Genomic DNA, 115,343 nt, shown 5'->3' with positions numbered 1-115,343 from the left:
ATTGGAGAAGGAGCCGCTTTTACAGGAATGATGCGTCAATTGGGAGGCTCATTTGGTATTGCCATCATCACCACATTTATCACCCGCTGGAGTCAGGAACACCGAGTAAATTTACTTACGCATTTGGACCCCGCTAACTATCAGGTGCAGCAGCGTATCCTTGGTTTACAAAGAAATTTTATGTCCAAAGGATTTTCCAGCAACGAAGCCTTGGACAAAGCCTATAAAGTGCTAGAATTTTCAGTAATGAAACAAAGCACTGTTTTATCATACATGGATATTTTCCTTTATCTGGGAATCATGTTTTTATTCTGTATCCCAATTATCCTTTTGGTCAAAAAAGGAAAAAATAAAATAGATCCTTCAGAGGCAATGCATTAATTCTAGATTTCAGATTTAAAAAAACTCCGAATCTCACTGATTAATTTAGTGAAATTCGGAGTTTTCTTTTTTTTAGGAGCAGAACAACTGGTGTTTTATCAACATTGTTCCCGCTGTCCGTTGCAATCTTGTATGCCAAACCCCGGCACACAAGGATTTTCACTGCTATAGGGGTTAGAGAAAAACATTTTTGCTTTTTTACAATTATCCCAACCATTGCACTCCCTTTATTCCTAAAAGATTAAATATTTCTGCAACAAATATCTGTAAAGTTTGTCATTGACAAACTACGCATAATTTTCTTTGAACTCCTATTTCTTAAAAAAATAAAACTTATCACAACAAACAAATTCTTCCTTGTAAGTTTACTGCTATTATTTCTTTATATTTGAAAATAGTAATTAAAACCATTTAACTGATCAAGCTAACCTAATTTGGGTGGATTGATTTAATTTTATCAGATATATAAACAAATTACACCAGCAAACAATTGACAACTAACAACATAACGAAGAAACCTATAATTATTTTTACAGCTTTTTTATCATTTACAAGTATCTGTTTCGGACAGACTTTGGTCTCAAATAGAGAGCAAATTGAAAAAACTAAAAACGATTTTCATGATGAAATATCAAAATTCAGTACTTGTATAGTAGAAAATGATCTCAATGTCTGCACTGAAAATTTGATTAAAAGCGCAGACAATGAGTATAAAAAATATTTAACTGGAGGAATACTTTATCAAATTGACCCAGACAAATCTCTTTTACTTCATGAACAGGTCTATTTAAAAAATCCGCTTGATCAAAATTTCATTCTTGAATACGCCATTGAACTTCATAGAAGCGGAAAATATTTGGAGGCGTCAAAACTTTACGAAACTTATTCCTTAAAAGAACCTAAAGACATAAGAATTTTTGTCTGGTTAGCAGATTGTTATTTAAACATTGACAAAATAGAACTATCAATTACAAATTGGCAAAAAGCAAATCATCCTCAAAACCATACTGCAATTGACAAAGCTATTTATACCATTTATGGTAAAACAAACCAAGTTAAAACAAGAAATGACTTAAAAACGGAAATTGAAAAAGGCAAATTTTCAAGTTTTTATCCATTGCTGTTTTTAGACAAAAATTGGGAATTTGATTGGTGGAACAAAGGTTCACAGGAATACTTTCTAAACGAAGACACAAAATTAGCCGAAACAAAATTAGATAAAGAAAATAACGAACTTAAAATTATAAAAGCCTATTTACAAATAAAAAAACTTGAGGAAAGCGGGAAAAGTGAAGATATTAAGAAACTGCTTACCGACAGCAATATAATACTTAACAATAAACCACTTCCCGAGTTTGGAGAACTCACCTCTGACCTTTTAAGAATTTGTTTTGTAAACGGTCTATTATCAGAAAATGAATTTTATTCAAAAAGAGGTAATGAGTTACTTGATTTAGCCAAAAAGACAAAAGATAAAGATATTTTAAACATTTATGCATATTTACAAGCGACTGCTGAAGGGCAAGTAAAGCCTGAAATTGACAAATTAGGGTGGACTGAATTTGATGATGAAAGATTTGCTGTAAGCTATTTTACCATTAGGACTGACATAATAAAATCAGATGATACAGAGCTGAATGAGGCTTTAAAAAAGTATCCTAGTTCACCCTATCTTTGGTGGGTAAAAGCAAAGTGTACAAAAATGGAGGGCAAACCAGTTAGGGAACTATTAATTGAACTCATTAAGCGAGAATTTAAAACACTTGGAACAGACCCAAGTAAATATAGTTACAGACTAAAATCATACATGAACACATTGGAGACAGAAAAATAATGTACCTCACTACGGAGAGTTTCTTAAGAGAAATCATTCTTAATAGATGAAAACGCTTTTCGAAGTCGAGAGATTTAGCAAAGCAAGAATTAAGAGCCTGTTTAAATTTTATTTAATAATAATTTTATAGTTGCAATTTTGACCATATTCTCGGATGTTTCAAAAAGTAGTTCATAATTTCTACATAATCTTCGGTCGTTGTCAAACCAAGAGAATGTTCTCTCTACAATCCATCTTTTATGTATAGGTTTAAACCCCATTTTTCTATCATCTGAACGCATTACCACTTGAATAATATAGCCAAATTTATTTTTTATGTTTTCAATCACTTCGCCTCTGTAACCACCATCGGCAAGGATTACTTTTATAGGACATAAAAAATAGTGAAGCGTCCTCATTAGTAAATCTGCCGCTTTACTATCATGGACATTGGCAACTGTTACCATTATTGCCAAAAGAAACCCATTTTTATCAACCACAATATGCCGTTTAATTCCTTTTACTTTTTTATTGCCATCAAAACTATTTAAGGAACGATTATTTCCCCATCGTACACTTTGACTATCCATTATTCCTAGACTTGGCATTGTATTTTGACCTCTATTAAACCTGACTTTTTCTCGCAATTTTGACAGTAATAAATCAAAACATTCCAAATTTGACCATTTCCAATAGTAATAATACACTAATTGCCATTTTGGAAAATCTTTAGGTAACATTCGCCACTGACAACCTGTTTTTACGAGATAATTAATCGCATTCCAAATGATTTTCAAATTATATTTCCGCTTTCTATCATCGAATTCTAAAGTCTTTTTTATAAATTGCCACTGGGTTTCTGTCAAATCGGTTGGATACATCTTTTTATGGTTTGGTCACTACAAAAAGACAAATTTCAATCGGTTTCTTTAACCCATAACAATTATTTATTTTAAATTTTTAAACAGGCTCTAACATAATACTTCAACAGAAAGACAAGAAACGAATGAAAGCACCAATCTTAGAAGAAAATAAATGTTCTATTCTTATTGCTGAATATGCTACAGGCCACGTTTTTAAAACAGACTTAACAATATTCTCAAAAGGTCAGAACGACAAAGAAGTTTATCAACTATTTGACAATTTTTACGATGCTGAAAGTTTTATCTTTAACTTAATAAAAAGTAAACCAGAATTTGAATGTTCTATCTATAATCATAAAGGAGAACATTTGAAAACTTACGATATCACAGGAGAACGAAAATTTACTAAAAACGATTAAAAACAATGTAGAATTAGCAGATAATATGAAGTTCTTTTCTAAATTTTGCCTTCTGAAATCTATAATCTACCTCGTAAAAACCAAATTATTCTCTTTGGATAAATTAGCGTCAAACTGGTAGCCTTCGTAATTGAATCCTTTTAAATCGTCAATAGTTTCGGCATTGGTATCCAAAATATAACGAACCATCAATCCCCTCGCCTTCTTAGCAAAAAAACTGATTATTTTCAGTTTTCCGTCTTTGTAATCCTTGAATTCGGGAGTGATAACGGGCACTTTCAATGCTTTCACATCAACAGCTGAGAAATATTCATTACTCGCCAAATTGATAAACAACTCCCCTTTTTTAAGTTCTTTGTTCAGGGAATCGGTAATGGTCTTTTTCCAAAACTCGTATAAATTTTTGCTTTCGCCAATAGGTAATTTTGTTCCCATCTCCAATCGGTAAGGCTGAATCAAATCCAAAGGTTTTAAATACCCATACAAACCCGATAATATTCGCAATCGGTCTTGAAGCAAATCCAGTTTTTCGGAGGGAATTGTGTAAGCATCCAATCCTGTATACACATCGCCGTCAAAGGCATAAACTGCCGGGCGTGCATTCTCAGGTGTAAAAGGAGTTTTCCAGTCCTGATTGCGTTTCCAGTTCAAATCAGCCAATTTATCCGAAATCGACATCAATTCCGATAAATTTTTCGGGGATTGCTGTTTCAAAACTTTATGAACCTGTCTGGATTCTTTTAGAAAAGATGATGATGTATGCAGCGTAGTTGGTAATTCCTGTTCGAAGTTTAGCGATTTGGCTGGGGAAAGTACGATTTTCATTTTTTATGTGTTCTTTTAAAACGATTCCAAAAATACAAATTGAAATTTAGATTTCGGAAACTATGAATTGAATTGTTTAATATTGTCATAGATTTTTAAAATGAAATAGAAAAAAAAAACACGAATTTCACGAATTAGCACGAATTAATTTGTAAAATTCGTGTAATTTGTAACAGATTTTTAGCTTAAAACAAAAAGCAAAATACCGGCTTTTAGCCCCGATTGCAGTGAAAATCCTTGTGAACTGGGGTTCAGTTCACAAGATTGCAGCGAAAAGCGGGAGGATATTTACTGAAGAAGCCCCATGTTTCTGCTCCAAAAAATTATAATAAAACCAATTAAAATGATTGAAATTAAAAAAGCCGGCATAGAAGACCTTAGCACGATACAGAATATAAGTATTGAATCTTTTACCGAAACATTTTCGGACATAAACACTCCCGAAAATATGGAGAAATACCTAAAGGATAATTTCAACACGGCTCAATTGACTTTAGAAATAAACAATCCCAATTCGCCATTTTACATTGCTTATTGGGACAATGAACCTGTTGGATATCTTAAATTAAATTCAGGAAATGCACAAACTGAAACGGTTGAAGACGAGACAATCGAAATTCAGCGCATTTATGTTTTGAAAGCTTTTCACGGAAAAAAAATAGGACAGCTGTTACTCGACAAAGCTATAAAAGTGGCGCAGGAATCTAATGTTGATTATGCTTGGCTTGGCGTTTGGGAAGAAAACCACAGAGCGTTACAGTTTTATACCAAAAATGGTTTTGTCACTTTCGACAAACATATTTTTACATTGGGTAATGACCAGCAAACCGATTTATTAATGAAACTGCCAATAAAGACCAACTCCTAATGACCAACTCTACCTCATCTATTACTAAAAATTCGAAATCCATACTTAACGCCGCGGTGATTGTAGCTGCGCTTGGCTATTTTGTTGACATCTATGATTTATTACTCTTTGGAATTGTGCGTACCGACAGTCTGAAAGATCTTGGTATAACAGGAGATGCAGTCCGTGATCAGGGAGAATACCTCATCAGCATGCAGATGTTTGGGATGCTTTTCGGCGGGATTTTGTGGGGAATTTTAGGAGACAAAAAGGGGCGGATATCTGTTTTGTTTGGTTCTATATTACTGTATTCGGCGGCAAATATTGCCAATGGACTGGTGACAACAGTTGATGGCTATGCTTTTTGGCGGCTGATTGCTGGTATTGGACTTGCAGGAGAACTGGGTCCCGGAATTACTCTGGTGGCCGAATCCCTGCCTAAAGAAAAACGCGGTTACGGAACCATGATTGTGGCTTCGGTAGGTGTTTCGGGAGCTGTTGCAGCTTATTTGGTTTACCAGTTTTTTCAGGATTGGAGGCTGTGCTATTATGCCGGAGGAGGCCTTGGCATCCTGCTGTTGTTTTTAAGAATCAGCATTACCGAGTCGGGAATGTTCAAACAGGTACAGCAAAGTGATGAAAAGAAAGGAGATTTCTTGTCTTTGTTTACCAATACAAAAAGATTTTCAAAATACCTGCAATGCATACTTATTGGTGTACCGCTTTGGTTTTTGGTAGGTGTTTTGATTACTTTTTCACCCGAATTTGCTAAAGCTCTCGGAGTACAGCAGGCCGAAACCATAGCCGCAGGAAAAGCCATTGCTTTCTGCTATGCCGGATTGGTTTTTGGTGACATTGCCAGCGGTTTGTTCAGCCAATGGTTCAAAAGCCGAAAAAAAATTATGTTCCTATTTCTGATTTCCAATCTAATAATGGTTTTTGTTTATTTGAACGCTTACGGAATTTCTCCTTCTGCCTTTTATCTTCTTTGCTTTGTCATGGGAATTTCTGTCGGATATTGGGTTTTGTTTGTAACCATCGCTGCAGAACAATTTGGAACAAATATTCGAGCAACAGTGACAACTACTGTTCCCAATTTTGTTCGAGGCTCTCTTCCGCTGATTATTTTAATCTATAGTTTTTTCAGAGACCGTATTTTTGAAGGTGATATTCTCAAAGCAGGAATGATTGTTGGCTTCTTATTATCAATCGCTTCATTGCTGGCATTATGGAAATTAAAGGAAACTTTCCATGTTGACTTGGACTATATCGAGAACAATAACGAAACTTTTATTTGAACCAATTTAATTTAAACTAAAACAAATTCCTGAATATTTGTTATATTTGAATGAAATTTAGAAAATGAAATTATTTTATCCTTTCTTTTTTTCGATGATATGCCAACTGGGTTTTTCGCAATCGGCAGAAACTTATTTTGAAAAAATCAGAAACAACGAAGCCGAACTCACGGCTTTTTTTGCACAAATGCCTAAAGGAGGCGACTTACACCATCATTATTCCGGTTCCATTTACGCAGAGCCATTGTTGGCTCATGCTATAGCAAAAGATTTCTATCTCAACACGCAGACTATGACTGTGAGTCAGGAAAAGCAATCCGGAGCTGACTGGGTGCTATTCTCTATGCTTCAAAAGAACGGAGAACTGGATGCCTACAAACAAAAAGTAATGCACAAGTGGTCTGCCAAAGATTACAATAATGTTGACTATCCTTCGGATAAATTATTTTTTGAATCTTTCATGAAATTTGAACCTGCCACACAGGGTAATTTTGAAGCCGGTCTGCTGGAACTGAAAAATAGGGCAATCAAAGAAAATGTCAGCTATATCGAAACTCAATTATCAACCATTCCTTGTGATATACAAACAGCTGATTTATCCAAATCCAACAGTTATTTGAGAAAATTGTCGGCAGATAAAAATGAAAAAGCTGTAATGCAGTCTTTGGATTCGCTGTATACCATTTTCATTAAAAAAGATGCCAAAAAATATGCAGCCGATTTTAATGAAAACTTTGTTGGAAAAATGCACGCAGCACTCAAAATCGATGATAGTCAATTTACGATGCGCTACCAAAATTTTGTCTTACGCTTTATGGAACCTGTGGATTTATTCAAAAACTTAATCGTTGCTTTTATTTCGGCCGACAGCAGTCCGCTGATGGCGGGAGTTAATATCGTCTCCCCAGAAGACGGCGAAACTTCGATGAAAGATTATTGGTTACATATGGTTATGTTCAAATATTGCCACAGCCGTTTTCCGAAAGTAAAATACGCTATGCACGCCGGCGAACTTACCTTGGGACTTGTCCGCCCTGAGGAATTAAGCTGGCATATCAATGCAGCAGTTTATATTGCGGGAGCCAATAGAATCGGTCATGGAGTAGACATGGCCTACGAAGATAAAAGTTATGATTTGATGCGTTATATGGCAAAGAATAACATCCCTGTTGAAATCAATCTTGCGAGCAATGAGTTTATTTTAAAAGTAAAAGAAAACCGCCACCCTATTTTATTGTACAAAGAATTTGGTGTGCCGATTGTCATCAGCACGGACGATGCCGGAATACTGCGTACTAATATGACAGAGCAGTATGTTTTACTTGCCAAAAGGTACAAAACCATTACTTATAGCGATATTAAACAATTTGTCTACAACAGCATCAGCTATAGTTTTATACAAGATCCTGCGGTAAAAAAACAATTGACACTTGACTTGGATAATCGTTTTAAAACTTTTGAAGCTAATTTTTCCCTGAAATAAATTAAAAAATCGCTTATCCATTAAGTTTTAGACTTCTTTACTAAGCTTTTTTTAAATAACTCTCGCAAAGTCGCTAAGACGCAAAGAAACATGTCTTTAGTTTTGCGTCTTAGCGACTTTGCGAGAAATAAAAGCCTAACTACACATAACCTTCGATTTAAAACCCTTTAATACTCATTATCAACACATTACGCCTCATTGTTATTAAAACACATTTTTGTTGATTTTTTTCAAACTAAACAAAAAATATAACAATTAATTAAAAAAAATAGTTATATTTGAGAATAAATAGTCTATTACCTACTTTTAATTGACCCCAACCTTTTAACCAAATGATGAAAACTACTTTAACTTTTATTGCCTGCCTATTTACTTTTTGTATGTATTCACAGGATGAAAACCTAGCAAAGAAAATAGATTCTATCGAAAAAACTTTTAAATACCAGCACGGATCCATTGATTTAAAAAACGGAATCGGAAAAATAAATGTCCCGAAAGGTTTCAAATATCTTGAGCCTGTACAAGCTGAGAGAGTATTAGTTGATATCTGGGGAAATCCGAAAGGCGAGAATTTAACCCTGGGTTTGTTATTACCCGAAAACCAAGGAGTAATGAACGAGAACGGTTATGTTTTCAACATTCAGTATGACGAAATTGGACATGTTGAGGACGATGATGCTGATGATGTTAACTATGATGATCTGCTTGCCGAAATGAAAAAAGAAACAGTCGAGGAAAATAAAGAACGACAAAAAGCAGGATACGAACCAATAACAATTGTAGGCTGGGCTGCAAAACCATTTTACGACCAAGACAGGAAAATACTGCATTGGGCAAAAGAAATAAAATTTGGTACAAATACCGTTAATACCTTAAACTATAATGTTAGAATCCTTGGCCGAAAAGGGGTCTTGGTACTGAATGCAATTGCGACTGAGAATGAACTGCCATTGGTACAAAAAGACATTAATAAAGTTCTTGACATCGTTCAATTTAATGATGGCTACAAGTATGAAGACTTTGATTCCAATGTAGATGAAGTTGCTGCCTGGACAATTGGCGGTCTTGTTGCCGGAAAAGTTTTAGCCAAAGTTGGTTTCTTGGCTATACTGGCAAAATTTGGAAAACTAATTGTGTTAGGTCTTTTAGGTTTCTTTAGTGCTTTCAAAAATAAAATAAGAGGATGGTTTTCTAAAAACAAGGGCACCGAAAATGAAGAAGAACCAAAACAGCTTGAAGAACCATTAGCCCAAATAGAAGAAACAGAAAAAGAAGAAGAAGCAGAAACTGCAGACAGAGAACTCTAAAATACTTTTCTTAAAACAATACAAAGCCTCATTTTTGAGGCTTTTTTTATTGAATAATCTTCTTCAAAATTTAAATTATATGGCTAATTTTGCCAAATTTGATTTTTTACTTCAATACACATAAAATGAAACATTGGGACATCCTTTTAACCAATCAGGTTGACAAAAAAAGCTTTATAGACACTTTATTATCAAGCAGAATAGAAGGGAAATTATCGGTTTTTAACAACCAGAAAGGAATTCTATTTTCTGATATTGCAATTCAGAAATTAATTGAGGAAGAATACATACACGATTCCATTGAAGCCACAGCCGACGCACACCGAAACCTGCGCACATTTTCATCAGGTGAACGAAAAAAAGAATTTATAAAATACTGCCTCAGACAAAACCCAGATTATATTATTCTAGATAATCCTATGGATCATTTAGATATTGCTTCGCGAATCGAATTATCAGCTGAGATTGAATCCATCTCACATTCGGTTGGTATCATTCAGTTAGTGAACAGAACTATTGATCTGCTTCCTTTTATTGTCAATAAAGCGCAGATAAATGACAATTCATTTGAACTGAAAGACATCAATACAATTGAAGATCATTACCTTGAAAATAATGAATATAAAATACCTATTCACAAAGAGATTTTTAAGGATGGTATTCTAATAAAAATGAATTCCGTTTCTGTTTCCTATGACGAAAGACCTATTATCGATTCGCTGTCGTGGACTATTAAACAAGGGGAATTCTGGCAGTTAATTGGTCCGAACGGTTCTGGAAAAAGCACTCTCCTATCGCTCATCACAGGGGAAAACACCAAAGGCTACGGTCAGGACATAGAACTTTTTGGAAGAAAAAAAGGAAGCGGTGAAAGCATTTGGGAAATCAAAAAGAAAATCGGGTCTTTCTCAACATCGATGACCGATTTATTTAACAGAAATACAACTTTGGAAGAAATGATTCTTTCCGGTTTTTTTGATTCTATCGGATTGTACAGACAGCCGACAACCTTACAGCGAAAAATTGTTGCTCAATGGCTTGATGTAATCGAAATGACGCCACTGAAAAAGAAAATCTTCAACAGGCTTTCCATTGGCCAGCAAAGGCTGGCGCTGATTACCCGAGCAGTTCTCAAACATCCGCCGTTATTAATTCTAGACGAACCGCTGGAAGGATTGGACGACCATAATGTGGCATTAGTAATTCAGCTTATCAATACGATTAAAAAAGAAACGAATATAACGATTCTGTTTGTTTCGCATAGAATGGAGCCTAATCTTGCACCTAATTCAGTTTTGGAACTGCAGACAGGTTTAACAGGATCTAAAGGAATTATAAAAGCTTTTGCTTCTTAAATGACATAATGTAAAGAAATAAACACGAATTACACGAATTTACACAAATTCGTTTGTGAAATAATTACACAAACTCTGACCGTTTAAATTTGTGAAAATTAGTGTAATTCGTGTTGATTAAAAAAACGTCATTGGTAGGAACGAGGAATCTCCGCAAATAATTCTGCAATCAAAACCCAATCTTTGTGGAGCTTTTAACGGAGATTCCTCTTCCGTCGGAATTGTAAAAGTTAGTTAATTCGGCAACAAAATAGAAAAATACTACTCCATGAAGTAAGAATGATTTTATAAAGTTTGTAACTTTTATACTGCCATCACGTATAATAATTTTAACTTTAAATCTAAAAAACTCATGGGTCCATTTATGATTGCCATTTTAGTCTTCGGGCTGATTATTCTTTTTTCTTCCTTTTTTACAGTTAAACAGCAGACTGCGGTTGTTGTAGAACGTTTTGGTAAGTTCTTGAGTATCCGCAACTCAGGTTTACAGCTTAAAGTGCCGATTATTGACAGAATTGCTGGGCGTGTAAACTTTAGAATCCAGCAGCTGGATGTAATTATTGAAACACAGACTAAAGACAATGTGTTTGTGAAAATGAAAATTTCGGTACAGTTTAAAGTCATTCCGGAACACGCTTATGAAGCATTCTACAAGTTGGAATATCCGCATGACCAGATTACGGCTTACGTTTTTGACGTAGTGCGTGCCGAGGTTCCGAAACTTATTCTGGATGATGTTTTTGCAAGAAAAGATGATATTGCAATTGCTGTAAAAAGAGAATTAAATGAAGCGATGATGGCTTATGGGTATGATATCATCAATACTTTGGTTACCGATATTGATCCGGATATTCAGGTAAAAAATGCGATGAACCGAATTAATGCTGCCGAAAGAGAAAAAACAGCTGCTATGTTCGAATCGGAAGCTCAGAGAATCAGAATTGTTGCAAAAGCAAAAGCCGAAGCCGAAAGTAAAAAACTGCAGGGTCAGGGTATTGCCGATCAAAGAAGAGAAATTGCACGCGGTCTGGTAGAAAGTGTTGAAGTATTGAACGAAGTTGGAATTAATTCGCAGGAAGCATCAGCTCTAATCGTGATTACACAGCATTATGACACACTGCAGGCGATTGGTGCTGATACGAATTCTAATTTAATTCTGCTTCCAAATTCACCGCAGGCAGCAAGTGATATGCTGAATAGCATGGTAACAAGTTTTACAGCCTCAAACTTGATTGGAGAAGAAATGAAAAAACAGCCAAAACGCGTAAAAAAAATTGATCATACGTCAACTGATTTTAATCCTTCAGATACTTCAAATCCAGCGGGAGAATAACTGTTAGAGATTAGTCCTTGTCCTTAGTAATTAGGACAGGGGCATAAAAAAAGAGAAACTTTGAGTTTATAAATTCAAGCTTCTCTTTTTATTTTTTCTATTTGCTTAGTAATTCTAAAGAATACTTTCCTCTAAGGACTAGGGACTCATAACTAAGTACTAAATAACAAAGAAATTACTCCTCGTCATCCACATGATGTGACTTAGAATATCCTCTCCATTTCTCAATACAATCCTGAAAATCCTGAGGCAATTCGGTATCAAAACGCATCATTTCACCTGTGTTTGGATGAACAAAACCAAGTGTTTTTGCATGCAGTGCCTGACGCGGCAAAGCTTTGAAACAATTCTCGATAAACTGTTTGTATTTTGTAAATGTAGTTCCTTTTAAAATCAAATGACCACCATAACGCTCATCATTAAAAAGCGGATGCCCGATATGTTTCATGTGCGCACGGATTTGGTGCGTTCTTCCTGTTTCTAATTTACAGGAAATTAAGGTTACATACCCAAAACGTTCCAAAACTTTATAATGTGTAATGGCCGGTTTACCAATTTCGGGATCAGCAAAAACTGCCATCTGCATACGATCCTTTAAATGACGTGCTAAGTTTCCTTCGATAGTTCCAGCTTCTTGAGCAACATTTCCCCAAACAAGCGCAATATACTCTCTTTCGGATGTTTTAGCTTCAAATTGTTTAGCAAGATGCGTCATTGCTGCTTCGGTTTTGGCAACAACCAATAATCCCGAAGTATCCTTGTCAATTCGATGAACCAATCCCGGACGCTCACTGCTGTTCATTGGCAGATTCTCAAAATGAAACGCCAATGCATTTACCAGAGTTCCGGTATAATTCCCATGACCAGGATGAACCACCAATCCCGGCGGTTTATTGATTAACAAAAGTGCATCATCCTCATAAACGATATCCAGTGGAATATCCTCTGGATCCACCCTGTTTTCAAACGGCGGGTGCGAAAGCATTATCTGAATCACATCAAAAGGTTTCACTTTGTAATTCGACTTTACAGTCAGATCATTTACAAAAATATTTCCGTCAGTAGCCGCGTTCTGAATTTTATTTCTAGTGGCATTCGGAATCAGACTCATCAGGTATTTGTCAATTCGCAGAATGGCCTGCCCTTTCGGCACCTCAAACCTGTAATGCTCAAATAATTCTTCGTCTAAATCCTCTATTGGTTCATTATTATTGTTCATTCGCTGGTGTTGCTGTATCTGTTGCGGGAACAGCTGTGCTGTCCACTGGTTCTTCTTCCTGATAACTTTCTTTTCCGTCTCCCAAAACCAAATCAATTTTAGAGGCTTTCAATACTCTGTCCCCTACTTTCAGGTTTCTGCCTTTATAACGCATTTCAAGAACCATGTCTTTTCCAAGGTTAGGAACATACGTAATTGTTCCTGCTTCCAGTCCAAGAGCTTTTAATGTAGGTACCGCTTCACGATATGTCTTCTCTATTAAATCCGGGATTCTCACAGATGAAAACCCAGAAGAATTAATTTTAATATATACTTTTCTGCCTACTTTTACTTTTGTACCAGGCATTGGATCCTGCTCTACAACACTATATTTTGGATAATCGCCTCTAAAATCAACACTATCCAGCAGCTCGTAATCCAAATCCAGTTCGTCCAGTTTCTCTTCCACTTGTTCCTCTGTTAATTTTCTCAAATCAGGAACAGCAATTTCATGCCCGTGATCTGTTGTAAAAGTCAGCCAATGCATAAATAAATAGGCTAAAACTGCAATAATCGCAAATGCAATTGCCACTTGTCCAAAAAAAACGCGGCTCGTAAGATATTTTTTTAAGCTCATAAATATTTTTGTTTCCCGCAAAGATAAAGCTATTTCGTTTCAAAAAAAATGATAATTTTGTTTAATAGTCTTGGTCTTCCAATCATCATTTTTTGGAGGAGCTATTTCCCGCTATCCGTTGCAATCTTGCGAGCCGAACCCCGGCTCACAAGGATTTCCACTACTATCGGGGCTAGGGATTTGTTTCCAAAACAGCATTATAATTTAAAAATCAAAATCACAGCATTACATTTACACTTTCAATAAAACTGTTGTAATTCGTATAATCTGCAGTAAAAAACAATTAAACATGAAAAACATTGCCATCATCATGGGCGGCTATTCAAGCGAATACAAGATCTCACTCATTAGCGGAAACGTAGTTTACCAATTCTTAGACAAAACAAAATATAACGGATTCAGAATCCACATTTTCAAAAAAAAATGGGTATATGTTGATGACAAAGACAATGAATTTCCAATAGACAAAAACGATTTTTCAACTACTGTAAACGGAACCAAAATTACTTTCGACTGTGTTTTTAATGCCATTCACGGCACACCAGGCGAAGACGGACTGATGCAGGCTTATTTCGAATTAATAGATCTTCCTCAATCATCTTGTGACTACTATCAAGCGGCATTAACGTTCAATAAACGAGACATGCTTTCTGTTTTGAAACCGTACGGAATCAAAACTGCCACTTCCTACTATTTAAACAAAGGCGACAGCATCAATACTGCCGAAATTGTAAAAACAGTTGGTCTGCCATGTTTTGTAAAACCAAATAAATCGGGTTCAAGTTTCGGGATTTCCAAAGTAAAAACCGAAGCCGAACTGCCAATCGCAATCGAAGTTGCGTATAAAGAAGATAACGAAATCATCATCGAAAGTTTCCTTGACGGAACCGAAGTTTCTGTCGGAGTTATCAACTATCAGGGAGAAATAATTGTTCTGCCGATTACCGAGATTGTTTCAGAAAATGATTTCTTCGATTACGAAGCCAAATACCAAGGGAAATCTCAGGAAATAACTCCTGCCAGAATCTCCGATGAAATGACTCAAAAAGTTAGCGAAGCAGCAAAACGCGCCTACGAAGTATTAAAAATGAAAGGTTTCTCCAGAAGCGAATTTATCTTTGTAGACGGCGAACCACACATGCTGGAAATGAATACAATTCCAGGTCTTACAACCGAAAGCTTAATTCCGCAACAAGCCAAAGCTGCCGGAATTTCATTAACAGATTTGTTTACCAACGCTATTGAGCTAGCACTTAATTAAATACTGAGTTTATGAGATGCTAGTTTCTAAGCAATCAATATAACTTAGAAACGTAGCGTCTTTTAAAAAAACCTTAGTATCTTAGTAACTTAGAAACTAAAAAATGGTTGATTACAAACAACATATAACAATAAATTCTGAAGTCCGTTTTGGAAAACCTACAATAATAGGAACCCGAATAACGGTATTTGATGTTTTAAACTGGCTGGCAAATGGTATGACAATAAACGAAATTATTGAAGATTACCCTGAACTTAAAGCTGAACAAATTAAAGCTTGTCTTGCTTATGCTGCAGATAGAGAACATAAAATTCAAATCGCATCGTGAATTTATTATTTGACCAAAATATTTCTTTCAGGATTGTCTCCAAAATAGCTTCAAATTTTCCAACAGCTAAACAGGTTAGACAACTAGGAATTGAAAATTTTTCAGATCTTGAAATTTGGCAGTATGCAAAACAAAATAATTTTAATATAGTCACATTTGATGCCGATTTTTTTGATATTTCAAATTTAAAAGGGCACCCTCCAAAAATAATTTGGCTCCGCTTTGGCAATACAAAAACAGATTTTCTGGCAGATATAATAAATTCTAAAAACTCAATCATAAAAGATTTTATTAATTCATCTGAATATTCTGAAGTGTCATGTTTAGAAATTAAATAATCATTCGAAAAATCTTAGAATCTTAATAGCTTAAAGTATAACAATCTCCAAATAAAAAAATGAACAAAAACAGAATCGAAGCCTTTAGCGATGGCGTTTTAGCCATAATTATAACGATTATGGTATTAGAAATCAGAGCTCCGGAACATTCTACCTTTGAGAGTCTGCTTCCCTTGATTCCTGTTTGTCTGAGTTATGTATTGAGTTTTATTTATGTTGGAATTTATTGGAATAACCACCATCACATGTTTCAGGTTGTCAAAAAAATAGATGGTTCGGTGCTATGGTACAATACTATGTTGTTGTTTTGGCTGTCTTTGATTCCTTTTGCGACAAGCTGGATGGGAGGACAATCATTTGCAACAATTCCTGTTGCCTGCTATGGTTTCATATTATTGATGTGCGCTATTTCATATATTACACTTCAAAACAAAATTATAAAACTCGAAGGAAAAGAATCTGTTTTACACCATGCTGTAAATAAAGACAATAAAGGAAAACTATCTATGGCCTGTTATATTTCAGCAATTCCTTTAGCTTTTGTATCTCCTCTTATTTCAGGAATCCTTTATATTTTTGTGGCATTAATATGGATTATTCCAGACAAAAGAATTGAAAATCAAATCAACAAAATCTAAAATGAAATCGCTGGCTTTCTAAATCATAAATAGAAATTAGAGCGTGGCGATACCATATTCCGATAAAAAAATATAAACTGAAATGAAAAAAGCCATATTCCCAGGATCATTTGATCCAATTACCTTAGGACACGAAGATATCATCAACAGAGGGATTTCATTATTTGATGAAATCGTTATTGCCATTGGTGTCAATGCCGAAAAAAAATACATGTTCTCACTCGAGGAAAGAAAACGTTTCATCGAAGAAACATTCAAAAACGAGCCTAAAGTCAAGGTTATCACTTATGAAGGACTGACCATCGATTTATGCCAAAAAATTAAAGCCGATTTTATACTGCGAGGACTCCGCAATCCCGCCGATTTCGAATTTGAAAAAGCCATCGCTCACACGAACAGACGATTGTCCAAAATAGAAACTGTCTTTTTATTAACCGCAGCCCGAACTTCTTATATCAGTTCCAGTATCGTGAGAGACGTTATCCGAAATCACGGTGAATATGAAATGCTGGTTCCGGAAGCGGTGAGGGTGAAATTACATAAGTAACAAAAGAATCTAGAGATTTTTTTTAGACCTAACAGCTTTTAAAACCTGTTAGATCTTCATAAACTTGCAAAACCTTTCAATTAACTGTATTTTTGCAGTCTAAAAAACACACACTTTATAATGAGCTTCGAAAGAGAATTAAATAAACGCAGCGGTTCACAATGTGAATTATGCGCTGCCACCGAAAACCTAAAAGAATACCAAGTATTACCAACTCAAAAAGGAGGTTTAGACGAAAGCATTTATGCCTGCTCTACTTGTATTGATCAAATAGAGAATCCTGGTCATGAAGATTTAAACCATTGGAGATGTTTAAATGACAGTATGTGGAATGAACATATTCCAGTGCAAGTGGTTGCCTGGAGAATGTTAAGCCGTTTGCGTAATCAAGATTTACTGGAACAAATGTATCTGGATGAAGATACACTGGCATGGGCACAAGCCACAGGAGAAGGCGAAGATGACGAAAATAAAATAATTCACCGCGATGTGAACGGTGTAGTTTTAGCCCACGGAGATTCGGTAGTATTAATTAAAGACTTAAAAGTAAAAGGATCTAGCATGGTGGCCAAACAAGGAACTTCGGTACGAAACATTCGCCTGGACCACGAAAATGCAGAATACATTGAAGGAAAAGTAGATGGACAGCAGATTGTGATTATCACACAGTATGTTAAGAAAATATAGATTGCAGATTGCAGATTGCAGATTGCAGATTGCAGATTGCAGATTGCAGATTGCATAAAAAAAGTCCTCGAAAAATCGAGGACTTTTTTGTAATTTATTGTCTGTAATCTTAAATCTTATAACTGCAGACTTAAAACTTTCTACTAGCTTTTTTGAAATAATTTTTCAACCTGCTCTTTTGATAATGGCTCAGAAATATGAGTAGAACCAGCTTCCTTACTAGAAACCATAAATTGTACGGTAGTTTTGTCAGAGCTTGCAATGTAATGAAGCCAAACGAAATTATTAGGTAATTCTAATTTTACATCATTCAAAGGGCTTGCAGTAAATCCTTTTGATATGATTCCGTAAAAACTTTGGTATGCATTATCAACATTTTTGAATGTAAAAGCCTTTAAAGACGACTCAGCATCCTCTGATTGAACTGTTGTATAGTAAAATGTAAACTCATCTCCTATTTTTTGCACATAAAAACTATTATTTACTCTGCCTAATTTCTCAACAGGAACAGTTTCAAGAACTTTAATTTGACTAAAACCAACAGTACTAATAAATAAAACAGCAATCGCAATAACTTTTTTCATAATTTATTTGGGGTTTAATGATATACTCTATCCAATAAGTATTTATCCGCAAACATAATAATAAAAAAAATTAACTCCTTTATCAATCCTATTTTTTATTAACATAAAAATCAATTATTTTGTTTGTAATTTCACTTGTCGTGATAAACAGCAATAAAAAAATCGTTCCAAAAACAGTTTTGAACTATTTTTACAAAAAACTACAGTGCCTAATCTACATTAACTACCATGTAATTAGGATCCTCTATAATATTTATATCAATAATTGTTTCCGCATTTTTTAATAACCTGATGCAGTCTGGACTTAAATGCCGTAAATGCACTTTTTTTCCAATCTTAGAATATCGCAGTGTGACAGTATTCAAAGCTTCAATAGCCGACATATCTGCAATACGGCTTTCTTTGAAATCAATAACTACTTCATCTGGATCATTCAGCACATCAAATTTCTCTGCAAATACAGCTGTTGATGCAAAAAAGAGAGGTCCGTAAATTTCATAATGCTTCACTCCTTTTTCATCAACATACTTTTTGGCACGTATTCTTTTTGCGCTTTCCCAAGCGAAAACCAAAGCCGAAACAACAACTCCAATCAAAACTGCCAAAGCCAGATTATGCAGTAAAACTGTAATCAAGGCAACTATTACAACAACGAAAACATCGTGATTTGGCATTTTATTGACAATCCTTAAACTAGCCCATTCAAATGTACCAATAGCAACCATAATCATTACTCCTGTCAAAGCAGCCATTGGCAATTTTTCGATAACAGGGGCGCCAAATAAAATAATCAGAAGAATAGTCAATGAAGCCACAACTCCGGACAAACGCGCTCTAGAACCTGCAGAAAGATTTACTAAAGTCTGCGCAATCATTGGACAGCCTCCCATCCCAAAGAAAAAACCATTCAATATATTAGAACTTCCCTGTGCAATACACTCGCGGTTGCCGTTCCCTTTAGTTCCGGTAATTTCATCAACTAAATTCAAAGTCAGTAAGCCTTCTGTCAGTCCAACAGCTCCCATAATCAAGGCATATGGAAAAATTATCTGCAGTGTTCCCAAGTTAAATGGTATATTCGGAATATGAAATGGAGGAAAACCACCGCTTATTGATGCAATATCTTTCACCGTTTTAGTTTCAATTCCAAAGAAAAAAACCATTGCAAAGACCGTCATAATAGCTATCAATGAAGCAGGAACTGCTTTTGTCAATTTGGGCACCAGCATTACAATCGCAATAGTCAAAGCCGTTAAACCAGCCATAATATACATTGGATCTCCAGAAATCCAGACAGTTTCGTGATTAACAACTGTTTTAAACTGCTCCAGCTGTGACATAAATATCACGATTGCTAAACCATTTACAAACCCAAACATGACAGGATGAGGGACCAATCTAATGAACTTGCCTAATTTAAAAAGACCTACTAAAATCTGCAGTACACCTGCTAAAGCTACAGCAGCAAAAACATATTCCAGACCATTAGATTTCATCAAAGCAATTAGCACAATCACCGTTGCACCAGCTCCGCCTGAAATCAACCCTGGCCTTCCTCCAAAAATTGCCGTAACAAAACCAGCTATAAAAGCCGCATACAAACCAGTCAAAGGAGGAAAACCAGCCAATATCGCAAAAGACAGCGATTCTGGAATCATCGTCATCGCTACAGTAAACCCCGCTAAAATTTCTGTTTTATAATTCACTTTCTGTGAGAAGTCGAATAAATTAAGTAGTTTTTTCATGTAACAATTTTAGAATCAAACTGAGTACTGATTATTCTTCTTCTTTTTTAATTACTTTTCTGGCAACTTCAATTTTAAACTTCTTCCCTTTCATTTTTTCGTCCTTAACATTATAAAGCAGCTCTTTTACTTTATTATATTTTACAGCTGCAAACGAAATAAAATCCTTTACTTCAATTAATCCTAAATCGCCTTTCTCGAGTCTTCCTTTTTGAGAAAAGAAACCAACGATATCAATTTTATTTAACTTATTTTTCTTTCCGCCGCTAATGTAAATAGTTTGAAACTCGGGCGGTTTTGGCAGATTTGTACTGTTTTCTACATTTAAAACTTCCATGCCATAATCAACATAATCCAGTTTTTTTTCACTTTCATTTACAATAAGATAAGCAGTACCAGAGGCCTGCATACGGGCAGTTCTACCGTTTCTATGTGTAAATTCATCTTCTTTTAATGGTAAATGATAATGAATTACATGTTTCATTTCAGGAATATCCAATCCGCGCGCAGCTAAATCAGTAGTGATTAAATAACTCATACTCCCATTTCGGAATTGAATCAAGGCTCTTTCACGTTCCTCCTGATCCATACCGCCATGATAATAGGTTGAAAAAATTCCTTTTTCATTCAAAGTGTCACTAATACGTTCTGCTGCATCGCGGTGATTACAAAAAATAATCGCCGATTGTGATTTTAAGGAACAGATCAAATTGAATAGACTTCCCAATTTGTCTTTTTCTTTCGAGATTACCATTTTGGTAACCAAATTACTTTCCTGCTCTTCTTCCGTTGGTATAAAATCTAAAACCGTAGGATTTACCACTCGGGTGTATTTTGGAATTTCAATATCTGATGTAGCCGAAACTAAAATACGTTTATTTAGTTTACTTAATTTCCCAATGATAAACGACATCTGCTCATGAAAACCTAACTGCAGCGATTTATCAAACTCGTCTAAGATTAATGTCTGTATTTTATCCAATCGAAAAGTGCCTCTGTCGATATGATCTGCAATCCGGCCAGGAGTCCCTATCAAAACTGCAGGCGGATTACTAAGATTTTTGATTTCAGTATCAATAGAATGCCCGCCATAGCAGACATTTACTTTGTAATCGGTTCCCATTTTTTTCCAAACCTGTTCAATCTGAAGTCCAAGTTCACGAGAAGGAACTAAAATAAGGCATTGAACCGATAAAATTTCTGGCTGCAGCATTTCGAAAACCGGCAGTAAAAATGCCAGTGTTTTTCCCGAACCTGTTGGAGAAAGCAGTAAAACATTATTATCGTTCAGGATAACATCTTGTGCAGTTTCCTGCATTTCGTTCAGGCTTTCGATGCCTAAATTCAGTAATATATTGTTGGAATGGTGTTTCTTATTCATTTTGCAAAGGTAAAGCCAATTATGAATTAATAATTATGAATTACAAAAAAAGCACTAATTCTCACTATTTAATTTGTGAAAATTGTGCAATTCGTACTAACTATTTTGCTTTGAAATCTTTTTTATTTCAAAGATAGTTATTAAATAATATCGTCTTCAAATAGTAATTTTATATTTTCGTAGGAATTCTGCAAAGCCTCTTGTATTTGTTCTGGATTCAGCCAGGCAACTTTTTCAATTCCTTCTTCTAACTGGCCTTTTGGAGTACCTTCAAATGCAGTGTGCATTTCAAACCAATGGGTTATTTTTAATTTGTATTTACCGTTTCGTTTAAATATATGATAAGTTTTCTGCAGCTTTTTTACAACTTTCAATTCGTTCACGCCTGTTTCTTCTTCAACTTCGCGCATTGCCGTTTCTTCAATCAGTTCGCCTTTGTCAGTCCCTCCTTTTGGCAGATCCCACTTTCCATTTCTGAAAATAAATAAAACCTCCCCTTTTTTATTATAAACCAAACCTCCCCCAGCTTTATTTACAGAAATTTTGGCTTTCAGAGTTTTCATAATCACACTTTCGTCAGGGTGATACAGATATGCTTTCTTAATTTTATTCTGAAACATTTTTACAATAACTTGCTTAACATCAATACTATCAAGCAGGAAAAGCTGAAAATCAGTTTCTTTAGAAATTTGATTTGTCAAAAAAAGTGGTTTGTCGTTAACAAAAACTTTATACATTTGTATTATGATTTTTAATAAAGATACAGCCGAAAAAACAGCCGAATTGCTTTTGCAAATAAATGCAATTAAATTGAATCCAGGAAATCCTTTTACATGGGCTTCTGGATGGAAATCGCCTATATATTGCGATAATCGTTTAATCCTCTCGTTTCCAGCCATAAGAAATTATGTAAGAGACGAATTTTCTAAAAACATCGAAAAGCAGTTTGGTAAACCTGATGTAATTGCTGGTGTAGCCACTGGAGCAATAGGCATAGGAATGCTGGTTGCCGAGAGCATGGGACTTCCTTTTGTGTATGTTCGTCCAGAACCAAAAAAACATGGACGACAAAACCAAGTAGAAGGTTTTCTGCAAAAAGGACAAAGCGTAGTAATCATAGAAGATTTAATAAGCACTGGAAACAGCAGCCTGCTTGCCGTTGAAGGCTTACGCGAGGCAGGAGCAGTTATAAAAGGAATGGCAGCCATATTCACTTATGGATTTGATGTTGCAGACCAAAACTTTAAAAATGCTAAAATCGATTTATATACACTGAGCAATTATCAAAATTTACTGAATCTGGCAGTTGCAAAGAGCTATATAACCGAAAAAGAAGAGCAGACACTGAGAGAATGGAATGTCAGCCCATCCACTTGGAATGTATAATTTTATACTGCACAATCAGAATACAAACAAAATACTACTATGAATTTAGAAAGCCCAAGGGTTACCGTTGAAAAATCTGCCCAAGAATTATTCGATTTATTGAGCGATGTAAAAAACTTCGAAAAATTAATGCCGGATAATATTGCAAAATTTGAAATCACTGGCGAAGATGCTTTTATTTTTGGATTAAAGGGAATGCCTGAAATCAAATTAAAAATGAAAGATAAAACAGCTCCAAACAAAATAGTTTTGGGTGCAGCAAGCGATAAACTTCCATTTTCCTTAGTAGCTAATATTGACTCTGTCTCCGAAAATTCCAGTGCTGTAAAACTGGATTTTGAAGGCGAATTCAACGCAATGATGGCTATGATGGTAAAAGGACCAATTTCAAAATTTATTGAGACCTTGGCAACCAATATGATAAAACTGTAAAACCATTTATAAACAAAAAAATACACAGAAGCCTTTTAGTTTTTAGCTAAAAGGCTTTTTTTAGTATAACATCTGTACTTCTTTAAGACTGTATTCGCAGACAGTATCGTCTTCTAACAGAATCTGAAGTTTCCCTATAGCCGAAACCCCTTTTATAATACCCATAAAATTGATTTGATCTGCATCGGCAAAAGCCGCAGGCATTTCAATTTTAAATAATTCATTAGTATACTCCTGCCATAAATCCTGTGCTTTTACTTCATAACCTGCTATCATTTTTTCCATTTTTGATACTATTGAAAAAAGGATTTCTTCTTTATCAAATGCAGTATTACAAACCAAAGCCATAGAAGAAGCTCTGGGCAGATCTTGAAATTCCACCTGATTAACATTCAGCCCCAGACCAACAATAGACGTGATTGATCCATCGCCTTTAATACTATTCTCTATCAGTATGCCACCAATCTTCTTATTAGCTGACATAATGTCGTTTGGCCATTTAATACTCAATTCTGGAATATTATATTTTTTTAAAGCCCTGATTACCGAAAGTGAAACCACTACATTTAGATTAAAAACAGCTTCATAATCAAATAAAAAATCCTTAACCAAAACACTCATAATAAGATTCTTACCCGGTTCAGAATTCCATTTTGCCCCCATCTGCCCCTTCCCTTTCGACTGGGTTTCAGCAGTAATAACTGTAAAGTTTTGAACCTCCTGTCTATTCGACAGCCCTTTTAGAAACTCATTTGTAGAATCTATGGCATCGAGTTTGATTAACTTCATTTGGATTTATTTTGAAAAACATAATTTAATATTATGTTAAGGTTCAAAATTAATCACAAAAAATGGTAACTTTACAAATTCATATAAAAAAATACATGACGAAAAAGATTATAAACAATGATGCTCTATTGGCAAACATCATAAAAGGAATAGAAGAAGTAAAAGGAAGTGATATCGATATTTTAGATTTAAGAGAAATAGACACTGCAGTTTGTGACTATTTTGTAATATGCAATGGTAATTCAAATACACAAGTAAATGCTATTGTTAATTCAATTCAAAAAACAGTTTCTAAAGATTTAAAAGACAAACCTTGGCATGTTGAAGGTTCTGATGTAGCCGAATGGGTATTAATGGATTATGTTCACATCGTAGTACATGTATTTCAAAAACACATTCGTGAATATTATAACATTGAAAGTCTTTGGGGTGATGCCAAAATCACTAAAATCGAAAACAAATATTAAAGAAACAATCTTCTAATGGCTAAAGAAAATAATCCAAATTCAAATAAATTTAAGGTAAGTCCTTGGTTAGTATACACTGCAATAATATTGATTTTTTTAGCAATAAGCTTTGCAACCGGCGGATCAAACTTTCAAGAACCAGGTCAGCTAAAATCGTCTGAGATTGATAACATGCTGGCTAAAGGACAAATTAAAAATGTTGTCATTTTCAACAATAAAGATGCAGAAATTTATCTTTCGGATGCTGCATTAAAAGACCCTGCTAATAAAAAAGTTGCAAAAAATGTTTTAGATCAGCCTAATAAAGGTCCTCATTACACAACAAAATTTGGAGACCTTAAATCATTTCAAGAAAAACTTGACAAGGCCAAGATTGAAAAGAAATTAGTCGATTACGATTTTAAAGATTCCAGCAATTGGACAGATATCTTAATAAGCCTGCTGCCAATAATAATCATTATAGGTGTGTGGATTTTTATCATGAGAAAAATGTCTGGCGGACCAGGCGGCGGAGGCGGACAGATTTTCAATATTGGAAAATCAAAAGCAAAACTCTTTGACGAAAAAACAGATATCAAAACCACTTTTAAAGACGTAGCTGGATTAGAAGGTGCCAAAGAAGAAATACAGGAAATTGTAGAATTTCTTAAAAACCCTGAAAAATACACTAATCTGGGAGGTAAAATCCCTAAAGGAGCATTATTAGTAGGACCTCCAGGAACAGGTAAAACTTTATTAGCCAAAGCTGTTGCCGGCGAAGCTCAAGTGCCGTTTTTCTCTCTTTCTGGTTCTGATTTTGTGGAAATGTTCGTAGGAGTTGGTGCTTCTCGTGTACGTGATCTTTTCAAACAAGCCAAAGAAAAATCTCCAGCAATTATTTTTATCGACGAAATTGATGCGGTAGGACGTGCAAGAGGGAAAAGCAATATGTCCGGCGGAAATGATGAAAGAGAAAATACTCTGAATCAATTACTGACTGAGATGGACGGTTTCGGAACTAATTCAAATGTAATTGTTCTTGCAGCGACAAACAGAGCCGATGTTTTAGACAAAGCCCTGATGCGTGCCGGACGTTTTGACAGACAGATTTTTGTGGACTTACCAGACATTCGTGAAAGAGCTGAAATTTTCCAAGTTCACTTAGGACCTATCAAAAAAGTAGAAGGACTTGATCTCGATTTCCTTGCCAAACAGACTCCAGGTTTCTCTGGTGCCGATATTGCTAATGTTTGTAACGAAGCCGCTTTGATTGCTGCCCGTAACAACAAAACTGCAGTTGACAAACAGGATTTTCTTGATGCCGTAGACAGAATTATCGGCGGTCTTGAAAAGAAAAACAAAATTATTACTCCTGAAGAAAAAAGAGCAATCGCCATTCACGAAGCTGGTCACGCAACTGTAAGCTGGATGCTTGAGCATGCTGCACCGCTTATTAAAGTGACTATTGTACCCCGCGGACAAAGTCTGGGAGCAGCATGGTACCTTCCTGAAGAAAGACAAATCGTCAGAACAGATCAAATGTTAGACGAAATGTGCGCAACTATGGGAGGAAGAGCAGCGGAGAAAGTAACTTTTGACAGAATTTCGACTGGAGCACTTAGTGACTTAGAAAAAGTAACACGCCAAGCCCGCGCAATGGTAACGATTTATGGTTTGAATGACAAAATAGGAAATGTTACTTATTACGATTCATCAGGGCAAAGCGAATACAGTTTTTCTAAACCTTATTCTGATGATACTGCCAAAATAATTGATGCTGAAATTTCAGAATTAATCGAAGGACAATACGTTAGGGCCATTCAGATTTTAGAAGAAAACAAAGATAAATTAAATCAGCTTGCTGATATTTTAATTGAAAAAGAAGTAATCTTCAAAGATGATTTAGAAGCTATATTTGGTCAGAGAACATTCGACAAAAATTTAGGCGAAGTAGTTTCGTAATTTAAAAATTAACAAATATTTAAAATCTTAATTCAAAACCTCGTTTTGAATTAAGATTTTTTTATCTTTGAACGTTTTCAAGTAACACAAAACGATTAGTAACAAATATGAATCTTTTTAAAAAATTATTTGGTTCTAATGATCCTTCATCTGATGAAGGCATGAACGATAATTCAAATAAACCAAATCCAGATATTAACTCCCCTTTGGATGAACAGTTCATCTATAATTTTAAAAAAAACGGCGGGAAATTTTTATACTGCGAAAATTTAGATGAAGTAAAAGAGCAATTTGAAAATATACTTGAAGAAAATGACTGGTTTGAAACTGAAGCTTTATGTTACGAACCAAAATTGTTTTTTTTATTAGATGAAAACAAACTTACATACGGTCAAAATATAAACCCTAAATTTTTATTATCCGGCTGCGAAAATCTAATAACTGAAGAAGGATCAATTTTATTTTCCTCCAATCAGATTAAGCAGAAAAAACCAAATGATTTACCTGCCAATATCATAATTTTGGCAAAAACAAGCCAGATTGTTGAAGGTAAAAGTGAAGGACTTAGTGCTATCAGAAAAAAATATTTAACAGAATACCCTACCAATATCACAACTATCAAATATTTCGAAAAAGCCAAAGAGGAAGATTTCACTCAGTATGGAAGTTCCGCAAAAAATTTATACCTATTGCTCTTAGAAGATCTTTAAAATGAATGAAACACTAAAAAGATCAATATCGGGGGCTGTTTATATTTTATTACTAATAGCTTCAATACAATACTCTATAGATACTTTTTTTGTTCTATTTGGAGTTTTTTTATTAATAGCAGTATTCGAATTTTGCAATCTCGTACACTTAAACAAGATTGCACCAATTATAACAGCCTGTTTATTCTATTCCTTTTTTTATAAAATTGCTATAGCCGAAAAAGATGATGGAGTTTTATACGTACTTCGGTATAACAGAAATTTTGATTTAGCCGTATTATTTTCATCCCTTATCGTCTCATTAAAATGCATTGTCTTTTTATTTGACAACAAAAATTTAAAAGTAGATTCCTTTTCAAAATTTGCTTATCTGATTGGATATATAATTCTGCCATTTGTTATTATCACAAAAATACCTTTTGGAATTAAGGGGTACAACCCAAACATCCTGATTAGTATTTTTATTTTAATATGGACCAATGATACATTTGCTTACTTGGTTGGAAAATCAATTGGTAGACACAAATTATTTGAAAGGATTTCTCCTAAAAAAACCATTGAAGGATTTCTGGGTGGTATAGGATTTGCAGTACTTGCAAGTTATTTTATTTCAAAATATTTTTTAATGCTTCCAGAAAAAAACACATACATCTGGCTTATAATTGCAGCAATTGTTGGTGTTTTCGGAACTATTGGAGATTTAGTTGAGTCCAAATTCAAGCGGATTTCAGAAAAAAAAGACAGCGGCAACATCATGCCCGGCCATGGAGGCATCCTAGATCGATTAGATAGTGTTATCTTTGTAGCACCAATTATATTTTTATTTTATCAAATTTTAAATTATGTTTCATAAAGAAGGAACTCAAAGTATTTTATTAGGCACTATTGTTACTGCTGTTGTTTTTTTAGCATCAGACTATTTTATCCAGACAGAATGGATTAAAATGGCTATTGAAATTGTAACTTTGTTATTATTGATTATCATCCTGCAATTTTTTAGAAACCCTAAAAGAACTGTAGAAATAAACGAAAATCATATTATTGCTCCTGTAGACGGAAAGGTAGTTGTGATAGAAGAAGTGTTTGAAAGCGAATATTTTAAAGACAAGAGGCTTCAGGTTTCAATTTTTATGTCTCCTATAAATGTTCACGTTACTCGTTACGCAATAAGCGGATTAGTAAAATTCAGCAAATACCATCCCGGTAAATTTCTTGTAGCCTGGCATCCAAAAGCCAGTGAAGAAAATGAAAGAACAACCATTGTTGTTGAAAATAAAACTTTCGGAGCTATTTTGTACCGTCAGATTGCAGGTGCATTAGCAAAGCGTATTGTAAATTATGCACAGGAAGGCATGCAGGTTGTACAAGGCACCGATGCTGGTTTTATTAAATTTGGTTCAAGAGTAGATATTTTTCTGCCTCTAGGCACTCCGATTAATGTAGAATTAAATCAAAAAGCAATTGGAGGAAAGACTATAATTGCAATTAAGGCTTAATGATTGAAAAAGATTTAGACAAACAATTTCAAGAAGCAGTTGAAATTGCTTCTTCTATGACTCAAGCATCTTTACCGCAGGATGTGCAGCTGCGTCTTTATGCTTTTTACAAACAGGCAACATTTGACAAAAGTAACTTTAAAGTCACAGACAATTCTGACTTAAGAAATGCTTTTAAAACTAATGCCTGGATTCAGATCAGTCATCTTACACAAAATGAAGCCAAGAAAAAATATATTAAATTAATTCATTCCCTAATAAAGTAATCGTATTATTTTTTATGAAAAAAAACACTTTTATATTAGCAAGCCTGCTCTTTATTTTGGTCTTAGTTTCTTGTAATGAAAAAAAAATGACTGAAGTTGTAGAAGTACCATTACCTGCAGTACAAGAAAAAATAAAAATAGGCAATCCAAATGATTTAAAAGCAAATGAAGGCTCTTTTCAATTGGAAAAACTATCGTTTGGCTATGATGCACTCGCACCGGATTTATCGGCTTTGACATTAGAATCTCATTATAAAAATTATTTATATTACACCAACAGCCTAAACAAAACAGTTCTGGGAACAGATAAAGAGAATCTTACCATTGAAGATATATTAAAAAAATTAGATATTAATGATACTGAACTCCGAAATAATGCCGGAGGATATTACAACCACACTTTATATTTCAATTCGATAGGTCCAAAAGCCGGAGGAGAACCAATAGATACTTTAGCTTCAAAAATCACCACCGATTTTGGCTCATTTTCAAATTTTAAAACAGTTTTTAAAGACGCTGCAAATAAACAGTTTGGATCTGGATGGGTTTGGCTTGTAGTTGACAAAACTGGAGTTCTTCAATTATCAACAACACAAGATCAAGACAATCCATTAATGACCTATGCACCGGTTACTGGATTTCACGGAACACCAATTTTAGGAATAGATCTTTGGGAACATGCCTATTTTATGGATTACCAATACAAAAAGAAAAAATATATCGATGATTTTTTCAGCATAATAAACTGGGAAAAAGTCAACGAAAACTACAAGGCTACTTTCAAAAAGTAAGAAACAAAAAAAGCTGATATCCTAAAAATTATCAGCTTTTTTTATACTCCTTTAATCAGCTTAATCCAATTGATAAATAAATGATTCCAACGGATGAATTGTAATTGAAGCTTTTCCTTCTCCATTGGCAACCAATAATTGAACAGTACTTTTTCCATACAATTGATCATTTAGAGCATAGGTTCCATCTTTCAAATTCCATTTACTGATAATATCTGCTGAAATTTTTAATTCAAAACTATTTACAGCTTCAGAAGAGAAATTAGTAATAACTATTAATTTTTGGGTATCAGACCAGCGGACAAATGAATAAACATGATTTGGGTCATATCCAAGGCCTGCATGACGGTTTACTTCCTGAAGATCTTGAAACTGCCCCATTACTGCAGAACTTTTGGCAGAGAAATTTAATAATTTTTTATAAAAATCACGCAGATCTTTTTCACTTTGCGATAATTTTCCGCCGTCAAAAGCACCGTCATTCATCCATCGCTGATGATTTGGCACACCTACATAATCAAAAATGGATGTTCTGGAATGAGATCCAAAACCACCGTTTTCATTTCCTGCCTCTCCTACTTCCTGTCCAAAATAAATCATAATTGGTGCCGAAGTTATCATCGCAGAAACTACCATCATTGGTTTTCCTTTTTCAGGAGAACCTGCGAATTCTGGACTTGCTAATCGCTGTTCATCATGATTGTCCAAAAACTTCAGCATATGAACATCAATATCAGCCAGACCGCTTTGAATATAGGATAATCCATCAGGAGGTGTTTTTCCCTGAATAATATCTTTCAGTTTATCATAAGTCTCTACTTTATCATACAAATAATCCATTTTACCCAAATGAATATAATTGCGATACTCTCTCGGATTATAAACCTCCGCCATTAGAAAAGCGTCCGGATTTACATTTTTTATCGCTGAATTCATATAACTCCAAAATTCATAAGGAACCATTTCGGCCATATCATATCTAAAACCATCCACACCTTTAGCAGTCCAATACAACGCAATATCCCTGAACTTAATCCAGGAACTAGGCACGCTTTTATCTTTCCAAAAATCAAAATGTTCTTTAGAAGACAGTTTATCATAACCAGCTGGTAATTCAGGAAAATCTTTTGAACCATCTGGGCGTATGCCGTAATTTACTTTGACGGTTTCATACCAGTCATTTTTATCGGGTTTTGCCATTCTGGAACCGTTGCCAGTCCATTTAGCAGGATTTTCTTCAAACTTACCATCAATTAACGGATTACTTTCACCGTTCAGAGGTCTGTCTCCATCAGGTAACTGAAATGGGGTATTCGGAATGTAATAAAAATTATTATCTCTTTTGTATTCCACGGTAACATCATCATCGGCACCAAAATCCCTCACTCCTTTTGGATTGTTTTTCCCTTCATATTTACGGGCAATGTGATTGGGAACAATATCAATAATAACTTTAAGACCTGTTTTGTGGGTTCTTTTTATCAATGCCTCAAATTCTTCTAAACGTTTTGCAGGATCAACTGCTAAATCAGGATTCACATTATAATAATCTTTTACAGCATAGGGCGAACCTGCCCTTCCTTTGACCACTTCCGGATCATCGTTTGAAATTCCTATTGCAGTATAATCCCTAATCACAGCATGATGCGGAACACCCGTGTACCAAATATGGGTAACACCTAAATCTTTTATCTCATGAAGCGCTTTGTCTGTAAAATCATTAAATTTTCCAACGCCATTTTCTTCAATTGTTCCCCACGGTTTATTGGCTGTGTTTTTGTTACCGAACAAACGGGTAAATACTTGGTAAACTACTGCTTTATTTTCAGAAACGATTTCTTTCTTTTGTCCACTCATTTTTACATCTTTAGTTTTACATGCTACAGCGATAAGCAAAATACTTATTCCTGTGATTACTTTTTTTGTAGTGCTCATCTATTTAAATCATAAAAAATTAAAAATACCCAATTGTTACATTTTAACACCTGTATCAATCTATAAATTTAATCTTTTTTCAAAATAAAGCAATGAGCAAAGTCTCCAAATCCAGTCTGTTTCACACTCAAAAAACCACTACAACGTAATAGCCAAACCCTTTGTTTATAACTATTTTATTTTCTAAAAAGCCTCTTCCTGATTACAGCAGTAAACTATTATAAATAAATCCTAATATCTATAGGGTTTGTTTCAATTTTCATAAATTTACAAAAAAAATCAGACCATTGAAGAAATCTTTATATTTCATTATCTATTGCTTAATATTACTTGGTGCAAATCATATTTTGGCACAGGCTCCTAAAAAAATTCATGTTGAACAATCTGACTTTGCCGATATGGATAAAGACAAATATCCAGGTGCTCTATTGCTAACCGGAAATGTAAAAGTAAGCCATGACGGCGTGGTTCTCACCTGTAATAAAGCTTACTTTTTCCAAAAAGAAAATTATTTAAAAGCTTTTGGAAATGTACAATTGGTACAGGGAGACACTTTATATTTAAATAGTAATTATGCTGAATACAGCGGCGAATTAAAAAAGGCTTTTGCAACTGGTAATGCTGTCATGAGCTCTCCAGACGCCACATTGGCAACAGATACGATCAATTTTGACAGAAATATTCAGGAAGTATTTTACAACACAAAAGGAACCATAATTAACAAAGACAATACTTTAAAAAGCAAATCTGGAAGATATTATGTGACCCAGAAAAAATTTCAATTCTTAACAGAGGTAACACTTACCAATAAATCATACGAAATTAAATCCAACCACTTGGATTATTACAGTAATTCCGGGCACTCTTATCTTTTTGGTCCATCAACAATTACCAGTAAAACCAATTATATTTATACAGAGAAAGGGTTTTATGATACCAAAAAAAATCTGGCACATTTCTTAGATAAATCTTATATAAAATATGATGACCGAATCATAAAGGGAGATAGTCTGTATTATGACCGAAATAAAGAATTTGCATCGGCAACACGAAATGTAAAAATAACCGATTCGGTCAATCGAGGAGTAATTCGGGGACATTATGCTGAATTATTCAAGAAAAAAGATTCTATGTTTGTTACCAAAAGAGCTTTGGCTGTCAATTTTGTTGACAATGATTCCGTATATATTCATGGGAAAAAACTTATGGTAACCGGTAAAGAAGGCGACAGAATCATTCGAGCTTTTAACAATGTACGTTTTTACAAAACCGACATGAGCGGTAAATGCGATTCTATTCATTCCAGTTCTAAAATTTCTTTGACAAAATTGATAGGAAATCCAATACTCTGGAATGGAGAAAGCCAAATTACTGGTGATGTTATGCATCTCATTGGAGATAATAAGACTCAAAAACTAGACTCGCTCAAAGTACTCAACAACACCTTTCTGGTCTCGAAAGACACCCTTGGAACCGGATATAATCAGGTAAAAGGACAAAACTTATTTGGTAAATTTCTAGACGGAAAAATTCATGATGTTGATATTATAAAAAATGCTGAAATGATTTACTACATGCGGAACAATGCCAATGAACTAATTGGTATAGATAAAAAAGTATGCAGTAAAATCAATATCATCTTTGACAAAAATGACATAGACGAAACCACCTTTTTTAAGCAGGTAGACGGTATTGTTTATCCAGAAACTGAATTTCCCGAAAATGCCAGAGCCCTTCGCGGACTCAAATGGCGGGGCGATGAAAAGATTAAATCCAAAGATGATGTTTTTAGCAAAGAAGAAAATGCTGAAGAACTAAAAATCATTGAAGAAACACAAAAAGACAAAGCAAAAAAAGCTACACCGATGAAAGTTCGAAAAGAAACTTTGAATTATGATAAGAAGAACTCCAAAAGTAATCAGTAAGCAGTTTTTAGATGGCAGATTATAACTTCAACGATAAACCTTTAAACACATAAACTTTCCAAAAAGTGAATCCGGATTTTATAAAATACCAAGCACAAACTTCGCCATATCCATTGGGTATGGAAGTATCACATGCCATTGGTTCCTATATTTATGACACTAGTAACAAAAAATATTTAGATTTTGTAGCAGGAGTTTCGGCCTGTACGCTTGGCCATCAGAACAAAAGAGTAAATGACGCTATAAAAGACCAGTTGGATAAATATTCGCATGTTATGGTTTATGGCGAATATTCACAAAGTCCCGCAGTAGAATACTGCAAATTGATGGCCTCTCTCCTCCCTGCTCCTTTAGACAAAACTTATCTGGTCAACTCAGGAACCGAAGCAATAGAAGGCGCATTAAAACTTGCAAAAAGAGTAACAGGAAGAAGCCAGCTCATTTCATGTCATAATGCCTATCATGGCAACACCATGGGATCAATGAGTGTAATGGGCTTTGAAGAACGCAAGCAGGCTTTTCGCCCACTGCTTCCCGACATCGATTTTATAACATTCAATAATGAAGCCGATTTACAGAAAATCACCAACAAAACAGCGGGAATCTTACTCGAAACAATCCAGGGAGGAGCTGGTTTTATTGAACCTTATAATAATTTTTTAAAGAAAGTAAAAGCGCGATGCGAAGAAGTAGGGGCTTTAATGATATTAGACGAAATCCAGCCGGGATTTGGCAGAACAGGTGCTCTTTTTGGATTTCAAAACTATGATGTCGTTCCAGATATTCTGGTAATGGGAAAAGGAATGGGTGGCGGCATGCCAGTTGGTGCTTTTACCGCTTCATCGGCAATGATGGATTTATTGACTGAAAACCCGAAATTGGGTCACATTACAACCTTTGGAGGTCATCCTGTCATTGCGTCAGCATGTCTGGCTACTTTGAAAGAATTAACTGAAACCTCAATCATTACAGATACTTTAGAGAAAGAAAATCTCTTCAGAAAGCTTTTGGTACATCCTTTGATTAAAGAAATAAGAGGAAGAGGATTAATGCTTGCAGCCATGACGGAGAGTGCAGACATCACAAATGAAGTGATATTAAAATGTCAGGACAGAGGTTTGATTCTATTTTGGCTTCTTTTTGAAGGATGCGCAATTCGAATAACACCGCCACTGACCATTTCCGAAGAAGAAATTCGAGAAGGCTGTGCAATAATTCTTGAAGTGATGAATGAAATGATGATTTAAGAATTTAGATTTAAAAAATAAATATTTAAGGTTTGACATTGACTTTTGACATTGACTTTTGATATTGCCATTGGAAAACCTGTTAATTAAATTGTTCACAACAAATAGAATTCTTCCTCTTTTCAACAATACGTTTCCTTAATTTTAATTTAGGATAATTTAAAAACACACAGTATGCAATTAAGCAACGAAGAAGAAGATTATAACTTATCCCTATCCAAATTTGAGTCTATGTTGAAAACCAACAAAGTGCTCTTTTTTGACTCCGAAGAATTTGAAGAAATCATTCTTCATTATCTCGATATGGGCAAGTCTGCATTGGCCAAAAAAGCTTTAAAATTAGCACTGGAACAGCACCCAAGATCCAGCGGCCTTAAATTAGTCCAGGTAGAAATGCTGATTTATGATGATAAACTCGAAATGGCCGAAAAGCTATTGAATGAGCTGTATGCTATCGAACCAACAAACGAAGAAATTTATATTCAGAAAGCCAATATCTGTTCCAAAAGAGATCAGCATGAAAAAGCCGTAGAAATGCTCAAAATAGCATTGAAATATACAGATGACTATGCCGATGTGTACAACTTAATGGGAATGGAATATCTTTTTATGGATAATCTTGAACTTGCCAAAGACAGCTTCATTAAATGTCTCGAAGAAGATTTTGAAGATCAATCGGCATTATATAATGTGGTATATTGTTTTGAATTTTTAGATCAAAATCAGGAAGCAATTGCCTATCTGAATAAATACATCAACAAAAATCCTTACAGCGAGATTGCCTGGCATCAATTAGGCCGCTTGTTTTATGGCGTGAAGGAATATGAAAGTGCTATTCATGCATTTGAATATGCAACTCTTATTGATGAAGAATTTCTAGGTGCTTTTATGGAAAAAGCAAAAGCGCTGGAACGTCTAAAGAAATATGAAGAAGCCATTGAAAGCTACAACAGAACATTGGAACTGGACGATGCCACTTCATACGCATTACTCCGAATAGGAAAATGTTATGAAAAATTAGGCAATAAAGTTCTAGCCTTGAAATATTATAACAAAACTGTACATGAAGATCCTCTTTTAGACAAAGGCTGGATTGCCATTACTGATTTTTATGTACGCCAGAAAAACTTCCAAAAAGCATTATTTTTTGTCAATAAAGCATTAGCAATTGATAATCAGAACAAATTATACTGGAAACGTTTTGCTGCTATCAACAAGCAGATGAACTTTTTTGAAGAAGCTGAATTTGGTTATCGAAAAGCAGTAGAATTTGGAGATTATCAGCTCGACACTTGGCTGTTTTGGGTTGACATTTTACAGTTTTTAGGAGAATTTGAAAGTGCAATACAAACATTACTGCAGGCTTCAGAATATTTTCCTGAAGAAAACGAAGTCGAATACCGTTTGGCTGGATTGTATTTTATGCTTTCAGACAATATCAAAGCTAAATTTCATTTAAGTAATGCTTTGCGTCTGAATTATGACAATTACATCCTGTTAGAAGATTTATTCCCTGTGGTTTGGGAGAAAAAAATGGTACGAAATTATATTGACAAACATAAAAAACAATAATGACTGAAGTTTTAAGGAGACGATTTGGTTTATTAGGCCGCAATATCAGCTATTCCTTTTCAAAAGGATATTTTACAGAAAAATTCAGCAAGGAACATTTTGAAGGCTGTACCTATGAAAATTTTGACATACAGGAAATCAATGAGTTTACCGAATTAATAAAAAACAACAATAACCTTAACGGATTGAATGTCACTATTCCTTATAAAGAATCCGTGATTCCTTTTTTAGACAAATTATCTAAAAACGCAGTCGAAATTGGGGCTGTAAACACCATAAAATTTACCAAAAAAGGAAAATTAAAAGGCTACAACACCGATTATTACGGTTTCCAAAAATCTCTTGAACCATTATTACAGCCACATCACAAAAAAGCATTGATTCTGGGAACCGGCGGCGCTTCAAAAGGAGTTGCCTTTGCTTTAGACCAATTGGATATCACTTATACATTTGTTTCCCGCGGGGACAAAGAAAACTGTATCGATTACAGCCTTATCAATGCTACTACGTTTGATAACTACCAGATTATCATCAACTGTACTCCAGTAGGAACAAGTCCAAATGTGGATTTATTTCCGCTTATTCCCTACGAATACTTCACAGAGAAACATATTGCCTACGATTTGATTTACAATCCTGCTGAAACACAATTTCTAAGTAAAGCAAAAGCTCAGGGCGCACAGATTAAAAATGGTTTGGACATGCTTATTTTTCAAGCAGAAAAAGCCTGGAAGATATGGAATAAATAGAAAAATACTTTTTAAACACAATACCTCAAAGCCCTCAGAAGGATTTTCCTTTTGAGGGCTTTGTGCGTAAAAACATTACCTCTGAATCTCTTCATTTACGGTTTACCGTAATACAGTCATTTAAAAACTCCGTTAATTTATGTGAATATTTTAGGTATTTAATTTAAAAAATTAAAATCATGCTAAAAAGAACTATTCTTGTCGAAAACAAATCTTCAATCAGCACCAAAAATCTGCAGCTGATTATTAAATCTGAAGTAAGAGAAAGTTCAGTTCCAATAGAAGATATAGGGTTTCTTGTTCTTGACAATCCTGAAATTTATTTGAGTATTCCAGCTATGAACCTGATGATTGAAAACAATACAGCCGTCATTATCTGTTCCAATAATCACTTGCCCAATGGCATGTTCCTGAACCTCAACAGCCATCATATACAGCAGGAAATATTCAAAAATCAAATCGAAGCTACTGTTCCTCTAAAAAAACAATTGTGGCAGCAGACCATAATCGAAAAAATAAAAAATCAAGGAGAATTACTGGAAAGATTAACCAAAAATAAAAATCAATTTGATTATCTGGCCACCAAAGTTTTGAGTGGTGACACCAGTAATATGGAAGGAGTTGCTGCTCAGCATTATTGGAAATATTTTCCATTTCCAAATCAGGAAAAAGAAAGCATCAAAAGAGAACGCTTTGGAGATTACCCTAACAATTTTCTAAATTATGGTTACGCCATATTGAGAGCGGCCACTGCAAGAGCGGTTTCAGGAAGCGGCCTGCTCAACACGCTCGGCATTCACCATAAAAGCAAATACAATGCCTTTGCTCTGGCAGATGATATTATGGAGCCCTTTAGGCCAATAGTAGACGAAAAAGTGTTCCAAATCATGCAGTGCTATGATGAACAGGAATTAAACACTTTACTTAAATCCGAACTATTGCAGATTCTTACACGGACAGTTTATTTCAAAGAAGAGAAAAGCCCTTTAATGGTTGGATTGCAAAAAACAGCCAGTTCCTTACAGCAATGTTTTACGGGCAACAGAAAAAAAATAAAATATCCTAAATTATGGAACTCAACGGATACCGAATAATGTGGCTGTTCGTATTTTTTGATTTACCTACGGAAACCAAAAAAGACCGTAGGAATGCTTCTGGATTTAGGAATAATCTTTTAAAAGATGGATTCTCCATGATGCAATATTCTGTGTATGTCCGTCATTGTGCCAGCAGTGAAAGTGCCGATGTACATGAAAAACGCATTCACAAACTTTTACCTCCTTTAGGAAAAGTGAGTGTTTTACGAATTACCGATAAGCAATTTGGCAATATCCAGAATTTTTGGGGCAAAGCCGAAATTCCCAAAGAACCTCAGCCCACACAATTGGAATTGTTTTAATGCTTCTCAAAAAAAGTATCTGCCATCCATTTTTCAGGATTCAAATCAATGTAATTACTTATATTTTGATAAGATCTCTCATTTCGAATAATGTGATCATGAAAAGATCTTTGCCAGGCAAAATCTGCAAAACCAGCATGATGCATCATTTTTGACGATGTTGTTTTAAAGGCACCAATCAAACTTGACAATGATTTTATTTTTATTTCATTATCCTGTACGGACAGCTTGCGAGCTGTCCCTTCCTTTATTTTATCGCGACCTGTCCCTACCGTCAATTTCTTTTTATCAATTTCAATAACCATATGAACATGATTGGGCATTATCACAAAATTATGGACATCAACATATTTATATTGCTCGGCCAGCCATTCTATCTGATTCTTTACAATTTTCCCGAATTCATTTAATTCCATCTTTTTTATAAATTCATCCGAATTCATTATAATATTCAATTCATCGATATCCCGTACGGACAGGTCGCGACCTGTCCCTACATCAACCACCACCCCCAAACAACAGACCCTATCCTTAACACAAATCGTAACGAAATATAAATTATCAGTGGAATAATCAAATCCTTGCATTCTATTTCTTTTTCTATTTTTCATAAACAATCTATTTATACATTACAACAATCTTCATGCCACCACAAATACGGACAGGCCACTCTTACGGGCAGGTCGCGACCTGTCCCTTCACCGAATCCAACTATAATTCTCATTATAAAAATATTGAAATCCAAATTATTACAAATAAAAAAATGCTTCAATCCTGGGTTATCAATCCAAAAAAGAAGCATTTTATTATACGATATTTCAATTTAATCACATGATTATCAAAAGGAAACAAACCAACTAATATCGTGTTTTCTAATCTTTAATCAAACCACAACGATTGATTCTTCATATAAGTTGGTTTGTGAATATCGTGTTTTCTAATCTTTAATCAAACCACAACAGTTTATGACTCACGAATTTTTATAATGCAAATATCGTGTTTTCTAATCTTTAATCAAACCACAACTGGTGCAATAGCATGAGCCGCTTTGGTATAAATATCGTGTTTTCTAATCTTTAATCAAACCACAACGCTCAGGACGAACGCGTGAGAGCTTCACATAATATCGTGTTTTCTAATCTTTAATCAAACCACAACATTTCCTGCTCGCTCTAAAGCAATCAATTCAATATCGTGTTTTCTAATCTTTAATCAAACCACAACACTAACAGAGGCATTTGTTCGCAAAGTGTTAATATCGTGTTTTCTAATCTTTAATCAAACCACAACATTCCAGGGCGAAACTTATTCATGTCCGAAAATATCGTGTTTTCTAATCTTTAATCAAACCACAACAGATTTAGGTCAATCTACTTTTCAAAAATTAATATCGTGTTTTCTAATCTTTAATCAAACCACAACAGACAGAACCATTGCACAAATAGCTTGGGAAATATCGTGTTTTCTAATCTTTAATCAAACCACAACCAAACCATTTGTACCACCGGCAACAGAATTAATATCGTGTTTTCTAATCTTTAATCAAACCACAACGGGCAGAATATCTGAACTTTTAACAGAAAGAATATCGTGTTTTCTAATCTTTAATCAAACCACAACTATCATACAGCCAAAGACTATAGGAGCAAAAATATCGTGTTTTCTAATCTTTAATCAAACCACAACTGACACAAAATTATTTTCGGTTAAGTCTAAATATCGTGTTTTCTAATCTTTAATCAAACCACAACAAGAAGATTGAACAGGGATTGCGCTTCCAAATATCGTGTTTTCTAATCTTTAATCAAACCACAACAAATTTTCTGTCTATAATTTCTTTTGAATAAATATCGTGTTTTCTAATCTTTAATCAAACCACAACAGAGTTTAGTGAGTTTTACAGTCGATTTAAATATCGTGTTTTCTAATCTTTAATCAAACCACAACAATATATCCTAAACTTCAATTCCTATTTAGAATATCGTGTTTTCTAATCTTTAATCAAACCACAACATTATTCGGCAAATAGTATTTATTCAACAAATATCGTGTTTTCTAATCTTTAATCAAACCACAACTATGTCGGCGCACAAATGAAGTATGATATTAATATCGTGTTTTCTAATCTTTAATCAAACCACAACGGAGATTTTGTTCAATGTGATTATGTTCACAATATCGTGTTTTCTAATCTTTAATCAAACCACAACATTAACATCTTGAAAATCCAACCACATTGAATATCGTGTTTTCTAATCTTTAATCAAACCACAACGACAATAAAAGGCTGGAACAATACGGAAAAAATATCGTGTTTTCTAATCTTTAATCAAACCACAACACAAATAGCAGAATATCAAACTAAATCAGGAATATCGTGTTTTCTAATCTTTAATCAAACCACAACAGCCTTGGGCTACTAGCGTTTTATTATAAAAATATCGTGTTTTCTAATCTTTAATCAAACCACAACTAATGAACTTGAAAGATTTTATCAAGAACAAATATCGTGTTTTCTAATCTTTAATCAAACCACAACATAAGGCATTATCTTATAAAGTATCTTATAATATCGTGTTTTCTAATCTTTAATCAAACCACAACATTAATACAGTTAATTAATAATACAGGATTAATATCGTGTTTTCTAATCTTTAATCAAACCACAACTAAATCGTAGTGTCACCACTAACGAATTAAATATCGTGTTTTCTAATCTTTAATCAAACCACAACAAGTAAATCTGATATGTATGATGTATTAAAATATCGTGTTTTCTAATCTTTAATCAAACCACAACAAGCAAATCAGATATGTATGATGTGTTAAGAATATCGTGTTTTCTAATCTTTAATCAAACCACAACTTCCACTTTAATATCATCAACTAATAATTAATATCGTGTTTTCTAATCTTTAATCAAACCACAACAAAACGATTGATTGACAAAACATTTGATACAATATCGTGTTTTCTAATCTTTAATCAAACCACAACTGAAAGTTCTCGCGTCCCTGCTTGGCAGACGCCATAACTTTCAGTTGTGGTTTGAGATGTTTAAGACCTTGAAAAACTTATGTCAAAGAACTTCTTAAAAATTTTGCCTGCCAATGATTGCCATTATTTCTACTTCATTACCGTTGATTTTATAAAAAATGGTATCCACACCACAAACACAATATCTGTAACCTTCTCGGTAACGAATTGCATTTGGAAACAAAAACGGATTTGAAGCGATTTTATCAAAACAGTCTTGCATCATATCAAAATACTTATCTGCCTGATTTAAACCAAATTTTGCTATTCCATATTCGTATATTCTTAATAAATCTTCTTTGGCTAATTCATTTAAATGATAGCTATACATTTAATTTCTTTTTGAATTCTGCCAACATTTCTTCTCTTGTTTGCTTTTTAGCAAATCCACTTTTCTCAGCTTTATCTAACTTCATTCGAACAAATTCTACATATTCATCACGTTCTCGTGCTTGCTTAATTAAATAATTAACCGCTTCACTTTTACTGGTAAATTCCTCTTTAGCCACTTGCTCTTTTAACCACTCATCATTTTGATTGGCTAATGTGATACTTTGTCTTGACATAATCAAACTATTTAGTGGTGTAAATTTACACCAAACTTTCGAAATAAAATTATATTTTTGAAATTTTCCCTAAAACTGAAACCTTTACTTTTATTGGATTCATTTCTTGATACTTTTTCATACTTGCTATTCTAATACCTTCATTTTTATTAGTTACCGATGATGCAAAATGGTGTCTAAAAGTATAATCACCATCTGAAATATTCTGAACTCGATACAAATAATTACTTAAAAAAGCATTACTTTCTTTATTATCATTATACTCATCATTAGAAAGACCCAACAAAAACATATCATTTTCCTGAAAAGTTAATACCAGTTCTTTGGGGGCTGGTTTCCCAATTTCTAAATGAGGTAGTTTATAGATTTCATCTTTTTGTTTTACTCTTTCTACAACATTCCAAAAATTAGTAATGTCATTTTTTAACTCATCATTTTCATCTTTATAGATTACAATATGATGATTGTTTTGTGGATCAACAAATTGTTTAATTTTTGCGTTTACACTTTCTGCATTTCCTAAAACGCTTTTTACTCTAACTTTTTTAATAGGGACAGGAGTTCTAATAAAATCATCCTTTTCAATCTTATTTAATCGTTTGTATCTATTTCCTATGTTTGGCATAAAAAAAGAAGTGTTTTTTAAAATTTTATCAACTTTATCCTTAACCTGTTTTTGTTTAGTTTTATTAAGGTTTTTCTCTTTTGAAATCATTTTGTTAAAAAATTGAGTTTCTTCATCACTCATTTTTTTTACTATTTCTTCAATTATTACCTTTCTCAAATTATTATCTAAAACATTAGTAAGCTGAGAAAAACTTAAACTATTAATATCTACCCTACGGACAAATTCATCCTTATTACAATTTTTATTTTTGCCATAAATAGATTTAAAATGCAACTGCCCTCTAACAGCCATTCCCTCACTTTTAAAAGTCTGTCCGTTTTTGGTAATCTTCTTGGTTATTTTTGTAAGGATGTTTTTGTTTTGTTTATGCGAAATGAGAATACTATTGATAACATTTTTAGCATCGGAATGAAAACCATTCCAAGGTTCTGGAAAATCTAAATGTTCTTTTTCGTGTTCATTCCCTCTTTTCTTGTTTTCAGTTGAAGCATTTTGTTTGCTTAACCGCTGAAAAAAGGATTCTTTCGTTAAGGCAATAACTAAAGCATCAATGGCGTGATGGCGGTGGTCTTCTCGGTTTTTGATAGGATCAAATTTTATTTCACCTGTATATTTATCAACCCAAGTTGTTCCTTCAACTAATGTTTGACCTTCCTCAAGGACTGGCAAAGCGGTTTTAACAGGTGAAAATTCCGTTACTTCAGAAACAATATCAAATAATACATAATATTTCCCTTTGCCTTCCTCCATTTCAAAATGATGCTGATTGTCCATATCCGAAACAAATATATTTTCATCATTTGTAGTACCTTGAATCAAAATTTGATTTTCTCTTACCTGCGGTTTTTCGTTTAAAGCTTTTTCAAAAGTAACCTTTTCAAAATCTACATCTATAATGAGCCAATATTTCCCGTCTTCAATTTCTGCTTCACAGTCATAAATGTACGAGGAAAAAAGACCGTCTTTTACTTCCCCAAAAAGTAAAATTTGTTTTCCGTTTTTCTTGGGTTGGTCTTCTTTAGTAGGTTTTATAAAATCTTTTTTAACAATAGAAAAAGTAGTCCAATAAGTTCCGTTTTCTTTAATATTTACATTTATAGCATTCAATCCATCATTCTTGAATTTTTCCTTTTCAATCTTACCTCTTAAAACTATTTCATTTTCTAAAGTGTTTGGTTTATCCTTAAATACTTGAACAATGTTTTTTGGATTGGACAAAACTAATTTTGCCCAATAATCGCCATTTGCTAAATCTGGCACATCTACTTGAAATTTGACATACTGCTCTTTAGATTTGAAAACTCCTTTTTCAATACTTCCAGACAAAAGTGTTTCATTTTCTTTTGTGGTTGGTTTATCAAAATAAATTCGTTGTGACAAAATAGGTTTTTTATCATTGTCTAAAACAACATAATGAGGTATGTGCTTGTTTTCTTCAATGTGTAAATTTGGAATATCCACCGTCATAATGGGTTGCAAAATATTATTCAAGCCCCAAAGTCGTCTCAATTCCGCAGTTAAACTTCCTGGCATCACGCGAACATCTGAACACACTTGCGAAAGAATTTCACTTGTTTTCTTGCTTATATAACGAGTGTCGTTTAATTGACGTTGTATAAAATCATTGGTTTCAAATTTTGTTTTCGATACAAATCGTTTTGCTTTTGGATAGGGTAAAACTTTAAAAGCACGTCGCTCGATTTCTTCCCACGATTTAGCACCTCCCCAAAGATTTGGATCTTTATTGATTTCATAAAAATCGTGAGGCGTTCTATTTCCTTTTAAACCATTAAATTTTGAATCACACAATGTTTTATTTGCAAAACTATCGTCCAAAGAAATTGATTTTGGAATGATATGCTCGATTTGAAATTTATTTCCCTTACCTAACACATCTGAAATATTTATCGTCTTATTGGTATAAGGGCAAACAGAAATTGGCATTTCTTGATACAACAATACTTTTTGGATGTTTTCTCTACTTTGTCGTAAACCAAATTCAATCAATAATTCTTTTGCTTTTTCATTTTTCTTATCGTTTTCTCTTATTTTGTATCCTAATTCTTCACGTTTGGTTTTACTATTTTTTAAATCTCGACCGAGTTCAACTCTAATTTGATCAAACTTTCCTTGTTGAGCAATCAATTCATTGACTAGTCGTCTTGTTTCATTAACTCCTTGTTGAACAATTGGATTTCTCAAATTTTGGACAGTATCTATTTTATCTTTTTCTTCTACTTTAAGGACCTCTTGACTATGATGATACATTTTTTTAAATCGAATATCATTCGCAACAAATCCATATTTATTTTCGATTAAATAGACTTTAATTTTTTCAATAGCTTCCCCTTCTTTATTGGACTTTTCGTGATTTATTTTCAACAAATCTTTTTCTAATTCGATATGGTCATTTTTATATAGCTCCCATTTTTTGCCAAAAGCATTTCTAACACCACCCAAAATAACAGCATCACTTAAATGCAATCCTTTTTTGAGATAAGGCAAAATGTTTTTTATAGCTTTAAGGGAAACATTGGAATAATCTTCTTTTAAATTTATTTTAGAAACCTTTTCTTTTTCAGCTTCAGACAATCCATAACTATCCTGAAGTTTATCAAGCAACAAATCATTATCATCACAATAATGAAGCAAATGCCAAATACGCTCATAACCATATTCTATTGTCTCTTGCTCATTAACCGTTATTATATATTCTTTGTCAAGTATTGCTTTTGGAAATAATGAATTTAGATGTTTTGTTGTATAATTCCCTACAACTGGAAAATCGTCTGCATAATTAAATGTTTCATACTCTAATTTCAATTTCTTTTTTATTTCGATAAAATCAAATTTCTTGTCTTTAGAGTTGATTAATTCTAACACTTGCAAACGCTGTGATTCTTCCAATCGTTGCTTTTTACCATATTCAATATTATTGATGTATTGCAAAGCTCGATACTCTTCATACAAAGGATGTGATAAATGGCAAGGTGTTTTACCCTTTTGTATGAATTTACCATTTTCGTCTTTCAAATCGGGTTCAAACCTGCATTTAGCTAGAAGTCCTTTTTGAGAACGCAAGGGTCTTTGCCAAAACAAAACACTTTCATTACTTTTAAATTTCAAATCTCCCTCCTCATTTTTTTCAATTTTCCCTGCCAAAAATTCTTTTAAAGGAAGTTTAGCTTTAATTTTTAACAAATACTTTTGCTTATCATTAGTCGATAATTCATCAATCAATTCGATAACTTCTACATTTTCTGCTCCTTTAATCTTTTTTAAATGCCCAATCTTACTGTTGTTTCTTTTATTTTTTAGACCTCCCTTCAACAATATCTTTTTCTCATTAGTATATTCAATAGTATCAAGCCCCAAATTAATAGCTTGTCTATTCCATATTGCTTCAAATTCGGCTACATACATATCTCTCAAAGTATATCTTGAACGAACCCGCAATTCATTTCCATTTTCATCTTGAATTACTTTAAAAGGTTCTCCATCTTTTGGCAAAATATCGAACAAATATTTTCCCAACGTTGAATTTTGTAATTCTTTTTGAGTGTCCTCAATACCTTTTACACCATCTTTTCCCTTATAAATTTTTCCATCATCTTTTCCTTTACGGTTGCTCAAAAAACCTCTTCTTTGAATTAAATGATACAACACTCTGCCAAATTCCTGAAGAGTTAAATCCTCATTTAGAGCTTTATCCCTTAACAAATATGGGTTTTGTTTCAACCATAGACAATAAGGATGATTTTCTGGTAAATAGATTTCAGGAGCCATTCTCCCTTCTTTCTTTTTTTGTTTATCCCATTTACTCCAAACATCAAGTTCTGAATGCGATAAAGGACACATCTCTAAATTAATAAGCGTTCTTAATAATTTAATTTTACGTAATCTTTTTCGATAAAAACCACGTCTCTGTTGTCTGCTATTTCTTCTACTTGCATTTTTACTTTCTTCTTTTTCTCCCTGTCCAATTGTTTTTGCAACAACTCCTTCAGGAAAAATTCTTACTCCAGAATCAATTATTTTATTATTAATATCATCCACAATCGCCCACCCAATCGAATTCGTCCCTAAATCTAATCCTAAAATCTTTGCCATATTTCTTAAATTTAATCTGCACGGAATTTACTATAAAAAAATTTAATCTATTTACGGTTTTCCTCATTGCCTTATAATTCTTTTTTACATACATTTACAACAGATTAAAACAATTCTAATCTTTAATCTTATCACAATAAGGCTATATGCCGTAGATTCGTCTTTAGTCCTGCTTCGGTGGGACTTTTTTTTCGAAACAATTCAAATACTTACACATTCCTTACTTTCTTCAAAAATTCAAAAAAACACCTCAGCAAAACTATAAAGCATTCTACCCTCAAATAAATTGAGCTATTTTTCCTAGCAAAAAAGCTATAAACCGAAGTTTTATTTTGTATTGTGGCGCACCTTTAGTATCTTTCGCATTCAAAAAATAAAAACCTTAAACATTCACAAAAATGTTAGAAGAAAAGAACGATAACCTGTCAATTCAAGAAAATGAGACAGACGGAAAAACAGCTAATGAATTGCAGGAAGCAGTTCTATCAGAAGTTTCTGTGGATGCAGAAAATGAAATCAATGATGCTGTGGCAGAGGAAAATACTGTAAAACCAGTTTCTGAGCCAGTAACATCAAGTGAAAGTACAGCTGATGAAAAACAAAACGTACTTGACGCTATTGCCGAGACCAATGCTGAAGAAAGCGAAGATGAAACGTTAAAAGAACGCCATGACATACCAATGCTGGATTATGAAGCATTGCCAATGGACAAACTTGTAGACGAATTGAAAAATTTAGTTACAAATGAAAAAGTAATGTCTATTAAAGAACATGTTGAGGAAATCCGTAAAGCATTTTTGGCCAAATACAACCATCTAATCGAAGAAAAAAGAGAAGAATTCAATCAGGAAAATCAAGACCCTAATGAAGAATTTCAATATCATTTTCCACTAAAATCAAAATTTGATCAATATTACACGATTTACAAAGACAATAAAAATACTCATTTCAAGAGCTTACAATCCAATTTAAAATCCAACTTGGAAGTCCGACTGGCTATTGTAGAGGAATTAAAAGAATTAATCAATCCGCAGGCCAACATCAAAGACACTTTAAATCATTTTAATGAGTTAAGAGACCGCTGGAAAAATGCAGGATCTATCCCAAAAGACAAATACAACCACGTTTGGAATAATTATCATTTTCATGTTGAGAATTTTTATGACTATCTGCACTTAGACAGAGAAGCAAGAGATATTGATTTCAAATACAATTTGGAACAAAAACAAAAAATTGTTGCCCGTGTTGAAGAACTGCTTAAAGAAGCAGATATCAATAAAGCTTTTAGAGAATTACAGGATTTACACCGGATCTGGAAAGAAGATATTGGTCCTGTTTCTAGAGAACACCGTGATGAAATCTGGAACCAATTCAGTGAACTCACAAAAAAAATGCACGACAAACGTGAAATTTTGTTTGAAAACTTAAGAGGAACTGAGCTTGAAAACTTAGAAAAGAAAAAAGAAATCATTGCCAAAATTGAAGTTTTAGCTACCGAAAAAGTGAATGCCCATTCACAATGGCTGGCACAGATTGAAAAAGTAGAAGCATTGCGTTCTGAGTTTTTCTCAGCCGGAAAAGTTCCATCTGATGTAAATGAAGCCACTTGGGCTGCTTTTAAAACTGCAGTTAGAAATTTCAACAGTTTCAAAAATTCTTTCTACAAAGACATCAAAAAAGACCAAAACGACAATCTGAATAAAAAAATAGCTTTGGTTAAAAAAGCCAAAGAATTGCAGGAAAGTGTTGATTTTGCAAGCACAACTCCTATCATGAAGCAGATTCAGGAAGACTGGAAAAAAATCGGTCATGTTCCTAGAAAATATTCAGATAAAATCTGGAATGAATTCAGAGAAGCATGTAACCATTATTTCGACAAGCTAAAAGAACATAAAAACGTTGAAAACGCTGACGAAGTTGAAGCTTTTGACAAAAAGAAAGCCTATTTGGAAACACTGAGAGAATTCCAATTGACCGGTGATCACAAAACCGATCTGGACGCTATCAAACTGCATATCGAAACTTGGAAAAACTTTGGTAAAGTTCCTTTCCCAAGAAGACATATCGAAGGAAAATTCAACAAAATCCTTGACGCTTTATTCGAAAAATTAAGCTTAAGCAAAAAAGATACTGAAATCATGCGTTTCTCCAACAGAATGGAGAATCTTTCTGAAAGCAACGACACCAGAAAACTCGATAATGAGAAAATTTTCCTAATGCGTAAAATCGAGGAAGTACAAAATGAAATTTTCCAATTAGAAAATAACATTCAGTTTTTTGCAAATACAAAAAATTCAAAAAAAGAAAATTCAATAGTATTAGAGGTTCGAAAAAACATAGCTATTCACAAAGAAAGCCTTGATGTCTGGAAAGAAAAACTAAAACAATTGAGAAATTTGAATCAGGAATAAAATTCAAAAATAACAATACTTTACTAAGCCTCAAACCTATAATTTTGAGGCTTTTTTAATAAAAACATGCAATTTTAACTTTCATTTACCACAATACACTCCGCTGATCAAAAGCCAATTATCTATTTTTGCAGTATGAAGATTTTTTGGAAATTTATCGTATTTATTGGGCTCTTACTCCAGTTCGCATTTGCACACAGCGCAAATCACGATACTATAATTTCTTTTCAAAAGGAAAGCAGTACTGACATTAACAAAGAAAGTTTAAGTGTTTCTCATTTCGTTCAGCCAAGTATAGAAAGAGGAACTCCTGAGCTAAAATCTAACAGCCGTATTCCTGTTGACATAAACGACAGCAATACTTTACTCCCATTATTTTCTAATCTCAAAGAAAATAACCTCAAAATAATTCTATCAAATCAAGACATCGACAGATGCTCAAAAGTCTCGATTTTACTTTTTCCCTTCCATTATTTTTGGTGATTAAATCTCATAATTGCGGTTTATAAAAGCCAATAACGGCTTTTTGTTTTTTCCTGATTCTTTCCGAATCAAGGAAATAAATCATTATATCTAATCACAAAAAAATTAAAAAATGGACACATCAGTAACCATAATAGGCCTTATAATTACAATTTTAATAGGCATCCCGATAACATTAGTCTTCCGTTCCAATATAACGAACAGAGCCAAAATTAAAGAGATAAAGAAACAATACAGCCAAAACAATCATTACGACTTTGAATTATCCGAAACACAGAACAAAAAAATCCTGTCGTTAGATAAAAAGAACAAAGGTTTCCTTTTCATTGATTTCAGTTATAAAAAAGAAACTGCATATTTCGTTAACTTAAAAGATATTATACTCTGTAACCTAATTGAAACTACCCGAAGCAAATTAGGCACCATCGAAAAAGTTGAAATAGAACTCGTTCATAAAAACACTATGAAAAAAGAAATGATTCCAATTTATAATATCGAGAATCATTATCTTGATTTTAATTGTCTGTTTGAAGACCACAAACTGGCAAAAAAATGGGTTGGTTTAATCAATGATACACTATAAAAAACAGTAAAGAGGCTCACACGAGCCTCTTTGTCAATAAATAACTACAAACAAAATATGACAATTATCATTTTAATCATTAAAAAGTCAGCCTAATTTTGTCATTTACATTAAATGCGAAATTATGAAAACCTCACTAATTCAAAAATACAATGTACCTGGGCCTCGTTACACAAGCTATCCTACGGTTCCTTATTGGGATGAGTCAGGATTTACAAAAGAAATTTGGCTTCAGACCCTAAAAAAATCTTTTCTGGAAAGCAACAGTACAGAGGGTATCAGTTTATATATTCACCTTCCTTTCTGCGAAAGTCTATGCACATTTTGCGGCTGTAATAAACGTATCACCAAAAATCACAATGTCGAAAACCCATATATTGAAGCAGTTTTAAAAGAATGGACACTTTACTGTGAAATTTTAGATAAAAAACCAAAAATTAAAGAAATTCATTTAGGCGGGGGAACACCTACATTTTTCTCAATAGAAAGCCTTGAAAACCTAATAAACGGGATATTTTCACAAGCCGAAAAAGCCGAAGGATATGAATTTAGTTTTGAGGGACATCCAAATAACACGACTCTTGCCCATCTGCAGAAATTATATGATTTAGGTTTTAGAAGAGTGAGTTTTGGCGTTCAGGATTATTCCGAAAAAATACAAAAAGCGATCCACCGAATTCAGCCTTTCCATAATGTGGCCAAAGTTACTTTTTGGGCAAAAAAAATAGGATATACTTCCATCGGTCATGATATAATCTTTGGCCTGCCATTTCAGGAAATTACAAACATAGTGGATACAATCGAAAAAACCAATTCACTACAGCCTGATCGATTAGCATTCTATAGTTATGCCCATGTACCGTGGATAAAAGGAAACGGACAGCGCGGATTTCATGACGAAGACATTCCAAAAGACGATGCCAAAAGAAAACTATACGAAGTTGGAAAAGAACTGCTCTTTGAAAATGAATATTATGAGATTGGAATGGATCATTTTGCATTAAAATCTGACAGTCTGTATAAATCATTTGATACTAAAAAACTGCACCGAAACTTTATGGGTTACAGCTCTTCAAAAACCCAGCTGATGATTGGACTGGGCGTTTCATCCATAAGCGACAGCTGGTACAGTTTTGCGCAAAACGTCAAAACTATAGAAGAATATTACAAAATATTGGAATCAGACGAATTACCTGTTTACAGAGGACATCTATTATCTGCTGAAGATTTAATCGTCAGAAAACACATTCTGAATCTGATGTGCCAATTTGAAACCAGCTGGGAGGATGCAGCAAATTATGTTCCTGAAATCCCCGAGATTATAATGCAGCTGAAAGAAATGGAAATTGACGGTCTGCTGGTTATAGAAAAAAATAAAATCATTGTGACCGAAGAAGGAAAACCATATGTACGCAACATCTGTATGGCATTTGATTTAAGATTAAAAAGAAAAGCACCAGAAACAGCATTGTTTTCAATGACAATTTAAAAAAAGACATAAGGATAAATTAATCCTCTAAAGTACCATCTTAATTATTAAATTCATCTTTTTTTAAAGCTCTTTGGGCGTGTCCTTCCGTCTCGTCCGAAAAAAGACGAGACTGCAGGCCGGGCTGTACGTTCCCGCTTTTTTTAGAGAGGCCGAAAAAAGCCTCTCTAAAAAAGAGCTCCACTGCCATCCCTCACGCAAAATAAGGAATCTCCGCAGACAGTTTTTATATATTTGCTCTTATATGAATCTATATGGCTGTGGAATTGAATTCAGTGAAAGCATCCGTTTTCATAATGTCAATTTTGAAATCGCTATTTTCATCTTTCGTAATAATAACACTGTCAAAACCTAATTTATCAAATTTTTCAATTGTCGCCAATTCTCCTTCCTTAAGCTGCAAAACTCTTCGGAGAAGCCAGTCAGACAAAGCTTTATTCGGATTTGTCATTAAGGCTTTTGAATTTTCCTGACAGACTTTTGCAGTAAAAATTTCACCTGTAGGAATCTGCAAATTAAAATCCTGATCCCGTTTAGGAAAGAAATCTGGATATTTTTTATTTAATTCAGCAGGAATCGGAATGTAAATTTCTCCAAAATCTCTTTTTCTTCCATTCGCATTCCATTGATTTAAACCGCTTCTTTCAAAAATGAATTTTTCCCCTTTGAAAATGCCATAAAGAGGTAGAATTACATAATTTTCGCCTTTTACAAGTTTGTCTGAAGCTGTTTTTAAATTCTTATTTTCTTCAAATAATTCAAGCAGTAAAGAATAAGGATCTTCGATTATATCAATTGGCAGATGAAAGGCATTTGGCGAAATAATAAATTTTCTAAAAAGCGTACTTTTTGAATAATTGAAAGTATACAGATTATGTCCGTCTTCAAACTGCAGACTCGTTTTAGTATCCTTTACTGAATGAATATTGGCAGTATCAATACTATTATAATCGGTTTCAAAAAGCAATAATTCTTTTTCTCTGCGGGCAACAATATGATATAGGGAATTCTCAATATTATAAACACGATTTGCCAAATTTATTCTGTCATTTCTGAACTCACCAAGCTTTAAAGCAAGTTCTTTTCCTTTAAAATCTTTTAAAGTTCTTGATAAAGAATTGAATTCTGCCACTTTTTCGGTACTGGAATTGCTGTTACAGACAAAAGTTTTGAGACCGACACCAAGTGAATTATAATTAGCATCAAAAGCAGTATCAGACCGGGAAAGATTTCCTGCATTAAAACTTCTGCAAAAAATATTCTCCGCAACCCGATAATTAATGAAAGGAACAGCACTTTCGCTGAAAAGATCCGAAAGTTTTGAAACTGCTGAAAGTAATTTTAGATAATTCCCGTTATTTTCAATATCAATTTCTGCAAAAGACTTCATAAGATGCTCAAATTTGGTTGCTAATTCACTCAATTATATTTAGTCAACTCAATTTTCAGCCTGAATATAAAGTTTACTATTCGTCAAATTTAACAAAATGTAATTTTCTAAATCCCTTTAAAATAGAAAACGTTTTTTGCAAAACCAATTAATGGCAATTGGCTCTTTCCTTTACAAACAAACTCATATTCGAAGGAGAAACATAAGGAATTCCAAGTCCAAGTCCTCTCAAAATAAATAATATGCCAATTGCTACTCCCACATACGGAATCACTTTTTGAATCCTATTACGAATAGAAACAGTGAGAAACGAATTGATATAAACCACTAAACTCATCAATGGCACTGTTCCTAATCCAAAAAGCAGCATATACAAAACTCCAAAACCGGCACTCTGCATGGCTATTGCTCCAAACAAAGCTACATAAACCATTCCACACGGCAGAAAACCATTCAGCAGCCCGATGATAAAAAGAGATTTGAAGCTTTTATTTTTGAAATGACTGCCCAGATTTTGCTTGATTTTTGAAATCCAGCCGTACACGGGTTTCGAAAAATTATATTTAGAAAAAATCTTTTCGGGAGTTAAAATCACCAAAATCATTACAACACCAATAAAAATAGATAACTGCTGCTGTATTCCAGCCAAAAACAAACCTCTTCCCAACAGCCCAAAAAGTAAACCAATACTTCCGTAAGCTGTAAGCCTTCCAAAGTGATATGTGATAATCTGAATTACTTTTTTGGCAGGATTATTTCGCTCCACAGGCAGCATCATAGCGATAGGCCCGCACATTCCTACGCAGTGAAAACTACTGATTAAACCAAATAAAAAAGCGGTGTAAAGCATTGTGATTTGAGATTGCAGATTTTAGACTTTAGATTGCAGATTTGGGAAGAAGAATTTAAAAACTAAATCTGGTTCTCCTCAATTTCTTCATTCTATCCTCTTTTATCTATTTTCTTAATTCTATTTAATATAAATTTTTTCCTTGGTCAGATAGGACTTTCCTTGATATTTCCATTCCATATTAATGTACCATTCGCCGCCAACAAACTTATCTTTAGGTATAAACAGCGAAGCCGAATCTGTAAACGAAAGGGGTGTCTGAAAATCAAATTTCTTGTTGGAAGCTCTATATAAAGCAACTGTTCCTTTGATATCCTTTGGCGAAAAAACTGCCGGAAAAGAAACCGTTACACCTTTTGTATCTAAAGTAATTACAGGTTTTTCTTTTAAATCATGAGCATTTTGAATACGTGCCATTTCGTCCTGAAAATGAACATCATGCTTGTAATATTCTTCCACAACCAGGTCATTATCATACTTGCTGTCGGACTGAACTTTTAAAACAAAATACATAATAAAACTGATAAACAATGCAAATGCAATTACAATATAAGTTCCCCAATTAATTTTCATTATTACTATTTTTAATATTATTTCAATAACTATTTTTAAAATAAGCCAAACCTAGTCAAAACTCCTCGGACTTAAAAAATTAGTATAAGTTGTTTCTATTTTTTTATCTCCTTCATAAAGATCGATCTCTAATTTGGTTCTGTCACTTTCCAGCAAAAATCGGTTAATCTCAATAAACATGGTTCCGCTAGACATTCCGTGCTTAGGAACTTTTAACTCCTGAACTCCAACTACTTTCAACGTTCCCTTAATTCCAACCAATCTAAAATTCATGTCTTGGATATCATGATTGGTTTTATTGATAATTTTAAAAGTATATATGTTACTAATATTATCTCCTTTATGCTGATATAATTGTCCCGGCAGTCTCAAAACAGTAGCTTCTACTTCGGTTCTTAAAAATAGTAACCCAGTAAGCACACCAACCAATATCACCAAAATTGCCGTGTAACCTTTCATTCTGGCAGTAAATTTGAACTTAGCTTTGGTTTCTATTTCATCTTCCGAAGCATAACGGATAAGTCCTTTCGGCAATCCTACCCCCTCCATTATAGTATCGCATTCATCAATACAGGCCGTGCAGTTTATACATTCCAGCTGCACTCCATTACGGATATCAATTCCTGTCGGGCAAACATGCACACATTGTTTACAATCGATACAATCGCCTTTTCCCGAAGCAGCCCGGTCTTCTTGTTTATTAAATTTGGCTCTGCCAGCTTCTTTTTCTCCGCGAACAAAATCATAAGCCACGTTTATTGATTTTTTATCCAATAAAACACCCTGAAGCCTTCCGTAAGGACAGGCAATAATACAGACTTGTTCTCTAAACCAGGCAAAAACAAAATAAAAAACTCCTGTAAAAATCAATAGCGAAATAAAACTGCTCGAATGTGCCAAAGGTCCATCTTCAATCAAACGAAATAATTCGTCACTTCCGATAAGATATGCCAAAAACACATTGGCAATTAGAAATGAAATCAAAAGAAAAACAGACCATTTTAAAGCTTTCTTTCTTATTTTTTCAGCATTCCATTCCTGCTTTTCTAATCGAATCTGTGCTCCTCTATCTCCTTCTATCCAATATTCGACCCGGCGAAAAACCATTTCCATAAAAATAGTCTGCGGACAAATCCATCCGCAAAAAATCCGACCAAAAATAACCGTGAATAAAATAACAAATACAACACCAATTACCATAAACAGAACAAAAATATAAAAGTCCTGCGGCCAGAAAGGAAAGCTGAAAATATTAAAACGGCGTTCCAAAACATTGAACATCATGAACTGGTTTCCGTTAATTTTTATAAACGGATTCACAATAAGAACAATCAATAAAAAATAACTGACCCATTTTCTGTAATCGTAAAACTTACCAGATGGTTTTTTGGGATAAATGTATTTTCTATGGCCTTCCTTATCGACAGTCCCGATGGTATCTCTGAAAGATTCGTCCAGTTTACTTGACATTTTTTTGTTTTTAAATACTAAAAAAGAGCTTTCTCAAAGTAATGAATTTTGACAAAGCTCTTTTTTTTTATAAATTATTATTATTTTACTTGAGTACTGTCTGCTGCAGGTGCTGCAGAAGCAGCTGCCGGTGCTCCGTCTTCTACCCATATATCACCGTCTGGTGCTTTTGGATCTTTCGGATTACTTCCTCTTAAAGAAATTACATAACTGGCAACCGCCTGAATTTCTTTTGGTTTCAAAGTACCTTTCCAGGCAATCATCCCTTTACCGTCTCGGCCTCCATTAGTTATAGTGTGAAATAAATTCTTGATGCCGCCACCCAAAATCCAATGATCATCGGTTAAATTTGGTCCAATCTGCCCTCCTGCATCAGCTCGGTGGCAAGCCACACAATTAGTCTGAAAAATTGCTTTTCCTTTATCCAAATCGGCAGGATCAGTTAGTAAAGTTACTGTTTTTTCATCCATTAAATCAGGTGCCGTTTTCATATATTCGGCTACTTCAATTTTGGCCTGATCTACTTCAGCTTTCAATTCGGCTTCCTGATCTGGAGCTCCCATAATCTCATAACGAACCAAATATACTGCAGCAAAAACAATACAAGCGTAGAATAAATATACCCACCATGGCGGTAAATTGTTATCCAGCTCCTTGATTCCGTCATAATCATGGTCCATCAATAATTGTTTTTCATCTTCAACAGAAGAAGATTTAGTAAAACTGTTTACTATTTTTTTATACCAATTATCTTCTTGTGTCCCCAAAGCTTCCTGCTGCGCAATCTTTTCTTTCTCTTCGGCCGACAGCAGCAGATAACTAATTTTATCAACTGCTGATAATGTTATTTCGATTGCAATCAAAAGGAAAAGCAGCACAAACAAAAAGACAGCAACCATAGGATATTTTATAAATGCTGGCCTATTTCCGGAATCAATTAGATATTCCAGCAGCCCAAAAGCAGCAAAAAATATAAAAAGGACTCTTAGATAAGATGGAATTAATTTTTTCATCATTTATTATTTTGAAATTGTACAATTAGTCTTCTAGCGGGATTTGGCTTATTTCGTCTATAGTTTCTTTTTTATAGGAGTAAACCCAAAGTCCTAAACCAATAAAAAAGAAAAAGAAAATCAGCAACGATAGTATAGGAAATATGGCAACACCTGCAATGGTTTCCATATTGTGTTTTATTTGCTCAAACATAACGTTTACTTTTAATTATTCTTTCACTTTAATATCAGTTCCCAGTCTTTGAATGTAAGCAATCAAGGCCACAATTTCTCTTTCGTTCATTGGAACAAATTTTTCACCTTTTGCCAGAGCTTTTTTCTTGCTGTCCTCATAACTTTTTACAAAATCAGGATCATTTTTTAGACTTTCTTCAATGGCAATTGCCTGTGCTCTTAAATCTTTCAATCCATTTGAAACTTGAGCTTCGGTATAAGGAACTCCAAGGGTAACCATAGCTTTCATTTTCTTTTCGGTCATTGAAATGTCCATTGCTTTATTATCAAACAGCCATTTATAGCTAGGCATAATAGAACCAGCTGAAATACTCTGCGGACTCCAAAAGTGATTGAAATGCCAGTTGTCATTATATTTTCCTCCAACTCTTAACAAATCGGGACCAGTACGTTTTGATCCCCATAAAAATGGATGATCATACACAAATTCTCCCGCTTTGGACTGCGGTCCATAACGCTCTACTTCACTTCTAAACGGACGAACCGATTGTGAGTGACAGCCCACACAGCCTTCACGAATGTATAAATCACGCCCTTCCAGTTCCAAAGGTGTATAAGGCTTAACACTTGTAATTGTCGGTATATTAGACTTCACCATAATCGTTGGCACAATCTGTATAATTCCTCCAATTAATATTGCGATTGTCGCGAACACTGCCATTTTGATTGGTTTTCTTTCCAGCCAGGAATGGTATTTTTCTCCTCTAAGTCTTCCTGAACTAATAGATTGTAAAGCTGGAGCTTCTGCTAATTCATCCTCAACTTCTTCACCAGCTCTAACTGTTTGGATAATATTATAAACTAATGTAAGCATTCCTAATAAATAAAGAGATCCGCCTATAGCTCTCATCCAATACATTGGCATAATCTGAGTAACTGTTTCAAGGAAGTTACCATAAGTTAAGGTTCCGTCAGGATTAAACTGCTTCCACATTGAAGCCTGAAGGAAACCTGCTAGATATAATGGCAATGCGTATAAAATAATCCCCAGTGTTCCAGCCCAGAAATGGAAATTAGCCAGTTTAGTAGAATATAAAGTAGTTTTTGTCATCCTTGGAATCAGCCAATAAATGATACCGAAAGCCATAAAACCATTCCAAGCCAATGCTCCAACGTGAACGTGAGCAATAATCCAATCGGTATAATGCGCTATTGCATTTACATTTTTAAGAGAAAGCATTGGTCCTTCAAAAGTTGCCATCCCGTAACCTGTCATTGCAACAACAAAAAACTTCAAAACCGGCTCTTCACGTACTCTGTCCCAAACTCCTCTCAGAGTAAGAAGTCCGTTAATCATACCTCCCCAAGATGGAGCTATCAGCATTACTGAGAATACAACTCCTAAGTTCTGAGCCCAAGTTGGCAAAGCTGAGTATAATAAATGGTGAGGTCCAGCCCAGATATATAAAAATATTAACGACCAAAAATGGATAATAGACAATCTATAAGAATAAACAGGACGATTAGCAACCTTTGGCACAAAATAATACATCAGTCCCAAAAATGGTGTTGTCAGGAAGAAAGCAACTGCATTATGACCATACCACCACTGCACCAAAGCATCCTGCACTCCTGCATAAACAGAATAACTTTTCATAGCAGAAATCGGTAACTCCAAACTATTAAAAATATGAAGTACGGCAACTGTAATAAATGTAGCTAAGTAAAACCAAATGGCAACATATAAATGACGCTCTCTTCTTTTGAGCATTGTACCAATCATGTTAATCCCAAAAGCTACCCAGATTAAAGCAATCGCAATGTCAATAGGCCATTCCAATTCGGCATATTCTTTTGAGGAAGTGTATCCCAACGGAAGTGAAATAGCAGCGGCGACAATTATTAACTGCCATCCCCAAAAATTCAGGTTGCTCAAGAAATCACTGTACATTCTGGCTTTTAACAGCCTTTGCAGCGAATAATAAACACCCGCAAACATCGCATTACCAACAAAGGCAAAAATTACGGCATTGGTATGTAAAGGTCTCAATCTTCCAAAACTTAACCATGAAATACCATCGGTCATATTTGGAAAAAGGAACATCGTAGCCAATATAAGACCTACTAACATTCCCACTACTCCAAAAAGTATGGTCGCATAAATGAACTTCTTTACAATTTTGTTGTCATAATAAAATTGTTCCATTTCCATATTTGTAATTGTTTTTAAGGTTGTAAAAAATAGCCTTTAACCATTAAAGATTAAAGAGGAGTTTAGCTTTTAATTTTAGATTTATTTTGGGAAGATTTTATTAATTCATCGTCAAAAAGCATTCTGACAGACGGAGTATAATCATCATCGTACTGACCTGATTTTACTGCAAAAACAAAAGCAATGAAAAATCCAATAGCGACAAAAATACTAATGGCAATTAATAAATAGATAACGCTCATAAACTTAAATATTAAGTTGACAAAATTATATTTATCCGTTTTTATAAAAAATGACAATTATCATATTTAATCTAATATGTTAAAATTATGAAAAAAATTCACATAAATACGTAATTGTTTTATTTTATTTTTCGCGAATAGTAATTACTCATTACAGTAACAAAGCTCACTATAGTAATGGTACTCAGCGGCATAATGATTGCTGCAACTAACGGCAAGAGGTTACCTGTGATAGCAAACGAAAGTCCAACGACATTGTACAAAAGAGACAGTGTAAAACTCATTTTTATCGTCGAAATGGATTTTTGGGACAATTTTAAAAAATAATGCAGTTTTTTAAATTCCTTCGCATCCAATATAGCGTCGCAGGCTGGAGAGAAAACATTCACATTTTCGGATATGGAAATACCAACGTTACTTTGTGCCAAAGCTCCGGCATCATTCAGCCCATCGCCAACCATCATGACATTTTTACCCTGATCCTGCAAAGCTTTTATAAACTCAAGTTTCTGCTCTGGTTTTTGATTAAAAATCATTTCGGTGCCTTTTGGCAGAATTGTTTCCAACAGACTGCGCTCTCCTTCATTATCCCCTGACAAAACTTTCAGCTGGTACTGCGAACTTAATTTTTCAAAAAGATCGGACAATCCTTCCCTGTATTGATTATTAAAAACATATTTCCCAAAATACTCTTCTCCTATTTTTACATGAACAGAGGTTTGCTGCACTTCGCTTTGTCCTTTTTCACCGATAAAATTAGCTGATCCCATTTGTATAGAAACGCCTCCAGCCACAGCCTGAATTCCTTTTCCTGTTATTTCTTCGAAGGCATCTAATTGGAGTCTTTTTATTTCAGGGAGAAAATCATACAGCATTCGGCTCAATGGATGATTAGAGGCACGAAGAACACTTTTTAATATTGATAAATTGGTCTCATCAAGTATTTTGCCTTCATAGGAAATATTCGATTTTGAATTTGTAGTTATTGTTCCCGTTTTATCAAAAACAATGGTATCAATTTTCGCCAGCTGTTCAATCACTAAAGCATTTTTGAGATAAAAATATTTATTTCCAAAAATCCGCAACATATTCCCCATTGTGAAAGGAACTGTCAATGCCAATGCGCAAGGACACGCCACGATCAGTACCGCCGTGAAAACATTAAAAGCTGTATTAGCATCAAAAAATATCCAATATCCAAATCCTGCGAAGGCTATCAGCAGAAGAATAGGCGTAAAATAACGGCTGATACTATCTGTAATTGTTTTGTGTTGCTGCTCAACTTTTTTCTGAAAAACATCATTGCTCCACAACTGCGTCAGATAACTTTGGGAAACTGAATGCAGTACTTCCATTTCAATAACTTTCCCAATCTGTTTTCCGCCGGCAAAAACTTTATCTCCCGATTTCTTAGTTATCGGAACTGCTTCGCCGGTAACAAAACTATAATCGATTTCGGCTTTATCGGATATCAAAATTCCGTCCACAGGAATTAATTCTTGGTTGCGGATTAATAATCTGTTCCCTTTTTCAATTTCATAAACAGGAATGCTTTCTTCGCTGGCATCTCGGTTTATTTTGGTAATGGCAATTGGGAAATACGATTTGAAATCTCTTTCGAAGCTAAGAAAACTATAAGTCTTGATTTGGAACATTTTCCCTAACAGCATAAAAAAAATCAAACCGGTTAAACTATCAAAGAAACCCGAACCATAATCCATTACAATATCAAAGGTACTGCGTACAAACATCACGACAATTCCCAGAGCAATAGGAATGTCAATATTCAGCATTTTAGATTTAATGCTTTTAACAGCCGAAACATAATACCCGCTTGCCGAATATAAAAAGGATGGCAAAGACAGCGCAAAAATTAACCATCTGAAGAAAGGCCGGTAATTATCCAGCCAATACTCCTTTACCTCAAAATATTCTGGAAAAGAAAGCAGCATAATATTACCAAAGCAAAAGAAAGCAACACCCAGCTTATAGGTGAGGCTCCTATCGATACTGCTTTTTCCTGTTTCATAATTTTCCAGACTAATGTATGGTTCATAACCTATTGAACACAACAGATGAACAATGCTTTTTAGAGAAACATCAGATGAATTATAATTGATTCGGACTTTCTTTTCTGGAAAATTTACCTGCGAAGTGTTTATTCCTTTTTGAAGTTTCTGTAAATTTTCTAAAATCCAAATACAGGAACTGCAATGGATATGTGGAATGCTAAGCGAAACAATAGCTGCTGGCTCTTCCTGAAACTCTAATAACTTAGCAACAATACTTTCATTATCTAAAAAATCATATTTACCATTAATATCCTGCGGAGTGGCACCTGGTGACTTCTCAAAATCATAGTAACAAGTCAAATCATTCAGACTGAAAATTTCATAAACTGTTTTACATCCGCTGCAGCAAAATTCTTTTTCATCAAAGACAATTTTCTCCTCTATTGCGATACTTAAACCACAATGAAAGCAATTTTTATTCTCCATAAATTAAGGGGGTAATTTAAACAAACAAAATTCAAAAATTGATTGTATCCCAACAATGATATTTATCATATAAATGTATAACTTTGTAATCGAAAATACAATTTCGTTATGAGTAAATGTGAACAATGTATCGTAAGAGAATTTAGCTCTTTAAAGGCACTAAATAAAGACGAGCTTATAAGAATTTCAGAATGTAAAACTTCTAGAACAATCAAAAAAGGAGAAAACATTTTTGAAGAAGGAGAAAATGTGAATGGTATTTTCTGCATCAAAGATGGTATCTGTAAATTAACAAAATTGAGTCCAAACGGAAAAGATCATATTGTTAAATTGGTTACCAAAGGAGAATTACTAGGTCAGCGTTCTATGATAAGTGATGAACCCGCAAACTTAAGTGCCGTTGCGCTGGAAGACATGCAGGTCTGCTTTATACCAAAAGCTGAAATATTAGGTTTCTTCGATAAAAACAATCAGTTTTCGATGAATGTTATGAAAACGATTTGCGGTGATTTGAGATTAGCAGATGATCACATGGTCAATATGGCTCAGAAATCGGTAAAAGAACGTTTGGCAGAAACCTTGATTTATTTACATGAAACTTTCGGCACCAATGCAGACAAAACCTTAAAAATTCAGCTTTCCAGAGATGAATTGGCCAGTATGATCGGTACTGCAACCGAAAGCTGTATCCGTTTATTATCTGATTTTAATAAACTTGGATTGATTGAATTGGTTGGTAAAAAAATTGTTTTAAAAGACATTCAGAAGCTGAAAAAAATTGCGGAATAATTGATGATAAATGGTTAATTCTTGCTTGAATCAACAATTAACCATTTATCATTAACAATTAAAGCTTTTTCGCTTCGTTCCAGAAAACATCCATTTCGGCGAGAGTCATATCCATTAAAGGTTTTCCTAATTCTTCGGCTTTGCTTTCCAGATATTGAAAGCGTTTGATAAATTTTTTATTGGTTCGTTCCAATGCATCTTCAGGATTGATATTCAAAAAACGGGCGTAATTAATCATTGAGAATAAGACATCCCCAAATTCGAATTCCATTTTATCCTGATCGCCTGATGCCACTTCAGCCTGCAGTTCCTGTAATTCCTCCTGAACTTTATCCCAAACCTGATGCGGCTCTTCCCAATCAAATCCCACTCCTTTTACTTTATCCTGAATTCGGCTTGCTTTTACAAGCGCTGGCAGACTTCTTGGAACACCTTCCAGAACCGATTTCTTGCCTTCTTTCAGCTTTAATTTTTCCCAATTCTGTTTTACTTCTTCCTCATCTTTAACCACAACATCGCTGTAAATATGAGGATGACGATGAATAAGCTTTTCGCAAATATCATTACAGACATCAGACATATCAAAATCATTCGTTTCACTGCCTATTTTGGCATAAAAAACAATATGCAGTAATAAATCACCAAGTTCTTTTTTTACTTCATTTAAATCATTATCCAAGATCGCATCGCCCAATTCATAAGTTTCTTCTATCGTAAGATGACGAAGAGTCTGCATGGTCTGTTTTTTGTCCCAAGGGCATTTTTCACGCAAATCATCCATTATGTCTAATAATCGTTCAAAGGCCTGGAGCTGATTTTTTCTTGTATTCATCGGGTTATGGTTTTGTGTAAAAATAACAAATCCTGTCAGGAAAACATCTTGACAGGATTAAAATATATTCTGAATAACTTTTAAAATTACTCTTTTTTAGCTGCTGCTTTCTTTGCAGGTGCTTTTTTAGCTGGCGCTTTTACTTTTTCAGCCGCTGCTTCTTCAGCCGCTGGAGCAGTTTCTTCGGCCGCAACAGGAGCTTCTTCAGCAAGCAATCCTTTTGCCTGAAGCGTATTGTACCAGCTTACAATCTTTTTAACATCTGAAGCATATACTCTTTCTTCATCATATTCCGGCAATACTTCTCTAAAGTAAGTCAGCAAAGCTGTGTTATCTTCTTTATGAGAAATCGTTTGTCCATTGTTTTCTTTTTTAGCAATGTTTTGGATAATTTCAGCCAAAGGTTTTTCACCTTCGTAAGTATAAATAGAAATTTCAGACAACAGACTTACATTACTTTTCAAACTTACTGTTACTTTTTTTCCATCCAATAATGATTCTGCAACAAAACCTGTACGTGTCTGTACTTTTAAAACATATAAACCTGGTTTCCCTGAAATCGATAATATCTTCTCTAAACTCATTTTTTATTTTATTTATTTTTTTAACTGAACACTAAAAACTGAACACTGCTAACTTATAATTATCTTCCTTTTTTTGCAAAAAATTTCATTCGGTAATCCTGAAATGTTTTTCCTTCGGTAATGTTTTTTAATTTACCTTGAATCAGGCGTTTTTTCAAAGATGAAATTTTATCTGTAAATAAAATTCCTTCGATATGATCGTACTCATGCTGAATAACTCTTGCTATCAAACCATCAAAAACTTCAGTTTTCATAACAAAATCTTCCTCACAATACTCAATAGTAACGGTTGGTTTTCTGTATACATCTTCTCGCACATCCGGAATACTCAGACAGCCTTCATTAAAAGCCCATTCATCACCTTCTTCTTTTATTATTTTGGCATTGATAAAAGTCTTTTTGAAACCTTTCAGTTTTTTTTGTTCTCTGTCTTCTAAGTCATCATCTTCACCAAATGGAGTTGTATCAATAATAAACAAACGTATCGGCAGTCCCACCTGCTCTGCAGCTAAACCTACACCGCTGGCCATGTACATGGTTTCATACATGTTATCAATAATTTCTTTTAGATTTGGATAATCTGGAGTCAGTTCCTCTCCTACTTTTCTCAAAACAGGGTCACCGTATCCTATAATTGGTAATATCATTTGATTATTTTTTTATTAATATCCAGTATAAACACTGGAAAAATCCATATAATTTAGGTTCACAAAAATAGTAAAAAAAACAGATAACAATTTATCCCGCTATAATAATTAGCATATTTTTGTAAAATCAGACTAGCATAAATCAAATAAAACCGTACAAAGACGTTTATAACTTACCATTGTATTAAATAAATTTACATGATTTCCAAAATAGAAAAATTTACAGACAGCACCTATTTTACTAATGCATTAAAAGCAACAATATCTGCTGTTATTCCTGTATTAGTCTGTACTTATTTTGGTCATTTTGAAATAGGTTTTACTCTTGCTCTCGGAACTTTCCTTACTTATCCCTGCGATATTCCAAGCAGTTTAAAACACAAAATAAACGGAATCATTGTCACTGCTTTTTTGGTTGCCGGAGTCAATTTATTGATTAATCTCACCTATCCCTTCCCGTTTATTTTTTATCCGCTTTTTCCTCTATTGATATTCATTCTGGCAATGCTGTCTGTGTATGGACAAAGAGCCACATTTACATCCTTTTCGGCATTATTATCGGCATCGCTGTCATTTGCACACATGCATACAGGACTGGAAATGATTCAGTATTCAGGTTTGATACTTACGGGAGGACTTTTTTATTTACTGATTTCATTATTATTCCATTATATAAAACCATATCGCTATGCTGAATTACAGATTGCCGAATGTATTAAGCTAACAGCAAAATACCTGAAGCTGAGAGGGGATTTATGGAATAGCAATACCGACAGAAAAGCAATATTAGAAAAACAGCTTCATCTGCAGGTTGAACTCAACGATATACATCATAATATCCGAAGAGTTCTCATTGGGAAACAGATGAATGCTGTTTCTTCAAACCAGAATCGAAAAATGCTTATAGTCTTTGTTTCATTATTAGAAATATTAGAACTGGCTTTATCAACCTCTTTTGATCATAACAGACTTCATCAAAAATTTGATAAACACCCCAAAACTCTGGCAACTTATCAAAGTCTGGCTTATAACCTGGCTTCAACGTTAAAACAATTATCAAAAAACATTGTAAAAAAAACCACTTATATCCCTGAACACACATTACGAGAACACCTTTCTGCCCTAGCAAATGCTATCAGCGAATATGAAAATGAATTAGGAAAGACCCAAGCTTCGGAAGGAGTTTTGATGCTGAAAACCATGCTTGAATATGCCGAAAATCAAATCGATAAAATCAAAATTATTGAACGTGCTTTTACATCGGTAGCCAACAATTATGATTTTAAAGGAAAAGATAAAGATTTAGAGAAGTTTTTGACTCCTCAATATTATCCAATAAGTACATTCATTGAAAATATCAGTTTTTCTTCAACAATATTCAGACATTCTTTACGATTGACCGTTGCTATCATTTTAGGAGGATTAGCTGGCAAGTTTCTTCCTTTCCAAAATGTATACTGGATTCTGATGACGATCATTATTATCATGAGACCGGGCTACGGACTGACAAAACAGCGATCGATACAGCGTGCCATCGGAACTATTATTGGAGGCGTAATTGCGTTCAGTATTTTAGCATTAATGCCAAATCATTTAATATTAAGCATTTTAGCAATTCTCTGTATGCTGCTTGGTTTCTCGTTTGCGCAGATCAATTATACGGTAAGCGCAACTTTTGTAACCATGTACATTGTATTCATTTATGGAATATTAACTACTGATTATCTGGATGTTATTCAGTACAGAATAGTTGATACACTGACTGGAGCACTGATAGCCTACTTCGCTAATCATTTTTTATGGCCGTCATGGGAATATATCAAAGCACCGGAATACTTAGAAAAATCAATTATTGCTAATAGAGATTATCTAAAAGAGATTTTTATTTATTACACTCAAAAAGGCGAAGTTACCACCTCCTACCGTCTGGCCAGAAAAAATGCTTTTATCGAAATTGGCAATCTGATGGCTTCGTTCCAAAGAATGTCGCAGGAACCGAAATCAAAACAAAAGAATATTTTATTACTGTATAAATTGACAGAGCTCAATCATTCTCTGCTTTCATCTACAGCTTCATTAGGAACTTATACTCAATCGCACAGAACTACGCCTTCGTCAAGAGCTTTTACAATTGTGGTCGAAAAAGTTCTTAAAAACCTAGAACAGGCTATTGCTCTGCTGGAAAAAGAAATCATTGTTGATTCTAACGAAATTACCAATGAAGAAGTAGCCAATCGTTTTACCGAATTGAAAAATATCCGCCAGAACGAATTAAAAGAAGGAAATAAAATTGAAGAAGAAGCTTTTTCCTTAAAAATGCAGGAAGCTCAATTAGTCATAGAACAATTAATCTGGCTGATCAACTTATCCGAAGGAATTCAAAAAAACACCAAAAAATTAATGGAGGATCTATAAAAAAATGACAGCTTTTCGATTTCATTTGAATCCAAAAGCTGTCATTGATTTGTTGTATCCTAACGTATTAAAAAAACGTATAGACTTTTAATTTAATTTTAAAACTTCGGCAGTTTTGTTTCTAAGGCTTGCCAATAACTCTGGGTTTTCATTTAATGCCAAACCAAAAGAAGGAATCATTGCTTTCACTTTTTCCTGCCATTCTGGAGAATTAAACTGTTCTGGGAAACATTTGCTTACCAGTTCAACCATAATAGAAACTGCTGTTGAGGCTCCAGGAGAAGCTCCCAATAACACCGCTAAAGTTCCGTCATTTGTATTGATAATTTCAGTACCAAACTCTAATTTCCCTATTAACTCCTCGTCTCTTTTGATAACCTGTACACGCTGTCCGGCTCTTTCCAGTTTCCAGTCTTTGGTTCTGGCGCCAGGAACATATTCACGTAATGCATTAATTCGGTCTTTTGGAGACTGGCGCACCTGCTCAATTAAATATTTAGTAAGCGGAATATTTTTATATCCAGCAACAATCATCGGGATTACATTATCTGGTTTTATTGACAAAGGCAGATCAGAGTATGATCCATTTTTTAAAAATCGAGTAGAAAAACCTGCAAACGGACCAAAAAGCAACGCTTTTTCACCATCAATCATTCTCGTATCTACGTGCGGAACAGACATTGGCGGTGCACCAACACTCGCTTTTCCATATACTTTGGCTTGGTGTTTTGCTATTACTTCTGGATTAGTACATTTTAACCATTGTCCGCTGACTGGGAAACCTCCGTATCCTTTTCCTTCAGGAACATTTGCTTTTTCTAATAAAGGTAATGAACCGCCGCCGGCACCTATAAAAACAAACTTGGTATATACTTTTTTCTTTTGATCAGATTCCAGATCGGTGATTTTTATCCTCCATGATTTGTCTTCACGCTGTTTTAATTTTTTAACTTCGTGACTGTAATGTATCGTAACGTTATCCAATTTTGTTAAATAGGCTAACATATTTCTAGTCAATGTTCCAAAATTTACATCTGTTCCTATTTTCATTGAAGTCGCTGCCACTTTTTCTTCAGGATTTCTGCCCTCCATTACTAAAGGCATCCATTTTTGCAGTTCAGAAGTATCAGTACTGAAAATCATATCAGCAAAAAGAGGATTTGACTGTAAAACTTCAAATCTGTTTTTTAGAAAAGCAACATTAGCATCACCCCAAACAAAACTGATATGAGGAACACTTTTTATAAAATCTTCTGGAGACTGAACTTTTCCTTCTTGAACTAAATAAGACCAAAATTGTCTTGACACTTCATATTGTTCAGCAATACTGATTGCTTTATTTGGATTTATTTTTCCGTCAGGACCTTCCGGAGTATAATTAAGTTCACAAAAAGCAGAATGTCCCGTACCCGCATTATTCCAAGCATCGGAACTTTCAGCTGCAGCAATATCTAATCTTTCGTAAATATCAATCTTTAAATCAGGCTGTAATTCTTTTAAAATCACACCTAGAGTAGCACTCATAATTCCTGCTCCAATTAAAACTACATCTGAATTGGATCGTATTGTTGTATCGGACATTTTTGTATTTTTTTAGAAGTTGCAAAAATAGTTCTAAAAATCACAAAAAAAAATTATTTTTCAGTTACAAACACTCAAATAAAACAGCTGTTTGTTAAATTAATCGCATTATTTTCGGTTTAAATAATCCTGAAGCATAATAGTTGCAGAAATCTCATCTATAAGCGCTTTATTTTGACGCTGTTTTTTATTCAGTCCGCTGTCAATCATCGTTTGAAAAGCCATTTTGGAAGTAAAACGCTCATCTACACGAATGACTTTCATCTCTGGAAAATGATTGGTGAAATGAGTTACAAATCCTTTAATTATAGAAGCGCTTTGCGAAGGATCGCCATTCATCTGCTTGGGTTCGCCAATAAGGACTGCCTCAACCTTTTCTTTGGCAAAATAATCTTTTAGAAAAGCAATTGCAGTTTCAGAAGGAATCGTTGTAAGCCCAGACGCAATAATCTGTAATTCATCGGTAACAGCGATTCCTGTTCGTTTTTGTCCGTAATCTATGGAGAGTATTCTTGGCATTTTATAAAGAGTCTTTATATTTTATGAAACCGAAGACAGAAACAAAACCTGCTTCTGTATCTATGAAATAAACAATTGTATAACCTTTAAAAACATAATCTCTTATATTTTCATTTTCAAAATAAATTGACTTTTTATAATAGAAAGGGTACTGTAAGTCTTTTGTCAAGTTGAAAAGTAAATCATTTTTAAACTTTTTAGCTGCAACTGGTTTATCTCTTGAAATATATCTTAGTTGTTTCTCTAATAAAAATTTAAATTTAGTAGTAAACTTAATTTTCATATTCAGATATTACTTGATCCAAATAACTATCCAACTCTTCTAAAGAGCAATATTGAGCTGTCCCATTCTTAATTTTTTCAAACTCCTCTTCAAGAGTAGCCTTGTTCTTTGCAAAAAATTCATCTTCCTGAACTATTTTTAATTCATCTGATGAAAACGAACTCAATAATTCCAAAATTTTGGCTTTTATTTTTGGCTGAAATTCTAATCGAATCGTTTCCATAATACTATTATTTTGAACTACAAATATATAACATTTTCAACTGATTTCTCTTTTTTGCTTTTGGTTAAAAATGGTATATTTGCGAAAAATTTATCAAAAATGAACGAATTACAATCAATTATAGAGCAAGCTTGGGATAACAGAGCTTTACTGCAGGAAACAAAAACTACTGATGCTATCAGAGAAGTTATCGAATTATTAGACTCAGGAAAATTACGTGTTGCCGAACCAAAAGGTGATGGATGGCAGGTAAACGAATGGGTAAAGAAAGCCGTTGTAATGTATTTCCCAATTCAGAAAATGGAAACATTAGAAGCTGGAATTTTTGAATATAACGACAAAATGTTATTAAAAAGAGACTATGCCGAAAAAGGTGTTCGTGTAGTTCCTGGAGCTTCTGCCCGATATGGTGCATATATTTCTAGTGGTGTAATTATGATGCCTAGTTATGTAAACATCGGTGCTTACGTTGACGCCGGAACAATGGTAGATACTTGGGCAACTGTTGGAAGCTGTGCTCAAATTGGTAAAGACGTACACTTAAGCGGTGGTGTTGGAATTGGAGGTGTTCTTGAACCATTACAGGCCGCGCCAGTTATCATCGAAGACGGTGTTTTCGTTGGATCAAGATGTATCGTTGTAGAAGGAGTTCATGTAGGTAAAGAAGCTGTTCTTGGTGCTAACGTTTGTTTGACTGCTTCAACTAAAATCATTGATGTAACTGGCGAAACTCCTGTTGAAATGAAAGGTTTTGTTCCTGCCCGTTCGGTAGTTATTCCAGGAAGTTATACTAAAAAATTCGCTGCTGGTGAATTTCAGGTTCCTTGTGCTTTAATCATTGGTACACGTAAACCTTCAACTGATTTAAAAACATCATTGAATAATGCTCTGCGCGAATATGATGTAGCTGTTTAAAAAAGATCAGTTTATACATAAAAAAAGGTCCTAATTTTAAAAAAATTAAGACCTTTTTTTATTTCTTCATTGTTAAAAAAAATACTACTTTAGTCGCTATTTTAAAAAAAACATATGAAAACACTGTCGGTTATCATTCTAACTTATAACGAAGAAGATTATATTGAAGATGCCGTAAAATCAGTTGCATTTGCTAACGAAATTATAGTTATAGACTCCGAAAGTACAGATAGAACTGTAGACCTTGTTTCAAAAATGGATTGTAAATTTGCTTCAAGAAAGTTTGACAATTACTGCAATCAAAGAAATTTTGCACTAACCTTAACTACAAGCGATTGGATCTTATTTTTGGATGCAGACGAAAGAGTGACTCCAAAATTAGAAAAAGAAATTTTAGAAGCCATTTCAAAAGAAGAATATCTAGCTTATAAAATATGGTTTCCTCATTATTTTATGGGACGTTTTTTATTTCATTATACCGATAAAGTAATACGATTATTTAAAAACGACAACTCTAAATTTAAAAATGAAGTTCACGAAAAATTAGTGATTAAAACAAAAGTTGGTGTTCTAAAAAATTATATGATTCATTACACCTACAAAGAAATATATCATTTTTTGGATAAAAAAGACAAATACGCTTGGTTTCAAGCCAAAATGAGTCATGACAAAAAAAAGAAAGCCACTTTATTTCTATTATTCTTCAAGCCATTCTACCGATTTTTTCACACCTATTTTGTAAAAAGAGTTTTTTTAGATGGAGTTCCTGGACTTGTTTCTGCAAGTTATGATGCTTATGGCGTATTTTCAAGATATGCAAAATTGTATCTTTTAGAAAAAAATCTAAAATAATTTCAACTTTCCAAAACGTAATTTTAGCATAAACACAAGCAAACTTTCTTCACCTCTTATATCAATTCGTTGAATTTCATAATTGTCTTTAAATGGAAATTCATTAAGTCTATTTCCTATTTTAAGACCAAAACCAATATTATTTTCAGATAATATTTTTTTGAATTGAGAATTAAAAGGTTCTTTTCTAGGGTATTTCCCAAAAGGGTAAGCCAAAGCAGTGTAAACTTTTAAATTATTCTCATTTATGATTTGATTGCATTTCTTGAAATCATCTGCTATTTCTTTATCTGAAAGTTCAGTGTACTTTTTATGATGATAGGAATGATATCCAAATTCTATCAAACTACCATCAATCTGTTTCAAATCTTCGATTCCCATTATTTTTTCAATTCCTTCGTTCCAAAAATCTCTTTTGCCAATATATTCAAACGGAATAAAGAAAGTTGCTTTCAGATTATATTTTTTTAATAAAGGAACAGCATACAGCAACTGATTTTCTGTAACATCATCAAAAGTTAAAACAATACTTTTTGATGGCAATACTTGTAGTTTTGACAATTCTGAAAAATGAAAAGTCGAATAATTGCGTGAAGACAAATACTTAAACTGCTCTTCTAGTTTGCCTTCCAAAATGGTTAGAGATTGATTATCCGAACGAATCAATGATACATTATGATACATTAAAATGGGAAGTCTGCTCATTCTTTTTTTTTCAAAAACATAAAACATATTTAATACTTTTGTTCAAAATTATTGAAAAAATGTCTAAAAATAATAGTCCTGAAAAATTAAGTTTATTTGTTCTTTGTCTTGACCAAAAGCTAGATTTAGAAAACATAAAAAAGAACTTCCATTTTGCTGATGATATTATTTTAATTGGATTTGATTTTAAGGAAAACTTCCTTTCAGACAACATTAAAGAGAGCTTCCGATTTATTGATTTGAATACGAATGATAAACCAATCCTTGATTTCGCAAAAAATGACATCGTTCTTCTTCTCGATTCAGACGAAGAAATAAATGAAGATTTACAAGATGAAATTTTAAAAATCACGGAAAAAGGTTTTAGCAATACCGTCTATTCTATAGAACGAGAATTTATTTTTTTAAATAAAAAAATAAAGTATGGAGCAGTCGAAAACAACACCGAAGTTCGATTATTCAACAGAAAATTCTGCTCTCTGAAAGATGATCTTCCTCTTATAGGAAAAGTGATTCACAAAGGAAAAACAAAAATATTATCCAATAAAATTCAAAATCTAGGCTATAAAGATTTTGACAATTATAATCGCAAGCAAACCACATACAACTATATTATTGCAAAAATGCATTTCAAGAAAGGATATAAAACTAATGCTATTAAATTATTATCCAGCCCTTTTTTTTCATTTATCCACCAATATTTTATAAAACTAGGTTTTCTTGACAAAAAAGAAGGGTATATTTTAGCTTATATTCAATCTTTTGGAAAACTTAAAAGCCAAATATTATTATGGCTTTTAACAAATAAGATAAATTCTTAATTCTTAATTAAACCTTTTCAATAGGATTTAGTCTTATAGTTTCTTAAATGTAAAATCCAAATATATTAAAATCCCAATATGAAAATTTTAGTAGTCCAACAAAAAAAAATAGGAGATGTTTTAGTTAGTACCATTATCTGCAATAATCTTCGTATCGCATATCCTAATGCTCAAATTGATTTTTTGGCTTACGAAAGTACTATTGATGTTTTAAAAGGGAATCCCAATATTGATAACGTTATTTTATTTAAAGATAAACACAGAAAAGATAAATTAGAATTATTAAAATTAGGCTTAAGTATTCGAAAAAGTAAATATGATTTAGTAATCGATGCTTATTCAAAACTAGAGAGTTGGATTCTAGTTCTTTTGAGTGGTGGAAAAAGAAAAATATCATACAAAAAACCAGGAAGAACATTTATATACACTGATAATGTGCCGTTTGCAGAATCTCCTGAAACTAATAAAGGATTGGCTATTGAGAGCCGGCTATCTCTTTTAGAACCGTTACATTTAAATATAGAATTAGATCCTGTACCCAAATTATACCTTTCTGAATCTGAAATAAATGAAGCGAAACTTTTATTTAAAAAACATTCTGTCAATACTGAAAGAAAAACGATACTTATAAGTATTTTGGGAAGCGAAATTGAAAAGACTTATCCTCCAAAATTTATGGTTCAGATTATAGACTATATTGCGGAAAATTTTGATGTCAATATTCTTTTCAACTATTTTCCTAGTCAACTTATAGAAGCCCAAGACATTTACAGTCAATGTTCAGAAAAAGCAAAGAAAAATATCTATTTTGATCTTCTTGGCTCAGATTTAAGGTCTTTTATTGGACTAATGAATGAATGTGATTTGATTATTGGAAACGATGGAGGCGCTATAAATATGGCAAAAGCATTAGACAAACCTTCTTTTATTATTTTCGCGCCAATTTTAGAGAAAAAGCTTTGGGCAACATTTGAAGATGGTAAAAAACATGTTACTGTACATATAAATGACTATGAACCACAGTTATCAAAAAACATGTCTCGCTCTCAATTAAAAAATGCAAATTCTGAATTGTACCAAGCATTCAAGCCTGATTTTTTTCTAGAATTAATTAAAGGTTTTATTCAGCTTAATTTATTCGAACCAAAAGAATAAATTTTATTTTCTTAACTTATCGAAATCGAATGTCAAACTGAGCAAAGTCGAAGCAAATTCATCTATGAAACTCCGACTTGGCTCAAACTGACAATCTATAAAGCTATTCTTAAATTAATTTTGTTAGGTAAACATTAGAAATTAATATTTTTTCCAAAATTTAAGTGTTTTTTTCAAATGCTGCTTTTTGACGATGCCTATTTGAAATTCGTTTGTATAATGAAGCATTTTTTCATAGATAAGAGATTCTGATTCCTCTATAAATTTAGCATATTCATTACTCATAATCGCGATCATTTCAGGTTTTGGCGTCAATCTTCTCAAGTTAAACATCCTCATTTCAAATGACATGGATTGATGAAATTTCATCCGGTTTAAATCTACCAAAAAGAAATCATAATTCCCATCACTCCTTTTTTTGATTAATGTATTCCCTGAAGAATGATCTATAAATTCTATTCCTTTCTGATGTAAATCGTATGAAAAACGCGTAAACTGACGAAGGATATTTTCATGATCTGGATAATCTGGAATTTGAACCAATTCTCGATAAGTCAAATCACATTGCAGATGTTCACTGGCATAATAACTGTCTTTCAAACCGATCCAATTATAATTTTCGAGATAAGCAATTGGTTCTGGTGTTCCAATGCCTTTTTCCAATAAAAATGTAGCATATTCAAAAGAACGTCTCGCCTTTGATTTTCTAAAATATTTGTAAGCTACTTTATTAATCAAATTTGGAATCTTGAATGATTTGATATTTACTGTCTTTTCATCTAATTCAAACAACTTAATGATATTTCTTTTTCCATCTCCGAAAGGTTTTCCAGAGGTCTCAAAATGGAGCAAAGATTCTTTTACAAGCGATTCACAAGATTTAAAATCTTTATTAATTAAAAAATTAGTCATTATTAATTTTAGATTTGATTATTGGCATCCAATAAGATACAACTTTCCGTTTATTAAAACCATGGCAGGCAAATGGCAATTCATTATTATTCAATTGAATTGAAAGCTTTGGTTTTCTATCAATGCAAAATTTCAATGCTTCTTGATAATGAGGAATATTGAAATTTTCATAAAAATCTTTCGCTTTAAAAGACCAAAAAACATCTTCAATTGAGTCTAAGCTTCCTTTTTTATCAGCTAACAGATTAGTTATATATTCTTTATTCTCCTTACTGATAGTATAAAAAACACTAACCTTACGCAGTGAGAAACCGCCGTTCCCAACATTGAAAAATATTCTATTTCGATCCTTTTTCTTTTTCGAATAAAAAGTAGAAATAAAATTGTAAAAATTGTTAACTGATTTATTTTTAAAAAAAGTCTTTATCCAAGGAGAACCTATGTAATCGTAATTTTTATTACACCAATATTCCAATTGATTGATGAATACAAACGCATCAAGCTGACAGATCAGCAAGTATTCATAATCTAAAAATTCTTTGTAAAAAAAATCGGATAACATGAGTTCATTATATCCTAAAATATTTTTAAAATAATGATTTTCAAAAGATTTAACAAAAAAAATAAACTCATTTAATATTTGAGAATCAATTGAAAGGCTTTCTGGTTTTACTACAAAAATATCATAGTCCCCTAATTGCTTAAAACATTGTTTTAATGATATTAATTCGTATTCCGATAAATCAATGCTGTAAATGGGTATTACAACACATACCTTCTTTTTAATATTTGTTTGTATATCTATCATTTATTAATTGACCGCTTTTGTTGATTTTCCAGTAACTAGAACTATTTGCTTTTTCAAAAATAATACTGTTGTTCCTCAGTTAAATATTTAAATAAATTAGGTTCAAAGGTACAAATTTAATGGTTTTAATTTACTACTAACTAATCAACATGACGGCAACAGCAGATATTTTGCCACAAATTACAGAAATTCGCATAGACCTGAATAGCTCTAAAATAGAATTATCTACATCTCGTTACCAATAGTTTGATTTAAAAAACCGTTACATCATCCAAATATTTAATACACACCCAGATATCTTTCTTTTCCACATAGCTTCAATTACATTCATAATATTAAAGCTCAAGCAAAGATTCAGAAGATATTTTAGAAAAAAAATCTAAAAACCTGAACTCGATTAATAATTTTGGTTGAAAATTTTGTAGAAAAAGGTAAAATTTAGTATATTTAAATTTCTGACAATTAAATATTTAACTAAACTCTACCTTATGATTTGTTTTGATAAAATTACAGATATTTTTTCTATTGTTGATGAATTTTGCAAAGATTTTGATAAAACCACACAGTCTTTTCTGCTAGGAAAACCTTCCAAACGTCCTTCGATTATGTCAAAATCAGAAGTAATTACAATTTATTTACTTTTTCATTTGAGTGGTTTTCGCTGTTTCAAGCATTATTACATTTTTTATGTCCAAAAGCATATGCAAAATGAATTTCCTAATACAGTTTCTTATAATCGCTTTTTAGAACTAATGCAAAGTGTTCTTTTGCCAATGACAATTTTTGCCAAAACCTGTTGCTTAGGCAATTGCACAGGCATTTCGTTTGTAGACTCAACACCAATTAGAGTTTGTAAAAACAAACGAATCAGTAGAAACAAAGTTTTTAAAGGTATTGCCACTACAGGGAAATCTACAATGGGCTGGTTTCATGGGTTTAAACTCCACATCATCATTAATGACAAAGGAGAATTGTTAAGTTTTGCTGTAACTCAAGCCAACGTAGATGATAGAGAGCCACTGAAAAATGAGGGCTTTTTGAATGCTATTTTCGGAAAACTATTTGGTGATAAAGGATATATAAGCGAGAAACTCTCTCAATTATTATTTGTTGATGGAATCCAATTAATTACAAGTATTCGAAATAATATGAAAAATAGTTTGATGGAAATGAGTGATAAAATTTTACTCCGTAAACGTTCAATAATAGAAACGGTTAACGATGAACTTAAAAATATTTGCCAAGTTGAACATTCTAGACATCGTTCATTTACCAACTTTTTGTCAAATCTTATCGCTGGAATAATTGCTTATAATTTTCTGCCTAAAAAACCTTCTTTGAAATACGAAACGATTAAAACTAACCAATTGGCTGTATTTTATTAATCGAGTTCAGGTTAAAAAGGATTGGTAATGAAAGTTTAATTATAAATCTATACTTTTACAATACAGCAATACAATAATTATACTACATTTTATAAGTATATTTGCATTTCTATACAATAACATATTCATTACATATTAATAAATTCATGAAAAACCATTTCAAATTAATAATTATCATTTTAATAGGGTTCTCATTAAAAGCTCAAAATATTCCAGTTGGATCTATCGACATGATTGAACAAAGAAGCAGAAATGAACAATTATTAGGCAATGGAAACCCACTTATTTCTTACACTCTTAGACCGTTAGCCTTACCGCTAACAGATTCTACTCAAACCACGGAAATTACCGAAAAAATAATAACAAAAATTCTTCCCATCACATTAACACAACAATACAATACTTTTGCCCCTTATGGATGGAACGATGGTGCCATGATCCCTACCAAAGGATATCAAACCTACATCAGCACTGGTATGTTTGCCGAATATGGAATTTTGAGCATGCAGTTAAAACCTGAATATGTATATGCCACAAATCCTGATTACGAAATTTTACCCCTTACAGAATCAAATTCAGTTCGATATATCAATGCTGTATATTATTTAAACAACACTGATTTGCCAGCTTCTTTTGGAGACAAATCCTATAGTAAGTTAAAATGGGGACAAAGCAATATAAAACTGAATATCAAAAAATTCTCTTTTGGTCTATCTACCGAAAACTTATGGTGGGGACCTGGTGTTAGAAACTCACTAATAATGAGTAATACAGCACCTGGTTTTTTACACTTCACCTTGAATACTAGAAAACCAATAGAAACTATAATAGGAAGTTTTGAAGGACAAATCATATCTGGAAAACTAGAAGGCTCTGGACTGACTAGTCCAAAATCGCAATTTATAATTGATGGCGTTGATTATGAAATACCTAAATCTAATTATTGGCGTTATATTAATGGTCTTTCGATAAATTATCATCCTAAATGGGTTCCCGGTTTATTTTTAGGTATGAATCGCGCCATACAAGTATATCATAATGATATGGGGCACAGTTTTTCAGATTATTTCCCAATAATCATTCCCTTTCAAAAGAAAAATTTAACCGATGAAGATCCCAAAAATAGAGATCAAGTAGCATCTTTGTTTTTTAGATGGGCAATGAAAGAATCAAAATTTGAATTTTATGGCGAGAGTGGCTGGAATGATAATTCTCAAGATTTAACTGACTTATTTGAATCCCCAGAACATTCTAGAGCATATCTTTTTGGTTTCAATAAACTATTTATGCTTAACAAAGAAAAAAACAAATATCTAAAATTTAATTTTGAAACTACTCATATGGAACAAAGTGCCGACCGCATTGTAAGACCAGCTGGGGCATGGTATCTGCATGGAATCATTTTACATGGATATACTAATGAAGGGCAAGTTTTAGGAGCTGGTATTGGTCCGGGAAGTAATTTACAAACTTTAGATTTTAGTGTTTGGGAAAAAGATAAAGTATGGGGAATACAAGTAGAACGTTATGCCCATAATATGGACTTTTATTATGATGCTTATACTGATTACAACAACAAGTGGGTTGACTTATCATTAAATACTTATGCTTATAGAAAATATGGCAGCTTAGGCATTCAAGCAAAATTTAACTTTGCTCAAATGAGAAACTACCAATATCAAATTGACAATAACAAAATAAACATGCAGTTCCAACTTTCTCTTCAATATCAATTATAAAAAGAAATCTACATTCAAAAAACAAAAATTATTCTTTTTATTTAAGCACTTTAAATAGTTATAGAATTTTAGATAAAATGTACTTACAATAAAAACTAAAGCTTTCTGTAAAGAAAAAATGAATTTAAGAATTCATTCCAGATAGTGTAGAAAAAAAAACGTTTATAAGAAATGAAGAAAAAAATTATCCTAGCTATAACTGCTGATGTTAAACTATACGAATGTTTTGTAAACAATTTGAACCAACTTGGTTTTGAAGTGTTATTGTTATGTTATACAGAGCCGTTTAAATATAGAGACAACCTCGACAGAATTATAAATTTTTTACGTAAAGCATTTTTAAACGACAAACTTCATAAAAAAGAGTTACATAGACGATATACAACATCATTTTATTTAGATATTTTGAATAATACACCGAATGATTTTGATTATGCTTTTTTTATAAGACCCGATTTATTTAACGAACAAATTATTAAATTGGTTAAAGAAAAATCTACCTCTATTTATGCCTATCAATGGGATGGATTAAATCGGTACAAAGATGTTTTCAAAACAATTCCTCTCTTTGATAAATTTTATGTTTTTGATAAAAATGATTTAGATAAAAATGAAAATGTTTCCATTCTGAATAATTTTTATTTTGATTGTTATGACGCTATAATGAATGTGGCGCAACCGCAATATGATGTTTATTTTGTTTGCAAATATGATGACCGCATTGAAAATATTTTGAATATCTGCGTACAGCTTCACAACTTAGGCTTAAAATTGAATATCGTTATAAAATGCTCGAAATCAAAAGTTAAAAAATTAAAAAAATATCCTTATGTCACTGTAATTCATCAACATCTTTCATATAAAGAAAACCTTGAAAATACAGCTAATGCCAAAATCCTCTTAGATGTTGGTCATTTCTGCTTGCATAAAGGGCTTTCCTTTAGACCATTTGAAGCATTAGGAAATGATAAAAAATTAATTACCACTAACTCTTCAATAAAAGATTACGATTTTTATAATCCTAATAACATACTTATATATGATGACAATTCAGATCTAATCAATTTTATAAACACAAATTATACTCCTATTGCTCCAGAAATAAAAAAGAAATATAGTTTTACAAATTGGATTAATTACGTGCTTGAACAAAAAACACCAGATTAAAAAACTATCTGTCATATATTTAATTCATTGATAAGCAATTTAAAATATTATTTATAAAACTATTAAATTAACAGAAAATAGGTAATCACACATTGAATAGCTTTTTTTATCTCGATGAATTACCTTTGCCGTTTTATAAAACACAAATGGACATCAATCAAGAAATAATTAATGCATACGAAGTCATAAAAGAAGGTGGAATCATCCTTTACCCTACAGATACCGTCTGGGGAATTGGTTGTGATGCAACTAACCCTGAAGCGATTGCTAAAATATACAAACTCAAACAAAGAGCCGAAACACAAAGCATGATTTGCCTAATGAATGGCGAAAAAATGGTTTACAATGTTTTCAAGGAAATTCCGGAAGTTGCTTGGCAAATCATCGATTTATCCGAAAAACCAACAACATTAATCCTAGATCAACCGCGAAACATTGCTCCGAATATTATTGCTCCTGATAACACATTGGGAATGCGCATTGTTAAAGAACCTTTTTGTTTCAAATTAATGGAACGCATGAAGAAACCATTGGTTTCCACTTCTGCCAATATTTCAGGGCAACCAACTCCAAAAAGTTTCAAAGAAATTAGCCCCGAAATTATAAAAGGCGTGGACTATGTTGTAAATTTGCACCACGATAAAATCACCGAAAAAGCATCTACAATCATTAAATTAACTAATGATTCGCAGGTAAAAGTGATTCGTAAATAGTTTTTCGCCACGAATTCACTAATTTCTTTTAAATAATATATTTTTTAATGACACAAATTATTCACAAAGACGAAAGCTTTCAAATTATGGGAATTCTATTTGATGTTCATAATAATTTAGGAGGTGGTTTTTCTGAAATTGTGTATAAAGATGCGTTAGAATATGAATTCAAAAAATTAAATATCCCTTTCGAAAGGGAAAAAGAATATGATGTAAAGTATAAGGACATTATCTTGAATCATAAATTTTATGCTGATTTTGTGGTCTATGACACAATTATTTTAGAACTGAAATCATGTGAAAGATTAGATTCAAAACATATTGCACAATGCATTAATTACTTAAAAGTATCATCTAATAAACTGGCAATTTTAGCCAATTTCAATAATAAATCCCTTGAATACAAAAGAATTATTTTGTAAAAATCAAGAATAAATTTGTGCCATTAAAAACAGAAACAATCATTGAGATTTAATTTATTAATTCTTGGCAAAAAAAGCAGAAATAAATTAGTGCCATTTTATAATAAAATATAATTAAAAAATTAATTCGTGAATTCGTGGCTAAAAAATATGAACTACAAAAAAGCTCTAAATAATAAAATATTCGAAGTCATTGCGCAGGCTTCCCAAGAACTTAATGTCGAAAGCTATGTCATTGGTGGTTTTGTCCGTGACTTACTTTTAAACAGGGATTTCAAAAAAGACATCGATGTTGTAGCTGTTGGGAGCGGAATTGAATTAGCTTTAAAAGTTTCTGATTTGCTTCCTAAAAAACCAAAAGTTCAGGTTTTCAAGACGTATGGAACCGCAATGTTGCGCTTTGAGGACACCGAAATTGAATTTGTAGGTGCGCGAAAAGAATCCTATAATCAGGACAGCCGAAATCCAATTGTAGAAAACGGAACGCTTGAAGATGACCAAAACAGACGCGATTTCACTATAAATGCGTTGGCTTTATCTTTAAATCCAAACACTTTCGGAGATCTTTCTGACCCTTTCGGAGGTATTGCCGATTTGGAAAACAAAATCATAAAAACACCTCTTGACCCCGACATCACCTTTTCAGATGATCCTTTGCGAATGCTTAGAGGAATTCGATTTGCTACTCAATTGGAATTTGAAATTGACCAATATTCATTGGACTCGATTACCAAAAATGCCGAGCGCATCAAAATAATCTCGGGAGAACGAATCGTTGAGGAATTAAACAAAATCCTTTCTACCGATAAACCTTCTGTTGGATTTTTATTGTTGTACAAAACCGGACTTTTGGACATTATCCTTCCGGAACTAACCGCTTTAAACCAAGTAGAAGAAATCGAAGGTCATACACACAAAAATAATTTTTATCATACACTTGAAGTAGTTGACAATATTTGCCCAAACACTGATGATGTTTGGTTACGCTGGTCGGCCCTTCTTCATGATATTGGAAAAGCACCAACGAAACGCTTCAACAAAAAACAAGGCTGGACTTTTCACGGTCATGAATTCCTTGGCGGAAAAATGGCAAAAAAGATATTCGAAAGACTTCATATGCCGTTGAATCACAAAATGAAATTTGTGCAAAAAATGGTTATCATGAGTTCCCGTCCAATTGTTTTGGCACAAGATATAGTAACCGATTCGGCCGTAAGACGTTTGGTTTTTGATGCTGGTGAAGACGTAGAAAATTTAATGACACTTTGCGAAGCGGACATCACAACCAAAAACCAGAATAAATTCAAAAAGTATCATAAAAATTTTGAAATCGTTCGTCAAAAAATCGTGGAAGTCGAAGAACGTGACCATGTGCGCAATTTCCAACCGCCAATTTCCGGTGAGGAAATTATGGAAATATTCAATTTGAAACCATCCCGCGAAATTGGACAACTAAAAGATGCTGTAAAAGAAGCTATTTTGGAAGGAGAAATCCCCAATGATTATGATTCTGCTTATGCTTTTGTATTGAAAAAAGGGGAAAAACTAGGATTAAAAAAAGTTTAAGGAATGTTTTCTGTCACAGTTTAAAAAATCCTTAATTTTATAAAAATTTAGATTTATGGATACTGATAAATTAAAATCGGAATTAATAGCTCAAATTACTGCAACCAATGACAGTATGCTTTTGCTTAAAATAAAAGAAATCATTGACTCTCACCAATCAATTTTATCTATCAATGAGCCAACTTCAATATACGAAAAAATAGTTCCTGAAAAAATTTATGTTTTTAACGAATGGCAACAAAAAAGGATTGACATTGCTTTAAAACAAGTTGAAAATGGAGAATATTTAACCGAAGAAGAAGACCAAAAAGAAATGCAGAAATGGTTCGAAGAAGAAGAAAAATTATTTGGACAATAAATGTTGTACTCGCCAAGAAAAGTATTTTTCATTATTGGAACAATCGAAATAAATCAATTCTTTATAGCCAAAAATTGAATCAGCTTTTTACCGAAACATTGCGCAGAGTCGAAAATCATCCCGAAGCATCCATCATCACAAAAAAAGATAACATAAGAGCAATCCTGGTCAAAGATTATTATTTAATTTTTGAAATCACGGAATCAAACATAAAAGTCCTAGACATCTGGGACACCCGACAAAATCCTCAAAATTTCCCAATAACATAAAAATGAAAAATAACAAATCCGTAATTATCTGGCTCCTTTCCGGTTGCTTTTTAGTGTTTGTAATGGTTGTCGTGGGCGGTATCACCCGACTGACAAATTCTGGTTTATCCATGACCGACTGGCATCTGGTAACCGATACGCTCCCTCCTCTTACCGAAGCCAAATGGCAGGAAGCTTTCGAGCAATACAAACAATTTCCTGAATACCAAAAAATCAACATCCACAACGATTTTACCCTATCCGACTATAAATTCATCTATTTTTGGGAATGGTTCCACCGTTTCATCGGAAGAATAATTGGCCTTGTATTTATCGTTCCTTTCTTTTATTTTCTGTGGAAGAAAAAGATTGACAAAGCAACTTTAAACAAATGCTTTATACTTCTTGGAATGGGTGCTTTACAGGGATTTTTCGGTTGGTTTATGGTACGAAGCGGTTTGGTGGACAACCCGGACGTGAGTCATTTCCGTCTTTCGTTGCACCTGACTTTTGCCTTTATCACGTTTGCTTATACACTTTGGGTAGCTTTGGATTTAATTTATCCTGACAAAAAAGCACCAAATATTCCTTTGAAAAAAATAGCCCGAATCACATTGATTCTCTTGCTCATGCAAATCATCTACGGAGGTTTTGTTGCAGGGCTCAATGCCGGTCTAGTACACAACCACTGGCCCATGATGAGTGACGGGCAATTCATTCACGAAAGTGTGTTCATCGAACAAAAAACACTCTTCTTAAATCTTGTCGAAGGAAAAAGTGGCGTGCAGTTCGTTCACAGAACATTGGCATACGTAGTAGTGGGATTCATTCTGTTCTTGTATTTCAAAGGCAAAAAAACCAATCTCGACTCCCAACAAAAAAATGGTCTAAACGCTTTGGTTTTCATTGTATTCCTTCAATTCATTTTGGGCGTTTACACCCTGCTTTGCTACGTTCCGCTTTGGTTGGGCTTAACTCACCAAGTCAACGCTTTCTTTTTACTGACCGCAATGACTTATACTTTGCACCGATTGAGCAAATAGAAATGTTTTTTAGGAGCGAAAGAATAGGCTTTATCAGCAGGCATGGATTGCTGCTTTCGCCTTTATCTCTTCGCTATAGGCAATAAACACATACAGTATACAGACACCAATAGAAATGACAGACAAACCAAAATTATTAATTTACGAAGAGCACACATTCAAAGTTGGTGACGACACGTTTATCGACAGTACCACTGAAAACAACAATACAGTAGTATTTGAAGACAATTGCGAAACTGGATATTTCTATGCTATAGACAGAAATAACGGATTGCAAATGTTAGACGGACTTCACATTTATAACGTTGCAAATATTACAGACAAACAAGACCCCTGTACCTTAAAAATATTGTGGACAGAGGATCTTACCAAAGCTTTCTTGTCAATCAATAATTATTATCACGCTGTTTTTGATTTCAAGAATAAAGCTGGTTATTGCAGAAACGCCTTTCCAAATCCGAATAGTACATGGACGAAAATTCAAGAAAGAAAACTAACCGACACTTTAATCGAAGAATTAGCTAGAGATTAAATTCAAAAATCCCACTAAAGCTTTGTAGTCCTTTTAGCCTGTAACAGCAAGCAAGCACAAGCGACAGATTCTGCAAGGACTTAATCATACACTAAAGTCTGCTTTGGGATAGACAAACTGAAGGTGATTGCTCGTCCCTCGCAATGACTCAACTAACTCAAAAAATCCTTGTAAATCAGTTACATCCGTGGCTAATTAACCTATTCCAACTTCTAAACGTAAATTCTAGGTTAAAAAAGCGTTATTTTTGTAGTTACCCTTTATTGTTCCATCCTAATTATTTGCCATAAAATGCCAAAACTCGCCCCAAAATATCAGTTTCTCGATCTTTCCGATTACGGCAGACCATTGGCACGTTTATGGGCAAATTGGCTGAAAAATACCCGCTTCACCCCCATACATGTAACCCTGATTTTCGGAGTTTCGGGATTGATTGCGATTTATTGCATTTTGCAAAACCACTACTTTACCGCTTCCTTTTTTCTGATTTTAAAATCAATAATCGATGCTGTGGATGGCGAACTCGCACGTGTCAAAAAAACGCCATCCTATTCCGGAAGATACCTCGATAGCATATTCGACCTCATCCTGAATTTTTTGATTTTCATGGCGATCTGTTATATATCCCAAACTACTTTTTGGCTAAGTCTATTGGCTTTCATTGGGATACAGCTTCAGGGTACGCTTTTCAATTACTATTATGTGATTTTGAGAAACCATTCGGCGGGTGGAGATACAACGAGCCAAATTTTCGAGGATCATTCACCTCGTGCTTTGCCGGGCGAAAGCCAAAAATCCGTAGATATTTTGTTTGCAATCTACACTGTTGTTTATGGTGTTTTTGACAAAATAATCCACACTTTGGACAGTACTGCTTACAAAGTAAAAACGTTCCCAAACTGGTTTATGACCATGGTTTCCCTTTATGGATTGGGCTTTCAACTGCTATTAATTGCCTTATTATTATCTTTGAACAGGGTTGAAATGATTGCTCCGTTTTTCGTCGCCTATTCGGTTTTGATTTTGGTTCTGATTGGAATCAGGAAAGTTTTTATAAAATCTGAGACCTAACAGGTTTTGAACACTGAAGTATGGTGAAGACCTTAAAAACTTGTTATTTAAATAATCTATTAGTCTCAAAGCATGTCATTACTGCGGATATATCTTTTGACCTTCATCAAATAAATAAGGAAAAACAAAACCTTTTTCTTTGGCTCTCACTTTCATTGATCCAAAACTATCAGTAGGCTCTAAAGCCGGGTCATTTGGGTTAATCGCTAATAAAATATAGCTCTGGGGTTTGTATTTTTTGACCAAAACATTAATCCTATCTTCATATTTCACAGCAAATGGGCAATGGTTACAGGTAAAAACAACTATGAAGCCTTTTGCTGACTTAAAATCAGACATACTATATGATTTACCATCAACTGATTTCAGCTTGAAATCGGTAGCTTTATCGCCAATTTTATAAGGTATTCGGTGTATCTGTGGTAAATCCCGTCATGAAAAAAACGGAAACAAACAATAAAAGACCTGACAAAATTTTCATAATTAGAAGATTTAATTAATATTTTTATTCACAAATTCATTAAGTTCCTCATAGCTCGAAAAAGACCTTTCAGCAAAAACTTTCTTCACACCATTCTGGATAATTAAAGTTGCCGGAATCGATCCTGACCAATCTTTACTCACTATAGGAAGCCAAGCATTATAATCTCTATCGGTAAGTAAAACAACCTCGGAATTGATTTTTCTGTTCTTAACAAACGGCAGTAATTTTGTCTCATACTGATTCTTGAAATCCAGACTTACGAGCACTACTTTTACCTTTTTATTTTCAGAATTTAATCTCTCAAAATAAGGCAGTTCTTTCACGCAGGGAGCACACCAGGTTGCCCAAAAATTGACAACATAAGTGGTACTTTTATCGTTCAAAATCTCTTTCTCTAAAGTGATATAATTATCATAAACTGCCACTTTTTGAGCCACAATTACATTTGAAAAAAGAAGCGGAAAAATTAAATAGAGTAAATATTTCATCCTAAAATTTTATTTGTACTAATCCAACGAAAGTACAATCTTTAATTTTTTTAGGAAAATGATTAACAAAAAATTATCAGTACGAATTAAATATCAGAAGGATAAAAACTTTCCTATGAAAAAAAACAGCTTTTGATTTTTAAAAAAGAGAAGGTAGCTTTTCCAAAAACAACATTGATAATCAGAAACGTTTTTTGAATTCCTAAGAAAAGAAATGCTAACATTCAATCAAATTAACAAACTCACGAAACAAGCTGAATTTCAGCCGTTTTCAAACTCATTTTTACCTAAAAAAGCATTATAAATAAAATCTACACAAAGACACTAAACAACACAAATTCAATATTTTAACAAATTTAGCCTAAATAATAAATATAAATTATTTTCAGCCAATCCAATTTTTGAAATCCGATACCTTTTCACGGCTTACGATTACCTCATCGTCCCTGTAAGTGGGTAAAATAATCTTTAATCTGGAGTTGCTGTATACCGTTATTTCCTTTATGGCTTTCAGCGGAATAATAAATTTTCTGCTGATTCTGTAAAATTCGGCAGTATCCAATTCCTGCTCCAAAACTTCCAAAGTGGAGTCTATCAAATAATTACGATTATCAAAAGTATGAATATAAGTTCCCTTGTTTTCGCTAAAAAGACATTCAATCTCATCAGTAGAAATTACTTTGAGGTGCTGTCCTATTTTAACGGTAAATCTTTTTTTGAATGTTTTTTCGAAAGGGTTGGAGAACATTTTCCGGATCTGCTCAAAGTCAAACTGCATCGGTTCTTTCTGCGTTGTTTTTGAAAGCTGGAAACGGTCTTTATATTTTATTACTGCCACTTCCAAATCATCCTCATCTATGGGTTTCAAGAGATAATCGATACTGTTTAATTTAAAAGCGCGCAGTGCATATTCATCGTAAGCTGTGGTAAAAATCACAGCGCTTTTGATTTCGATTTTGTCGAAGATTTCAAACGACAGACCATCCGACAATTGTATGTCCAAAAAGATTAAATCAGGATGCTCATTTTGGCCAAACCAATTCAGAGCTTCCTCCACTGAATGAAGCATTACTTCTGCCTTGATATTTATTTTTTCGAGTTTGCGCTGCAACAGTCTTGCTGCAGGTTTCTCGTCTTCGATTATTATTGTGGTCATTTTTAAGTTATAAATTAGATATTAGGAGTCAAAAAAAATACTGTTATTAGTTTCAGATTGCAGATTTTCAAATTCGATGAGTAATGTTTTCTATCTCCTGAATACTGTAATCTGAACTCAATCCTTTTACTCCCACTTTTGATTTTTCTCTTTATCCATGATTTCTTTGATCTTTCTTTCTTCCCAATCACTGCTAAAAAAGATGTTTCTGCCAAAGACCGATAATCCATGTGCCAATAAACCTACTCCCCAAAAAGCAGCTGTTGAAAAAGTTTCCCATTTTAAAAAAATTTCACTTCCTATCTCGCTTCTATTGAATGCTGACAAAATTATAAATGCATTCACGAGTACATAAACCAAGGCGTGTATATAAAATCCTTTGATTCTTTTTACCCGTTTATAAGCCAATTCATATCTCGTTTCCGGATTGAAGTTTTCATCCTGAAAATCTTCAAATAATTGTTTTCTATACCTTCTCATTGTGTGTGTTTTTAAATACTGAACTGCTAAGATTTTAAAAATTGTCCATAAAAAACTTAGAATCTTAGCCGCTTTAAAAAATTTATTCCCAAGTTTTTTTTGCCTGCTCTTCTTTTTCCATAAACTCCTTTACCTTTCTTTGCTCCCACTCTTTATTAAAAAGCGGTGAAAAACCAAAAGCTTTCAGTCCATGCAGAACAATCGCTATGCCCCAGCCGAACAAAGAATACCAAAAATATAAATAGCCAGGCGATGTTAAAAGATTTACAGCTATCACAATTGGATTACAAAGCAGATAAACAGCAAGATGCTCATAAAATTTTCTAATTTCTTCTACTTTCTTTTTGGCTCTATAATAGCGGCCCTCTTCGGTATAATTTATTTCCATAGTATTGCTAACGTTTTTATTCCCAAGTCTTTTTTGATTTTTCTTCTTTGTCAATCAATTCTTTAATTTTTTGCTCTTCCCAGTCTTTCCCGAAGAAAGGCAGGCAGTTAAAAACTTTTAATCCGTGAAAGATAACTCCTAACCCCCACCACATCAAAGGCCAATAAAACCATAAATGGCCAGGGCTTGTAACCAAATTTATTATCATTAAAAAGCAATTTACAACAATATAGGAAATCAGATTTCCATAGAAACCTTTAATTTCTTCCACTTTTTTTCTTGCATTATAATAGCGTTCCTCTCCTTCTTTATTTTGATTTTCCATTTTTACTGAATTTTATTTTTTAAAATTTATAACACTGACTGTTATTTCCATGTCTTTCTGCTGTTCTCTTTTCGCAAAATCTCCTGAATCTTTCTTTCTTCCCAATTAACGCCATATCCAAAAGTCTTAAACGCGTGCATTATTACTCCAAATCCCCAGCCTCCGGCAGAGAACCAAAACCAATGAAACTGTGGCATAAAAGTTAGGTTAACGAATATTAAAATCGGGATTATACAGCAATATGAAATCACATTGGCATAGAATCCTCTTAACTGCTCTACGCGCTTTTTGGCTCTGTAATAAGCACTATTTTCGCTATAAACTGCTGCCGTTTCCATAACACTGATTTGTTTGGTTAAAATTGGTATTTTGACCGTAAATGTTTTTTCATTTTGTTCTATTAAAACCTTTCGGTTAGTAATAATTCCGTAGCGATCTACTATGTTTTGTAAACCTACCCCCTGACGGGTCTGCATTACTTCCTTTTTTTGAAAATCATTTTGAACCGCCAGATAATCGCCCTCAATAAATATTCGGATATGTAATGGTCTTTGTTCGCTTACCACATTGTGTTTAACCGTATTTTCCAATAGCAGCTGCAGTGAAAGCGGTACTACTTTTGCATCTGGATTTATAACTATTTCTGGCAATTCATAAAAAAGACTGTTTTCAAAACGCATTTTCAGCAGATTCATATATGTTTTGGCAAAAGACAATTCTTCGGCTACTGAAACCAGTTCTTTGTCTTTTTGTTCTAATACATAGCGGTATATTTTGGACAAAGAGGTTGTAAACCGCTGTGCATTATCTGGATTTTCTTCTATCAATGAACTCAAAACATTCAGACTATTAAAAAGAAAATGCGGATCGATTTGATTTTTCAGGGTTTCAAACTTTGCATTGGCATTTCCTGCTATAATTCTTTGCTGCGTTACCTCAGTTTTGGACGCCTGTTTCCATTTTACCATAAAGCTTCTGGCCTGCATAAAAGTCGAAACTCCCAAAGATAAAATGATGTAAAAAAGATGCACCCAGATCATTCTTTCGCTAAAAAAATTCGCTAAAGGCTGGTTTTGGATAACTACAAAAACAATATAATTTACGCATAAAACAGCAGGAACTGTGTATAAAACTGTGACCAGTATTCCAAAATACACTCTTAAATTCGTTTGCTCCAGCCAATCCCATTTTCTGTCCAAAAGAACATTAAGAAAGCCATTCCCAAAACCCAGTCCGAAAGAGTAAAGACAACTTAAAAGAAATGTTAACAAAACATTCCTTATATTTAAATCAGCTCCCAAAAACGCTGAGAATATTACTGTAAAGACCATAGAAATCTTGAAACACATAATTGTTCCGCTTCTCAAATTTCCAAATGTATTTCTATGATCTTTCATCCAATCAGTTTAAATTATTTTTTATTAAATATTTGAAAACAAAAGCTGTATGCTAATTTGTTTCAAAACTAATTTTCCAGTTAATTCCGAATCTATCATTAACAATCCCGTAATACGAACCCCAAAATGTTTCGTTCATTGCTAATTTAATTTTACCGCCCACAGAAAGCTTTTGAAATAATTTATCAGCCTCTTTTTTATTATCTGCTGTTATAGATAAGGAGAAATTATTATTAGAAAGATTCTCTTTATGGACTTCAGTATTATCAGCACCCATCAATGTTATCTGGCTGCTAATTGGCAGCGAAACATGCATAATTTTATTGTCCTCTTCTTGAAAAATGTGCTTTTCAGCTTGCGGCACATCTTTGTATCGCCCAATATATTTAAATTCAACCTCAAAAACAGACTTGTAGAAATTAAACGCTTCTTCACAATTGCCATTAAAATACAGGTACGGATTTACTGTTATCATATAATGTTCCGGTATTATTCAATTATAAAAATTAGTTTTACTATTTACAGTTTTTCTGGGCTTCCAGTGCTCTTTCCAATCCCCATTTTGGAGAAAAAGAAGTTTCGGGTTTAAAAGTAGCAAAAAGTTCGACAGCTTTATCAACCTGAACGCACAATGGTTTAGTGTCTACACCTGTCCATTTTGCGCCTCCCAGCTGATAATCAGCTTCACCAAAAACAGCTCTTGGATTATTTGGGTTTAATGATTTTGCCTTAGCATAATTCTCCATTATCTTGCCCGAATATTTTTGAGCGTTAGTCATTGGATCCTGCACAACCCACGCTGTATAAAGCAAAGCCTGTAATACATATAACTCTGAATTGCTTTGATCTTTTATAAATTCAACATCCAGAGCATCCTGCGCCTTTGTCAATAATAATTCAATTTTAGATTTGTCCTTTTCTGTAAAAGCTGATGTTGTGTTCACCAAAGCAATATAATAATTTGGCAGCCAGCTGTTTTTTTCAGCAGAAGCAACTCTTTCAAACATAGCCGAAGCTTCTGCATTTTTCCCTTCTTTCCAAAGCCCAAAAGCTTTGCCCATTCCTTGCTCAAATTGTGTTTGAGCGGCTAATAAACTGCTGATAAAAAAAACGATTGTAGTGATAATTTTGGTCATGATATTTAATTTTTAGTTATTAATATTTTTTTTAATTAGTTACTTTTTTTGATGATTGAAACGATTATTAATTTATAGTCCAAATGTATTTCAGTTCTGACGGTTTAAAAATTTTAAAGTACCCAATTGTTGATTTTTGAGGATGAATTGCGGTAGAGATGTTGCACTGCAAAGTCTAACACAAAGAATATTTATAATTATGTCGAATTCGAACGTTGCGAATGCGTTTCCGTTCAAATATTGCGAAGGCATTGCGTTCACGTTGCGAAGAGGCTGTCCGAAAAGGACAGCTTTTTTTATGCTGCAAATTTCAGGAATCGATTTTGGGTTGGTTGATTAATGAAAAAATATTCTGTTACAGTATTTAAAAAGTGAATTTCGACTTTTATAGCTCTATTTAGAACTCTGAAGGAGATTTTTAGATGAGTTTTCGACGCATCATTGTTCTTTGCTATCATTTTTCTGAAATTATGCCCGATAGCCATCAATAGAAATTCCATTTCCACTTTTTCGATGCTTGTGAAAGTAAACCGGCTGAATTTATTGTTGTTTTTTAGCTGTCCGAATACTGCTTCAACTTCTATTGGGCGTTTGCTTCGGTGTTCGAGTCCTTTTTCGCTCATGAGCAGCTCTTTGGCCTGAGCCCTTAATTGGTTCAGGCGGTGGTTTACTTCTATTGTTCTGTTTCCTTTGGCTTTATGGCACAAACTTCTAAGTGGACATCCATCACATCTTTTTGCTTGATAATAAGATACTTGTGATTCGTATCCGTTGGCCGATGTCCGTTTTCCACTGCCAATGTTTTCCATTCTTTGTCCCATTGGACACACATAAAAATCCTGCTGTATATTGTAGAACAAATTCTGGACAAGAAACGGATTGTCCTTCATTTTTTTCTTCTGTTCTTTGTGAAAATAATTATACTTTACATAGGCCGTTATGTCTTTATTTTCAAGCATTTCGTAGTTTTCTTCGCTTCCATAACCAGCATCGGCTACAACTGTTTTGCTTTGTTTTTGATACATTTTTTCAAATTCCTCCAGATGGGATTTTAAAGTCGTAGTGTCGTTAGGTGTCTGATGAATGGTTACATTGGTAATGAATTGATTTTCAGTAGAAATCTGAGGATTGTATGCAGGTTTTAACTGTCCGTTTTTCATATGGTCTTCCTTCATTCTCATAAAGGTAGCGTCAGGATCTGTTTTGCTGTAGGAGTTTCTATTGCCTAAAATCACTAAATCTTTTTCGTATTTTTCAAGCTTTGGCAGGTGCTCTTCCTGAAGCTTTTCAAGCTCTTTGGTTATCTTCTTGTTGGGCTCTTTGAGTTTTTTATTGAGTTCTGATAATTTTTCTTTCAGCTCTTCCGAGTTTATTTTTTTGGTAATTCTTCCTTGTTGACTTCTTGATTATCTGATAAAATACTGTTTTCGATATCGGATAAGATGCTGTTGATTTTTACTTCGAGTTTTTCTTTGTATTTCTCTATAGAACCCCGCCAGACAAAGGTGTATTTGTTGGATTTGGCTTCAATTTTTGTTCCATCGATGTATTGGATATCCAGACTGACATAGCCCATTTCCACAAGCATTTTGACTACTTCTGCAAATAAATCTTTGATGTTTTCTTTTAGAACCTTTCCTCTAAAATCGTTGATGGTTCTAAAATCAGGGGTTGAGTTGCCTGAAATAAACATAAAATGAATGTTCTCGGTGAGTGCTTTTGCTATTTTTCGGCAGGAATAAGTGTTGCTCAAATAGCTGTAAAACAAAACTTTAAGCATCATTCTGGGATGATAAGCCGAGGTCCCTCCTCCTTTATATTTTTTAAGTATATGGCTTATATCCAATGAATTGACGACCTTGTCCACTAAGCGGACAGGGTGGTTTTCTGAAATTTTATCAAAAATATTTATCGGAAAAAGTTCCGGTGTATTGATCGATTGCGATTTAAATATTACTTTAGCCATTGCTCGTTTTTTGTGCAACTCTAAGATACTATTTTAGATTAAAAACAGCAAAAAAAAGGCTGTCCTTACTTTTTGGACAGCCTCTCTACAGTTGAAAAATTTATAAATTTTTCAACTGATTATCATTTTTATTCTGGCTGATGGTCCAGAAAAAACCAACAAAAAAGAATCTATCTGCGGTAGGTGTAACGGCTTGTCTGTTATAAACACCATTTGCATCGGGTAATTTTGCATAATCGTAACCGTAAACATTTTGGCTTCCTAAAACATTCGAAACAGAGAAATAAAGAATTTTTTGTGTAGTCAGTAAATAAGCCCAGTTAAAACTCAGACTGTTGTATGATTTTGTTTTTCCATTCATAAATTTTGTCTCATTTGGATTATTATAAGGCCTTCCTGTGCTGAAACTATTCGTGAATCCGATTTGTGATTTCCAGTCGGTGATAAAATATTTAGTTACCACAGACAAACTGTTATTGGCTATAAAACTTGGAGTCGCCATAGCTGGAAAATTTTTATAATCTCTTTCAGAATCAATGTAGGAATACGAAATCCAGTATTCTAAGTTTTTATATAAATTACTGTCTCTCCAGAACAAATCCAGTCCTTTTGCATAACCAGAACCGTTATTGCTAAAAATAGAGTTGTACTGAATATCTTTCGTATCATATTTAACCAAATTACTGTAATCTTTATAATACACCTCTGCTCTAAAGGTCTGGCCAGGTTTTGTAAACTGGTAATTCAGGATATAATGACTTGCCTTTTCACTCTCAAACTGATGGTATTTTGAATATTTGATATAATCAGCCACAGGAGTTTGTGTAAAATCTCCGTATGCAAAGGAAAACTGGCTGTTTTTAGAAACTTTGTAAGCGACTGAAGCTCTTGGAGCAAGATTGGTTTCATTTAACAAATTGTTGTTAGAAAGCCTCAAACCAACCTTTAAAGCTAAATATTTAGAGAATAAAATATCTCCTTCGGCATAAAAAGCTGCAATGTTTGAATCGTAGCCATTTGAAACTTTAATATCATTGTTATTATCAAAATCTTCATTGAATTTTGTAATAAAGTAGTCTGCCCCAAAAGACAAATTAAAATAGTTCGAAAAATGTTTTCTCAGCTTTAGTTTCAATTGTGCAGCATTTTCATCGCTGTCTACATCATTTGTATTGTACTTCACTTTATTATTATTGTAACCATAACTAATTCCAGAAGTTAAATTCCAGCCTGTACCTATAGTTCCGCTGTATGAAGCATTCAGATAGAAATTATTATTGTTTAAATTGGTTCTGATTTTTTCTTCGAAATTTATATTTTCCTGATTCAAATCGAATTTAGATGAATCAAAAGCGGCATATAATTTAAATATTCCGTTCACAAAATGATAGCGATATACTGTTTCACCAGACAATGATTGGTAAGGACTATTCCAATCTACATTTTGAGGAATTACTGCCTGATAAGGTGCCAGATTGATGTACGCAGTGTTTACACTCAGTGAGCTTTTTTTCCATTTCTGAGTATTTCCTATGCCTAAGCCAACAGTCATTAAGGAAATATCTGTTTTATTCTGATCGGGCTCGTCCTGTGTATTCAAAAGCAAAACACTTGATAAAGCCTCGCCATATTCGGCAGAATATCCTCCTGTAGAGAAAGCAATTCCGCTAAACAAAAAAGGAGAAAAACGGCCGCGTGTCGGCAAATTATTGGTCGATGCACCATAAGGCTGTGCGACACGAATACCATCAACAAAAGTCTGAGTTTCGCTGGCTTCACCCCCTCGAACAAATAAACGTCCGTCTTCGCCTACAGTCTGCGTTCCCGGCAAAGTCTGCAAAGCAGCAACAATATTTCCGGCCGCACCTGCAGTTGTTACGATATCTAATGGTTTAAGAACCGAAACTCTGGCTTTATTACCAGACTCTAATGTCCCCGCAGTAATAACAACCGCATCAAGAGCATTTACATTCTCACTTAGTTTAATAATCTGATTTTTAAAATTAGCAACATCTATTTCCTGTTTATAGGTATCGTAAATCAAAAAACTTACTATCAAAAACTGATTTCCTGTCGAGGTTGTCTCAAAAGAAAATTCACCAGTTTCTGAACTCGTTGCTCCATCATACGTCCCGTCGATGTAAATATTAGCTCCCGCAACTGGCTTTCCTTTTTGATTGGTGATTTTACCCGAAATAGTATTTTGAGCAAAAATAAATGCCGTTGTAAATAAAAATGCAATTGTAAAAAGTAATCTGGTTTTCATACCTGTTGAATTTATTTGATTTTGGTCATCTATGTTATCGCTTTTTAAATATTTGCATACGCAGTTTTTTTGCAGCGATTTCATACTGTTGATTTTGATGAGACAAATATATTTTAACAGATTTAGTTAAAAAATATTTAAAAACCCAACTGTAGAAATTCGGGGATGAGTTGTCAATTAGTTATTTGTATCTTAGCTATTAATTGCAAAAAATCATTGATATGTCAGAAAGTAAAAGAATTTCAAATCTATATCAATCCATTTACAATGGAAATCCATGGCTTGAGGTGACTTTAGCAGATACTTTGAAAGATGTACCCGCAGAACACGCTAACAGAAAAATCAATCCCAATCTGAATACCATTTGGGAAATCGTTAATCATCTTATACAATGGAGAAAGAACATTTTGAGACGCGTCCAGGGAGAAACAGTGGTAACACCGGATCATAATTATTTTGTCCCTGTGATAGATCCGTCCGAAGCTGCTTGGGCACAATCGCTCCAAACTCTGGCAAAATCGCAGGAATCGTGGAATGTTTTTTTTGAAGATTTTGATGATTCTGATCTGGCAAAAGTATATCCGGCAAATAATCACACGTTTTACGAACACATACACGGAATTATACAGCATGATGTGTATCATTTGGGGCAGATTGTCATTTTAAAAAAACTTCTCTAAGACTAACTTTTATGAAAAAACAGATATTAATTGCCGCTTTTCTATTCCTCAATTTAGCAGGTTTTGCGCAGGAAACCGATTCAAAATATGATGAAAAACTTGCCAAATCCTTAAATGCTGACGAATACGGAATGAAAAAATACGTATTCTGTATTTTGAAAACAGGAAGTAATACAACCGCAACCACCGAAGAAAAAAGCAGTCTTTTCAAGGGACATATGGCCAACATAACAAAACTGGCACAAGAAGGAAAACTTGTTGTGGCCGGGCCATTCATGAAAAATGACAGAAACTACAGGGGGCTTTACATCTTTAATGTTGCTACAATCGAAGAAGCCAAAACGCTCGTCTCAACCGATCCTGCTGTAAAAAGCAATCTTCTTGAAGCCGAATTAACACCTTGGTACGGTACTGCAGCCTTGCAGGAAACTGTCAAGATTCATGAAAAATTAGCAAAAACCAAATTATAGTTTTAAAATAATGACAGCAGGTTCGCGATTTTATCTGATGGATTATTTTAAAAAAAAATAGCACTAATCATCTGTGAATCCTGAGCAGAACCTTAATTTCTAATATGACTCATTTACATGATTAACATAAATAAAGTACACCACATTGCTATAATTGTTTCCGATTATTCAAAATCAAAAGAGTTTTACACTGCTGTTTTAGGGCTTACTGTCATTCAGGAAGTCTATCGTGAAGAACGGCAGTCTTATAAATTGGATCTGGCTCTCAACGGCGATTACATCATAGAATTATTTTCGTTTCCTAATCCGCCAAAAAGAGTTTCCAGACCAGAAGCGGCCGGATTAAGACATTTGGCATTTGAGGTAACTGATCTGGATGAAACTGTTGCTTTCCTGACTTCTAAAAACGTTGAATCAGAACCTATACGAATTGACGAAATGACCCATAAAAGATTTACTTTTATCGCTGATCCAGACGGACTTCCAATTGAATTTTACGAACAATGAGATTCCTAATTTAATAATTTTAACATTTTAAATAACAGTTTTTATTCTTTGATAATGGATTTGATTGCCTAAATTTGCGAATCTCATAAAAGCGAGATTCAAAAAAACTTTCCTTGTGATGAATAAAACGGCTCAGATCAAAAAAAATCATCAGCTCATTAAACTCCGAAAATTAATTATAGTTTCCATTTTAATAGGCTTTCTTTCAGCCTTTTTAGGGATTTCATTAAAAAAAATTACGGAGTATTATGAAGAAATCTTTTTTCATCAGGTTACAGTAAATCCGATTTTTTACATCTTATTCCCTGTTTTTGGACTTTCGGTAATTTATTTTTTAAGACAATACCTTTTTAGAAAAAAAGAAAACAAAGGCATTAAGGAAGTTTTTGAAAGTACTCAGTCAAAATCCAAAAACCTGCCGACTTATAAAATTCCTTCACACTTTATAAATGGCATATTGACTGTAATCTTTGGCGGTTCCACCGGAATTGAAGTTTCTACTGTTGTCGCAGCGGCAACAATCGGTTCTGTAGCCCAGCAAAAAGAAAATGTCTTCCGCCAGTATAAAACAGAATTAATCTGCGCCGGAGTTGCTGCCGGAATCACAGCTCTATTCAGCAGTCCTATTGCCGGAATTTTATTTGCAGTCGAAGTTATTTCCAGAAAAGTTACCCGAGCTTTTATCATTTCAAATGTAATTGCTGTTGGGATTGCCTTCGGTTTGATTTCTATATTAAAAGAAGAACCTTTATTCAGTGTAGCTGTTACAGCCTGGCATTCAAAAGCGATTCCTTACTTCATTCTTTTAGGAGTTTTGGCTGGATTATATTCCGTTTATCTTACCCGATGCGTACTGTTTTTTAAAACCCAGTTTTCAAAAATCGAAAAACATTATTATAAAATCTTATTAGGATCAATTGTTTTAAGCGTTTCCTTATTCATTTTTCCACAGCTGTACGGAGAAGGCTACCACTCGCTAAAAGTTATTTTTGGCGATTCTGAAATTCCGTTAACAATAACTTTGGCACTCACATTTGCTGGAATATTAATTTTAAAACCAATTGTAACATCGATAACGCTGGCTTCTGGCGGTGATGGCGGTGTTTTTGCTCCCAGCCTTTTCATTGGTGCGTTTTTGGGTTTATTGCTGGCTTCTATTTTGAACACTTTTTTCAACACAGAGGTAATTCCGGTCAACTTTATGATCGTCGGAATGGCTGCAGTACTCAGTGCCAGTATTCACGCTCCTTTTACAGCTATTTTTCTGGTTTGCGGATTAACGAATGACTATACTTTATTCATTCCGATTTTGGCTGTCTGCCTGATTTCAAAATACACCGCAAAAAAGATTTATCCATTTACAGTTTATAGTTACTCACCAAGTTTAGCAAAATAACCACACACATGCCTGTCCAAAAAATAAAGCGAACCTATCGCAAAACTAAATATATCCTTTACAAAGAGACTTTAGTTGATTATAAAGAGCAGTTTTGGTCATTTTTAGGTTCCTTCGTTGGTATTGGAATTCTAGCTTACATTCAGTCCATACATTTCAAAGGAAACGATGCGGTATATTTAATTGGATCTTTCGGAGCTTCGAGCGTTTTGGTTTATGGCATTATCCAAAGTCCGTTTTCACAGCCTCGAAATTTAGTCGGAGGACATTTAATTTCAGCACTGATAGGCGTTACAGTTCATAAATTTGTACCCGATATTATCTGGATAGCAGCGCCTTTGGCTGTTTCATTTGCGATAATTTTGATGCAGATCACAAAAACCCTTCACCCTCCCGGAGGAGCAACTGCGCTGATTGCTATTATTGGTTCTGACAAAATAAAAGCTTTGGGATATATGTATGTGTTCTCGCCGGTTTTTATTGGCGTGATGATTTTACTTCTCACTGCCTTAATTTTTAACAATATGACTCCGAGCCGTTCCTATCCAAGCCACAGTACTTACCACAAACATTATCATAAATTAAAAAAGCGTTTAAGCAAAAGACAAAATTAAATTTAGACTGCTGATTAAATCACATATTAATTTAGAATCTCTATTCTCAAAAATCTTCTGCAATTATATTATTGTTTGATATTTAAAATGCTATTTTTGGTAAAAGTAATCTCACTTTAACCAGAGCCTCCTTTAAATGAAAAGCAAAATTTTCCTATTATTATTATTAATTGTTGTACAAACTGCATTCAGCAGCAATATTACTGAAAACCAAAAACTAGCCGCGACCTGCAAAATTTGGGGCTTTCTTAAATATTATCATCCAAATGTTGCTGATGGAAGTAAAAACTGGGACGAACAGCTTTTTACAATCCTGCCTCTAGTTGAAAATGCCAAAACTAAAGAAGAGTTTTCATTGGTTCTTGAAAAATGGATTGCTTTGCAAGGAGAAGTTAAAGCGTATGAAGCCACAAAACCGGATTCAAAAGTCGAGTATTTTACTAAAAATTTAGATTTAAAATGGCTTGATGACTCCAAAGTATTTTCTAAAACACTTTCAAAAAAACTAAGATTTATTGAAAAAAATAGATTTCAGGGAAAGCAATATTATTATACGATAGATCCTTATGTAAAAGTTACAAACGAAATTAAATATCCAGATTTTAAATGGACAGATAAAAATTTACGCCTTTTAACATTCTTTCGATATTGGAATTATGTAGAATATTTTTTTCCTTATAAATATCAGATGGATCAAAAATGGGATTTAACATTAGAAGAAATGATGCCAAGATTCAATTCTTGTGAATCTGAACTGGATTTTCACTTAGCATTCAAAGAGCTTACTGTAAAATTAAACGATACGCATGCCTCTCTTGGAACAGGTAAAATGTTTGAAAAATTTGGAAACAAATTCATACCTGCAGTTGTCAAAATTATTGATGAAAAAGCAGTCATTACGAGTTTACACAATGACTCTTTAGCAAAAATAAGCGATATCAAAGTTGGAGATGCCATAACTAAAGTTGACGGAAAAACAATATCTCAAATCATAAAAGAGAACAGTAAGTATGTAGAAGGATCTAATGAGCCTGCAAAATTCAGAAATTTTTATTGGACAATTTTTAACGGAAACACAGACACCTTAAAAATAGAGTTTATTAGAAATGGGAAAGTGGCAGTCAAAACAATAAAACGTTATCCCTATCAAAATTTAAAAATCAAACAGAAAGAAAGAGAAACTTTCAAGATTATAGAAAACAATATTGGATACATCGATATAGAAAATCTTAAAATAACTGATCTGCCTATAATTTTTAGTCAGCTAAAAGATTCTAAAGCTATTGTTATTGACCTTCGTAATTATCCTCAAGAAGACTATATCGAGTCTGCTCTTGCTGAATATTTAAATTTCGAAGAAAAAGAAGGTGCAAAACTTATTGATCCAGATTTAAATTATCCTGGCAGATACATTTGGAGAGAAACTCAAAAATGTGGAAAAACAAATCCAAATAATTACAAAGGAAAAGTTGTTTTACTAGTTAATGAGCATACGCAGAGTCATGGAGAACACGCTGCAATGTTTTTACAAACAGCACCTCATTCTACCTTAATAGGAAGTCAGACAGCTGGTGCAGATGGAGGCGTATTTCAAATAGAAGTAATGAAAGGAATAAGAACCCAAATAACAGGTTATGGCATGTTTTATCCCAACAAAAAAGAAACGCAAAGAATAGGAATTGTTCCTGATATTGAAGTGAAACCAACAATCAAAGGAATTCAAGAAGGCAGAGACGAAATTTTAGATCGTGCCTTGCAATTTATTGAAACTGGAAAATAAACACTAAAATCATCAAAGTTATAAATATCAAAACAAACAAAATGAAAAAAACAACCTTATTATTTCTTCTGCTTCTTACGCAAATTACATTCGGCTACAACAAAATTACCAAAACTCAAAAACTAGCCACAACCTGCAAAGTGTGGGGATTCCTTAAATATTATCATCCAAATGTTGCTGATGGAAGTAAAAACTGGGACGAACAGCTTTTTACAATCTTGCCCGAAGTTGAAAAAGCACAAACCAAAGAAGAATTTTCATTAGTTCTAGAAAAATGGATTGCTTCGCAAGGAGAAGTTAAAGCGTATGAAGCCACAAAACCGGATTCAAAAGTCGAGTATTTTATTAAAAATTTAGATTTAAAATGGCTTGATGACTCTAAAGTATTTTCTAAAACACTTTCAAAAAAACTGAAATTTATTGAAGAAAATAGGTTTCAGGGAAAGCAACACTATGTTCAATATGGTGCGCATGATGCTTCGCTTTTAGAATTTATTAATGAAGTAAAATATCCTAATTTTAAATGGAGCGATGAAAATTTACGCCTTTTGACTTTATTTCGTTATTGGAATTATGTGGAATATTTTTTTCCATATAAATATCAAATGGATCAAAAATGGGATATTATCTTAAATGAAATGTTACCAAGGTTTATTGCATCCGAATCAGAAATCGATTTTCACCTTGCAATTAAAGAACTTTCGGCGAAACTAAATGATACTCATACTTCATTTGGAACCAATAAAATGTTTGACCGTTTTGGAGACAAATGGATGCCTATAAATATTAAGATAATAGATGAAAAAGTTATTGTAACTGGTTTTCAAAATGATTCTTTAGCAAAAATAGATGATTACAAAATTGGAGATGTCATTACAAAAATTGACGGAAAAACAATATCGCAACTTATAAAAGAGAATAAAAAATATGGAGAAGGCTCAAATAAAAGTGCAGTACTGGATAAACTTTATTGGCTTTTTGTCATGGGAAAATCAAATATTGGTGAAATTGAATTTAACAGAGATGGAACTACATCTATTAAAACAATAAAACGTTATCCCTATCAAGATTTAAAAATTCAATTTAAAGAGAAAGAAAAATGGAACGTTTTGACAGACAATATCGGCTACGTAAATATGGGGGATCTTACTGAGGCTGATGTTCCACTGATGATGGAACAACTAAAAAACACGAAAGCTATTATTTTTGATATAAGAAACTATCCACAGGGAACTAATTATGCTATTGCAGAATACTTAAATCCAGAACCCAAGGAATTTGTTAAATTTATAGAGCCTGATTTAAGTTTTGCAGGCAGGTATATTTGGAGGAATGGTATTGAAACCTGCGGAAAAATTAATCCAGATTATTACAAAGGGAAAGTAGTTCTTTTAGTAAATGAAAAATCAATTAGTCATTCAGAATATACCGCAATGACTTTACAAGTTGCCCCAAATGCAACCATAATTGGCAACCAAACTGCAGGAGCAGATGGCGCAAATACAAGATTCGAAATAATTAAAGGACTTCAAACTTCCTTTACCTGTTATGGTGTTTTCTACCCTAATAAAAAAGAAACACAAAGAATCGGAATTGTTCCAAATATTGAAGTAAAACAAACTATCAAAGGAATTCAAGAAGGCAGAGACGAAATTTTAGATGAAGCAATTCGTTTCATAAATAAATAATACTACAGTATTTAAAATCAATTAACCTTTAAAATAAAAACCAAAAATCATGAACAAAAATTTAATTTTTATAGCATTCTTATTACTAGGATCAATAGGATATTCACAATCATTGGATTGCAGTAAGTTCAAAAACGGAAAATTTTATAATAAAAGTTTTCCTAGCTCCAATTTTGTCATTAAAGATACAATCGTGGAAGATTTTAACAATGATGATCTTTTTTTTACTTGGAGTATAAAATGGATAAACGATTGTGAATATGAAGCTGTCTGTACTAAAAGTACGACTGACTTTATTGCTGTTGGAGATAAAATGATTGTAACAATTACGAGTATAGAAGATGAATGCTTCGCTTTTAATAGAAAATTAATAGACAAAAAATTTGCTGATGGTTCGGATACAAAGAGTTTTTATAGTTGTATTAAAAAAGATTAAACAAAGTAAATTGAAATTACCATAACCAAAAATCTTTTCAACAAAACCCAATTCATAAATTTAAAATCTAAAATTAAACTTTACATTTGCTCTTTCAATAAAAACAACGATTATGGTTTATAAATTCAGAGTCATTCTAGATGCCGAGGAAGACATTTTTAGAGACATAGCAATACTTGCAGAGGACACTTTAGAAGATTTACACAACGCTATTTTCAATTCATTTGGTTTTGACGGAATGGAAGTGGCTTCTTTTTATACCTGCGATGAAACCTGGAATCAGGAAGATGAAATCCCAATGTTTGACACAGGCGATGTCCCAGGTCAGCAAAAAATCATGAGTGATTACCAATTGTCAGACATATTAGATGAAGAAAACACCAAAATCATATATGTTTATGACTTCATCAACATGTGGACTTTTCTAGTGGAATTAGCCGCAATTGAAGAACAGGCTGTAGGCCAGACTTATCCTGAAACTATATTCTCTCACGGTGAAATGCCAGACGAAGCACTCGAAAAAAACTTTGAGGCCGATGATATGCACAACGACATTTACGGTGAATTTGAAGATGATTTAGACGAAGACGATCTCGACATGTTTGAAGGAGACGACAGCTTTGAAGACTACGGGTTTGAGGAGAATTGGAATTAGAAAAAAATTACAAAAGAATCAAGAGCCAAGAGTAAAGACTTTAATTTCTGTCTTTTTTCTTGGCTCTTTCATCTATCATCTTTAATAATAAATAAAAAAATGATCAACTTATACAACACGCACATTGAAACGCTATCCATACACCGTGTGGGAAACATGAGCAGGAACGAACCTCTTTTTTTATCGGAAGAACCGTTTAAATTAAATGACGAAATCGTGCCTTTGATGAAAGAATTTTTCTTTAAGCCATTTAAGGAAAAAGAAGAAAACTACTTTCAGTTTGCTCATGAAGTAGATTTGGATTACAATGACATGTTTAAATATGCTAATGAAATTTTCAGTAATCCAAATTCTTTGCATGAGGTTTCAAAAAAAATCACCAAGCATCTTTTTGAGCAGTCAAACCACCCGCATATTAAAAATGGTGAAGTATATGTGACTTATTTGACCAATTTAAGCATTGACAACAATGTAGTTGATGCTATTGGTATTTTCAAAAGCGAAATCCAATCCGACTTTTTACAGTTTGAGGAAAAAGGAACGCAATTGGAAATGATTCTGCAGCATGGAGTAAGCTTAAACAAACTGGACAAAGGCTGTCTGATTTTTAATTACAAAAAAGAAGAAGGCTACAAAATTCTGTCTGTGGACAGCAACCGCTATGATGCTAGATACTGGTTAGAACATTTCCTTTCGGTAGATGCTTTTGAAGATGAAAATTTCATTACCAAAAAATACTTGAAATTCTGCCAAAACTTTGCCAAAGATGTTGTTTTCCCAGCCGAAGACAAAAAAGAAGAAGTAATGTTCATGAACCGTTCTGTGAATTATTTTGCAAAAAACGATCAGTTTGAAGAAACCAATTTCCTAAATGAAGTTTTAGACAACCCAGATCTGATTCCTGAATTTAAAAATTACAAAGTAGATAAAGGCGAGAAATACAGCATCGAAGATGTTACCTCCTTCCCTATTGCAAACGCAGCAGTAAGCGACGCTAGAAAATCGATTAAAAATGTAATCAACCTAGACACACATATTCAGATCAAAATGGATTTTATTAATCCGGACAGTGCCGAAAAATTTGTAGAAAAAGGCTGGGACGAAGAAAAACAGATGTACTACTATCTGGTTTATTTCAACAAAGAAGAAAAATCATAATTGTGGTTTTACGATAAAGAAAACTCATTAATAGAGATTCAATTTACAATCCCCAACTGTTTGATCAGTTGGGGATTATTTTTTTATAACAATAAATCATTTAGAGAAGAGTAAAAAAACTTTTCTGTAAGATTTAAGCTTAATTAATTAAAAAAATGCGCTTTTTGTCGATTTTATTTGAAAAATAACAAAATTTAACATATGTTTGTTTGAAACATATACCCCCCAGATTATGAGCTTCTTAGATTTCATGTCAAAATTTGTTGACAAAAAAACCGCCTGTTCCATTTTTGGACATAAAATAGTGACTGTCAGAAACGTAACTAATCATTTTAAAGAATATAAATGTACAGTTTGTCAAGTAGAATTAACAAACGATCTGCAGGACAAAAAAACATTTTTAACTCCACAGTTAAAAGAAATAAATGAGACTTTATCAAATCATTTCAATAGAAAGAATTTTTCTTCTCTGTAATAGTTTAGGTAAATTTAAAAAACAATATTGAAAGCATTTTTAATTTTAAAAATTGCTGTCAAAAATATTGGTGTTTTTAAAGTTTCGAGTAATATATTCAAAGGCTGCTGCCATAACTTTACCCATAGATTTTGCTTTTTTAAAATTAAGATCCAGCGTGTAGTTATAAAGCTCTATTTTTAGACGCTCCAGATTTTCTTCTGTTGAAATAACATCATCAGCCATTACTTCCATTAGCCGCTCTGTTCTGCTCCCTGCAGAAATAATTCTTTTTGCAAGTAGTGCTCTTTCCTCATATTTATACTGCTCGATGGAATTTATCTGAAGTTTATCCTTTATCATCATTACCATCGGATAATTTTCTTTGAAAAACTGAGGACGATAGACCTTTAAATTGCCTTCAAAACATTGCTGATCAAAATCAATTGCCCTAATTTTATAAACAACCTGATCAAAATCGTGAATTGGAATTACAACGTAGTTATAAGCTCTCATATCTCCCAAAAGGCGTATCATGCTTCGCTCGTTAAACTTCACAAACTCCTTTGAAATTTGAGCCTTTTCAGTTTCGCTGCACTTTTTTAGATTTTCCTTAATAAAAACATCACCGGCAATTCCCATAATGTGCTCTTCGACCAAAGTGTCATTATAAATAAGATAATTCATTTTGTCTGGCGACAAAAGATGCTCTAATTCCAAACCATAAATCCTTGATGCATCTGCCTTTTTCACATAAAAATGAGTGTAATTGTCATTTAGTATATTTCGGACTTTTATTCTAAAGGGTTTTGAGTTTCCAAAAGTGCAATAATCAATACAGTCAACATTTAGATATTTTATAATATTGGAATTACCATCAGAATGCAGAAGCGAATAAATTTTCTTCAATGTCAAATCAATATCAGCTCGCTCAAATTCGTTATAATAAACACGAATCCACAAAGTATCCACATCATTCTTGTCATAAACATTTATAGCTCCAGAGAAACGCAATAAATCACCGTATACAATGGGGACTTTCGAAATTCTATCGTATCGTGCCAGATAATTTAATAAATTGCTATTTATTGGATAGGTAGGTTTTTTAAAAACCATTAACTTCTCATCACTCATTGTAAATAAATTTATTGCAAATTTACATTAAAACCCTTGCATATTGAAGGAGTTAGGACTATAATAATCATAAAAAACTCCCAATAAAAGATATTCTGCCAATGACTCTAAAACAACATTTCTTTCCAGAAAATATTTTATTTCAGTTACTTAAGTAACAAAAAACAAACTAGGTCGTCCTATAAAAAAAACGATATATTTTGGAAACAATTCTTTCAATTCAGAATCTTAACAAGCGCTATGGAAGTCTTCAGGCTCTAAAAAATGTTTCATTAGAAATAACAAAAGGCAATGTTTATGGGCTTTTGGGCCCTAACGGGAGCGGAAAGTCAACTACTCTGGGCATCGTTCTCAATGTGGTGAACAAAACTTCGGGAGAATACAGCTGGTTTGGCGGTAATCTTGAAACACACGAAGCATTGAAAAAAGTAGGAGCCATTATTGAGAGACCCAACTTTTATCCCTACATGACTGCCGAGCAGAACCTGAAATTGGTCTGTAAAATAAAAAACACTGATTATTCCAAAATTGATGAAAAACTGGAATTAGTAGGTTTATCCGAAAGAAAAAACAGTAAATTCAGCACCTTTTCATTAGGTATGAAACAGCGGTTAGCGATTGCTTCGGCGTTGTTAAACGATCCCGAAATTTTGATTTTGGACGAACCCACCAACGGATTGGATCCGCAGGGAATTCATCAGATCCGAGATATTATAAAACAAATTGCTTCAAAAGGAACTACCATTTTACTGGCTTCACACTTATTAGACGAAGTCGAAAAAGTATGTTCGCATGTTTTGGTTTTAAGAAAAGGCCAAGTACTTTATTCCGGTCCTGTTGACGGAGTTTCGGCAAATGAAGGTTTCTTTGAATTACAGGCAGATGACATCGATAATCTAATACAGGTTTTACAAAAACATCCTGCAGTAGACAAAATAACAGCAGCCGACACAAAAGTTCTGGTGTATCTAAAAAGCAAATTAGAATCAAAAGACCTGAATCAGTATCTGTTTGCAAATAATATCTGTCTGAGCCATTTGGTAAAACGCAAAAACAGTTTAGAAGAACAGTTTTTAGAATTAACAAAACAATAGCAAAAGTCAATGGCAATTTCAATTAAAAAAACAACAATCTTATAGCCTATCTAACAATCTAAGCTGTCCAAAAATGAAACGATTACTCTCTATAGAATTACAAAAAATCTGGCTGAACAAAGCCAGCCGTATTTTAACCTTAACTTACTTCATATTACTTTCATTCATTGCTTTGATAGCTTCTATCAAATTTGAAATTGGGCCTCTTCATTTTCAGGTTGCCGAAATGGGCATTTTTAACTTCCCTTACATCTGGCATTTCAATACGTATGTTGCTGCCATCCTTAAGCTCTTTTTGGCTATCATAATTGTCTCGATGATGGCAAATGAATACAGCTATGGTACCTTAAAGCAAAACCTGATTGACGGATTAAGTAAAAAAGAATTTATCCTTTCAAAATTTGTAACCATAGTTCTGTTTGCATTATGTTCAACTGTTTTTGTTTTTATAATGACGCTAATTTTAGGCTATAATTTCTCGTCTTATACTGAATTAAGCATTGTTTTCTCAGATCTGGATTATCTCTTAGCTTTTTTTATAAAGCTGGTTGGTTTCTTCTCTTTTTGTCTGTTCTTGGGAATATTGGTAAAAAGATCTGCATTTGCTTTGGGCTTCCTTTTGGTTTGGAACATAATTGAAGGAATCGCGAAGGGAATTTTGTACTTTCGTATTTTTCCGGAAGGCAAAACTGCTAATTATATTACACAGTTTTTCCCTTTGGAAGCAATGTCAAACTTAATTGTTGAGCCTTGGACCAGAACCTCCATCGCTAAAACAATCGGAACTCAAATGGGAGTCGAAAATATCAAAGATTACAGTGTCCCATTTTCGGCAGTTGTGATAGTTATATTCTGGACAGTTATTTTTTTATTGTTATCTTATAGAATCTTAAAAAACAGAGATTTGTAGTATCTTTGTATACCATGAATCCTCCAAAATTATTAGCAACAGCTATCCTTTTGTTCAGCCTGAGTTTTACAAATGCTCAGGTTATTACAGTAGACGACACCAAAACTGCACAGCAATTAATTGAAAATGTTTTGGTGAATAGTTCATGTGCCAATGTTTCTGGATTTAATGCAAGCGGTAATACTTTTACTCCCGGACAAAAAAGCTACGGATATTTTAATGCCGGAAACAGTAATTTTCCGCTTAAAGAAGGCGTATTACTAAGCACTTTCAACAGCAAAACCGCTATAGGTCCTTATGTAAGCAATCAAATTGGCGGCGGTAATAAATCATGGGCCGGGGATGCCGATTTAGATAGAATACTGGGGATAAAAAGTATAAATGCAACAGTAGTTGAATTTGATTTTGTACCCTTAACCAATTTTATCAGCTTCAATTATATTTTTGCTTCAAATGAATATCAATCTTATTTTCCTTGTGAATTCTCAGATGGTTTTGCTTTTTTAATTAAAGAAAAAGGAAGTACAGATGATTATAAAAACATAGCGGTTATTCCAGGAACTGCTGTTCCTGTTTCTTCCAAGAATATCCACCCCGTTATAAATTCAGTTATAGATTCGCAAAACATCACGCACCCAGGCTGTAATTCAATTAACGAAACGTATTTTAATGGCTTTAACAACACAGCAAGCCCGGTCAATTATAGCGGACAGACTATAAAACTGAATGCTCAGACGGAAGTAACGGCAGGGAAAATTTACCATATAAAATTAGTAATTGCCGATGACGGCCCCGAATATTATGATTCGTCCGTTTTTCTGGAAGCAGGAAGCTTTTCGGCCAAAATGGATTTAGGCCCAGACCGCACCGCTGCCAGCAGCAGCCCTATTTGTTTTGGCGAAAACTATCTGCTCGACACTAAACTATCTCCAAGTTATACATTCGAATGGTATAAAGACAGCTCTCCTATTCCAATTCCTGGAGAAACAAAACCATCGCTTACTGTTACTGATACCGGCACTTATAAAGTAAAAGTCACTTTATCTCCATCAGTTTGTACTGCCGAAGATGAAGTAAGAGTGGAATATGCTCCGCAAATCGTTTTAAGCGATGCAACCTTATACCGATGTGACCCTGACGGCGATGCACTTTCTGTATCTGATATAACTGCAGCAGATAACATCATTAAAAACAACGACCCTAAACTGACAAAACTAGTCTATTATAAATCATTATCGGATGCCCAAAATGAAACGAATCCAATTCAGAATCCAGCAGTCTATTCAAGTTCAGTAGCAACTGAAACTTTATATGCTCGTGTGAGTAATGCTTTTGGCTGTACCAAATATGCTCTTTTGAATATAGTACTGCCCAATAACCCCATCTCAACACAAAACCCAATCGAAAGCTGTGATACCGATAACTCTCAGGATGGAATGACACAGTTTAATTTGAATGTCCAAATCACACCACAATTAATGAATGGACTGCCACAAGGACTTACCGCCGAATATTACCTAACACAAAACGATGCCGTTTTGCGGAAAAACCAATTACCCAATCTTTTTACCAATACAGTTCCGTATCATCAAGTCATTTATGCCCGTATCCTAAATGGTCCAGGTGATTGTTATGGAATCACTCCCGAAACACTTGTTGTAAACACTTTTGATCCTCCCAATTTTCAGGACTTAACAACAGGACTGTGTGACGGCTCCAGCAAAGACCTAACAGTTGACAGCGGGTTTTCCAGCTATTTATGGAATACTGGCTCTACAGCTAACACAATAAACGTGACAGCCGCAGGAGAATATACTGTCACTGTGACAAACTCAAGAGGCTGTCAGAAAACAAAAAAATTCATCGTAAAGCCATCTGGAATTGCAACAATTACCGATGTAAAAGTTAATAATTTTTCCGATGCCGAAAATATGGTTACAATTCACTATATTGGCAATGGTAATTTTGAATTTTCATTAGACGGAAATTTTTATCAGGACAGTCCCATTTTCAATGGCTTAGAAGCAGGAACTTATTGGGTATCAGCAAGAGACAAAAACGGTTGTGGCACAGCTCCATTATATAAATTTTATGTACTTGATTACCCTCGTTTTTTTACCCCAAACAATGATGGTTATAATGATACCTGGAAAATAAAAAATTTAGATATACTCCCAAAATCTGCCTTAACTATTTTTGACCGCTATGGAAAACTAATAAAACAGCTGGATGAAACAGGCAATGGCTGGAATGGCACCTATAATGGAAAAGAATTACCTGCTGATGATTATTGGTTTGCGATAAATTTCGCTGATGGAAAAACAATGAAAGGACATTTCTCTTTAAAGAGGTAGTTTAAAAATATTTATTCTGATGAAAAAAAAATTACACTTATTTTTTATTCTATTAACCATAAACTGTTTTTCCCAATTTAGTAAAACCCATTATATACCGCCTTTAGTTGCTGCACAGGCATTAGCAGAAGATCACTATTTATACATTTCGACACCCAGCCTTGTAAATGTCAATTTTAAAATCATAGCCAATGGCGGAAATGTGGTTTCTGGAACCGTAAACAGTACAAATCCTTATCGTTACAGTATTGGAACCGGTGATAATACCCAATTATTTACTCCTGCTGTAATAACAGGAATCATAGCAAATAAAGGTTACATAGTAGAAGCTGAAGACTTAATATATGTAAGCGTCAGAGTCAATTCTGGTTTAGGAAATGGCAGCTACAACCATGCCGGAGGTTTGGTTTCCAAAGGAAATAGCGCATTGGGAACCACATTTAGACTAGGCGCCATGCTAAATCCTCTTCTTGATCCAACATTACTAAACTTTGCCTCAATACTTGCTACCGAAAACGGGACAAAAATTACCATTTCAAATCTTCCAGTCGGAACCAGACTATTAAATATGCCATCTGTTACCGGTCCAATTACTGTCACTCTTAATAAAAATGAAAGTTATGTCCTTGCATTACAAAATTATTTTGATGATGGCCTCACATCAAATAGTTCAAAAATAATTGGTGCATTAGTTCAATCAGATAAACCTGTTGTTGTAAACTCAGGTTCATTTGGCGGCAGCAACAGTAAAGAAGTACGAATCCAAAATGGAGTGAGTCTGCCTGTAGGAAGAGATGTAGGTTTTGACCAAATTGTACCCTTAGAAAAAACTGGGAAAGAATATATTTTTGTAAAAGGAATTGGAACAAATGAATTGGAACGTGTTTTATTGATAGCCCATTCAGACCAAACAAAAATTTTTCTAAATGGAGATACAGCAACTCCAATTGCAACACTCAACAGCGGGGAATATACAGTTTTAGACGGAAGCCAATTTATAGACGGCAATATGTACATTACTTCAACCCAGAATATATTTGCCTATCAAAGTATCGGAGGATCAGCTTCGCCAGCCAATCAAAACTTATTTTTTGTCCCTCCGATTAATTGTTCGACTCCTAATACTGTAGATAATATCCCCCAGATTCAAGCTATTGGAAACTCAACTCTAATGGGGGTTTTAAACATTGTAACAGAAGCCGGAGCTTCAGTTTCTTTAAACAATGTGCCTATTACAGATCTGCCAACTGCTATTACAGGAAACCCAAATTTTGTTAGATACACCGTAAACAGTTTATCAGGGAACATTGCTGTAAAATCAACCAAACAGGTGTATGTTTCTTATTTTGGAACTAATGGCGCAGCAACCTACGGAGGTTATTATTCAGGTTTTGATTTAAAACCCGAAATTGTTTCAAGCAAAATTTCACTCACCACTTCTTCCTGTATCCCAAATGTTTCTTTAAAAATAAATACGTTATCGTCATACGATTCTTTCCAATGGTATAAAGATGATATTGCAATTCCTTCGGCCAACAATAATGCTTATACTCCTGCTGCTCCTGGCTTTTATCAGGTAAGAGGAAGTATTTCGGGTTGTGTCAGTGATGTTTATTCTGATAAAATTCCTGTGAGCGAGTGTCCAATAAATAACGACAATGATTTAGCAAATGATAACATCGATATTGATTACGACAATGACGGAATATTAAATTGTACCGAGTCCTATGGTAATCAAAACATTGACATCAGTAATCCTCTTTTTGGTACTGTTACAGTGGGAACTTATTCAAACTCTTTTACAGGCTCGTTTGACAATACCCCGCCAGAAGCAGCAATACCATTTCAAGGAAATTCAGACGGCAGTTTTGTGACTGAAGTTATGGCTGGAAAAGGATTTTCCGTTGCTTATAATTTGAGTTTTACAAATCCAATAAACCTTAGTTTGGAATATGTTTCAACTGCAAATACAGAAGATTTACTGAATACAGATTCTGAATACATCATCAATTCTGACATAGATAAAACCGTAACTGTTTTGAATCCTACTAATCAATTACTGATTGATACCAATTATGACGGGATTTATGAAAGTGGCGTAACACAATTTTCTTCTTTTGAAATTCGTTTCAGATTAAACGGAAATACTCCTCTTCAAGCAGGAACCGGAACTTTCTCTTTTCAGTCCTATCAAACCAAATCCTTTAAAATTACCCATAAAAATCTTCTGGATACTGTTGGAAACAAAGCTGCTTTCAAACTTATTGCAACCTGTATTCCTATAGACAATGATGGCGACGGTATTCCAGACCAATTGGATTTGGACTCAGACAATGACGGCATTCCAGACAGCATAGAAAACCAAAAAAAACCAAAAGCATTATCAAATACCGACACCAACCTAAACGGCCTGGATGAAATTTTTGAACCTGCAGATAGTCCAATTGATACGGATAATGATGGCGTAGCCAATTATTTAGATCTTGACAGTGATAATGACGGAATATATGACTTAATAGAATCAGGTACTATCAAAGCTATTGACGCTGATAAAAATGGAATTTTAGACCCTACTTCTTTTGGTACAAATGGATTGGCCGATTATTTAGAAACAAGTGCAGACAGTGGTGTTTTAAATTATACAGTTGCAGACACAGATGCCGATGGCATAAAAAACTATACCGAAACAGACAGCGATAATGATTTATGTAATGATGTAATTGAAGCAGGATTTTTGGATGCAAATGGTGATGGAATTTTAGGTTCAGTTGTTCCTCCTACATTTAATACTAATGGAAAAGTTACCAGCGGAATCGGTTACACCATTCCAAATAATAATTATATCATTTCTGCTCCAATTGTAATAACTTCACAGCCATTAGCCAGTCCAGCATGCGAATTTCAAGATGCTAAAATCAAAATAACAGATAATGGCGGTAATATCTATCAGTGGCAATTATCTACTGATGGTGTGAACTGGAACAATCTTGCTAATAATGCTGTCTACTCTGATGTTACAACAAACACCTTAACAATAACCAAGACTGCAAGTATAATGAGCAGTTATAAATACAGAGTACAATTAAGCAGAACCGGCAATTCCTGCGGGTTAACTTCTGCTGCTACTTCATTAACAATTTATGCATTACCAACAGTAAAAGATGTGACACTAATACAATGTGATGATGACACTGATGGCATTTCTAATTTTAATATAACCGAAAAAAACAGTTTTATTTCAGACAATTATGCCAATGAAACTTTTAGTTATTATACCACTTTGACAGGGGCTAATACAAAAGATACAAATACACATATAGCAGATCCTATTGCTTTTACAAGTGCAAATAATACTATCTGGGCAAGAGTAGAAAACTCGAATGGCTGTTTTAGAACAGCACAACTAAGCCTGATTGTCTCTACCACACAAATCAGCTCTTCTTACAAAAAAATTATTGAAGTTTGTGATGATTTTATTGATACAGCAAATGATGATAAAGATGGTATAGCCACATTTAATTTTAGTGCTGTAGCCACCGAC

At 33.7% G+C, this 115,343-nt stretch carries 109 protein-coding genes, 1 pseudogene and 1 CRISPR repeat array (2 of these 111 cut by a window edge); of the genes and pseudogenes, 65 read left to right on the top strand and 45 right to left on the bottom strand.

Annotation, left to right across the window (positions count from 1 at the left end; all coding sequences use genetic code 11):
- Both OZP07_RS06835 and OZP07_RS06830 read left to right on the top strand, forming a co-directional pair.
- Positions 1 to 381 carry the 3' end of an MDR family MFS transporter gene (locus tag OZP07_RS06835; protein ID WP_281637745.1) on the top strand. 1,209 nt of this gene lie to the left of the window's left edge, so 381 of the gene's 1,590 nt are visible here — the last part of the coding sequence; its start codon lies beyond the left edge, outside the window; the stop codon is at positions 379 to 381.
- Positions 382 to 955: 574 nt separating this feature from the next.
- Positions 956 to 2,215: a tetratricopeptide repeat protein gene (locus OZP07_RS06830; protein ID WP_281637744.1), complete on the top strand. Its 1,260-nt coding sequence runs from the start codon at positions 956 to 958 to the stop codon at positions 2,213 to 2,215.
- A gap of 101 nt (positions 2,216 to 2,316) precedes the next feature.
- On the opposite strand, the gene OZP07_RS06825 is transcribed toward OZP07_RS06830, so the two are convergent.
- A complete protein-coding gene (locus tag OZP07_RS06825; RefSeq protein ID WP_281636298.1) occupies positions 2,317 to 3,075 on the bottom strand; it encodes an IS5 family transposase in 759 nt (252 codons plus the stop codon).
- Between the two features lie 125 nt (positions 3,076 to 3,200).
- On the opposite strand from OZP07_RS06825, the gene OZP07_RS06820 reads away from it, so the two are divergent.
- Entirely contained in the window at positions 3,201 to 3,476 is a 276-nt protein-coding gene (locus tag OZP07_RS06820) for a hypothetical protein (protein ID WP_281637743.1), read from the top strand.
- 66 nt (positions 3,477 to 3,542) lie between these two features.
- Here OZP07_RS06820 and yaaA read toward each other — a convergent pair whose 3' ends face one another.
- Complete coding sequence (gene yaaA, locus OZP07_RS06815) at positions 3,543 to 4,301, bottom strand: peroxide stress protein YaaA (protein WP_281637742.1); 759 nt, start codon at positions 4,299 to 4,301, stop codon at positions 3,543 to 3,545.
- Between the two features lie 343 nt (positions 4,302 to 4,644).
- Between yaaA and OZP07_RS06810 the strand changes: the two genes are divergently transcribed.
- The 6 genes from OZP07_RS06810 (at position 4,645) to OZP07_RS06785 (ending at position 11,924) form a co-directional block, all read left to right on the top strand.
- The gene (locus OZP07_RS06810) at positions 4,645 to 5,169 is read left to right on the top strand and encodes a GNAT family N-acetyltransferase (RefSeq protein ID WP_281637741.1); all 525 of its coding nucleotides are present in this window, start codon (positions 4,645 to 4,647) and stop codon (positions 5,167 to 5,169) included.
- A complete protein-coding gene (locus OZP07_RS06805) occupies positions 5,169 to 6,446 on the top strand; it encodes an MFS transporter (protein WP_281637740.1) in 1,278 nt (425 codons plus the stop codon). The genes OZP07_RS06810 and OZP07_RS06805 overlap by 1 nt, the downstream gene beginning before the upstream one ends.
- Positions 6,447 to 6,510: 64 nt before the next feature.
- Positions 6,511 to 7,929, top strand: coding sequence for an amidohydrolase family protein (locus OZP07_RS06800; RefSeq protein ID WP_281637739.1), 1,419 nt, complete (start codon positions 6,511 to 6,513; stop codon positions 7,927 to 7,929).
- 332 nt (positions 7,930 to 8,261) lie between these two features.
- On the top strand, positions 8,262 to 9,236 hold the full coding sequence (locus OZP07_RS06795; RefSeq protein ID WP_281637738.1) for a DUF2167 domain-containing protein: 975 nt from the start codon (positions 8,262 to 8,264) through the stop codon (positions 9,234 to 9,236).
- A gap of 125 nt (positions 9,237 to 9,361) precedes the next feature.
- Entirely contained in the window at positions 9,362 to 10,591 is a 1,230-nt protein-coding gene (locus OZP07_RS06790) for an ATP-binding cassette domain-containing protein (RefSeq protein WP_281637737.1), read from the top strand.
- A 352-nt stretch (positions 10,592 to 10,943) separates the two neighbouring features.
- Positions 10,944 to 11,924: an SPFH domain-containing protein gene (locus OZP07_RS06785; RefSeq protein WP_194642227.1), complete on the top strand. Its 981-nt coding sequence runs from the start codon at positions 10,944 to 10,946 to the stop codon at positions 11,922 to 11,924.
- Between the two features lie 175 nt (positions 11,925 to 12,099).
- On the opposite strand, the gene OZP07_RS06780 is transcribed toward OZP07_RS06785, so the two are convergent.
- Together OZP07_RS06780 and OZP07_RS06775 are read right to left on the bottom strand one after the other, a co-directional pair.
- Positions 12,100 to 13,143 carry an RluA family pseudouridine synthase gene (locus tag OZP07_RS06780; RefSeq protein ID WP_281637736.1) on the bottom strand — a complete coding sequence of 348 codons (1,044 nt, stop codon included), beginning with the start codon at positions 13,141 to 13,143 and terminating at the stop codon, positions 12,100 to 12,102.
- Positions 13,133 to 13,759, bottom strand: coding sequence for a PASTA domain-containing protein (locus OZP07_RS06775; RefSeq protein ID WP_194642225.1), 627 nt, complete (start codon positions 13,757 to 13,759; stop codon positions 13,133 to 13,135). Before OZP07_RS06775 ends, OZP07_RS06780 begins: the two co-directional genes overlap by 11 nt.
- A 289-nt stretch (positions 13,760 to 14,048) precedes the next feature.
- On the opposite strand from OZP07_RS06775, the gene OZP07_RS06770 reads away from it, so the two are divergent.
- The 6 genes from OZP07_RS06770 to OZP07_RS06745 all read left to right on the top strand — a co-directional run bounded on the left by OZP07_RS06770 (position 14,049) and on the right by OZP07_RS06745 (position 17,558).
- Positions 14,049 to 15,020, top strand: a complete 972-nt coding sequence (locus OZP07_RS06770; protein WP_281637735.1) for a D-alanine--D-alanine ligase — start codon at positions 14,049 to 14,051, stop codon at positions 15,018 to 15,020.
- Positions 15,021 to 15,123: 103 nt separating this feature from the next.
- Positions 15,124 to 15,348: a DUF433 domain-containing protein gene (locus OZP07_RS06765; RefSeq protein ID WP_281637734.1), complete on the top strand. Its 225-nt coding sequence runs from the start codon at positions 15,124 to 15,126 to the stop codon at positions 15,346 to 15,348.
- The gene (locus OZP07_RS06760) at positions 15,345 to 15,686 is read left to right on the top strand and encodes a DUF5615 family PIN-like protein (RefSeq protein WP_281637733.1); all 342 of its coding nucleotides are present in this window, start codon (positions 15,345 to 15,347) and stop codon (positions 15,684 to 15,686) included. The genes OZP07_RS06765 and OZP07_RS06760 overlap by 4 nt, the downstream gene beginning before the upstream one ends.
- 59 nt (positions 15,687 to 15,745) lie before the next feature.
- Entirely contained in the window at positions 15,746 to 16,324 is a 579-nt protein-coding gene (locus tag OZP07_RS06755; RefSeq protein WP_281637732.1) for a TMEM175 family protein, read from the top strand.
- A gap of 82 nt (positions 16,325 to 16,406) precedes the next feature.
- A complete protein-coding gene (gene coaD / locus OZP07_RS06750) occupies positions 16,407 to 16,871 on the top strand; it encodes a pantetheine-phosphate adenylyltransferase (RefSeq protein WP_194642221.1) in 465 nt (154 codons plus the stop codon).
- 120 nt (positions 16,872 to 16,991) lie between these two features.
- A complete protein-coding gene (locus OZP07_RS06745) occupies positions 16,992 to 17,558 on the top strand; it encodes a PhnA domain-containing protein (RefSeq protein ID WP_194642220.1) in 567 nt (188 codons plus the stop codon).
- Positions 17,559 to 17,701: 143 nt separating this feature from the next.
- Here OZP07_RS06745 and OZP07_RS06740 read toward each other — a convergent pair whose 3' ends face one another.
- From OZP07_RS06740 to OZP07_RS06725, 4 genes are all read right to left on the bottom strand, one after another.
- Positions 17,702 to 18,142 carry a hypothetical protein gene (locus OZP07_RS06740; protein ID WP_194642219.1) on the bottom strand — a complete coding sequence of 147 codons (441 nt, stop codon included), beginning with the start codon at positions 18,140 to 18,142 and terminating at the stop codon, positions 17,702 to 17,704.
- A gap of 209 nt (positions 18,143 to 18,351) precedes the next feature.
- Positions 18,352 to 19,887 carry a SulP family inorganic anion transporter gene (locus OZP07_RS06735; RefSeq protein WP_281637731.1) on the bottom strand — a complete coding sequence of 512 codons (1,536 nt, stop codon included), beginning with the start codon at positions 19,885 to 19,887 and terminating at the stop codon, positions 18,352 to 18,354.
- Between the two features lie 31 nt (positions 19,888 to 19,918).
- Positions 19,919 to 21,268 carry a DEAD/DEAH box helicase gene (locus OZP07_RS06730; protein ID WP_281637730.1) on the bottom strand — a complete coding sequence of 450 codons (1,350 nt, stop codon included), beginning with the start codon at positions 21,266 to 21,268 and terminating at the stop codon, positions 19,919 to 19,921.
- A 140-nt stretch (positions 21,269 to 21,408) separates the two neighbouring features.
- On the bottom strand, positions 21,409 to 22,005 hold the full coding sequence (locus tag OZP07_RS06725; protein ID WP_194642216.1) for an NUDIX hydrolase: 597 nt from the start codon (positions 22,003 to 22,005) through the stop codon (positions 21,409 to 21,411).
- A 7-nt stretch (positions 22,006 to 22,012) separates the two neighbouring features.
- On the opposite strand from OZP07_RS06725, the gene pyrE reads away from it, so the two are divergent.
- Together pyrE and OZP07_RS06715 are read left to right on the top strand one after the other, a co-directional pair.
- Positions 22,013 to 22,654 carry an orotate phosphoribosyltransferase gene (gene pyrE / locus OZP07_RS06720; RefSeq protein ID WP_194642215.1) on the top strand — a complete coding sequence of 214 codons (642 nt, stop codon included), beginning with the start codon at positions 22,013 to 22,015 and terminating at the stop codon, positions 22,652 to 22,654.
- 39 nt (positions 22,655 to 22,693) lie between these two features.
- Positions 22,694 to 23,086: an SRPBCC family protein gene (locus tag OZP07_RS06715; RefSeq protein ID WP_281637729.1), complete on the top strand. Its 393-nt coding sequence runs from the start codon at positions 22,694 to 22,696 to the stop codon at positions 23,084 to 23,086.
- A 60-nt stretch (positions 23,087 to 23,146) separates the two neighbouring features.
- On the opposite strand, the gene OZP07_RS06710 is transcribed toward OZP07_RS06715, so the two are convergent.
- On the bottom strand, positions 23,147 to 23,875 hold the full coding sequence (locus OZP07_RS06710; protein ID WP_194642213.1) for a biotin--[acetyl-CoA-carboxylase] ligase: 729 nt from the start codon (positions 23,873 to 23,875) through the stop codon (positions 23,147 to 23,149).
- Positions 23,876 to 23,970: 95 nt separating this feature from the next.
- On the opposite strand from OZP07_RS06710, the gene rsfS reads away from it, so the two are divergent.
- The 7 genes from rsfS to OZP07_RS06675 all read left to right on the top strand — a co-directional run bounded on the left by rsfS (position 23,971) and on the right by OZP07_RS06675 (position 29,546).
- Positions 23,971 to 24,342: a ribosome silencing factor gene (gene rsfS / locus OZP07_RS06705; protein ID WP_194642244.1), complete on the top strand. Its 372-nt coding sequence runs from the start codon at positions 23,971 to 23,973 to the stop codon at positions 24,340 to 24,342.
- Between the two features lie 15 nt (positions 24,343 to 24,357).
- Positions 24,358 to 26,283 carry an ATP-dependent zinc metalloprotease FtsH gene (gene ftsH, locus OZP07_RS06700; protein WP_194642212.1) on the top strand — a complete coding sequence of 642 codons (1,926 nt, stop codon included), beginning with the start codon at positions 24,358 to 24,360 and terminating at the stop codon, positions 26,281 to 26,283.
- Positions 26,284 to 26,390: 107 nt separating this feature from the next.
- Positions 26,391 to 26,993, top strand: a complete 603-nt coding sequence (locus OZP07_RS06695) for an LUD domain-containing protein (protein WP_194642211.1) — start codon at positions 26,391 to 26,393, stop codon at positions 26,991 to 26,993.
- A 1-nt stretch (position 26,994) separates the two neighbouring features.
- The gene (locus tag OZP07_RS06690; RefSeq protein ID WP_194642210.1) at positions 26,995 to 27,846 is read left to right on the top strand and encodes a phosphatidate cytidylyltransferase; all 852 of its coding nucleotides are present in this window, start codon (positions 26,995 to 26,997) and stop codon (positions 27,844 to 27,846) included.
- Complete coding sequence (locus OZP07_RS06685) at positions 27,836 to 28,489, top strand: phosphatidylserine decarboxylase family protein (protein ID WP_281637728.1); 654 nt, start codon at positions 27,836 to 27,838, stop codon at positions 28,487 to 28,489. Before OZP07_RS06690 ends, OZP07_RS06685 begins: the two co-directional genes overlap by 11 nt.
- Positions 28,489 to 28,755 carry an acyl-CoA-binding protein gene (locus tag OZP07_RS06680; RefSeq protein WP_194642208.1) on the top strand — a complete coding sequence of 89 codons (267 nt, stop codon included), beginning with the start codon at positions 28,489 to 28,491 and terminating at the stop codon, positions 28,753 to 28,755. Before OZP07_RS06685 ends, OZP07_RS06680 begins: the two co-directional genes overlap by 1 nt.
- 86 nt (positions 28,756 to 28,841) lie before the next feature.
- Positions 28,842 to 29,546 (top strand): superoxide dismutase, encoded by a 705-nt coding sequence (locus OZP07_RS06675; protein WP_281637727.1) that lies wholly within the window; start codon positions 28,842 to 28,844, stop codon positions 29,544 to 29,546.
- A 60-nt stretch (positions 29,547 to 29,606) separates the two neighbouring features.
- Here the strand turns inward: OZP07_RS06675 and OZP07_RS06670 are convergent, their stop codons facing one another.
- Positions 29,607 to 31,481 carry an alpha-amylase family glycosyl hydrolase gene (locus tag OZP07_RS06670; protein WP_281637726.1) on the bottom strand — a complete coding sequence of 625 codons (1,875 nt, stop codon included), beginning with the start codon at positions 31,479 to 31,481 and terminating at the stop codon, positions 29,607 to 29,609.
- A gap of 287 nt (positions 31,482 to 31,768) precedes the next feature.
- Here OZP07_RS06670 and OZP07_RS06665 point away from each other — a divergent pair, with 287 nt between their 5' ends.
- From OZP07_RS06665 to cas2, 6 genes are all read left to right on the top strand, one after another.
- Positions 31,769 to 33,406: an OstA-like protein gene (locus OZP07_RS06665; RefSeq protein ID WP_228520912.1), complete on the top strand. Its 1,638-nt coding sequence runs from the start codon at positions 31,769 to 31,771 to the stop codon at positions 33,404 to 33,406.
- Between the two features lie 65 nt (positions 33,407 to 33,471).
- Entirely contained in the window at positions 33,472 to 34,653 is a 1,182-nt protein-coding gene (locus tag OZP07_RS06660; RefSeq protein ID WP_281637725.1) for an aspartate aminotransferase family protein, read from the top strand.
- Between the two features lie 174 nt (positions 34,654 to 34,827).
- Complete coding sequence (locus OZP07_RS06655) at positions 34,828 to 36,225, top strand: tetratricopeptide repeat protein (RefSeq protein WP_281637724.1); 1,398 nt, start codon at positions 34,828 to 34,830, stop codon at positions 36,223 to 36,225.
- Entirely contained in the window at positions 36,225 to 36,974 is a 750-nt protein-coding gene (locus tag OZP07_RS06650; RefSeq protein WP_281637723.1) for a shikimate dehydrogenase family protein, read from the top strand. Before OZP07_RS06655 ends, OZP07_RS06650 begins: the two co-directional genes overlap by 1 nt.
- Before the next feature lie 179 nt (positions 36,975 to 37,153).
- A complete protein-coding gene (gene cas1, locus OZP07_RS06645) occupies positions 37,154 to 38,068 on the top strand; it encodes a type II CRISPR-associated endonuclease Cas1 (RefSeq protein WP_281637722.1) in 915 nt (304 codons plus the stop codon).
- Complete coding sequence (gene cas2 / locus OZP07_RS06640) at positions 38,044 to 38,373, top strand: CRISPR-associated endonuclease Cas2 (protein WP_194642201.1); 330 nt, start codon at positions 38,044 to 38,046, stop codon at positions 38,371 to 38,373. Before cas1 ends, cas2 begins: the two co-directional genes overlap by 25 nt.
- Here the strand turns inward: cas2 and OZP07_RS06635 are convergent.
- From OZP07_RS06635 to cas9, 4 genes are all read right to left on the bottom strand, one after another.
- Positions 38,370 to 38,984: a transposase gene (locus tag OZP07_RS06635; protein ID WP_281637721.1), complete on the bottom strand. Its 615-nt coding sequence runs from the start codon at positions 38,982 to 38,984 to the stop codon at positions 38,370 to 38,372. The two genes, cas2 and OZP07_RS06635, sit on opposite strands and share 4 nt — an antisense overlap.
- 248 nt (positions 38,985 to 39,232) lie before the next feature.
- Positions 39,233 to 41,370: direct repeats of the CRISPR family, unit length 36 nt; unit sequence AATATCGTGTTTTCTAATCTTTAATCAAACCACAAC.
- Positions 41,371 to 41,464: 94 nt separating this feature from the next.
- Positions 41,465 to 41,740 carry a type II toxin-antitoxin system RelE/ParE family toxin gene (locus tag OZP07_RS06630; RefSeq protein WP_194642199.1) on the bottom strand — a complete coding sequence of 92 codons (276 nt, stop codon included), beginning with the start codon at positions 41,738 to 41,740 and terminating at the stop codon, positions 41,465 to 41,467.
- Entirely contained in the window at positions 41,733 to 41,975 is a 243-nt protein-coding gene (locus tag OZP07_RS06625) for a ribbon-helix-helix domain-containing protein (RefSeq protein ID WP_281637720.1), read from the bottom strand. Before OZP07_RS06625 ends, OZP07_RS06630 begins: the two co-directional genes overlap by 8 nt.
- A gap of 49 nt (positions 41,976 to 42,024) precedes the next feature.
- Positions 42,025 to 46,713 (bottom strand): type II CRISPR RNA-guided endonuclease Cas9, encoded by a 4,689-nt coding sequence (cas9, locus tag OZP07_RS06620; RefSeq protein WP_281637719.1) that lies wholly within the window; start codon positions 46,711 to 46,713, stop codon positions 42,025 to 42,027.
- A gap of 398 nt (positions 46,714 to 47,111) precedes the next feature.
- Between cas9 and OZP07_RS06615 the strand changes: the two genes are divergently transcribed.
- The 3 genes from OZP07_RS06615 to hemN all read left to right on the top strand — a co-directional run bounded on the left by OZP07_RS06615 (position 47,112) and on the right by hemN (position 51,679).
- A complete protein-coding gene (locus OZP07_RS06615; protein WP_281637718.1) occupies positions 47,112 to 49,124 on the top strand; it encodes a DUF349 domain-containing protein in 2,013 nt (670 codons plus the stop codon).
- A 595-nt stretch (positions 49,125 to 49,719) separates the two neighbouring features.
- Positions 49,720 to 50,190 carry a hypothetical protein gene (locus OZP07_RS06610; protein ID WP_194642195.1) on the top strand — a complete coding sequence of 157 codons (471 nt, stop codon included), beginning with the start codon at positions 49,720 to 49,722 and terminating at the stop codon, positions 50,188 to 50,190.
- A 124-nt stretch (positions 50,191 to 50,314) separates the two neighbouring features.
- On the top strand, positions 50,315 to 51,679 hold the full coding sequence (hemN, locus tag OZP07_RS06605) for an oxygen-independent coproporphyrinogen III oxidase (protein ID WP_281637717.1): 1,365 nt from the start codon (positions 50,315 to 50,317) through the stop codon (positions 51,677 to 51,679).
- A gap of 250 nt (positions 51,680 to 51,929) precedes the next feature.
- On the opposite strand, the gene OZP07_RS06600 is transcribed toward hemN, so the two are convergent.
- From OZP07_RS06600 to OZP07_RS06560, 9 genes are all read right to left on the bottom strand, one after another.
- The gene (locus OZP07_RS06600) at positions 51,930 to 53,069 is read right to left on the bottom strand and encodes a phospholipase D-like domain-containing protein (protein WP_281637716.1); all 1,140 of its coding nucleotides are present in this window, start codon (positions 53,067 to 53,069) and stop codon (positions 51,930 to 51,932) included.
- Positions 53,070 to 53,217: 148 nt separating this feature from the next.
- The gene (locus OZP07_RS06595; RefSeq protein ID WP_281637715.1) at positions 53,218 to 53,919 is read right to left on the bottom strand and encodes a sulfite exporter TauE/SafE family protein; all 702 of its coding nucleotides are present in this window, start codon (positions 53,917 to 53,919) and stop codon (positions 53,218 to 53,220) included.
- A 120-nt stretch (positions 53,920 to 54,039) separates the two neighbouring features.
- Positions 54,040 to 54,492, bottom strand: a complete 453-nt coding sequence (locus OZP07_RS06590; RefSeq protein ID WP_281637714.1) for a FixH family protein — start codon at positions 54,490 to 54,492, stop codon at positions 54,040 to 54,042.
- A 51-nt stretch (positions 54,493 to 54,543) separates the two neighbouring features.
- A complete protein-coding gene (ccoG, locus tag OZP07_RS06585) occupies positions 54,544 to 55,962 on the bottom strand; it encodes a cytochrome c oxidase accessory protein CcoG (protein WP_194642190.1) in 1,419 nt (472 codons plus the stop codon).
- An 80-nt stretch (positions 55,963 to 56,042) separates the two neighbouring features.
- Positions 56,043 to 56,975, bottom strand: a complete 933-nt coding sequence (locus OZP07_RS06580) for a cbb3-type cytochrome c oxidase N-terminal domain-containing protein (RefSeq protein WP_281638458.1) — start codon at positions 56,973 to 56,975, stop codon at positions 56,043 to 56,045.
- Positions 56,976 to 57,000: 25 nt separating this feature from the next.
- Entirely contained in the window at positions 57,001 to 57,168 is a 168-nt protein-coding gene (locus tag OZP07_RS06575) for a CcoQ/FixQ family Cbb3-type cytochrome c oxidase assembly chaperone (protein ID WP_115810727.1), read from the bottom strand.
- A gap of 15 nt (positions 57,169 to 57,183) precedes the next feature.
- Positions 57,184 to 59,361: a cytochrome-c oxidase, cbb3-type subunit I gene (gene ccoN / locus OZP07_RS06570; RefSeq protein WP_194642189.1), complete on the bottom strand. Its 2,178-nt coding sequence runs from the start codon at positions 59,359 to 59,361 to the stop codon at positions 57,184 to 57,186.
- 62 nt (positions 59,362 to 59,423) lie between these two features.
- Positions 59,424 to 59,603, bottom strand: a complete 180-nt coding sequence (gene ccoS, locus OZP07_RS06565; protein WP_115810731.1) for a cbb3-type cytochrome oxidase assembly protein CcoS — start codon at positions 59,601 to 59,603, stop codon at positions 59,424 to 59,426.
- Positions 59,604 to 59,722: 119 nt separating this feature from the next.
- Positions 59,723 to 62,101, bottom strand: a complete 2,379-nt coding sequence (locus OZP07_RS06560) for a heavy metal translocating P-type ATPase (RefSeq protein ID WP_281637713.1) — start codon at positions 62,099 to 62,101, stop codon at positions 59,723 to 59,725.
- 108 nt (positions 62,102 to 62,209) lie between these two features.
- Here OZP07_RS06560 and OZP07_RS06555 point away from each other — a divergent pair, with 108 nt between their 5' ends.
- Complete coding sequence (locus tag OZP07_RS06555; RefSeq protein WP_194642187.1) at positions 62,210 to 62,890, top strand: Crp/Fnr family transcriptional regulator; 681 nt, start codon at positions 62,210 to 62,212, stop codon at positions 62,888 to 62,890.
- A gap of 58 nt (positions 62,891 to 62,948) precedes the next feature.
- On the opposite strand, the gene mazG is transcribed toward OZP07_RS06555, so the two are convergent.
- From mazG to def, 3 genes are all read right to left on the bottom strand, one after another.
- Positions 62,949 to 63,722 (bottom strand): nucleoside triphosphate pyrophosphohydrolase, encoded by a 774-nt coding sequence (gene mazG, locus OZP07_RS06550; RefSeq protein WP_281637712.1) that lies wholly within the window; start codon positions 63,720 to 63,722, stop codon positions 62,949 to 62,951.
- Between the two features lie 86 nt (positions 63,723 to 63,808).
- Positions 63,809 to 64,306, bottom strand: a complete 498-nt coding sequence (locus OZP07_RS06545; protein WP_281637711.1) for a DUF5606 family protein — start codon at positions 64,304 to 64,306, stop codon at positions 63,809 to 63,811.
- A gap of 59 nt (positions 64,307 to 64,365) precedes the next feature.
- The gene (def, locus tag OZP07_RS06540) at positions 64,366 to 64,953 is read right to left on the bottom strand and encodes a peptide deformylase (RefSeq protein ID WP_194642184.1); all 588 of its coding nucleotides are present in this window, start codon (positions 64,951 to 64,953) and stop codon (positions 64,366 to 64,368) included.
- Between the two features lie 198 nt (positions 64,954 to 65,151).
- On the opposite strand from def, the gene OZP07_RS06535 reads away from it, so the two are divergent.
- On the top strand, positions 65,152 to 67,368 hold the full coding sequence (locus OZP07_RS06535; protein ID WP_281637710.1) for an FUSC family protein: 2,217 nt from the start codon (positions 65,152 to 65,154) through the stop codon (positions 67,366 to 67,368).
- A gap of 87 nt (positions 67,369 to 67,455) precedes the next feature.
- On the opposite strand, the gene OZP07_RS06530 is transcribed toward OZP07_RS06535, so the two are convergent.
- The 4 genes from OZP07_RS06530 to OZP07_RS06515 all read right to left on the bottom strand — a co-directional run bounded on the left by OZP07_RS06530 (position 67,456) and on the right by OZP07_RS06515 (position 69,974).
- Positions 67,456 to 68,949, bottom strand: a complete 1,494-nt coding sequence (locus tag OZP07_RS06530) for a malate:quinone oxidoreductase (protein ID WP_281637709.1) — start codon at positions 68,947 to 68,949, stop codon at positions 67,456 to 67,458.
- A 108-nt stretch (positions 68,950 to 69,057) separates the two neighbouring features.
- The gene (ruvX, locus tag OZP07_RS06525; protein WP_281637708.1) at positions 69,058 to 69,468 is read right to left on the bottom strand and encodes a Holliday junction resolvase RuvX; all 411 of its coding nucleotides are present in this window, start codon (positions 69,466 to 69,468) and stop codon (positions 69,058 to 69,060) included.
- 1 nt (position 69,469) lies between these two features.
- The gene (locus tag OZP07_RS06520) at positions 69,470 to 69,751 is read right to left on the bottom strand and encodes a type II toxin-antitoxin system RelE/ParE family toxin (protein ID WP_194642180.1); all 282 of its coding nucleotides are present in this window, start codon (positions 69,749 to 69,751) and stop codon (positions 69,470 to 69,472) included.
- Positions 69,741 to 69,974 carry a hypothetical protein gene (locus OZP07_RS06515; RefSeq protein WP_194642179.1) on the bottom strand — a complete coding sequence of 78 codons (234 nt, stop codon included), beginning with the start codon at positions 69,972 to 69,974 and terminating at the stop codon, positions 69,741 to 69,743. The genes OZP07_RS06520 and OZP07_RS06515 overlap by 11 nt, the downstream gene beginning before the upstream one ends.
- Before the next feature lie 99 nt (positions 69,975 to 70,073).
- Between OZP07_RS06515 and OZP07_RS06510 the strand changes: the two genes are divergently transcribed.
- Both OZP07_RS06510 and OZP07_RS06505 read left to right on the top strand, forming a co-directional pair.
- Positions 70,074 to 70,889, top strand: a complete 816-nt coding sequence (locus OZP07_RS06510; RefSeq protein WP_194642178.1) for a 2,3,4,5-tetrahydropyridine-2,6-dicarboxylate N-succinyltransferase — start codon at positions 70,074 to 70,076, stop codon at positions 70,887 to 70,889.
- Between the two features lie 114 nt (positions 70,890 to 71,003).
- Entirely contained in the window at positions 71,004 to 71,741 is a 738-nt protein-coding gene (locus OZP07_RS06505; RefSeq protein WP_281637707.1) for a glycosyltransferase family 2 protein, read from the top strand.
- On the opposite strand, the gene OZP07_RS06500 is transcribed toward OZP07_RS06505, so the two are convergent.
- Positions 71,733 to 72,446: a polysaccharide deacetylase family protein gene (locus OZP07_RS06500; RefSeq protein ID WP_281637706.1), complete on the bottom strand. Its 714-nt coding sequence runs from the start codon at positions 72,444 to 72,446 to the stop codon at positions 71,733 to 71,735. The genes OZP07_RS06505 and OZP07_RS06500 overlap by 9 nt on opposite strands.
- 59 nt (positions 72,447 to 72,505) lie before the next feature.
- Here OZP07_RS06500 and OZP07_RS06495 point away from each other — a divergent pair, with 59 nt between their 5' ends.
- Together OZP07_RS06495 and OZP07_RS06490 are read left to right on the top strand one after the other, a co-directional pair.
- On the top strand, positions 72,506 to 73,267 hold the full coding sequence (locus OZP07_RS06495; RefSeq protein WP_281637705.1) for a glycosyltransferase family protein: 762 nt from the start codon (positions 72,506 to 72,508) through the stop codon (positions 73,265 to 73,267).
- Positions 73,268 to 73,345: 78 nt separating this feature from the next.
- Positions 73,346 to 74,422 (top strand): glycosyltransferase family 9 protein, encoded by a 1,077-nt coding sequence (locus OZP07_RS06490; protein ID WP_281637704.1) that lies wholly within the window; start codon positions 73,346 to 73,348, stop codon positions 74,420 to 74,422.
- Between the two features lie 141 nt (positions 74,423 to 74,563).
- On the opposite strand, the gene OZP07_RS06485 is transcribed toward OZP07_RS06490, so the two are convergent.
- Positions 74,564 to 75,334: a Kdo domain containing protein gene (locus OZP07_RS06485; RefSeq protein WP_281637703.1), complete on the bottom strand. Its 771-nt coding sequence runs from the start codon at positions 75,332 to 75,334 to the stop codon at positions 74,564 to 74,566.
- Positions 75,327 to 76,142 carry a DUF5672 family protein gene (locus OZP07_RS06480; protein WP_281637702.1) on the bottom strand — a complete coding sequence of 272 codons (816 nt, stop codon included), beginning with the start codon at positions 76,140 to 76,142 and terminating at the stop codon, positions 75,327 to 75,329. The genes OZP07_RS06485 and OZP07_RS06480 overlap by 8 nt, the downstream gene beginning before the upstream one ends.
- Positions 76,143 to 76,630: 488 nt before the next feature.
- Here OZP07_RS06480 and OZP07_RS06475 point away from each other — a divergent pair, with 488 nt between their 5' ends.
- The 11 genes from OZP07_RS06475 (at position 76,631) to OZP07_RS06425 (ending at position 86,386) form a co-directional block, all read left to right on the top strand.
- Complete coding sequence (locus OZP07_RS06475) at positions 76,631 to 77,527, top strand: IS982 family transposase (RefSeq protein WP_281635207.1); 897 nt, start codon at positions 76,631 to 76,633, stop codon at positions 77,525 to 77,527.
- 146 nt (positions 77,528 to 77,673) lie between these two features.
- The gene (locus OZP07_RS06470; RefSeq protein ID WP_281637701.1) at positions 77,674 to 79,266 is read left to right on the top strand and encodes a capsule assembly Wzi family protein; all 1,593 of its coding nucleotides are present in this window, start codon (positions 77,674 to 77,676) and stop codon (positions 79,264 to 79,266) included.
- A gap of 171 nt (positions 79,267 to 79,437) precedes the next feature.
- Positions 79,438 to 80,433 (top strand): WaaS/CpsH family glycosyltransferase, encoded by a 996-nt coding sequence (locus tag OZP07_RS06465; RefSeq protein ID WP_281637700.1) that lies wholly within the window; start codon positions 79,438 to 79,440, stop codon positions 80,431 to 80,433.
- Positions 80,434 to 80,579: 146 nt separating this feature from the next.
- The gene (locus OZP07_RS06460) at positions 80,580 to 81,146 is read left to right on the top strand and encodes an L-threonylcarbamoyladenylate synthase (protein WP_281637699.1); all 567 of its coding nucleotides are present in this window, start codon (positions 80,580 to 80,582) and stop codon (positions 81,144 to 81,146) included.
- 47 nt (positions 81,147 to 81,193) lie between these two features.
- The gene (locus OZP07_RS06455; RefSeq protein ID WP_281637698.1) at positions 81,194 to 81,568 is read left to right on the top strand and encodes a GxxExxY protein; all 375 of its coding nucleotides are present in this window, start codon (positions 81,194 to 81,196) and stop codon (positions 81,566 to 81,568) included.
- 150 nt (positions 81,569 to 81,718) lie between these two features.
- Entirely contained in the window at positions 81,719 to 83,134 is a 1,416-nt protein-coding gene (locus tag OZP07_RS06450; RefSeq protein WP_281637697.1) for a CCA tRNA nucleotidyltransferase, read from the top strand.
- Positions 83,135 to 83,189: 55 nt separating this feature from the next.
- Entirely contained in the window at positions 83,190 to 83,492 is a 303-nt protein-coding gene (locus OZP07_RS06445; RefSeq protein WP_281637696.1) for a hypothetical protein, read from the top strand.
- Positions 83,456 to 83,761, top strand: coding sequence for a type II toxin-antitoxin system RelE/ParE family toxin (locus OZP07_RS06440; RefSeq protein WP_281637695.1), 306 nt, complete (start codon positions 83,456 to 83,458; stop codon positions 83,759 to 83,761). The genes OZP07_RS06445 and OZP07_RS06440 overlap by 37 nt, the downstream gene beginning before the upstream one ends.
- A gap of 2 nt (positions 83,762 to 83,763) precedes the next feature.
- Positions 83,764 to 84,783: a COX15/CtaA family protein gene (locus tag OZP07_RS06435; RefSeq protein ID WP_281637694.1), complete on the top strand. Its 1,020-nt coding sequence runs from the start codon at positions 83,764 to 83,766 to the stop codon at positions 84,781 to 84,783.
- 115 nt (positions 84,784 to 84,898) lie between these two features.
- Positions 84,899 to 85,315: a DUF2251 domain-containing protein gene (locus OZP07_RS06430; RefSeq protein ID WP_281637693.1), complete on the top strand. Its 417-nt coding sequence runs from the start codon at positions 84,899 to 84,901 to the stop codon at positions 85,313 to 85,315.
- 291 nt (positions 85,316 to 85,606) lie between these two features.
- Positions 85,607 to 86,386 carry a CDP-alcohol phosphatidyltransferase family protein gene (locus tag OZP07_RS06425; RefSeq protein WP_281637692.1) on the top strand — a complete coding sequence of 260 codons (780 nt, stop codon included), beginning with the start codon at positions 85,607 to 85,609 and terminating at the stop codon, positions 86,384 to 86,386.
- A gap of 78 nt (positions 86,387 to 86,464) precedes the next feature.
- On the opposite strand, the gene OZP07_RS06420 is transcribed toward OZP07_RS06425, so the two are convergent.
- The 11 genes and pseudogenes from OZP07_RS06420 to OZP07_RS06370 form a co-directional block, all read right to left on the bottom strand.
- Positions 86,465 to 86,725, bottom strand: a complete 261-nt coding sequence (locus OZP07_RS06420; RefSeq protein WP_281637691.1) for a redoxin domain-containing protein — start codon at positions 86,723 to 86,725, stop codon at positions 86,465 to 86,467.
- A 153-nt stretch (positions 86,726 to 86,878) separates the two neighbouring features.
- On the bottom strand, positions 86,879 to 87,358 hold the full coding sequence (locus OZP07_RS06415) for a TlpA family protein disulfide reductase (protein ID WP_281637690.1): 480 nt from the start codon (positions 87,356 to 87,358) through the stop codon (positions 86,879 to 86,881).
- Between the two features lie 385 nt (positions 87,359 to 87,743).
- Complete coding sequence (locus OZP07_RS06410; protein WP_194642161.1) at positions 87,744 to 88,514, bottom strand: LytR/AlgR family response regulator transcription factor; 771 nt, start codon at positions 88,512 to 88,514, stop codon at positions 87,744 to 87,746.
- A 126-nt stretch (positions 88,515 to 88,640) separates the two neighbouring features.
- Positions 88,641 to 88,994 (bottom strand): 2TM domain-containing protein, encoded by a 354-nt coding sequence (locus tag OZP07_RS06405; RefSeq protein WP_194642160.1) that lies wholly within the window; start codon positions 88,992 to 88,994, stop codon positions 88,641 to 88,643.
- Positions 88,995 to 89,076: 82 nt separating this feature from the next.
- Positions 89,077 to 89,382: a 2TM domain-containing protein gene (locus tag OZP07_RS06400; RefSeq protein ID WP_281637689.1), complete on the bottom strand. Its 306-nt coding sequence runs from the start codon at positions 89,380 to 89,382 to the stop codon at positions 89,077 to 89,079.
- A 16-nt stretch (positions 89,383 to 89,398) separates the two neighbouring features.
- Complete coding sequence (locus OZP07_RS06395) at positions 89,399 to 89,707, bottom strand: 2TM domain-containing protein (protein WP_281637688.1); 309 nt, start codon at positions 89,705 to 89,707, stop codon at positions 89,399 to 89,401.
- 41 nt (positions 89,708 to 89,748) lie between these two features.
- Entirely contained in the window at positions 89,749 to 91,104 is a 1,356-nt protein-coding gene (locus tag OZP07_RS06390; RefSeq protein ID WP_281637687.1) for a histidine kinase, read from the bottom strand.
- Positions 91,105 to 91,156: 52 nt separating this feature from the next.
- Positions 91,157 to 91,579 carry a VOC family protein gene (locus tag OZP07_RS06385; protein WP_281637686.1) on the bottom strand — a complete coding sequence of 141 codons (423 nt, stop codon included), beginning with the start codon at positions 91,577 to 91,579 and terminating at the stop codon, positions 91,157 to 91,159.
- A 40-nt stretch (positions 91,580 to 91,619) separates the two neighbouring features.
- Entirely contained in the window at positions 91,620 to 92,240 is a 621-nt protein-coding gene (locus tag OZP07_RS06380; protein ID WP_194642155.1) for a hypothetical protein, read from the bottom strand.
- 296 nt (positions 92,241 to 92,536) lie between these two features.
- Positions 92,537 to 94,206, bottom strand: a pseudogene (locus tag OZP07_RS06375) (IS1182 family transposase).
- Positions 94,207 to 94,306: 100 nt separating this feature from the next.
- Positions 94,307 to 96,472, bottom strand: a complete 2,166-nt coding sequence (locus OZP07_RS06370; protein WP_281637685.1) for a TonB-dependent receptor — start codon at positions 96,470 to 96,472, stop codon at positions 94,307 to 94,309.
- 221 nt (positions 96,473 to 96,693) lie between these two features.
- On the opposite strand from OZP07_RS06370, the gene OZP07_RS06365 reads away from it, so the two are divergent.
- The 11 genes from OZP07_RS06365 (at position 96,694) to OZP07_RS22300 (ending at position 106,331) form a co-directional block, all read left to right on the top strand.
- Positions 96,694 to 97,152, top strand: a complete 459-nt coding sequence (locus tag OZP07_RS06365) for a DinB family protein (protein ID WP_281637684.1) — start codon at positions 96,694 to 96,696, stop codon at positions 97,150 to 97,152.
- Positions 97,153 to 97,163: 11 nt separating this feature from the next.
- Positions 97,164 to 97,622, top strand: coding sequence for a YciI family protein (locus OZP07_RS06360; RefSeq protein WP_194642152.1), 459 nt, complete (start codon positions 97,164 to 97,166; stop codon positions 97,620 to 97,622).
- Between the two features lie 117 nt (positions 97,623 to 97,739).
- Positions 97,740 to 98,129 carry an SMU1112c/YaeR family gloxylase I-like metalloprotein gene (gloA2, locus tag OZP07_RS06355; RefSeq protein ID WP_281637683.1) on the top strand — a complete coding sequence of 130 codons (390 nt, stop codon included), beginning with the start codon at positions 97,740 to 97,742 and terminating at the stop codon, positions 98,127 to 98,129.
- Between the two features lie 118 nt (positions 98,130 to 98,247).
- Entirely contained in the window at positions 98,248 to 99,525 is a 1,278-nt protein-coding gene (locus OZP07_RS06350; RefSeq protein ID WP_281638457.1) for a chloride channel protein, read from the top strand.
- 8 nt (positions 99,526 to 99,533) lie between these two features.
- Positions 99,534 to 100,139 (top strand): HPP family protein, encoded by a 606-nt coding sequence (locus tag OZP07_RS06345; protein ID WP_194642149.1) that lies wholly within the window; start codon positions 99,534 to 99,536, stop codon positions 100,137 to 100,139.
- Positions 100,140 to 100,275: 136 nt separating this feature from the next.
- Entirely contained in the window at positions 100,276 to 101,919 is a 1,644-nt protein-coding gene (locus OZP07_RS06340) for a S41 family peptidase (protein ID WP_194642148.1), read from the top strand.
- Between the two features lie 41 nt (positions 101,920 to 101,960).
- Complete coding sequence (locus OZP07_RS06335) at positions 101,961 to 103,607, top strand: S41 family peptidase (protein ID WP_281637682.1); 1,647 nt, start codon at positions 101,961 to 101,963, stop codon at positions 103,605 to 103,607.
- A 49-nt stretch (positions 103,608 to 103,656) separates the two neighbouring features.
- Positions 103,657 to 104,043 (top strand): hypothetical protein, encoded by a 387-nt coding sequence (locus OZP07_RS06330; RefSeq protein WP_194642146.1) that lies wholly within the window; start codon positions 103,657 to 103,659, stop codon positions 104,041 to 104,043.
- A 112-nt stretch (positions 104,044 to 104,155) separates the two neighbouring features.
- Entirely contained in the window at positions 104,156 to 104,698 is a 543-nt protein-coding gene (locus OZP07_RS06325; RefSeq protein ID WP_194642144.1) for an IS1096 element passenger TnpR family protein, read from the top strand.
- 99 nt (positions 104,699 to 104,797) lie between these two features.
- Positions 104,798 to 105,856, top strand: a complete 1,059-nt coding sequence (locus OZP07_RS06320; protein WP_194642143.1) for a nucleoid-associated protein — start codon at positions 104,798 to 104,800, stop codon at positions 105,854 to 105,856.
- 232 nt (positions 105,857 to 106,088) lie between these two features.
- Positions 106,089 to 106,331 (top strand): DUF1660 family phage protein, encoded by a 243-nt coding sequence (locus tag OZP07_RS22300; protein WP_489886138.1) that lies wholly within the window; start codon positions 106,089 to 106,091, stop codon positions 106,329 to 106,331.
- A gap of 45 nt (positions 106,332 to 106,376) precedes the next feature.
- On the opposite strand, the gene OZP07_RS06315 is transcribed toward OZP07_RS22300, so the two are convergent.
- Positions 106,377 to 107,444 carry a hypothetical protein gene (locus OZP07_RS06315; protein ID WP_194642142.1) on the bottom strand — a complete coding sequence of 356 codons (1,068 nt, stop codon included), beginning with the start codon at positions 107,442 to 107,444 and terminating at the stop codon, positions 106,377 to 106,379.
- Between the two features lie 200 nt (positions 107,445 to 107,644).
- Here OZP07_RS06315 and OZP07_RS06310 point away from each other — a divergent pair, with 200 nt between their 5' ends.
- The 4 genes from OZP07_RS06310 to OZP07_RS06295 form a co-directional block, all read left to right on the top strand.
- On the top strand, positions 107,645 to 108,538 hold the full coding sequence (locus OZP07_RS06310) for an ABC transporter ATP-binding protein (RefSeq protein WP_194642141.1): 894 nt from the start codon (positions 107,645 to 107,647) through the stop codon (positions 108,536 to 108,538).
- Between the two features lie 73 nt (positions 108,539 to 108,611).
- Entirely contained in the window at positions 108,612 to 109,448 is an 837-nt protein-coding gene (locus OZP07_RS06305; protein ID WP_281637681.1) for an ABC transporter permease, read from the top strand.
- A gap of 14 nt (positions 109,449 to 109,462) precedes the next feature.
- The gene (locus OZP07_RS06300) at positions 109,463 to 111,802 is read left to right on the top strand and encodes a T9SS type B sorting domain-containing protein (protein ID WP_281637680.1); all 2,340 of its coding nucleotides are present in this window, start codon (positions 109,463 to 109,465) and stop codon (positions 111,800 to 111,802) included.
- Between the two features lie 19 nt (positions 111,803 to 111,821).
- On the top strand, positions 111,822 to 115,343 hold the 5' portion of the coding sequence (locus OZP07_RS06295; protein ID WP_281637679.1) for a T9SS type B sorting domain-containing protein. The gene runs 960 nt beyond the window's last position; the window shows 3,522 of its 4,482 coding nt (coding positions 1-3,522); the start codon lies at positions 111,822 to 111,824; its stop codon lies beyond the right edge, outside the window.

This window comes from Flavobacterium marginilacus (genome assembly GCF_026870155.1).
GTDB lineage: Bacteria > Bacteroidota > Bacteroidia > Flavobacteriales > Flavobacteriaceae > Flavobacterium > Flavobacterium marginilacus.
This window is presented reverse-complemented; position numbering and strand designations above follow the sequence as displayed.

What these genes read in the sequence shown, in the direction of transcription:
- OZP07_RS06825 (WP_281636298.1), bottom strand. Translation starts at nt 3,075, where the DNA reads ATGTATCCAACCGATTTGACAGAAACCCAGTGGCAATTTATAAAAAAG.
- OZP07_RS06820 (WP_281637743.1), top strand. Translation starts at nt 3,201, where the DNA reads ATGAAAGCACCAATCTTAGAAGAAAATAAATGTTCTATTCTTATTGCT.
- yaaA (WP_281637742.1), bottom strand. Translation starts at nt 4,301, where the DNA reads ATGAAAATCGTACTTTCCCCAGCCAAATCGCTAAACTTCGAACAGGAA.
- OZP07_RS06810 (WP_281637741.1), top strand. Translation starts at nt 4,645, where the DNA reads ATGATTGAAATTAAAAAAGCCGGCATAGAAGACCTTAGCACGATACAG.
- OZP07_RS06805 (WP_281637740.1), top strand. Translation starts at nt 5,169, where the DNA reads ATGACCAACTCTACCTCATCTATTACTAAAAATTCGAAATCCATACTT.
- OZP07_RS06800 (WP_281637739.1), top strand. Translation starts at nt 6,511, where the DNA reads ATGAAATTATTTTATCCTTTCTTTTTTTCGATGATATGCCAACTGGGT.
- OZP07_RS06795 (WP_281637738.1), top strand. Translation starts at nt 8,262, where the DNA reads ATGATGAAAACTACTTTAACTTTTATTGCCTGCCTATTTACTTTTTGT.
- OZP07_RS06790 (WP_281637737.1), top strand. Translation starts at nt 9,362, where the DNA reads ATGAAACATTGGGACATCCTTTTAACCAATCAGGTTGACAAAAAAAGC.
- OZP07_RS06785 (WP_194642227.1), top strand. Translation starts at nt 10,944, where the DNA reads ATGGGTCCATTTATGATTGCCATTTTAGTCTTCGGGCTGATTATTCTT.
- OZP07_RS06780 (WP_281637736.1), bottom strand. Translation starts at nt 13,143, where the DNA reads ATGAACAATAATAATGAACCAATAGAGGATTTAGACGAAGAATTATTT.
- OZP07_RS06775 (WP_194642225.1), bottom strand. Translation starts at nt 13,759, where the DNA reads ATGAGCTTAAAAAAATATCTTACGAGCCGCGTTTTTTTTGGACAAGTG.
- OZP07_RS06770 (WP_281637735.1), top strand. Translation starts at nt 14,049, where the DNA reads ATGAAAAACATTGCCATCATCATGGGCGGCTATTCAAGCGAATACAAG.
- OZP07_RS06765 (WP_281637734.1), top strand. Translation starts at nt 15,124, where the DNA reads ATGGTTGATTACAAACAACATATAACAATAAATTCTGAAGTCCGTTTT.
- OZP07_RS06755 (WP_281637732.1), top strand. Translation starts at nt 15,746, where the DNA reads ATGAACAAAAACAGAATCGAAGCCTTTAGCGATGGCGTTTTAGCCATA.
- coaD (WP_194642221.1), top strand. Translation starts at nt 16,407, where the DNA reads ATGAAAAAAGCCATATTCCCAGGATCATTTGATCCAATTACCTTAGGA.
- OZP07_RS06745 (WP_194642220.1), top strand. Translation starts at nt 16,992, where the DNA reads ATGAGCTTCGAAAGAGAATTAAATAAACGCAGCGGTTCACAATGTGAA.
- OZP07_RS06740 (WP_194642219.1), bottom strand. Translation starts at nt 18,142, where the DNA reads ATGAAAAAAGTTATTGCGATTGCTGTTTTATTTATTAGTACTGTTGGT.
- OZP07_RS06735 (WP_281637731.1), bottom strand. Translation starts at nt 19,887, where the DNA reads ATGAAAAAACTACTTAATTTATTCGACTTCTCACAGAAAGTGAATTAT.
- OZP07_RS06730 (WP_281637730.1), bottom strand. Translation starts at nt 21,268, where the DNA reads ATGAATAAGAAACACCATTCCAACAATATATTACTGAATTTAGGCATC.
- OZP07_RS06725 (WP_194642216.1), bottom strand. Translation starts at nt 22,005, where the DNA reads ATGTATAAAGTTTTTGTTAACGACAAACCACTTTTTTTGACAAATCAA.
- pyrE (WP_194642215.1), top strand. Translation starts at nt 22,013, where the DNA reads ATGATTTTTAATAAAGATACAGCCGAAAAAACAGCCGAATTGCTTTTG.
- OZP07_RS06715 (WP_281637729.1), top strand. Translation starts at nt 22,694, where the DNA reads ATGAATTTAGAAAGCCCAAGGGTTACCGTTGAAAAATCTGCCCAAGAA.
- OZP07_RS06710 (WP_194642213.1), bottom strand. Translation starts at nt 23,875, where the DNA reads ATGAAGTTAATCAAACTCGATGCCATAGATTCTACAAATGAGTTTCTA.
- rsfS (WP_194642244.1), top strand. Translation starts at nt 23,971, where the DNA reads ATGACGAAAAAGATTATAAACAATGATGCTCTATTGGCAAACATCATA.
- ftsH (WP_194642212.1), top strand. Translation starts at nt 24,358, where the DNA reads ATGGCTAAAGAAAATAATCCAAATTCAAATAAATTTAAGGTAAGTCCT.
- OZP07_RS06695 (WP_194642211.1), top strand. Translation starts at nt 26,391, where the DNA reads ATGAATCTTTTTAAAAAATTATTTGGTTCTAATGATCCTTCATCTGAT.
- OZP07_RS06690 (WP_194642210.1), top strand. Translation starts at nt 26,995, where the DNA reads ATGAATGAAACACTAAAAAGATCAATATCGGGGGCTGTTTATATTTTA.
- OZP07_RS06685 (WP_281637728.1), top strand. Translation starts at nt 27,836, where the DNA reads ATGTTTCATAAAGAAGGAACTCAAAGTATTTTATTAGGCACTATTGTT.
- OZP07_RS06680 (WP_194642208.1), top strand. Translation starts at nt 28,489, where the DNA reads ATGATTGAAAAAGATTTAGACAAACAATTTCAAGAAGCAGTTGAAATT.
- OZP07_RS06675 (WP_281637727.1), top strand. Translation starts at nt 28,842, where the DNA reads ATGACTGAAGTTGTAGAAGTACCATTACCTGCAGTACAAGAAAAAATA.
- OZP07_RS06670 (WP_281637726.1), bottom strand. Translation starts at nt 31,481, where the DNA reads ATGAGCACTACAAAAAAAGTAATCACAGGAATAAGTATTTTGCTTATC.
- OZP07_RS06655 (WP_281637724.1), top strand. Translation starts at nt 34,828, where the DNA reads ATGCAATTAAGCAACGAAGAAGAAGATTATAACTTATCCCTATCCAAA.
- OZP07_RS06650 (WP_281637723.1), top strand. Translation starts at nt 36,225, where the DNA reads ATGACTGAAGTTTTAAGGAGACGATTTGGTTTATTAGGCCGCAATATC.
- cas1 (WP_281637722.1), top strand. Translation starts at nt 37,154, where the DNA reads ATGCTAAAAAGAACTATTCTTGTCGAAAACAAATCTTCAATCAGCACC.
- cas2 (WP_194642201.1), top strand. Translation starts at nt 38,044, where the DNA reads ATGGAACTCAACGGATACCGAATAATGTGGCTGTTCGTATTTTTTGAT.
- OZP07_RS06635 (WP_281637721.1), bottom strand. Translation starts at nt 38,984, where the DNA reads ATGAAAAATAGAAAAAGAAATAGAATGCAAGGATTTGATTATTCCACT.
- OZP07_RS06630 (WP_194642199.1), bottom strand. Translation starts at nt 41,740, where the DNA reads ATGTATAGCTATCATTTAAATGAATTAGCCAAAGAAGATTTATTAAGA.
- OZP07_RS06625 (WP_281637720.1), bottom strand. Translation starts at nt 41,975, where the DNA reads ATGTCAAGACAAAGTATCACATTAGCCAATCAAAATGATGAGTGGTTA.
- cas9 (WP_281637719.1), bottom strand. Translation starts at nt 46,713, where the DNA reads ATGGCAAAGATTTTAGGATTAGATTTAGGGACGAATTCGATTGGGTGG.
- OZP07_RS06615 (WP_281637718.1), top strand. Translation starts at nt 47,112, where the DNA reads ATGTTAGAAGAAAAGAACGATAACCTGTCAATTCAAGAAAATGAGACA.
- OZP07_RS06610 (WP_194642195.1), top strand. Translation starts at nt 49,720, where the DNA reads ATGGACACATCAGTAACCATAATAGGCCTTATAATTACAATTTTAATA.
- hemN (WP_281637717.1), top strand. Translation starts at nt 50,315, where the DNA reads ATGAAAACCTCACTAATTCAAAAATACAATGTACCTGGGCCTCGTTAC.
- OZP07_RS06600 (WP_281637716.1), bottom strand. Translation starts at nt 53,069, where the DNA reads ATGAAGTCTTTTGCAGAAATTGATATTGAAAATAACGGGAATTATCTA.
- OZP07_RS06595 (WP_281637715.1), bottom strand. Translation starts at nt 53,919, where the DNA reads ATGCTTTACACCGCTTTTTTATTTGGTTTAATCAGTAGTTTTCACTGC.
- OZP07_RS06590 (WP_281637714.1), bottom strand. Translation starts at nt 54,492, where the DNA reads ATGAAAATTAATTGGGGAACTTATATTGTAATTGCATTTGCATTGTTT.
- ccoG (WP_194642190.1), bottom strand. Translation starts at nt 55,962, where the DNA reads ATGTCAAGTAAACTGGACGAATCTTTCAGAGATACCATCGGGACTGTC.
- OZP07_RS06580 (WP_281638458.1), bottom strand. Translation starts at nt 56,975, where the DNA reads ATGAAAAAATTAATTCCATCTTATCTAAGAGTCCTTTTTATATTTTTT.
- OZP07_RS06575 (WP_115810727.1), bottom strand. Translation starts at nt 57,168, where the DNA reads ATGTTTGAGCAAATAAAACACAATATGGAAACCATTGCAGGTGTTGCC.
- ccoN (WP_194642189.1), bottom strand. Translation starts at nt 59,361, where the DNA reads ATGGAAATGGAACAATTTTATTATGACAACAAAATTGTAAAGAAGTTC.
- ccoS (WP_115810731.1), bottom strand. Translation starts at nt 59,603, where the DNA reads ATGAGCGTTATCTATTTATTAATTGCCATTAGTATTTTTGTCGCTATT.
- OZP07_RS06560 (WP_281637713.1), bottom strand. Translation starts at nt 62,101, where the DNA reads ATGGAGAATAAAAATTGCTTTCATTGTGGTTTAAGTATCGCAATAGAG.
- OZP07_RS06555 (WP_194642187.1), top strand. Translation starts at nt 62,210, where the DNA reads ATGAGTAAATGTGAACAATGTATCGTAAGAGAATTTAGCTCTTTAAAG.
- mazG (WP_281637712.1), bottom strand. Translation starts at nt 63,722, where the DNA reads ATGAATACAAGAAAAAATCAGCTCCAGGCCTTTGAACGATTATTAGAC.
- OZP07_RS06545 (WP_281637711.1), bottom strand. Translation starts at nt 64,306, where the DNA reads ATGAGTTTAGAGAAGATATTATCGATTTCAGGGAAACCAGGTTTATAT.
- def (WP_194642184.1), bottom strand. Translation starts at nt 64,953, where the DNA reads ATGATATTACCAATTATAGGATACGGTGACCCTGTTTTGAGAAAAGTA.
- OZP07_RS06535 (WP_281637710.1), top strand. Translation starts at nt 65,152, where the DNA reads ATGATTTCCAAAATAGAAAAATTTACAGACAGCACCTATTTTACTAAT.
- OZP07_RS06530 (WP_281637709.1), bottom strand. Translation starts at nt 68,949, where the DNA reads ATGTCCGATACAACAATACGATCCAATTCAGATGTAGTTTTAATTGGA.
- ruvX (WP_281637708.1), bottom strand. Translation starts at nt 69,468, where the DNA reads ATGCCAAGAATACTCTCCATAGATTACGGACAAAAACGAACAGGAATC.
- OZP07_RS06520 (WP_194642180.1), bottom strand. Translation starts at nt 69,751, where the DNA reads ATGAAAATTAAGTTTACTACTAAATTTAAATTTTTATTAGAGAAACAA.
- OZP07_RS06515 (WP_194642179.1), bottom strand. Translation starts at nt 69,974, where the DNA reads ATGGAAACGATTCGATTAGAATTTCAGCCAAAAATAAAAGCCAAAATT.
- OZP07_RS06510 (WP_194642178.1), top strand. Translation starts at nt 70,074, where the DNA reads ATGAACGAATTACAATCAATTATAGAGCAAGCTTGGGATAACAGAGCT.
- OZP07_RS06505 (WP_281637707.1), top strand. Translation starts at nt 71,004, where the DNA reads ATGAAAACACTGTCGGTTATCATTCTAACTTATAACGAAGAAGATTAT.
- OZP07_RS06500 (WP_281637706.1), bottom strand. Translation starts at nt 72,446, where the DNA reads ATGAGCAGACTTCCCATTTTAATGTATCATAATGTATCATTGATTCGT.
- OZP07_RS06495 (WP_281637705.1), top strand. Translation starts at nt 72,506, where the DNA reads ATGTCTAAAAATAATAGTCCTGAAAAATTAAGTTTATTTGTTCTTTGT.
- OZP07_RS06490 (WP_281637704.1), top strand. Translation starts at nt 73,346, where the DNA reads ATGAAAATTTTAGTAGTCCAACAAAAAAAAATAGGAGATGTTTTAGTT.
- OZP07_RS06485 (WP_281637703.1), bottom strand. Translation starts at nt 75,334, where the DNA reads ATGACTAATTTTTTAATTAATAAAGATTTTAAATCTTGTGAATCGCTT.
- OZP07_RS06480 (WP_281637702.1), bottom strand. Translation starts at nt 76,142, where the DNA reads ATGATAGATATACAAACAAATATTAAAAAGAAGGTATGTGTTGTAATA.
- OZP07_RS06475 (WP_281635207.1), top strand. Translation starts at nt 76,631, where the DNA reads ATGATTTGTTTTGATAAAATTACAGATATTTTTTCTATTGTTGATGAA.
- OZP07_RS06470 (WP_281637701.1), top strand. Translation starts at nt 77,674, where the DNA reads ATGAAAAACCATTTCAAATTAATAATTATCATTTTAATAGGGTTCTCA.
- OZP07_RS06465 (WP_281637700.1), top strand. Translation starts at nt 79,438, where the DNA reads ATGAAGAAAAAAATTATCCTAGCTATAACTGCTGATGTTAAACTATAC.
- OZP07_RS06460 (WP_281637699.1), top strand. Translation starts at nt 80,580, where the DNA reads ATGGACATCAATCAAGAAATAATTAATGCATACGAAGTCATAAAAGAA.
- OZP07_RS06455 (WP_281637698.1), top strand. Translation starts at nt 81,194, where the DNA reads ATGACACAAATTATTCACAAAGACGAAAGCTTTCAAATTATGGGAATT.
- OZP07_RS06450 (WP_281637697.1), top strand. Translation starts at nt 81,719, where the DNA reads ATGAACTACAAAAAAGCTCTAAATAATAAAATATTCGAAGTCATTGCG.
- OZP07_RS06445 (WP_281637696.1), top strand. Translation starts at nt 83,190, where the DNA reads ATGGATACTGATAAATTAAAATCGGAATTAATAGCTCAAATTACTGCA.
- OZP07_RS06440 (WP_281637695.1), top strand. Translation starts at nt 83,456, where the DNA reads ATGGTTCGAAGAAGAAGAAAAATTATTTGGACAATAAATGTTGTACTC.
- OZP07_RS06435 (WP_281637694.1), top strand. Translation starts at nt 83,764, where the DNA reads ATGAAAAATAACAAATCCGTAATTATCTGGCTCCTTTCCGGTTGCTTT.
- OZP07_RS06430 (WP_281637693.1), top strand. Translation starts at nt 84,899, where the DNA reads ATGACAGACAAACCAAAATTATTAATTTACGAAGAGCACACATTCAAA.
- OZP07_RS06425 (WP_281637692.1), top strand. Translation starts at nt 85,607, where the DNA reads ATGCCAAAACTCGCCCCAAAATATCAGTTTCTCGATCTTTCCGATTAC.
- OZP07_RS06420 (WP_281637691.1), bottom strand. Translation starts at nt 86,725, where the DNA reads ATGTCTGATTTTAAGTCAGCAAAAGGCTTCATAGTTGTTTTTACCTGT.
- OZP07_RS06415 (WP_281637690.1), bottom strand. Translation starts at nt 87,358, where the DNA reads ATGAAATATTTACTCTATTTAATTTTTCCGCTTCTTTTTTCAAATGTA.
- OZP07_RS06410 (WP_194642161.1), bottom strand. Translation starts at nt 88,514, where the DNA reads ATGACCACAATAATAATCGAAGACGAGAAACCTGCAGCAAGACTGTTG.
- OZP07_RS06405 (WP_194642160.1), bottom strand. Translation starts at nt 88,994, where the DNA reads ATGAGAAGGTATAGAAAACAATTATTTGAAGATTTTCAGGATGAAAAC.
- OZP07_RS06400 (WP_281637689.1), bottom strand. Translation starts at nt 89,382, where the DNA reads ATGGAAATAAATTATACCGAAGAGGGCCGCTATTATAGAGCCAAAAAG.
- OZP07_RS06395 (WP_281637688.1), bottom strand. Translation starts at nt 89,707, where the DNA reads ATGGAAAATCAAAATAAAGAAGGAGAGGAACGCTATTATAATGCAAGA.
- OZP07_RS06390 (WP_281637687.1), bottom strand. Translation starts at nt 91,104, where the DNA reads ATGAAAGATCATAGAAATACATTTGGAAATTTGAGAAGCGGAACAATT.
- OZP07_RS06385 (WP_281637686.1), bottom strand. Translation starts at nt 91,579, where the DNA reads ATGATAACAGTAAATCCGTACCTGTATTTTAATGGCAATTGTGAAGAA.
- OZP07_RS06380 (WP_194642155.1), bottom strand. Translation starts at nt 92,240, where the DNA reads ATGACCAAAATTATCACTACAATCGTTTTTTTTATCAGCAGTTTATTA.
- OZP07_RS06370 (WP_281637685.1), bottom strand. Translation starts at nt 96,472, where the DNA reads ATGAAAACCAGATTACTTTTTACAATTGCATTTTTATTTACAACGGCA.
- OZP07_RS06365 (WP_281637684.1), top strand. Translation starts at nt 96,694, where the DNA reads ATGTCAGAAAGTAAAAGAATTTCAAATCTATATCAATCCATTTACAAT.
- OZP07_RS06360 (WP_194642152.1), top strand. Translation starts at nt 97,164, where the DNA reads ATGAAAAAACAGATATTAATTGCCGCTTTTCTATTCCTCAATTTAGCA.
- gloA2 (WP_281637683.1), top strand. Translation starts at nt 97,740, where the DNA reads ATGATTAACATAAATAAAGTACACCACATTGCTATAATTGTTTCCGAT.
- OZP07_RS06350 (WP_281638457.1), top strand. Translation starts at nt 98,248, where the DNA reads ATGAATAAAACGGCTCAGATCAAAAAAAATCATCAGCTCATTAAACTC.
- OZP07_RS06345 (WP_194642149.1), top strand. Translation starts at nt 99,534, where the DNA reads ATGCCTGTCCAAAAAATAAAGCGAACCTATCGCAAAACTAAATATATC.
- OZP07_RS06340 (WP_194642148.1), top strand. Translation starts at nt 100,276, where the DNA reads ATGAAAAGCAAAATTTTCCTATTATTATTATTAATTGTTGTACAAACT.
- OZP07_RS06335 (WP_281637682.1), top strand. Translation starts at nt 101,961, where the DNA reads ATGAAAAAAACAACCTTATTATTTCTTCTGCTTCTTACGCAAATTACA.
- OZP07_RS06330 (WP_194642146.1), top strand. Translation starts at nt 103,657, where the DNA reads ATGAACAAAAATTTAATTTTTATAGCATTCTTATTACTAGGATCAATA.
- OZP07_RS06325 (WP_194642144.1), top strand. Translation starts at nt 104,156, where the DNA reads ATGGTTTATAAATTCAGAGTCATTCTAGATGCCGAGGAAGACATTTTT.
- OZP07_RS06320 (WP_194642143.1), top strand. Translation starts at nt 104,798, where the DNA reads ATGATCAACTTATACAACACGCACATTGAAACGCTATCCATACACCGT.
- OZP07_RS22300 (WP_489886138.1), top strand. Translation starts at nt 106,089, where the DNA reads ATGAGCTTCTTAGATTTCATGTCAAAATTTGTTGACAAAAAAACCGCC.
- OZP07_RS06315 (WP_194642142.1), bottom strand. Translation starts at nt 107,444, where the DNA reads ATGAGTGATGAGAAGTTAATGGTTTTTAAAAAACCTACCTATCCAATA.
- OZP07_RS06305 (WP_281637681.1), top strand. Translation starts at nt 108,612, where the DNA reads ATGAAACGATTACTCTCTATAGAATTACAAAAAATCTGGCTGAACAAA.
- OZP07_RS06300 (WP_281637680.1), top strand. Translation starts at nt 109,463, where the DNA reads ATGAATCCTCCAAAATTATTAGCAACAGCTATCCTTTTGTTCAGCCTG.